Genomic DNA, 115,343 nt, shown 5'->3' on the forward strand with positions numbered 1-115,343 from the left:
AAAATTAATGATAATTTTTTGAACGAAAATTATGAGGTTTTAAATAATTTTAATATAGTATGTATTAGAATTAATAATGTTAAAAAATGTAATTTTAATAGTTGGAGTAAGTTTATAAAAAAGATAAAAAATGAATTTTCTGTATTGATAGATTTTTGTCCTCAAAATGGATATTTTGCTGCAACAGCAATAGCTATAGAAAGTTGTTTAGATGGGGCGGATTTTATCACAACTGCATTTTACGGAGAAAAATATGGATTTGCAGCCTTAGAAGAAGTTATGCTTGCACTTAAAGTAATAAGAAATGGAGAGGTCATTGGTAATTCAAAATTATTATGCGAAATTAAAATGGTATATGAAAAGCTTATAAATCAAGAGGTTTTTCCAATGAAACCTGTGCTTGGAGCTGATATCTTTAAATATGAATCTGGTATCCATGTTGATGGAATAGAGAAAAATGCAAAAACTTATGAGCCATATAATCCCTGTGAAATAGGTTCAAAAAGGCAAATGTTTATTGGAAAGCATTCTGGAAAGAAAGCAGTTATTACCAGGTTAAAGCAATTAAACGTTAAATTAATAGATATTGATGTTGATGACCTTTTAAAAAAAATACGAAGTAAAAGTATTAAATTAAGAAGAAATATTTTCGATGATGAGTTAATTAAATTGTATAAAAGCTCCACTGGTAACCATATAGAATGGAGGGAAAAAATATGAGCATTAAAGTTGTCGACACAACGCTAAGAGATGGTGAACAAAAGGCTGGCATAGCACTGGGGATAAATGAAAAGGTAGAGATTGCCAAAATTCTTGATGATATGGGTATATTTCAAATTGAAGCTGGTATAGCGGCTATGGGTGGAGATGAAAAAGAAAGCATAAAAAAAATAGTGAAATTGGGGCTTAAGAGTAAAATATCTTCCTGGAATAGAATGAACATTAAAGATATTAATGAATCTATGGATTGCGCTGTAGATATAATTCATATATCGGTTCCAGTATCTAACATTCAAATTGAGGAGAAGTTGAGAAAAGATAAAAATTGGGTGCTTGAAAATATTAAAGAATGTGTTCAATATGCAGTAGGCAAAGGTTATGAGGTGACAGTGGGATTGGAGGATGCCTCAAGAGCAGATATAAATTTCCTCATAGAAGTTTGCAAACTGCTTTACAATAGTAGTATTAAAAGGATTAGATATGCTGATACTGTTGGTATTTTGTATCCAAGAAGAGTATTCCATCAGATAAATAAGATAAGAGAAGCTGTACCAATAGAAATAGAAATTCATGCTCATAACGATTTTGGCATGGCAATAATAAATTCACTAGGAGCTTTAAAAGCTGGGGCTAAATATGTTGATTGTACTATTACTGGAATAGGGGAAAGGGCTGGTAATTGTGATTTTTTGGAGTTCGCAAAAACTGCTTATGAGCTGCTAGGTGAAAAAATATATTTAAATAAGTTTAGTGAGCTTAAGAAAAAAGAAAGTATCATAAAAGAAATAATTGGATAGATAAGTCTGCTTAAAACATGGCTATAATTTAAAGGTTACATTCTTTATTTACAAATTGTAAAATTAATGTTAACATATAGTTGATATTAATTTTATATTGTTTTTAGTGCTGGGGGTGTCCTTTGTGGCTGAGAGAAGTTTTTAAAGCTTTAACCCTTTGAACCTGATGCGGATAACACCGACGAAGGAAAGCTTGTTTCACATGTAGAATGCATGAGCGCTATTTTTAGGTAGCGCTCTTTATTTTTGTGAAAAATTAAAAGGAGTGAAATATGTTCGTTGATGCACATAATCATTTGAATTTTTTTAAGGATAAGGCAAAATTAAAAAAGGCTCTTGATATTATAACAGAAGATAACATAGTTACACTTGGCTGTTCTATGGATATTCAAAGCTATAAGTTTACTAAAAAGCTTAGTAAGGATAATAAAAATATAATACCTTGTTTTGGAATTCATCCTTGGGAAGCTCATAATAATTACAAAAATTTAGATTTGTTTGATGAATATATAAAAGAATGTAAAATTATTGGAGAAATAGGGCTGGACTATTTTTGGGTTAAGGAAAAAGAAAAGTATCCGCATATGAGAAATGTTTTTGAATACTTTTTAAAAAAGGCTAAAAGCTATAATAAAATTACAAATATACATACTAAAGGTGCAGAAGAGGAAATTCTTAATTACATAAAAAAGTATGAACTTAAAACGCCTATAATCCATTGGTATAGTGGAAATTTAGAAACTTTAAAAAAATTAATAGATTATGGCTGCTATTTTACTATAAGCGTTGATATAGGTTATTCAAAACTTACAGAGGAAATAGTTAAGCTTCTTCCAATGGATAGAATTTTAACAGAAACCGATGGACCAACTTCTTTAGAATGGGTAAATGGGGAGTACGGCTATCCAGATGAAGTGAAAAATATAGTAAACAAAATTTCAATACATAAAAAATCTAATTATGATGAAATTGAAAATAAAATTTTTAAAAATTTGAAAACCATATTGGAAAATCAGTTCAACTATTAATTTATATATGCACCAAAGCTCTTTGAATATTAGAATTTTGGAACATATATAAATTAAGTTTCACATTGATTCTCCTAGAAAGAGGGAATAATAATATGAAAACAGTTAATGTTAGTTTACAAGTACTTCCAACAGTACCAGAGGAGAGAATATATCCAGTAGTTGATAAGGTTATAGAATACATAAAATCAACTGGAGTTAAGCACATAGTTGGACCAATGGAAACTACTATGGAAGGCGACTTAGATACACTTATGGAAATTGTAAAGAAGGCACAAACAATATGTGTTGAAGAAGGAGCTCAAGAGTTGCATCTGTTGTTAAAATAGATTACAAACCTGAGGGGATAACAATGGAGGAAAAAAGTTGGCAAATATCAAAAATAAATTGTATCCTATAATTACTTTAGTAGCCGTTGTGCTGCTTTGGCAAGTTATTGTAGATGTTAAAAATGTTCCGGCATATATAGTTCCTTCACCTACAGGAATAGTTAAAACACTTATAAGTGATTTTAAAGTTATAATGGATAATACAAAGGTAACAATATATGAATCAATTGTAGGTTTTGTTATATCAATAGCTTTATCTTTTGTACTAGCAGTACTTATGGATAGTTTTAAAATTGTTAGAAAATCGCTGTATCCAATTTTAGTGATTTCTCAAACAATACCAACCATAGCAATTGCACCACTATTTATAATATGGTTCGGTTTTGGTCCAATGCCTAAAATTATAGTTGTAATAATAACTTGCTTTTTCCCAATAGTAATAAGTCTTATAGATGGATTTGAAAAAGTTGATAGAGATTACATTAACTTATTTAGAACAATGAAGGCATCAAGGCTTCAGACCTTTTATCATTTAAAGCTTCCATATGCCATGGTTAATTTATTTTCTGGACTTAAAATAGCTGCAACCTATATGGTAATGGCATCTGTTATAGGAGAGTGGCTTGGAGGAGACAGCGGTATAGGTGTGTACATGGTTAGAGCAAAAAGTGCCTATGCTCTAGATAAAGTTTTTGCAGCAATTATAGTTATAGTTTTAATAAGCATAATAATAATATACATTATAGATTTTATAAGCAAAAGATTAATACATTGGAAATAAAGATAAACCACCTTGAAACTTTAAAATTGCAATCTCCAAATTTATCCTGATAAACTGGAATTTGTCGAGCTGAGTGAAGGGTTTTTAATTCGCCCTGCTCATTAAAAAACTAACTTTTTTCACTTATGTGAAAAGTGAAGGGTTTGACATAGCTTTGCTTGTCAAAGGTGAAGGTTTTTTGCCACGGCAAAAGGTTAAGGAATATTTTTTAATCATCATTAACTTTTTTACTGAAGGTAAAAAAGTTCACCTTTTAGCGAGCAGAGCAAGTTAAAACCCTTCACCCTTAGCTTTTTTCGCCTTCTTTTTGGGCGAAAAAAATTAGTTATTACTTCGCAATATTTATAAATTGTGAAAGTTAATCAAATTAAGGAGGATTTAATTAAATGTTTAATATTAGAACCGATCTTGCTATTGAAGCTACAGAAATATATTCTAAAGAAGCCAAAAAAAATGCTATAGATGGAGTTATAGTGCAAAATAGTACAGAAGATGATGTGAAGGTTACAAGGGTTGAAATAAAAAATGATGAAGGTGAGAGAACTTTAAATAAACCTAAAGGTACATATATTACCTTGGATATACCTAAGCTCTCAAATTATGAACAGGAAGATATCGATAGGGTTGGAAAGATATTAGGAAAAGAAATATTAGAAATAATAAAAGATACAAATTTTCGTGATGATATGACAGCTTTAGTTGTAGGACTTGGAAATTGGAATATTACGCCTGATGCGCTTGGACCTAAGGTTATTTCTAAAATTATGATTACAAGACACCTAAAGGAGTATATACCTGACAGCATAGATGAAGGTATAAGACCAGTGTGTGGTATTGCACCAGGAGTTTTAGGTATAACTGGTATGGAAACGGGTGAGATAATAAGAGGTATAGTTGATAGGATAAAACCAAACCTCGTAATATGCATAGATTCTTTAGCATCAAGAAAGATGGAAAGAGTAAATTCAACAATTCAAATAGGAAATACTGGAATTTCACCTGGCTCTGGGATAGGAAACAAAAGAATGGAAATAAGTAAAAAAACTCTAGGAATACCAGTTTTGGCTATAGGAGTTCCTACGGTGGTAGATGCTGCTACTATGGCTAATGATACCATAGATCTTGTTATAGAAGAAATGACGGGTGCTGCTACAAAAGGCAGTGGATTTTATAATATGCTAAAGGAAATTGACAAGGCAGAAAAAGAAAAGATGATACATGAAATACTTGATCCATATATAGGTAATTTAATGGTTACTCCCAAAGAAGTGGATATGGTAGTGGATGTTTTGTCTAAAGTAATATCTACAGGAATAAATATTGCACTTCAGCCAGCACTAGAGCTTAAGGAGATAAATAGGTACATAAGCTGAAGATTTATATACAGTGAAATTTTTATTGTAATAAAATCACATTTCGAAAGTATATTTTATATAGGAGGGATGTGATCATGTATTATAATAAATTGATTAACGAAGATAAAGATAAGCTTATAATAAAAATAAGTATATTTACGCTGCTGATAAATTTGCTGATTTTTATGTGTATTTTCAACAAAGTTAAGGCGGGCTCCGATAAAAAATATTCTAGAAATAATTTGTCCTATGTTCAAATAATTAATTATACACTTCCATCGGTTAAGGTTTTAAATTTTGATGAAGAGGATATGGTTGAAAACAGTTATTCTATAAAAAATTTGGCACTATCAGTTATTGGAATAGATATATACAATCCAGAAAAAATATTAAGTAAGGAAATATCTTGTTTTGATAGTGACGATATGTCCGATAGTAAAATGGCATTTAACAATAATCAAAATAGTAGCAATGTGGGTGATTTTAATTTAAACAGCAGTGATATATCTAAAGTATCATCTGAAAATAACAACTCAAGTAACTCAAAAAATACAGTTTCTCCAGTGTATGATCCTAAATTAAAGAAACCATTAGATGAATCTAAGCCAGAGGTTTTAATATATCACAGTCACACTACAGAAAGCTATAAGCCATACAATCAAGATGATTTTGATGATGATCACAATGTATGTGCTGTTGGAGATGAACTTGTAAAGGAGCTTGAGCAAAATTATGGCATATCTGCAATAAATGATAAAACACTTCATAATGCAGTATATACTAAAAGCTATACTCGTTCAGGAGAAACTGTAGATAAGTATATGAAAAAATATGGTGATTTTAAGATGATAATTGATATGCATAGGGACTCAAGCCCAGATAAAACCTCTGTAACTACCAAAATAAATGGAGAAAATGTTGCAAAATTTATGTTTGTAATGGCTAGAAAAAATCCTCATTATGCTAAAAATATAGCTATGGTAAATAGTTTAGTTTCACTTACAAATAAATATTTTCCTCAGATGTTTAATGGAATTTATTATTATGATTACGGTACAAATTACTTTAATCAAGCAAAAAGCAATAATGCATTTTTAATAGAAATAGGTTCTCAGGTAAATACCTTGGATGAAGCAAAGGCTACACAAAAATATATTGCTAGAGTTATTGCAGAATATTTAAATGGTAAAAAATGAATAATAAATTAAAAAAAAGTGCATCCTTATAATTAGGAGGTGCTTTTTTTATTTATGGCAAAAAAGTTAAAAATAATTTTTATAAGTTTAATATTAATGATAACATTAATTTCTATTTGCATTAACAATATACAGCTAAACAGAAATATATATTGCAATGATTTACATATAAAAAAAGCAAGCAGGATATGATAAATAAAATTAATGACTACAATTTAGATGATATGGAAAAACATCTTGATAATTTGGAAAGTAAGGACCAAAATAGTAAAGAAAAAAACAGCATTTCTGATGTGATTGAAAAAGTATATGTTCCTAAATTCAGAATACTTTTTAGGACTAATCCTTTAGATATAAGATTAGAAACTGAAAATTATAAATTTTATATTAACAATGAAATTGTAGTTGCCTTTGGAAATAGGTTTGCAAATATAAACAATACATGCTCAAGATATATAGATGGTATTAACTCGAGATTTAATGAAATTGAAAAGGAAGTATATGCATTTGGAATAAATTTTAATGAAAATGTACAAAATGGCTTGGAAAATTTAAAAAGTGAGATGAACAAACTGTAAAAATTTCTTTGGTTGACAAAAAACCTTCTATGTATGCTATAATTTATTTTGATTTGTACACGATTAAAAATGATATTTATTAGATTACTTGAAATCTTTTTTAAGCTTTGTAGTAATTTCAATAATACATAATATTAAAGGGGGATTTGCAGCATGCCTAGTAATAGACAAAAACACATAAGGAATTTTTGTATAGTTGCACATATAGATCATGGGAAATCAACACTTGCAGACAGGCTTTTAGAGATAACAGGAACTCTTACTGAGAGAGAAATGGAACAGCAGGTTCTTGATAATATGGATATAGAAAGAGAAAGAGGTATTACTATAAAGTCACAGGCTGCAAGACTTATATATAAAAGACCTTCTGATGGTGAAGAATATGCTCTTAATTTAATAGATACTCCAGGTCATGTAGATTTTAACTATGAAGTATCTAGAAGTTTAGCTGCATGTGAAGGAGCAGTACTTGTTGTGGATGCTACTCAAGGAATACAAGCTCAAACTTTAGCAAACTGCTATATGGCCATAGATCATAATTTAGAGGTCGTGCCTGTTATAAATAAAATAGATCTACCAAGTGCAAGACCAGATGAAGTAAAAAATGAAATTGAAGATGTTATAGGAATAGAGGCTCAAGATGCCCCACTTATTTCAGCAAAAACAGGACTTAATATTGAAGATGTGCTTGAGGCTGTGGTAGAAAAAATACCTTGTCCTAGTGGTGACGAAAATAAACCTTTAAAAGCACTTATATTTGATTCGTATTATGACAGTTATAGGGGCGTAGTATGCCATATTAGAGTAATTGATGGTGCCATAAAAGCTGGAACTAGGGCTAAACTTATGGCAGCCAACAAGGAATATGAAATTACAGAAGTTGGTGTGTTTATTCCAGATTATCTTAAGGTTGATGAATTAAAAGCTGGAGATGTTGGATATGTTACAGCATCTATAAAGAATGTAAGAGACGCGAGAGTTGGAGATACAATGACAGATGCAGATAATCCAGCAAGCGAAAGGCTTGAGGGTTATAGACCAGCTATACCTATGGTGTACAGTGGAATATACCCTGTAGATGGCGCTAAGTATCCTGAATTGAAGGATGCACTTGAAAAGCTTCAGGTAAATGATGCAGCCTTAAATTTTGAACCTGAAACTTCTGTAGCACTTGGATTTGGATTTAGATGCGGTTTTCTTGGACTTTTGCATATGGAAATAATACAGGAGAGAATAGAAAGAGAATTTAATCTTGATATTATAATTACAGCACCATCAGTTGTTTATAAGATAAAGAAGACCGATGGAGAGGCTATAGATATTACTAACCCAGCTAATCTTCCAGAAACTACAGAAATAGATTACATGGAGGAACCAATTGTGAAGGCTCAAATAATTACTCCTGCGGACTATGTTGGAGCGGTTATGGAGCTTTGCCAAAACAAAAGAGGTATTTTCATTGATATGCAGTATATAGAAACTACAAGAGTTATGTTAAATTATGTAATTCCTCTAAATGAAATAATATATGATTTCTTTGATGCATTAAAGTCAAGAACAAAAGGATATGCTTCTTTTGATTATGAGCTTAATGGATATGAAAAAACAGAACTAGTTAAATTGGATATACTGCTTAACGGAGAAGTAGTAGATGCGCTTTCAATGATTGTTCCTAAAGAAAGAGCTTACGGAAAAGGAAGAGCTATAGCTGAGAAATTAAAAGAAATTATACCAAGACAGTTATTTGAAATACCTATTCAAGCAGCAGTTGGAGGAAAAATTATAGCAAGAGAAACTGTAAAGGCTATGAGAAAAGATGTTCTTGCAAAGTGCTATGGTGGAGATATTTCAAGAAAGAGAAAACTTCTTGAAAAACAAAAAGAAGGAAAAAAGAGAATGAGACAGGTTGGAAGTGTTCAAATTCCACAGGAAGCATTCATGTCTATATTGAAGGTGGATTGATTATGGGAAAATTGGGTTTGTATATACACATTCCTTTTTGTAAAAAGAAATGTCTGTATTGTGATTTCCCATCCTATAGCTGCATGGAAAAATATATGCTTGACTATGTAAAGGCATTGTGCCTTGAAATAGAAAATAAGTGTAAGGGTAAAAGATTTAATACTATATTTATTGGAGGAGGAACTCCAAGTTATTTATCTATGGAAGCATGGGAGATTTTAAAAGAAACTTTGCATAAAGTTAATAAACATGAAGATTGTGAATTTACGGTTGAGTGCAACCCAGGTTCTTTTTGATAAGGATAAGCTTGAAGTTATAAAGACAGCTGGTGCAAATAGGATAAGTATAGGACTTCAAGCATGTCAAAATGAACTTTTAGCGAGCCTTGGAAGAATTCACAATTTTAGCGAATTTTTAAAAGGCTTTGAAATGGCAAGAAATATCGGATTTAAAAATATAAATGTAGATTTGATGTTTGCCATTCCAGGACAAAGTTTTGAGCAGTGGAAAGAAACTTTAGAAAAGGTAAGTAACTTGAATCCAGAGCATATCTCATGCTACAGCCTTATTGTTGAAGAAGGAACACCATTTTATAAAATGAAAGAAGAAGGAAAGTTAGCACTTCCAGAAGAAGATGTTGAAGTTAAAATGTACAACTTTACTGTAGAGTTTTTAAGAGACAATGGATACAAGCAGTATGAAATATCAAATTTCTCTAAGGAACATAAAGAGTGCAAGCATAATTTAATATATTGGAGTATGGATGAGTATATAGGCTGTGGTGCCTCTGCTCATTCTTATTTTAATAATATAAGGAATAAAAATGAGAGCAATGTAAAAAGATATATTGAGAAAATTTTAAGTTATGAGGATACATCAGTTGAAAAACATGAAAATTCTACGAAAGATAATATGGAAGAATTTATGTTTTTAGGACTTAGAAAGACCAATGGAATAAGAATCAGTGATTTTAAAAGTAAATTTAATGTTAATATTTATGACATATATGGGGCCGTAGTTAATAAATATGAAAAGCTAGGACTTATTAAGATTGAGAGTGATAAAGTTTTTTTGACAGAAAAGGCAGTTCATATTTCTAATACTATAATGTCTGATTTTATATTGGAGTGATATTTTAAGCAAAGTAGAGAAAATTAGGCAAATAATAAAAATAATTTTATTATTTAACTTATAAGCTTAAAAATGAGATTTTCCATAAAGTAAAACATATTGACAAATACAAAACAAGGTGTTATTTTATAAACATAGTCATTAGCACTCAAACAAGGTGAGTGCTAATAAAGAGGTGAGAATATGGATATGGAGGAAAGAAAACTTAAAATCCTTCAAGCAATAATAAATGACTATATAAGCACTGGTGAGCCTGTAGGGTCAAGAACTATAGCCAAAAAATATGATTTAGGTATAAGTTCGGCCACTATAAGAAATGAAATGGCTGATCTTGAGGAAATGGGATATATAGAACAACTTCACACTTCTTCAGGAAGAAAACCTTCTGATAAGGGATATAGACTTTATGTAGATAAGCTTATGAAAGTGCCTAGAATATCACCTGAAGAAGAGATGATAATAAAAGCTAAGATAATTGATGAAGCTCTTTTTGAAGTCGATAAAATTATTAAGCAGGCTATGTCATTAATTTCTGATATGACTAAGCTTACATGTATAGTTAAAGCTTCATCAGCTGATAAAAGTTATATAAAATCCATACAGCTTATTAATGTTTCTTCAAGTAGTATACTTTGTGTAATAATAACTGATAATGGATTTATTAAAGATAGCATTATAAGAGTATCAAAAAGTGTTATTGATGAAAACTTAATGAAAATGACTGCTTTAATCAATGAAAGAATAAAAGGTCTTACTATAGAGCAGATAAACCTAGAAGTAATAAATAACCTTAAAAATGATTTGAGAGGATATGAAGATATATTCTCATCCATTATTACTAATATATACACTATATTAAAGCAGTCGGATTCATCTAAGGTTTATATGGAAGGAACAACAAACATATTTAATTATCCAGAGTTTAGAGATATTGAAAAGGTTAGGGATTTCCTTTCACTTGTAGGTAATAATGAAATTATGAAAAGTCTTATTAATGTTTCAGATGGATTTACTATAAGTATAGGAAATGAAAATAATATTTCTGAAGCTAAAGAATGTAGCATAATTTCATCAGTGTATGGCGTAAATGGGAGACCGTTTGGTACAATTGGAGTTATAGGGCCTACAAGAATACCTTATTCTAATGTTATAAGGGTCATAAAGGAAGTTGTTGATCAAATTAATGATAATCTAAAAAGGTTGTATGACAATGATGAATAAAGTAAGAGGTGAAGTTGATGAAAAAAAATAAAAAAGATGCTGAAAAAGCTATTGAAAATGAAAATAAAGATGAAGCAGTAGTAGAAGATAAAGTTCAAAATGAAGAAGAAGTTGAAGTTCAAGATAAAAAAATAGAAGGAGAAAAAGAAGAATCTCCAGAAAAGAAAGAGTTAGAAGATATGAAATTATTCAATTCCAAGTTGAAAGATGACAATGAAAAATTATCAAATGAACTTGAAACTATGAAGGATAGAATTTTAAGACTAACTGCAGAATATGACAACTATAGAAAGAGAACTGCTAAGGAAAAAGAAGGGCATATACACTGATGCATGCAGTGATGTTATAAATGAAATGCTTCCATCTTTAGACAACTTAGAAAGAGCAGCTACATCAAGTGGAAGTGCTGAAGATATAAAAAAGGGCATTGATATGACTATAAGACAATTTAAAGATGCTCTTGCAAAATTAGGTGTTGAGGAAATACCAGGTGAAGGTGCATTTGATCCTAATTTCCACAATGCTGTTATGCATATTGAAGATGAAAACTATGGAGAAAGCGAAATAGTTGAAGTTCTTCAAAAGGGATATAAAAGAGGAGATAAGGTATTAAGACATAGTATGGTAAAAGTAGCAAACTAAAATATATAGGAGGTTTTTATTATGTCAAAAGTTATAGGTATTGATTTAGGAACAACAAATTCATGTGTGGCTGTTATGGAAGGTGGAGAACCTGTTGTTATAGCTAATGCTGAGGGTGCAAGAACTACTCCTTCAGTAGTATCATTTCAGAAAAATGGAGAAAGACTTGTAGGTCAGGTTGCAAAAAGACAGGCAATAACAAACCCTGATAAGACAATTATATCTATAAAGAGAGAAATGGGAACATCACATAAAGTATCAATAGATGGTAAAGATTATACACCACAAGAAATTTCAGCAATGATACTTCAAAAATTAAAAGCTGATGCAGAAGCTTATTTAGGAGAAACAGTTACTCAAGCAGTTATAACTGTTCCAGCATATTTTAATGACAGCCAAAGACAAGCAACAAAGGATGCAGGAAAAATAGCTGGTCTTGAAGTTTTAAGAATAATAAATGAACCAACAGCAGCATCACTTGCATATGGTCTTGACAAAATGGATACAAATCAAAAGATATTTGTTTATGACCTTGGTGGTGGTACATTTGATGTATCCATACTTGAACTTGGAGATGGAGTATTTGAAGTTAAATCAACAAATGGTAACACTCGTTTAGGTGGAGATGACTTTGACAATAAAATAATGGATTACATTGCAGAAGAATTTAAGAAAGACAATGGAATAGATTTAAGAAATGATAAAATGGCACTTCAAAGATTAAAAGAAGCTGCTGAAAAAGCAAAAATAGAATTATCATCTTCAATGCAGACTAACATAAATCTTCCATTTATAACTGCAGATGCAACAGGTCCAAAGCATATAGATATGAATTTAACTAGAGCTAAATTTAATGAATTAACTCATGATTTAGTTCAAGCAACAATAGAGCCAATGAAGAAAGCACTTAATGATGCAGGACTTTCAATAAATGAAGTAGACAAAGTAGTACTTGTCGGTGGTTCAACAAGAATTCCAGCTGTTCAAGAGGCAGTTAAACAGTTTACAGGAAAAGAACCTTCAAAGGGAGTTAATCCTGATGAATGTGTTGCAGTTGGAGCTTCAATACAGGCAGGAGTTTTAACAGGGGATGTTAAAGATGTACTTCTTCTTGATGTTACACCTCTTACTCTTGGAATAGAAACTTTAGGAGGAGTTGCAACTCCATTAATAACAAGAAATACTACAATACCTACAAGAAAGAGCCAGGTATTCTCAACAGCAGCAGACAATCAGCCATCAGTTGAAATCAATATAGTACAGGGTGAAAGAAAAATGGCTGCTGACAATAAGAGCCTTGGAAGATTTACTCTTGATGGAATAGCACCAGCTCCAAGAGGAATACCTCAAATAGAAGTAACATTTGATATAGATGCAAATGGTATAGTAAATGTTTCTGCTAAAGATAAGGGAACAGGAAAAGAATCTCATATAACAATTACAGCTTCAACAAACTTAACAGATGAAGAAATAGATAAAGCTGTAAAGGATGCAGAAAAATTTGCAGAAGAAGATAAGAAAAAACAAGAAAAAATAGAAGTTAAAAATAATGCAGATCAAATGATCTTCCAGACTGAAAAGACATTAAAAGATCTTGGAGATAAAGTACCTGCTGAAGATAAAACTAACATTGATGCAAAATTAGAAGATCTTAAGAAAATTAAAGATAGCGATGATACAGAAGCTATAAAGAAAGCATCAGAAGATTTAACTCAAGCTTTATATGCAGTAACAACTAAAATCTATCAGCAAAACCCAGGAGCAGCACAGGGAGACCCTAATGCAGCAGGTGCTGGAAGCCAAGGCGCAAATTCTGGCAATGCTGGAGATGGAAAAGGCAATGGCGACGATAATGTAGTTGATGCAGATTTTAAAGTTGATAATGACAAATAAAAAATGTTTGAAAAAATTAATTTATAAGTATAATAAAAGGGAAACTGATATTAAAAATAATAGAAGTTGTTTCCTGAATATAAGGGAATGGGTTTTTACCCTTCCCTTAATTTTAAGTTAGTAGAAATTCAGCAATATAATTGTAGATTTTGGGTGGTGAAAGGGATGGCAAAAAAAGACTACTATGAGGTACTTGGACTTCAAAAAGAAGCCTCAGAAGATGAAATAAAAAAAGCATTTAGAAAACTTGCAATAAAGTATCATCCTGATAAAAATAGAGGTAATAAAGAGGCTGAGGAAAAATTCAAAGAGATAAATGAAGCCTATCAGGTTTTATCAGATCCTGAGAAGAAAGCTAATTATGATAGATTTGGAACAGCTGATTTTAATGGCGCAGGCGGAGGCTTTGGTGACTTTTCAGGCGGTGGTTTTGGCGATTTTTCAGACTTAGGAGATATATTTAGTTCATTCTTCGGTGGTGGTTTTGGAGGCGGAGGATCTAGAAGAAATCCAAATGCTCCAGAAAGAGGAAATGACCTTGAATATACCGTGACTTTAACTTTTGAAGAAGCAGTTTTTGGAGTTAAAAAAGAAATTAATTTAACTAGAAGTGAATCTTGTGAAACATGTCATGGAACAGGAGCAAAGCCTGGAACATCGGCTAAAAAATGTGATAAGTGCGGAGGTTCGGGTAGAATAAGAGTTCAGAGAAACACTGCACTTGGAAGTTTTGTAACTGAAACCTCCTGTGATAAATGTGGTGGTAAAGGAACAATAATTACTGAACCATGTCCGGATTGTCATGGCTCAGGTAATGTAAGAAAGAGAAGAAAAATATCTGTAAATATACCAGCTGGTGTTGATACTGGCAATGTAATACCTCTTAGAGGGCAAGGAGAGCATGGCAAAAATGGAGGACCAGCAGGAGATTTATATATAAATATAAAAGTTATTCCTAGTAAACAGTTTAAGAGACAAGGTTTTGATGTGTATATGGATACTCATATAAGTTTCCCTAAAGCATCATTAGGAACAGAAATAACAGTTCCTACTATTGATGGTGATGTGAAATATACAATTCCAGCAGGAACTCAATCAGCAACTGTATTTAGATTAAAGGGAAAAGGAATTTCTAGAGTCAATAGTTCAGGTAGAGGAGATCAGTACGTAAAAGTTATAGTTGATGTTCCTAAGACTTTAAATGAAAAACAAAAGGAAGCTTTAAAATTATTTATGGAAGCTAGCGGAGAGTCTTCTAATGAGAAAAAGGGGAAATTTAAGTTTTTCTAAACTGTTTTAAAGAAGGATTTTAGAGCATAATATAGAATAGTTAAGTATGATAGTAATCTGACTATAACTTGGAAGGAATGATGCTCTATGATGCTTGATCTTGATGCAAGTGAGGTAAAGAAAATAAAAAATTTAATAAACACTAGAATTCAAGAATTGCGTTACGATATGGATGAAGAATATGAAGATAGTGAAGAAGAACTTAGAAATGTCATAAGAGGTTATAAAAAACTCCTTGGTAAAATAGAAAGCCAAGTAAAAGAGTGATATAATGTTAAATACAAGTAAGAATTAAGACTTCTTACTTGTATTTTTAAGGTGATTTTGATAGAAATGCATCCAAGTTTAGGAGGGCTCTATGCCTCCTAAATCCTATCATAAATAATATATTTGGAGGAATAAAGTTGGATAAAGATTGGATAGAAGTTAGTATTGTAACAAGCAGTGAGGCTGTTGAGGCAGTTACAGGAATACTTTACAATACACCTGTTAAGGGAGTTTCAATTGAGGATTCAAATGATATCGAATTTAAGAAGAAGCATCATGGTGATTGGGATTATTTTGATGAAAAACTTCTCAATATAAAAGAAGGTGCGGTAATAAAGGGATATTACAAAGAAGACAAGGAATTTGAAAATAATTTTGAATACATAAAAAAAGTGTTGATAATTTAGGCGAATTTGGAATAGATAAAGGTAAAGGTCTTGTAGTTTCTAATAAAGTTAATGAACAAGATTGGGAAAATAACTGGAAAAAGTATTATAAGCCTACTAAAGTTGGTGCTAGAATTGTAGTAAAGCCTATATGGGAAAAGTATGAACCAAAAGATTACGAATTAGTTGTAGAACTTGATCCTGGTATGGCATTTGGAACGGGAACACATGAGACTACAAGGATGTGTATACAGGCACTTGAAAGATATGTGGATGATAATTCAACGGTTTTTGATATAGGAACAGGATCTGGTATACTTGCTATTTCAGCAGCTAAATTGAATGCAAGTAAAGTTTTAGGAGTTGATCTTGATCCTGTTGCGGTAGATTCTGCAAAACAAAACTTGAAGTATAATAATTTAGACAACATTGAAATCAAACACGGAGATTTAATGGAAGTTGTTGAAGGAAAAGCAGATGTAATTGTAGCAAATATTATTGCAGAAGTTATAAAGATTTTAATACCTGATGTAAATAAATTTATTACAAAGGGAGGATATTTTGTATCATCTGGTATAATAAAAGATAGAGCTAAGGATGTAATTGAAGAATTAAGAAAAAATAAATTTGAGATAGTAGAAGTTAATAACCAAGGAGAATGGGTCTGTATTGTTGCAAAAGCATAAAATATTTAAGGAGAGTGTTCTAAAATATGCACAAATTTTTTGTCGCCAAAGAAAATATAGTTAATAATATTGTAAGTATATACGGCGATGATGTGAAACATATATATAAGGTGTTAAGGCTTAAAGAAGGGGAAAAAATAAGCATAAACAACTGCAATGGAGAGGAATTTGTAGCAGAAATAACTCATATAGATAAAAGCATTGTAGAAGCTAAAATAATAGAAAAATTAGATGTGAACAATGAAAGTCCACTTGATGTATATTTATTTCAAGGAGTCCCTAAAGCAGCAAAAATGGATATTATAGTTCAAAAAGGTTGCGAACTTGGACTAAAGGAAATAAATCCTGTTATAATGAAAAGAGTAGTTGTAAAAAACGAAATGAAGGAATTCAAGAAACTGGATAGATGGAATAGGATTGCATTTGAAGCATGTAAGCAAAGTAAAAGAAGTTTAATAACTAAAGTAAATGATGTAATTGAGTTTAATGATATGCTTGAAAAGCTAGAAGACATTGATCTAGTGATAGTTCCTTATGAAAACGAAGAAGGTACTGGACTAAAAAAAGTAGTGAAAGAAATAGATGGTAAGAACATTAAAAATGTAGCAATTGTAATAGGACCTGAAGGTGGTTTTGATGAACAAGAAATAGAAGAACTAAAGCAAATTGGAGCACATATAATTACACTAGGACCTAGAATACTTAGAACTGAAACAGCAGGTTTTGTATGTACTTCACTTGTTATGTATGAACTATCCGATATTGGAGGAAATTTATAATGAAAGTTGCTTTTATCACACTTGGATGCAGAGTAAATTCATATGAAAGTGAAGCTATGGCCGAAAAGTTTATTAAAGAAGGATATGAACTTGTAGAGCCAGGAGACAAGGCTGATGTTTATGTTATAAATACATGTACGGTTACAAATATGGGTGACAGAAAATCAAGGCAGATGATAAGTAAGGCAAAAAAATTAAATAAGGATGCTCTTATAGCAGTTGTAGGATGTTACTCTCAGGTTGAGCCTGAGAAGGTATCTAAAATAGATGGTGTTGATATAATACTTGGAACTAAAAATAAGGGAGATATAATAAAATATTTAAATGAATTTATTGAAAAAAGAAAGCAAATAGTAAACGTCAAAGATGTTTTTAGAGATAAAAAATTTGAAGATCTTAAAATAGAAGAATATCATGATAAGACAAGGGCGTTTTTAAAAATACAGGATGGCTGTAATAGATTTTGTTCATACTGTCTTATACCTTATGCAAGGGGTGGAATATGCAGTAAAGATCCTGATGAGGTAATAAATGAAATCAAGGAACTTGCTAAGCACGGATTTAAGGAAATTATATTATCAGGAATACATATAGCATCTTATGGTCTTGATCTTAAAAATGGTTGGGATTTAATTAGGATTATTGAAGAAGCCGAAAAAATTGAAGGTATAGATAGAATAAGAATAGGATCAATTGAACCGACATTTTTTACAGATCAAGTAATTGAAAAGATAAGATCTATGAAAAAGATGTGTTCTCATTTTCACTTGTCACTTCAAAGTGGGTGTACAGATACACTAAAGAGAATGAATAGACATTATACAGCAGAGGAATACAAGAATATTGTAGAAAAGATTAGAAAGAATATAAAGGATGTGTCAATAACAACTGATGTTATTGTGGGTTTCCCAGGTGAAACTGAAAGTGAATTTAATGAAACTTATAATTTCCTTAAGGATATAAAGCTTACTAAAACTCATATATTTAAATATTCTAAGAGAGAAGGCACAAAGGCAGCTGATATGAGCAAGCAGGTTGATGGTAATGTAAAAGAAGCTAGAAGTGCTAAGCTTATTGAACTTAACAATAAAAATGAGAGTGAATTTATAAAGAAATTTATTGGAAGAAGTATGAAGGTGCTTTTTGAAAGTAATTTTGAAAATAATAGTAAATTGTACGAAGGATATACTACTAATTATATAAAAGTTGTAGTAGAAAGCCATAAGAATATATCTTCATCTATATTAGATGTAAATATTATTTCTGATAAGAATGAGTATTTAATTGGCGAAATTATACAGTGAATGCATTGCATAGAGGAAAAAATTTGATTTATATTGAATATATTATCAGAAGGGGGTGATTACATGGATGATTGTGTTTTTTGTAAAATAGTAAAGGGAGAAATACCAAGTAATAAAGTATATGAAGATGATAAAATAATAAGCTTTAAGGACCTAAATCCTGAAGCTCCAGTGCATGTGCTTATTATTCCTAAAAAACATATTTCAAGTCTTAATGATGTTAATGATGAAGACGCTGAAATAATAGCACATATATTTAAAACTGTTCCTAAGCTAGTAAAAGAGCTTGGAATTGATGAAGCTGGGTATAGAATAGTTTCAAATTGCGGAGAAAATGGTGGGCAGAGTGTTCCACACGTTCATTTCCACTTACTTGGAGGTAGAAGTCTTAACTGGCCTCCAGGCTAAAAACATGCATATAAATTGTTCTATGAACGCATGAAATTGTTGACATTAAAGCTTTATGTGTTGTATAATTGTTTTGTGTTATTTTGCCCAATAGCTGCATTTGAATTATAGTTAAGCTAGCGGAGGGAGGGATATAGATGTCAGAAATTAAAGTTGGCGAAAATGAATCTTTAGAGAATGCGTTAAGAAGATTTAAGAGAAAATGTGCTAGAGCGGGGGTTCTTTCAGAAGTAAGAAAGAGAGAACATTATGAAAAGCCTAGTGTAAAAAGAAAGAAAAAATCTGAAGCTGCTAGAAAAAGAAAGTTTAAATAGGTTTGAAAGAAGGTACGTGAATGTCCCTTAAGGAAAAACTACAGCAAGATTGGAAAGAAGCCTTGAAAAGTGGAGATAAATTTAAGGCTAACATAATCAGTATGGCTAGAGCTGCTGTTTTACAGGTTGAAAAAACCGATGGCGAAAAGTTAGATGACTCAAATGTCATTGAGGTTTTATCAAGAGAAGTTAAACAGAGGCGAGAGGCTTTAGTTGAGTTTGAAAAAGGTAATAGGCAAGATTTAGTTGATAAAGCTAATAATGAGATAAAAATCCTTATGAATTACCTTCCTCAGCAATTGACTGAAGATGAGATTAAAAGTATTATTAACGATGTAGCTAAAGAAGTTGGAGCAAATGGCATGAAAGACATGGGAAAAGTAATGAAATCTGTAACTCCTAAAACAAAGGGACGTGCAGATGGTTCATTAGTTAGTAAACTCGTGAAAGAGTTTTTAAATAGTAAATAAAATGGAATTGTATAAGATCCGGATTTGCCGGATCTTTTATTAATGTGATTTCGTAAGAAATGTATTCAAATTGGAGATGGCTTAATGACATCTCCAATTTTATTTATGTGAAATTGGTGCTAGTGGAAATAAGATGGAAGGAGTTTAATATTCCTTCCATTTTTATTTTGTAGTAATTTATTGTAGCTTAAAGTCATAAATTAATATGGAAGTGTTGTAACGTTTGAGGGTGGAAGGGTGAAGAAATTTAGATTAAGTAACATAAAAAGAAGTATAGCAAATAAACTTGATTTTCCAACAGATATAGTTTTAGACATACCAAAGATAGATATCTCAATATTAGGAAATGAAGAAATATCCATAGAAAATCATAAGGAAATTCTTACCTTTAATGAAAATCTAATTAAAGTAAGTACTACATCAGGAATTATAAGGATAAAAGGAAGCAATCTTGAAATTCTTTTTATAGGGAAAAGCACAATAATAATTGGCGGGAAATTCAAAGCTATTGCGTATGGAGATGATAGTGATGAAAGTTAAATTTGATAAAACAAAACATGCTTATATAACCATTGAAATTAGAACTAAAAAAATTGAGGAGTTTTTAAATTTACTTTGGAGAAATAAAATAAAATTAATTGAAATACATAGGATGGATATGAACTTAATTCGTATAGAAACAGAACTTAAAGATTACAAAAAAATAAAGGATTTAGCAGCTAAAACAAAATCAAGAGTAAAAATAATAAGAACAAGAGGGTTTGGGTTCGTTTTACTTAAGTTAAAAAATAGATTTTCTCTAGTGATAGGAGCTGTCATGTTTTTAGTTGTTATACATTATTTAGCTGGTTTTATATGGGGAATAGATATAAATACAGAAAAAAATATACCACCGTATAATATAAGGCTCCAGCTATATAATTTAGGTATAAGACCTGGAATAAATAAAAGAAACTTAAATGTTTATGATATTGAAAAAAAGCTTGCTCTTAGAAATAATGATATAATGTGGGCCAGAGTTAGGATATATGGCTCTCATCTCAAAGTTAATATTGCAGAAAGGCAAGAACCACCTCAAATAATAAATGACACTAATCTGTGTAATATTGCAGCGAATAAAGACGGGTATATACTTAGAATTTATACAAAGTCTGGTACTGCCGTTGTTAAGCCTGGAGATGTCGTTAAAAAAGGACAAGTACTTATAAAAGGAGAGCAAGGAAAGGAAGGAAGTACTTATAATGTTCACGCAGAAGGAAATGTTATTGCACAAGTTTCTTATGAAAAATCAGTGGACGTTAGCTTATCTAAGCATGTTAGAGTGAGAACGGGAAAAAATTTGGAAAATTATTATATAAAAATTGGAGATAAAAAATTTTTATTTGAAAAAAAATGCAAACAAGTTTAAGAAATATGATAAAATAATAGATAGCAATTTATTTTTTAATAAAGAAACATATTATGAAGTTGAAGATAAATTAGAAAAGCAAAATAAGGAAAAGCTTATTAAAAATGAAGCCGATGAAATGTATAAAAAAATTTCTTCTAAGTTTGATAAAAATATAAAAGTAATTAATAAAAGCGTTGATACAACAACAAGTGGAGATTTGTGTACAATTAGAATTTTAGTAATAACAGAAGAAGATATAGGAATGATACAGTAAATAGGGTTACTGATTCAACTATTAATTTATATATGTCTCATGTGCCTTGAACATGCATAGATTAAGTTTTGGTACGGTAACCCTTTATAAGCAGTGTTAAACAAAAGGGTGAATTAATATGAAAATATTTATGCTTATGAAAAAAATGAAGTTAAAAAGGTGTTAATTTTATTAGTTTCCTTTTTTATTATCTATGGAATAATTTTAACATCTTTGATTACTAAAAAATACAATTTAAAAGAAGGAGATATTGCTAAGATAGATATTAAAGCGCCTAGAGATGTAAAAGATAGAAATGCAACTAATGACAGAATAAACCAGGCGGTAAACTCTGTAGGGCTTCAATACAATAAAAATTCTCAAGTTTTAGACGAAAGTTTATCCGATCTAAACGAAAATTTTGCAACTATAAATTCTGTTAAAGATACAACTTTTGATAATTCTAAAAAATTGGATGAACTAAAAAGCTCTATTACAGCAAATATTAGCGATGCTGACTTAAGTGCAATATTATCTTTAAGTAAAGATGAAACAAAAAATTTGCAGCAGGTTGTAATTAAAGCAATCAAAGAAATATATAATGGTGAAATTCGTGAAGAAAATCCAGAAGATATTAAAAAAGCCAAAGAAACTGCTGATGCACAGTTTAAAAGTGCAAAACTAAATAAAAGTGAATATAATTTAGCAAAAGACATAGTATATTCTTATATAAAGCCTAATATGACCTATGATTCCGACAAAACTAAAGAAATCAAAGAGGAAATTGCCAAAAAGGTTTCCCCTGTAATAGTAAAAAAGGAGCAAGTAATTGTTAAAGAAGGCGAACCTGTAACTGCAAATGAAATTGCAATACTTGAGGATCTTGGGCTTTTAAATAGTAAAAACAATTATAATTGGTATATATACATCAGTTTAGCTATGCTTGTTTCTATAGTACTATTTCTTGAAGTATACTATATTTTTAAATATTATAAACAAGTTTACGATGACAGTGGAAAACTTATAATGGTGTTTATTTTAAATATAATATCTATTATATTAGCTAGAACTATAAGCATTATTTCACCATTTTTAATACCACTTGCATGTGTACCTATGCTTTTAACATTGCTTTTAGATTATAAGATAGCATTAATAGAGAGTATATTAAACAGTATTTTAATTTCTGCGGTTTGTGAATTTAATACGGAAATAATTTTACTTACAATATTAAGCTGTATTTTAGTATCAATAGTATTTAGAAAAATGCAGCAGAGAAGTGATACAATTTATGCTGCTATGTTTATAGCCTTTATAAGTGCAATTGTAGCATTTTCTGTTGGATTTTTACTCAGCAATAATGTTGTTGATAATGTTAAAAAAGCAGCATTTACTTTTATTGGAGGGATTTTATCAGCAGTTCTCACAATAGGTTTTTTGCCTATTTTCGAAAATGTTTTTGGAATAGTTACTTCGGTAAAGCTTCTTGAATTATCAGATCCAAATCATCCTCTTATGAAAAAGCTTTTAATGGAAGCACCAGGAACATATCATCATAGTATAATGGTAGCTAATCTTGCAGAGGTTGCTGTTGAAAAAGTTGGAGGAAATCCACTTTTAGCAAGAGTATCTGCGTATTACCATGATATAGGAAAAATAAAGAGGCCATACTTTTTTAAGGAAAATCAAATTGGAGTTGATAATCCACATTCAAAGATAAATCCTAATTTAAGTGCTCTTGTTATAATCTCTCATGTAAAAGATGGCATAGAGCTTGCAAAAGAGTACAATATACCAAAGATAATACAAAATGCCATTGAGCAGCATCATGGTAACACTTTGGTTAAATATTTTTATATAACGCTAAAAAATTCAAGTGAAAATCCAGATGAAGTAAAGGAAGAAAACTTTAGATATCCAGGTCCTGTTCCAGAAAGTAAGGAAATAGCTATTATAATGCTTGCAGACAGTATAGAGGCGGCTGTAAGATCAATACATGAACCCACTAAATGCAAAGTAGAAGAGATGATAAATAATATAATAAATGAAAGGTTAAGTGATGGACAACTAAGCAATTGTGATCTCACTCTAAAGGATATTGGAGAGATACGAAAAGCATTTTTAAAAGCACTGCTTGGAATATATCATCAAAGGATAGAGTATCCTGTTGATAAAAGTGAATTGAAAAAACAAAAGGAGTAAGAACTTTATGATATTTATAGATAATAGACAAGAAATTATTAATGTAGAAGATAAGCTTTTAGATAAGATAAAAGAAATAATTGATTACGGACTTAAAGAAGAAGGAGTTAAAGTAGATTATGAAGTTTCTGTAATACTAATCGATAATAAAGAAATAAGGAATATAAATAGAGAAAATAGAAATGTAGATAGTGTTACAGATGTGCTCTCATTTCCTATGCTTGAATATCCAGAGGGAAAGGTTTTTAAAGATGTATATTCTGATTATGAATTTGATGATACATATTTGGATGATGAAAAACTTGTCATAGGGGATATAGCAATTTCTCTTGAAAGAGCCAAGGAGCAGAGTATAGAATATGGTCATTCTTTTTTAAGAGAAGTTTTATATCTTACAGTGCATTCAGTACTTCATCTAATGGGGTATGATCATATGGAAGAAATAGATAAGGAAAAAATGAGGGCAAGAGAAGAAGAAATATTAAATAGGTTTGGTATTAGTAGATAATTATGGCATGCACAAAATTGTGTGCATGCATAGTTATCATTAAATAAAAGCATTTTTGTAACAATTATAAAATTAATTTGATATAATTTATTATATATATAATTTACTAAGTGAATTCTTAAGGTATGGGATGATATTTATGAAGATGAAAAAGCTTGTGGATAGTTTTAACTATGCAATTGAGGGTATAATATATGCTATAAGAACACAACTTAATATTAGAATAGATTTTATATTTACACTTTTGATACTTACTGTTTGTTTTTTTACAGATTTGTCTAAGGTTGAACTTCTTGTAATAACCATAACTATAACAATGGTAATAGCAGCAGAACTCATTAATACAGCTATAGAAAGTGTTGTTGATTTGTATGTCAATTACTATCATCCACTCGCTAAAATAGCAAAGAATGTAGCAGCTGGAGCAGTTCTTGTAACGGCCATAAATGCTGTCATAGTAGGATTTGTTATATTTTGGAATAAACTTAAACCGGCTACTAATCACCTCATAAATAGAGTTAAAAATTCTAATCCATATATGCTGTTTATGATATTGATTATTGTTTGTATTGTTACGCTTATAGTCAAGGCAAAATTTGGCGAAGGAACTCCTTTAAGAGGAGGAATGCCAAGTGGTCACAGTGTAATAGCATTTTCATTAGCAACAATGATAACACTTATATCACCAGAAATTGAGGTTATAGTTCTTAGCTATCTCTTAGCAGTAATAGTTGCTCAAAGTAGGGTCGATTCAGAAATTCATTCTGTGTTTGAAGTAGTAGTAGGAGCAATTTTTGGAATTTTAATTACTATAATTTTATTTAAGATATTTCGTTAAAAATTGTGTATTATGAATTATGTTTAAGTAAAGATAAACCACCCTGAAACTTCAAATTTATTTGTACCAAAATGCTGTCTTCTGGGGATTTTGGTACAAATGAATTTCAATAATTGAAACAGTTAGTTTATCTATAGATCTATAGAAGGAGAAACTATTATGGATTACAAGTTTTTAATAAAAAAAGCATTAGAGTATAAAGAAAAGGCATATGTTCCATATTCACATTTTAGAGTTGGAGCAGCAGTTTTTACTGAAAACAATAATATTTTTGGTGGATGCAATATAGAGAATGTGTCTTTTGGAGCTACCAATTGTGCTGAAAGAACAGCTATATTTAAGGCTGTAAGTGAAGAAGGAAAAACATCCATAAAGGCAATTGCGATAGTATCTGATGATGACGGATATACTTATCCTTGTGGTATTTGTAGACAGGTAATAAATGAATTTGCAGCTGAAGATATTAAAATAATATTAGCTAAAGATAAGGAAAATTATATAATAAAGGAAATGAAAGATATATTTCCTGAACCATTTGATAAATTTTAATTAAATAAGGAGGATTTATGTTTAAATCTGGATTTGTAACAATTATAGGAAGACCAAATGTAGGAAAATCTACATTGCTTAATTACATAATGGGTGAAAAATTATCTATTGTATCTAGTAAGCCTCAGACAACAAGGAATAACATTCAAACTATACTTACAGGAGAGGATTATCAGCTTATTTTTGTGGATACTCCTGGAATTCATAAGCCAAGGCATAAACTTGGAGAATATATGGTGAAGGTAGCCAATGATACCGTAAAAGACGTTGATTTGATTGTGTTCGTAACTACTCCTGATGTTGAAGTAGGAAAGGGAGATATTCATATATTGGAACAGCTTAAAGATGTCAATGTTCCAATATTCTTGGTAGTAAATAAAATGGATGAGACTACTGATGAAAGATTAGCTAAAACTCTTAAAAATTATTCTGATTTTTTTGAGTTTAAAGAAATAATACCTATAGCAGCTATCAAGGGAAAAAATGTAGATACTCTGATAGAGCTTATGGTAAAGTACATGAAAGAGGGACCTAAGTATTATCCAGATGAAATGATAATAGATAAACAGGAAAGGTTCATTGTTTCAGAGATTATAAGAGAAAAAGCCTTAAGACTTTTATCTGATGAAGTTCCACATGGAATTGCCATAGAAGTTATTAAAATGAAAGAAAATGAAAATGGTAAATATAATATTGAAGCTAATTTACTTTGTGAGAAAGAATCACATAAAGGGATAATAATAGGGAAGAATGGAAAAATGCTAAAAAAAATATCAACATATGCTAGAGAAAGCATTGAGGAGTTTCTTGGGAAAAAGGTAAATCTAAGGCTGTGGGTTAAGGTTAAAAAAGATTGGAGAGATAGTCCTTTTGTTCTTAAAGAGTTAGGATACAAATAATTTTTTAAAAAAAAGGTTAAAATATCAAGGGAGGAGATGAGAATCTGGCTGTATTTAAAAGCAGAGGTGTAGTAATAAAAAGTCAAAATCTAAATGAAAATGACAAATTGATTTGGATTTTTACTGAGAAGTTAGGCAAAATATCTGCAATTGCTAGAGGAGCTCAAAAAAATAGAAGTAAATATTTACCTATAACCATAAATTTTTGTTTTGGAAATTATGTTCTTTTTAAAGGGAAAAGCATGTTTATATTAAATGAGGGCGAAATAATTGACTCTTTTCAGGAATTTTTAAATGATCTAGATGTTCTTACTTATGCTTCATATCTTTGTGAATTAATAGATATTTCTATGGTTGAAGGTGAAAGCTCAAGAGATTTATTTAGAGAATTCGTAAGTACATTTTATTTAATAAAGAATAAGGTAGGCGATCTAGAAACTCTTGCCAGAGCGTTTGAACTAAAGCTTATGAAATATACTGGTTATAGCCTTAATTTTGGTCATTGTGCCAAATGCAAAAAAAAAATATCATCTTCCAATTATATAAGTTATAAATACTATGGTTTTTTATGTGATGATTGCACTAAGGAAGGAGGAAGAAGCATTACACCGGCCTCCTACAATGCTCTTAATTATTTAAATAGGACTCCCATAGGGAATATTTATAGAGTTAATTTAAATGAAAAAATAAAAAAAGAGGTATATGGAATATTAGGTGAATTTATATCTCAAGATTATGCTAAAAAACCTAAAAGCTTGGAAATATTAAGTTTAATGAATAAGGAGTGAATTATAAATGGAAGAAATAACTTTGGAGAAAATTGATATCATTAAAGAAAGAACCGGAGTTACATATACAGAGGCAAAAGAAGCACTTGAGGCTTCAAATGGAAATGTAATTGATGCTCTTGTATATGTAGAAAAAATTCTAAAAAAAATGGAGGAGCAAAAGAACAGTTTGATACCACTAAAGATGAATTTGTTGCATGGATTAAGGACATTATTAGCAAAGGTAATGTATCAAGGATAAGAGTTAAAAAAGACGATAAGATCATACTTGATATACCTGTTAGCGCTGGTATAGTAGGTGGTGTTGCAGCAGGAGTTGTATGGGCACCATCTATAGCACTTATGTTTTTGACTGCTGTAGTTACTAGAGTTACAGTGGAAATAACAAAGGAAGATGGCTCTGTTGAAGTTGTAAATAAAGTAGTTAAAGATACAGTTACAAATGTTAAGGAAAAAATGAACGACGCCGCATCAGAATTTAAAGAAAAATTTAAGGGCAGCAACAATAATAAAGATGATAGTGAAAATTCTTATCAATACACTGTAAGATTTGACGATATAGATGATGATAAAAAAAGTGACGATAATGAAACAAAATAGTTTATAAATAGAATACATTTAAAAATAAAAAGGGCTTGATGCCTTTTTTATTTATTTCGAGATTAAACTAAGAACTTATAAAAAATTAAGGAAATTAAAGAATTTTTCAAAATAATTAGCCATATTATGCTTAAATCAAACCAAAAACTGGAGAAATAGGTGTAATAATTATTTTTGGAAAATGCTATAATTAATATGTAATTTTGATAGGTTTATATTTTTATTAGAAACATATGCAATATTATTTTTAGGGTTTATGAGTTTCTATAATGCAATAATTTATATCATTAATAGGGTGATTTTTGTAGTTAACTTGTTGTTATGTCGAAAGTAAACGATTTAAGTTGAACTAATCGAGATAAAATTCTCGTTAGTAAGGGTTATTGTATCGAGACTCAATTTATATATGTTTTAAAATGCTATGTTCAAGGTATTATGAGGCATGTATAAATTAAAAGTTGAGTTAATAATCCTATATAAAGAAAAGGATATGCCATTTAAGTTGGTATAACTGTAACAACAAAACGATTAAAGGGGATGTTACTATGGAAAGAAAAAAGTATGTATACCTTTTTGATGAAGGAAACGCAGGTATGAGAAATTTATTGGGAGGTAAAGGAGCAAATTTAGCAGAAATGACCAACCTTGGTATACCTGTTCCACAAGGCTTTACGGTTACTACAGAAGCGTGCATAAAATACTATGAAGATGGCGAAAAAATATCTGATGATGTACATGAACAAATTGATGAACATATGAGAAAACTTGAGGAAATCACAGGAAAGAAATTTGGTAGCGATACAAACCCACTTCTTGTTTCTGTAAGGTCAGGAGCAAGAGTATCAATGCCTGGAATGATGGATACGATACTTAATCTTGGATTAAATGATAAAACTGTAGAAGCAGTTAAGAAACTTACGAATAATGAAAGATTTGCATATGATTCTTATAGAAGATTTGTTCAAATGTTTTCAAATGTTGCAATGGGAATAGATGGTAGAAAGTTTGAAGATATTATAGATAAAGTTAAAGAAGAAAAAGATGTTAAATACGACACTGAATTAGATGCAGATGACTTGAAAAATATACTTTCACAATTTAAAGAATTATATAAAAAGGAATTAGGAAAGGATTTTCCAAGTGATCCAAAAGAGCAACTTATAGAAGCAGTTACCGCTGTATTTAGATCTTGGAATAATCCTAGAGCAATAGTTTATAGAAGAATAAATGATATACCAGGTGATTGGGGAACAGCTGTAAATGTTCAATCAATGGTATTTGGAAATATGGGAAACACTTCAGGAACAGGAGTTGCATTTACAAGGGACCCTGCACTTGGAGATAAGAGAATATTTGGAGAATATCTCATAAATGCACAAGGTGAAGATGTAGTTGCAGGGATTAGAACACCTCAGCCAATAACAAAACTTCAGGATGATTTGCCAGAATGTTATAAACAATTTATGGAGATAGCTCAGAAACTTGAAAATCACTATAGAGATATGCAGGATATGGAATTTACTATAGAACAAGGTAAACTTTATTTCTTGCAGACTAGAAATGGAAAAAGAACTGCACAGGCAGCATTAAAAATTGCAGTTAATTTGGTTCATGAAGGATTATTGACTAAAGAAGAGGCACTTCTTAAAGTTGAACCAAAGCAGCTTGATTCACTTTTGCATCCAGCTTTTGATAAAAAGGAACTTGAAAAATCTGAACCAATAGCAAAAGGGCTTCCAGCATCACCTGGAGCGGCTTCAGGAAAAATTTATTTTACAGCAGAGGATGCTAAAGCACATCATGAAAATGGCGAAAAGGTTATACTTGTAAGACTTGAGACATCACCAGAAGACATAGAAGGAATGGTAGCCTCAGAAGGAATACTCACAGTAAGGGGAGGTATGACTTCACATGCAGCAGTTGTTGCTAGAGGAATGGGAACATGCTGTGTTGCAGGCTGCGGAGACATAGTTGTCAAAGAAGCAGATAAGAAATTTGAAGTAGGTGGAAAAGTATATAATGAAGGTGATTTCATTTCATTAGATGGAAGTACTGGAAGTGTTTATGGATCTTCTATAAAGACAACTGCACCTGAAATAAGTGGTTACTTTGGAACATTTATGGGATGGGCAGATGAAGTAAGAAACTTAAAGTTAAAACTAATGCTGATACACCAAGAGATGCAGCTCAGGCAGTAAAATTTGGAGCTGAAGGTGTAGGTCTTTGTAGAACTGAGCATATGTTCTTTAATGAAGATAGAATACCAGCAGTTAGAGAAATGATAGTTGCTAAAACTGTAGAACAAAGAAAAAAGGCACTTGCTAAACTTTTGCCAATGCAAAAAGAGGATTTTATAGGAATATATGAGGCAATGGAAGGAAGACCAGTTACAATAAGGTTCTTGGATCCACCTTTGCATGAATTCTTACCTACTAACGATGAAGATATAAAAGATTTAGCAAAAGAAATGGGAATTACCTTTGATGAACTTAAAAATACGGTTTTATCCTTACACGAATTTAATCCTATGATGGGTCATAGAGGCTGCAGACTGTGTGTATCATATCCTGAAATAGCTGAAATGCAAACCACAGCTGTAATAGAAGCAGCTATAGATGTAAATAAGAGAAAGAGCCTTAATATTGAGCCTCAAATTATGATACCTCTCGCAGGTGAAACAAAAGAATTAAAATATGTTAAGGACATAGTAGTTGAAACAGCAGATAGAATTATAAAAGAAAAAGGCGCTAACTTAAAATATAAAGTTGGAACTATGATAGAAATACCAAGGGCTGCACTTACAGCAGATGAAATAGCAAAAGAAGCTGACTTCTTCTCGTTTGGAACTAATGATTTAACTCAAATGACCTTTGGATTCTCTAGAGATGATGCGGGAAAATTCTTAAAGGATTATTATGAAAAGAAAATATATGAATTTGATCCTTTTGCAAAATTAGATCAGGTAGGTGTTGGAAAACTTATAAAAATGTCTGCTGAATTGGGAAGAAAAACAAATCCTAATTTAGAACTTGGAATTTGTGGTGAACATGGAGGAGACCCTTCTTCTGTAGAGTTTTGTCATGATGTTGGACTTGATTATGTTTCTTGCTCACCATTTAGAGTCCCTCTTGCAAGACTTGCAGCTGCACAGGCACAGGTTAAAAATCCAAGATAAATCTAAATGGTAAAATTAATAGCATAATTTTAGTTAAAAAGCTTGGTATAACAAACTTTTGAAAAAAATTATATTATAAAAGTATAGGGTATTGCAACTTAATTTCATTGTTGATTTTAAGTTATAATGCCCTATATTTTTTATTATAAGTTATTTTTACTTTTAAGATAATATAAATATTTAATTTATTTCTAAATAGGTAACATAATGTTATATAACTCATATTATATAACTGTAAAAATAAATCATATTGATTTAAAAAAGTACAGAAGAGGTGTTATGTATGGATTCTTTTATTAATGAATCATATAATGGCCATAGCTATTATAAACTCAGCAGTTCATCAAGAAGTAGATCAAGTTGCAGATCAAGAAGGAGATCAAGTTGCAGATCAAGAAGCAGGTCAAGAAGTTGGTCAAGTTGCAGATCAAGAAGTAGGTCTAGAAGTAGATCAAGAAGTAGGTCTAGAAGTAGATCAAGAAGTTGGTAGGTCATATAGTCGATAACGTTATTTGAAATAAAATAGTTATAGGATTATTGATATGGATAGATATTATAAAACTGGAGAAAAGATAAATGGATATTCAATTCTAAAAGTAATAGGTGAAGGTAGATATGGAATTGTATATTTGGCAGCTAATGACAAACGTGAAAAGCGTGTAATAAAACAATTAAAAAAAATATGCTTAAGGATACTAGAAAAAAATTATTTTATGAAGAGAAGATATTAAAAGCTTTAGATAATCCCAAATTTCCTAAATTTATATCAAAATTTAATGACCAAGATAGAGAAGGCTATATATTAGAATATATTGAGGGAAAAGTATTTGAAGATTTATTAGCCATAGATGAATATGAGTTTAATAAAGACGAGATTTACAAAATTGGGTGGCAGCTTTTAGAATTAGTTGAAATATTGCATAATAATGGTATAGTACACCGTGATATTAGACTTCCTAATGTAATATTGAAAAAAAACAAAGATATAGCTTTGATTGATTTTGGATTAGCAAGAATTATTGATAATAAAAGATATGTAAAAGATGTAGATTATTGGTTTATAGGTGATTTTTTAATTCATCTATATTATTCATCATATAAAGTAACCGATTCAGAAGATAAACCTTGGTATGAAGAACTTGATTTAAATCCAGAAGAAGAAATTTTTTTAAAAAAAGTTAATGAATATCCAAGGAAATTATAAAAATATTGAAGAAATAAAAAAACAACTTGAAAAAATCAAAAATATAAATTGATATTGAAGATGGGCCATATGATTAGGAATTTTAATTCTAATATCATATGGCTTTATTTCATAATAAGCATAGGATTAAATTGAGGAGGTATTTATTATGCCAAATTTAATAGAGATACTAAAAATGTACCCGGAAAGCTTCAGAGCTAATTTATACTCTGTAAAACATTTTAGAATGATTGGATTGATAGATGTAAATATTAAATATATTTATGGAATAGAAAGGGTGACTTTAGCATATTTTAGATCATCAGGAACTAATAGTGGTAAAATAAGAGGATTATGGTATCCTATTGTTGGAATAAAAACCTATACAGGAATATTTACGGAATTTACAGAGTATTTAAATTTTGTGCTGACAAGTACTACGAAAAAGGGAATTGCAGATGAGGGATGGTTGGCTAAATCCTTATTTTTTTCAAAGAAACCTGCTAATAGTTCCATGATTAGAGGATTTTCTAATGGAATGCATTATAAAAGTCTTTTGAGAATAGGTGAAACCTTAAGAAATTTGTATGAAAATAATCAATTTGAAGAAATGAAGTCATTAGATGGATATAAATTAAATAGTATATTGACTTCAAAAGAAATATATGTAGATAATAATCATACCCAAAGAGAAAACTTTGAGAAATTTGTAGAAGATATATTTAATGAAATGTAGTAATATATAAGAGGTTTATAATTAGCAGGTACAGGAATATATGTTAGAGGTAGTCAAGACTCAGATTAAATAAACAAGATAGCTAGGGGCTGTCGCACTAAAAAAATTGCGAAGCAATCATAATAATGAAGGGTTTTAACTGGCCCTGCGCGTTAAAAGACTAACTTTTTCACTTATGTGAAAAAAAGTGAAGGGTTTTACGATGCTTCGCACGTAAAAGGTGAACTTTTTTACGTACAGTAAAAAAGTTAAATGTTGATTTTTCTCCGTTTTACTACGGAAAATCTTTAATTTAAGTTAATAATTTTTCTGTAGCAAAGCGAAAGAAAAAATATCCTTAACCTTTTGCCGTGGCAAAAACCATTCACCTTTGACAAGCAAAGCTATGTCTAAACCCTTCACTTTTCATTTATATGAAAAAAGTTCATTTATATTTTTACCTTTGATTATGCATAATTGATAAATTTATTACTTTTTGCTTTTCTATTAATTGAATATTTATTCATTTAAGAAATATCCTTCATATTTCTTAATAGTTATTTTCTAATATTACCCCAATATTTTTTTACATTTTCATTTTATATCCTTCTAAAGATATTTTTTTATTATATCGTTAATAATATCAAATAACTTTTTCTATTTTATCATTCATAATATGTATATATTAATCAATGCATTATGAATAAAAATATTCATATTGTATCCTTATTTTACGACAAAATTCTCTCAATTATTTGCATTTAATAGCTTTACTTACCCATTGACACCTAATTTCCCATATGATATAAATAACCTTGTAGACAAATTTGATGACAGGAACAGTAAGGTATATCATCTAATCCAAAGAGAGTTGGTTCAAGCTGAAATCCAATGTTTAGACTATATCATAAAATCATCCTAGAGAAGTATGACTGAAAAAATATTGTTTAGAATTTTCAAAATTATACAATATTTGAGTAAGTTATATCGGTATTCTACCGTTAAAAAGAAATCGAATCAATTTACTGAAACGTATCTGAGGTGTTAAGAATAATTTAGTTCTAAAATAATTTATTCATAAAATTAGGGTGGTAACGCAATCAAAACTTGTCCCTTTTGGTGATAAGTTTTTTTATTTTTTGTTTTAATGCTTTGCTGTGTTTAAAAAATATTAATGCTTACATTAAGCTTTGTCCACATTCTTTTAAATCACAGCTTTTGAACTAATTTATAAAATAACTTTTAAGGAGTGAATTTTTATGAACTTTTCTTCTCCAGAATGCTTTTTAATAGTAATAGCATTCCTACTTATAGGTGAAATAATCTCTAACAAAACTAAGGCCTATATACCTTCTGTTTTTGTAACCGCCGCTTTATTTGTTGTCGGTTACTGGACATTCGTTCCAAAAGACGTTGTTACAAGAGCCTCCTTTGGCAAGGAATTTGTACCAATATGCATGGGTTTGCTCTTAGTGCACTTGGGTACACTTATGGATCTAAAAAAATTAATTGCTCAATGGAAAGCTGTAGTAATAGCCTTAGGCGGTGTATGTGGTACAATCCTTCTTACAATGACTATTGGGAGATTATTATTTGATTGGCATACAGTTGTTGCCGCAACTCCTCCATTAAGCGGTGGATTAGTAGCAGCCCTGCTTATGTCCGAAGGATTAAAAAGCCAAGGAATTACAAGTTTAGTCGCTTTACCTATAGCAATGTTTGTTATGCACAGCTTCTTTGGTTATCCTTTAACATCCTTTTGCTTAAAAAGAGAAGGAAGAAGATTAATCGAAGATTTTAGGAAAAACAAATCCGATTCTCAGAATAGTGATAAAGAAGTTTCTAAGCAAATTGCTGCAACCACAACAGTCGTAAGAAAAAAATTAATCCCACCTTTACCTGAGAAATATCAGACAGCACCAATGATACTTGTCAAATTGACAATAATATCACTTTTAGCTGGATGGCTTTCTAATTTAACTCATGGTACTGTAAATCAATATGTAATTTGTTTAATATTAGGTGTAATTTTCTGTGAAATAGGCTTCTTAGAAGAATCTGCCCTTGTTAAGGCTGGCGTTTTCAATTGGCTCATAGCTGGTTTACTTGTTTATGTTTTCTCTGGTTTATCAACCATAAGTCCATCACAGCTTATAAAAATTTTAATTCCAATAATAGTTTTAATAATACTAGGAATACTTGGCATGTTCCTCACATCTCTTATAACTGGAAAACTCGTTGGTTTTTCAAAAGAAATGAGCTTTGCTTGTGCACTTACAGCCTTATTTGGCTTTCCAGCAGACTACATAATAACTACTGAAGTCTGCAAATCAGTAAGCAAAACCGAAGAAGAAGAGGCTTATGTTACAGATATACTCCTTCCTAGAATGCTTGTTGGAGGCTTCGCAACTGTATCTGTTGCTTCTGTAATAATAGCAGGTGTATTTTTAAAAATATTATAATTTCAGTGAAATAGTGATATAATTAATAATGTGTTAAAAAATGTACTTAGGAGGAATCAAAATGGAAAATAGTACTTTGAATTTAGCTAAAAACATTCAAAATTGGCTTATTAAATATAGAAGGGAATTTCACAAACATCCAGAACCTTCCTTTGAAGAAGTTTGGACTTCAAAAACCATTAGCGATGAACTTGAAAGACTTGGATTAGAAGTACAACGCATTGGTAAAACTGGTGTTATTGGAATTTTAAGAGGCAAATTGGAAGGAAAAACCATAGGTCTACGTGCGGATATAGATGCATTATCAGTTACAGAGGATACTGGCTATTCATTTGCTTCTGAAAATAAAGGTTATATGCATGCATGCGGTCATGATAGCCACATTACAATGCTTCTTGGAGCAGCTAAACTTTTATCAGAAATGAAAGACAAGCTTAATGGAACCGTAAAATTCATATTCCAGCCAGCTGAAGAATTAGCTCTTGGAGCCAAATCAATGATTGATGGAGGTGCTTTAGAGAACCCTCATGTTGATTATATATTTGGAATGCATATTTGGTCTGACGTGCCCGTTGGACAAGCAGTTATTCAATCAGGTCCATTTATGGCAAGTGCAGACATATGGGATTTAACTATAAAAGGTAAATCTTGTCACGGTTCATCTCCTTGGCAGGGTGTGGATGCTATTACTTGCTCAGCTGCTGTAATTCAAGGCGTTCAAACTCTTGTAAGTAGAGTAAATGATGCAAGAAATCCTATCGTAATGAATATAGGAACTATAGAAGGTGGAGAAAGATTTAATGTAACTCCTGGAAGTGTAAAAATGTCTGGAATGAATAGATCTTTCAGCAAATATTCCCGTGAGCAAATGCCTAAATGGGTTGAAAACATGGTTGAGAATGTATGTAAGGGTTACAATTGCGACTATGATTTTAAATATGATTTCACCTGTGCAGCTACAATAAATGAAGAAAAAGCAACTGGAATGCTTAAATCTGCTGTTGCAAAGCTAATAGGTGAAGATAACATAAAGCAAGTTTCAATGATAATGGGATCAGAAGATTTTTCTGAATACCTTGAAAAAAGTCCCAGGTGCATTAATGCTTTTAGGCTGTAGAAATGAAGCTAAAGACTGCTGCTATTCACAGCACTCAAATCACTATAAACTTGATGAAGACGCTCTTCCAATCGGAGTGGCAAGTTATGTACAAGTTGCTTTAGATTACTTAAAATAATGCAAAGTAATAGTGCTTTTTAAATTATTCCTTCAGCATTCTTACTTCGCTCACACGGTAGTATAAGGAAAAAATTTGAGGTCACTGAAAAACTGGCTGTTTTTTAAGAAAAAATGTTTCAAAAAAATATTTAAAGTAAATTTAAGGTATAATCTTTAGTATTTTCCTTAAATTTACTTTTATATTTAAGTATTAATTGATCTATACCATCTTCAATAGATTTACTTTTCAAAACACCATTTTCTATTGCGATACTAACCGTTTTGCTTAATGGAATGTTAAAACAACTGCATATTACAAACAATGGCACATTTATTGACGGTGATAAAGTATCTGATATCACTTTAAAGGATATTGATATAAAAAGAAAGGAATTAACTTTTAGAATTGCAGTTTTAGAAGATGCCGCCCACGTTGGGGGACTAACTATATTCGGTAAAGGTTTCGGTAATTATAATCAAGATCTAGTATTTAAATTATACTATAGTTAATATTTCATTATTGCATAAAAATTTTAGGGAGAACACCGAAATTAAACTATTATAACAGCTAATGGAGGAAAATTAAATTTTGAATGGTTCAAGCAGCACAAAGCATTCGATATTCCTTGTACCACTGTTGGAGTGAAGTAATAATGCTGGAGTAACGATTTTTTGACCTTAGATTTATAGATTTTTTAATGTTACAAAGCACTATTACTTCGCAATTTATTTAAACAAATGCACTTACAATTAATACTCCAATTAATCCCATAACAGAAATTATAGTTTCTAAGGTTGACCAAGATGCCATTGTTTCTCCAATAGTAAGACCAAAATATTCTTTAAATAGCCAAAATCCTGGATCGTTTACATGTGAAAATATAACACTTCCTGCTCCTGTCGCCAAAACCATCAGTGCTGGATTTGCATTTGTTGAAGAAATGATAGGAAGCACTAGACCCGCAGTAGTCATAGCTGCAACTGTCGCTGAACCAAGGGATAACCTAAGTATCGCTGCAACTAACCATGCTAAAATTAGTGGAGAAATATTACTTCCAGCCATTACTGAAGCTATATATTTTCCAACGCCACTGTCTATTAACACCTGCTTGAACGCACCACCACCTGCTACTATTAAAAGTATCATTGCAATTTCACTAGCTGCCTCAGCTAAAACTTTCATTATTTCTTCCATTTTCCTGCCTCTAGCTATTCCGAGAGTATAAATTGAAATGATAAGTGATATGAACATTGCCATTAATGGGCTTCCCACAAATTCTGCAAATTGCCTTACACTTGATGTCTTTGGTAAAGCAATCTCGCATACAGCTGAAAACGCCATTAGTATTGGTGGTACAACCGCAGTTAACACACTTGCTGAAAAGCTAGGCATTTCTTCCTCTGTGAATATCTTAGCCTTAAATAAACTTTTAGAGGAATTACGGTCAATCTTCTTCAAAAATTTTGTTAAAACTGGTCCAGCTACTATAACTGTTGGTATTGCTATTATTATTCCATAAACTAAAGTCATACTAATATTTGCTTTATATATTGTAGCTATCGCTACAGGTCCTGGATGCGGTGGTAGAAAAGCATGAGTAACTGAAAGAGCCGCTGCCATAGGAACTCCAACATATAAAAGAGGAAGTTCAGCAAATTCAGCTATTGTAAAAACAAGTGGTATAAGCAGTACAAAACCAACCTCATAAAACATCGCTATGCCAACAAGAAATCCTGTTAATAGAACTGCCCATTGAATTCTTTTTACTCCGAACTTATTTATTAAGCTCCTAGAAATTCTCTGAGCTGCACCAGAATCTGCTATAAGTTTTCCAAACATAGCTCCACAGCCCAAAATCAGTGCGAGACTACCAAGTGTGCCTCCAACACCATTTTGTATTGATGTAACCGCTTTTGATGGATTCATACCTTCGGCTATACCTACCACTAAAGAAACAAGAATCAATGATATGAAACCATTTACTTTAAATTTAATCATAAGCAACAATAACAACATAACTCCAATAAAAACAATAAATAACGGCATAATTTTCCCCTCCTAATTTTTCCAAAATTCAGATAACTTTTATATGTACTTAGTTTAAATAAAGCTAAACAGCCTAGAACCCAAAATTGTAAATTTCAGGTTTATCCTCACAAATCAGAATTTGTAAAGTAACAATGCTTCGTCGCGTTAAAAAGATCCTATAAATCTAAGTGGTTATTTTAAAAAAATGGTTGCTTTGGGTTCTAGAAGGATAATGGGCAAAGCCTAAACCCCGCGTATGTTTATACTCGCTATCGCTCAGACAGATTGAAATATCTAAGCATTTTACAATTTTTCAACCAAGATTTATTATTACTTTTATTGTAAAATCTCGTTAACAGTGCATTTTTCGTAGAGAAACGGATTATAGAAAGTACATAACATTTTGTTCATGAATCACATGGCTTACGCCCAAACTCCAATATGTGTATCTTCCTTGCTTTCCGGGCATAGTGAAGTAATGTTGATTTGGGATGGTTTAAATAAAGCTTTATCATCTTAGATTTATTAGCTTTATTTAATATCCCAAATTAATATTACTTCACAAATTATGATTTTTAAGCTTCACACTATATACAAGAAAATTATTACTCCATATATCCACCTTTCATAGGTGATGTAGCACATCTAGTATAAAGCCCTAAAATTCCCTTAGTATATCTTGGCAAAGGCTTTACCCAATTTTTTTTTCTTTCATTAAATATATCTTCAATTTCTTTTTCAGTTTTTTCTACTCCAGCTGCCCCTATTACATCAATTCTTCTTGCTGGTATATCTATCTTAATCAGATCTCCTTCTTCAACAAATGCTATTGGACCACCTTCGCTTGCCTCTGGAGAAACATGTCCTATTGCTGGTCCTCTGGTCGCTCCTGAAAATCTTCCATCAGTAATTAGTGCTATAGATTCCACTAATTCTGGATCAGATGCAATTGCTTCTGTTGTATAAAACATCTCTGGCATTCCAGATCCCTTAGGTCCTTCGTATCTTACGAATACAGCATCTCCGGGTTTTATATTTTTAGTCAGAACAGCTTTAATTGCATCCTCTTCACAGTTAAACACTCTAGCCTTTAAAACTACCTGCATTAATTTTTTAGATACTGCTGAATGCTTTACTACTGCTCCTCCTGGTGCCAGATTTCCCTTTAAAATGGCTATAGCTCCCTGTTTTTGAATTGGAGTTTCTTTGGATTTTATTACATCTTCCTTTTTTACTCCAAGAGCAGCTATAAGCTTTTCATGTTCTTCATAATATCCACTTTTCCTTATATCTTCTAGATTTTCTCCCAAGGTCTTTCCTGTAACTGTCATCACATCTAGATGTAAAAATTCTTTAATTTCTTCCATTACTGCTGGAACTCCACCTGCATTCCAAAAATAAGAACCTGGATAAAATCCACTTGGCCTTATGTTAAGAATATACGGAACTTTTCTATGAATTTCATCAAACAATTCAGGCTCTATGTTTATGCCAAGCTCATGAGCTATAGCTGGAATATGCAATAAACAATTGCTTGAACCTGCAATAGCTGCATGTACCATTATTGCATTTTCAAAAGCTTCTTTAGTCATTATATCTGATGGTTTTATATTTAACTGTACAAGTTTAAGTGCTTGTTTAGCTGCCTTTTTAGCGGCTTCTTTTAATTCCTTTGAAGTTACTGGTATTAATGCTGTACCTGGAAGTGCTATACCAAGTGCTTCTGCCATAACCTGCATAGTAGAAGCTGTTCCCATAAAGGAACAAGCGCCACAGCTTGGACATGCATTATGTTTGTAATACTCATATTTCTCTTTAGTTATTTCTCCTCTTTCATACTGAGCACTATACGTACCAATTTGTTCAAGTGTAAGCATATTAGGTCCTGCATTCATAATTCCACCAGGAAGCATTATAGCTGGCATGTTTAATCTTGCTATTGCCATTAAATGAGCAGGCATTGCCTTATCACAACTTGCTATAAATACACCAGCATCAAAAGGAGTTGCTTGCACATGTATTTCCATAAGATTTGCCATAATATCTCTCGAAGCAAGTGAATAATTCATACCATCATGTCCTTGAGTCTCTCCATCGCATATATCTGTAACAAAATATTTAGCACCTCTACCGCCATTTTCATTTATTGAATTAAATACCTCATTTACCAAAGTATCAAGATGTGCACTACCAGGATGGCTATGTCCAAAACTACTTTCAATTATTATTTGTGGTTTTCCAAGTTCTTCAACTTTCCAACCTGATCCCAATCTAAGAGAATCAATCTCAGGAGCTTTTTGTCTTATTTCTTGACTTTTTAACAATTAAATCACCTCATAATCAAAATTTGTATTACAGCTTTCGCTTATTTTTATTGTAAAGTCACATTTATGTAAGTTTTATTGTATTATATTCTTAAAGTTGTATTACAACTTTAAGAATTATAATACTCTGAAAACGTTTTTTAGTCAATAGCTTTTTTGCAATATTTTAAAAAATATCCATACTTTAAATAAGTGTAAAAATCAACACTTATTTAAAAAAATAAAAAAAAACAGAAAGCATTTTTAACTTTCTGTTCTTTATTTCTTTAATTCCTTCAAATCATTTATAGTTCTAATAGCATGACGTCTTGCATAAATAAAAGCTAACTCTGAATCTCTATTTTTTATAGAATCTAAGATATATTTATGTTCATGAATTCCCCCTTCTGGTCCAAGGTTTTCATATAAGCCCCTCTGATGACTTTCAAGTATATTTGAAAGAAGTTCATTTACTTTTATTATTAATGAATTCTTAGTTCCTTCTGCAATTTTTGTATGAAAATTCAAATCCTCTTCAGTAAACCTTTTTATATCGTTCTTATAATTAACCATATTCTTATATGCCATATCAAGTTCCTTTATAAGCTCATCATTACATCTTTCAGTACATAGTTTAGCTGCTTCTGGTTCAATAATTAATCTAAACTCCAATATTTCCATATAACTATCTCTATCTAAAATTAGCATTGGGAGCAAGCTGTTTAAATATACGGAAGGTCCTAAATCATTGACAAATGTGCCTCCACCTTTTTTTTTGCTTACAATATTAAAAGCTGCCAATTTCTCAATAGCCTCTCTCACTGATACTCTACTCACATTTAACTCTTCAGCAAGTTTTGTTTCAGACATAATTTTTTGGCCAGATTTCCACTCTCCATTTAAAATCTTCTCCTGGATTTTATTTAAAACCTTGTCACTTGTTCTGCCGTCTTCCATAAATTGATCTCTCCTAAACTTGGTTTTGTAATTGCATTTTATTCTATTATATCAAATCTATTTTGTCTTTTAAAATTTCTTATAATCATTCCCTGCGATTTAAACATATCAAATTTTCTATAAAAGCCCACAAGCTTTTCATCACAAATCAAATCAACCATATAATAATCCTTAAGAGTTTCTTTCATACGTTTAAAAAGTTCCGTACCAATCCCTTCATTTTTATAATCAGGAAGCACCTCAAAAAGTGGAATATATGCACTTATTACTTTATCAGAAATAGCATTTATAAACCCTACTACTTTATCTGTTTTCTCATCTATTGCAAGCCAAAAATAAGTGCTTCCCCTTAAAATTTCAAGATGCCTTTTAGGTGATGGCGGATTTGACCAATCTACAAAAAAACCTTTAATATTGTCTTCGTTTATATTTTTAATTGAATTTACATACTTAATCATATATCCTTATTCCCTCCGCACTCATTTAAAATAATATACTTTAAATTTATTCAAGATCATTTATCTTGATGAATTAATGTATAAATATAATAAAAAGACGTCAAATTTAAATTTTGCCGTCTTTCTTACAAGCATATTTATTTTCAAGCCTTTGCAAGCTTATATAATACTGCTCCATGAGCTGGAATACTAGGCTTAAGACTATTTTCACTAGTTAACACCCTAGCCTGCTTCCATAAATCACGTACAGAAACTACATAATTAATTCCAAGCTTTTCAAAAGAAATATCGAAAGTTTGTGCTTCATCAGATAAATTAAAAATTGCTGCATAGCTACTGCCGTCATCATTATTGTCCCTACTAACCCATACCGCATGGTTATCATCTCGCTCTATTTGAGCTGCTCCATGTGAAGCAGTTACTAAATGAAGCACTTCATCATTAGTTAAAAGTGCCAGCGTCTTTTCATCCAGCTTTGTAAGTTCAGCCCCAATCATTAAAGGAGAACGGAATATGCACCAAAGTGTCAACATTGTAATTTGCTCATCACAAGTAAAATTTGTATAACGTTCTTTACCAAAACCCTTGCCAAGCCAGCCAACAGGGAGCATATCACAATCCGGATAACACCCTTCAGATACATGTTTTTGCCAAACCTCACAGCGTTCAAACATATTTTTTAGCAGCTTCCAATCATCCCAGAAATCATCTGTAATACGCCACATATTTGCATGCTTTTCCAAATGCCAAGCTTTTTCTATAACAGCAGGTCCAGGTGAAAGGCTCAGTACAATATTTCTATTAGAATTTTCAATAGCCTTATGAATCATTTCAATTTCTTTTTCTGCAGAATACGGATTATTTTTATAAAAATTAGTATTACATATATCGTCCACCTTTACAAAGTCAACACCCCACTCTGCATATAATTCGAAAATTGAATTATAATATTCCTGAGCTCCCGGCTTACTGTAGTCAACACCATACATATCTGGGTTCCATCTAGATATAGAATATGGGTTTGCAATCTTATCTGCCGTCACATTAGTGCCCTTAATCTTCATATGCGTATGTGCAGCGTATCTTGGAATTCCTCTCATAATATGTATACCAAACTTTAAACCTAAACTGTGGATATAATCTGCCAGAGGGCGGAACCCAGCACCATTTTTAGAAGAAGGAAAACGATTTTCAGCCGGAAGCTGCCTTGAATATTCATCCATATTGAAATGGCTAAAGTTAATATACTGATAATTTTCTCTATCAGTACCAGCATTAGGGTCCGACCATTGAATATCAACAACTACATATTCATATCCGTGTGGTTTTAAATATTTTGCCATATACTCTGCATTAGCTCGTACCTCAGCCTCATTTACAGTAGTATCATAATAATCAAAACTGTTCCATCCCATAGGCGGAGTTTTTACAAATGAATTCTTTGAAAACATAATTTTATTCCCCTTTTCAAATCATATGTTCTTATATTTATATCCATTTTATAGCGTTTACTAATTTAATGATATGGAATAATGTATACTATTTATATTATGATGTTTATTTATCACTGTCTTTAAACCATGAAAATCAGCTTTAAATACACTTAAAAATCACTTAATGGCAACTGGTATCCATATTTCAACCTTACAAATATCTGCTGCATCATCCCATAATACATATTTTTCAATAGTAGGTAAGCCTGATTTTCTATACTTACTTTGAGGAAGAAATTCCTGATTAATTCGCTGCCATACATGATTTAGCACTTGCTCAGATATTTTTCCACTTGCTTCAAAAGTTAGCCATGTAGCAGCCGGATAAATGTATTTATCGAATTCTGGTGCATCTTCTTTTTCCCACTTTATACCACACATATAGTCATTGCTGCCATCCTCCTCAAAACCAAAGCATAAACCCAAGTCACATATATGACCACTTAACTCCTTCATTGTTTCGGCACTTCCATCACTTTTAACTATTGCCCAAGTACCTCCTCCATATGGGGTCGTGCGCCTTATTCCAATTACTTTGAAAGGTGCTCTATTAACTATCTTATAATCCATTTTATCAACTCCTTTAATAGTAAGTGCGAAGTATAAACGGCAATAAAATGTGAGCTTTACGTTATTTTTTCTTATCACAGATGGCGCAGCACCATGCAAATGCTTAAAAGCTGCACTGAATGCATCCGATGATTTATAGCCATACTTTAAAGCAATATCAATTACTTTATCATCCGTATTTTGCAATTCATAGGCAGCGCAGGTAAGTTTTCTACGTCGAATGTATTCTGACAATGGTATGCCAGTAATTTGAATAAAAGACCTCTGAAATACAGTAAAAGGACATGCCATAATTCTACTTATCTCATTAGAATCTATTTCGTCATTCAAATTATTTTCCACATAATCTATTACTTTGTTCATTCTATTAACCCAGTCCATTACTTCACCCCCCTAAAACCTATTATAGAATACTACACTATCTTCTTCCCGTTATTTAATGAACGGATATTAACGGATTATAAATTTTATCACTTATCGCTATCTTTAAGTCCAGAAAACCCTGCATACATAAAAAATGATGTGCTCTTATTTTTAACATACTATTTATACCCAATTCATAGCATCAATTATATCTGCATTACTAATAAGGCATATTTTCTTTCCAGCCTTTTTTACATTTAAAAGCACATCAAAAATTACAGAATCCACATTCATTAATGAGTTTTTTAATCTTATATCTTCATTCCAAGTACATCGTTTTCATTTCTTGATTTGCTATATTTAGGTGTTATAAGTGTAAAAAACAAATCAAAAAATACAACTTCTATATGATTATTCATTATTTAATACCACCCCCGAAATTACGAGTATATATAAGCTGAAAAGATAAAATTACCAATACCAAATTCATCCTACTAAACTAGAAGTTGATTCAGAGCACAGAGTACAAAGTACAGAGTACAGTGAAGGTGGATTTACCTTTCGTTTCTCTCAGGTAAATCTTAGAACTTAATAGTGTCAGCTACGCTGAGCACTATATTTTAAGCGCTTTGCGTGCATTAAGTTTCTAGATTTTTCGAAGCATAGCTGAGAAAAATCATCCTTCACTGTACTCTGTCCTCTGTACTTTGTACTCTGAGTTAAATTCCAGTTTGCCTATCTATATTTTTTACTTCAAGTATTTATCAAACCATTCTGTTATTTCATTAAGTCTTCTTATTTTATGCTTTGGTTTTCCGCTTCTGCTAAGCTCGTGATTTTCTCCTCTAAACATTATAAGTCTTGAATCTACGCCATTATATTTGAGAGCTGTAAACATTTGAAAACCTTCAGCAATCCAACATCTATAATCCTCTTCTGAATGAAGAAAAAGAGTTGGAGTCTTTACTTTGTCAGCATATTTAAGTGGTGAATGCTCCCATAATTTTTCTTGATTGTCCCATGGGGTTGCAAGGTTTTGATCTTCTACAAAGAAATATCCTATATCAGTTGTGCCAAATTTAGATACCCAGTTAGCTATGCTTCTTTGGGATGCTGCTGCTTTAAATCTATCGGTATGTCCTATAATCCAATTTGTCATGAAGCCACCATAGGAACCGCCTGTAACTCCTACTTTATCTTTATCAATAAAAGTAAATTTCTCCAAAACAACATCCATAAACTTCATTATATCATCATAATCTATAGTGCCATATTTTCCTCTTATATCAGAAAATTCATTTCCTTTTCCATCGCTTCCTCTTGGATTGCAGAAGAATACAGCATATCCATGACTTGTCCAATACTGCATTTCATTAAAGAATACTGTTCCATAAACAGTCTTAGGTCCACCATGTATATCAAGAATTGCAGGATATTTTTTATTTTCATCAAAATCACAAGGCTTCATTACCCAGCCCTTTATTGTAACTCCAGATGCTGTTTCAACAGTTATTTCTATAGGTTCTGATATCTTTCTCTCAGTATAAACCCAATCATTAAATCCAGTTAATTTAGTTTCAACTCCATTTTGTAATTTAAATAACTCTTGGAGCTTATTTGGCTTCATACTTATGATTAATGTATTTTCTGCTGCTACGCTTATGCCATCTACAGAACCTTTGCCAAAAGTAACCTTAGATATTTCACCATTTTCATCAATTCTATTTAAGAAAGAACTGTCATCTTCTGTAGTAGTAAAATACAAGTAATTCCTATAAACCTGTACTGAGCTTGAACCACCGTACCTACAGTCTGAACCAACAGAGTTTCCAATTGAACGGTCAAAATCTGGTGTTATGCATTTTGCTTCCTTTGAATTTAAATCAATCAAATAAAATTTTGGATTTTCATTAAGTCCAAGCTTTTTCATATCAGTAGCTGCAAATATAATGCTCTTTTCTGATATAAACGCAGCATAATGATATTCTAGCTTGTTTTGCTCATTGATCTTAACTACTTTTTTGGTTTCAAGATCTAAAATGCTCATATCATCTATAAGCTCCATTTTGTCCTTAAAAGTATTACTTATGATTAAAACCTTTGTTTTTTCTGGGCTAATTTCAAAGTTTCCAACATTCTCATACTCCCCTGTAATTGGCTCAATTTTATTAGTATCTGCATGATATATGTACAGCCTAGTTCTCTTTTTACTTGTAAATGTTCCTCCATTTGTCCAAAATGGTATTTCCTCTAATACTTCATAGTCCTTTTCTTCTTTTCTTGCTTTAAGTTCTTGTGATTTTTCATCATCATTCAAAATATATAATTCTTTTTCATTGAAATTGTATTCAGAAGTAAAGATATATGTATTTTTATCTATTGCCTTTATTGAATTTACATTTTTGTTTATTCTTAAAAATTTTTCTGCTTCTCCTCCATTAATATTGATTTTATAATATTGAGTAAACTCTTCCCCAGCTTTCTTTTTAGCTTTATCTTTATCATCTCTTACATCTGGAAAAATTATATTATCATTGTCTAGCCATAAAAAACTTCTTTCAGTATTAAAACTAGTTAATTTGTAACTTTTTTCACTTTCAAGATTTATTACATATAAATTGGATAAATACTTATTTTCTTCTACATCACTTTCATGTACAACAAAGCATGCATTTTTTTCGTCTGGTGAATGTTTTATTCCTGATAAAAAACTTGTAACTTGCTAAATCTTCTACTTTAAAATTTCCCATAAAAAATCCCTCCGCGTTAAAATTTAATTGTATATACTAGATTATAATACAAATTTATTAAACTTTTGCATAATAACTAAAAAAATTCTAAATAAATTAATAATATTAATAAATCATATATAATTTATTAATTCACCTCAATATGTTAACATAAATATGTTGTAGAATAATAACTATAAAACAAATCCTAATGAAAAGGAGCTATATAAAACATTATGCAGAGTTCATTATTAAAAAAAAGAAAGTTCTTAATAATTTTTATACTAGCAGTATTTTTCACGTTTATAGGCTTTTATATAGTGACAAATAATGAAAGCTTTTACAAAAGAAATATTGCAAGAATAGTCTCAATATCTGAAAAAAGCATAAATGGAACAGATTCAAACGGAAATACAGAAAAGGTTATAAATCAAAATATTACCGCTGTAATAATGAATGGAAGTCATAAAGGAGAAAAAATAAACCTTCAAAACAGCATATCCTACTCAAAGGTTAATGATTTAAATTTAAAGTTAAAGGATGAAATATTCGTATCAATTAATGTAAATAAAAATAATAAAATAATTTCTTCAAAGATACTTGATTTTAAGCGAGATAAATATCTTTTTTACATTGTAGTAATATTTTTAGCTTTAATTATAATAGTAGGTGGACTAAAGGGATTCAGATCTTTGATAAGTTTAGCTGTAAATACAGCAATATTTTTTATTGTTATAGAACTTTTTCTTAACAACTTTAGCTTACCATTTATATTTATAATTTCAATTCTGATGTTTATTCCATTATCTATGTTTATAGTTTGTGGACTAAATAAAAAAACACTTTCTTCAACAATAGCGGCAATAATCTCAACCGTTATAACTATGCTTATTGCCATAATTATAATTAACATTAATGGTTCTAAAGGAGTGCACTTTGAAGAACTGGAATTTTTAACTCATCCACCTGAAAAAATATTTTATATTGAACTTCTTATAGGTACTTTAGGTGGAATAATGGATATTGCAATTTCAATTTCAGCACCAATAACCGAAATATACATAAAAAATCCTGATATCGAAAAAAAATCACTTATTAAAAGTGGAATGGAAATTGGAAAAGATATAATGGGAACAATGTCAAATACACTTATTTTTGCATATATGAGCGGAAGCATACCAACCATACTGCTGCTTCTTAGAAATAAATTGCCAATTTACAATATCTTTGGTGAATATCTTTCTTTAGAAATTATGAGGGCTCTTACTGGAAGCATTGGAATAGTATTAAGCATTCCAATATCCATTTTTATAACAGTTATTCTTCTAAAAAATGAAGAAATAAAATGATTGGAGATTTTATAAAATTATGAATGTACCATTTATATTATTAATCATTCTTTTAATTTTAATGACTTTAATAGGCGGACAAAGGGGGACAAAATCCTTTTTTACATTACTTTTTAACTTTATAATTATGTTTATATTTTTAATACTCATAGGTGCAAGACTAAATCCAATTACTGTGACTATAGTCGGGTGCATTATCATAAGTTTTACAACCCTTTTTTTCATTAATGGAGTTAATATAAAGACTGTGTCTTCTTTAATTTCAGTTGCTATAGTTGTAATATTGACAATGCTTATAACCTACAACATAGGCAGCAATTCTAACATACAGGGTTTTTCAAGTGAACAGGTTGAAACAACTGCATATTTGTCTGTTTATGTTAACTTGGACTTTACTAAAATAATTGTATGTGAAATTTTATTTGGCCTTTTAGGAGCTATAATAGACGTATCAATTTCAATTTCATCTTCAATGAACGAAATATATAAGTCAGATACTTCCATAACTCGTATAAATCTATTTAAATCAGGTATGTCCATAGGAAAAGATATACTTGGTACAATGACAAACACTCTACTTTTTGCATATATAGGCAGCTTTATGAGTCTTATAATATACTTTAATGAGCTTCATTATTCTTTATCTCAAATATTCAACGGGAAAGTATTCTGCTCTGAAATATTCCAAAGCTTATGCGGCGGAATAGGAATTATTCTTATAATACCTATTACAGCTTTTATATGCTCAAAACTTTTGTTTTTAAAATTACAGCCTAAAGCGAAGTAACAATGCTTCGTTGCGTTAAAAAAATCCAATAAATCTTAGAGAAAAAATCTTAAAATACTTAGATGTTTCAATCTGTCCAAATGACAGTGAGTTACTGAAACTTCTTAGGATTTTAAGATTTTTCCCCTTAGATTTATGGATTTTTTTTAATGTTCCAAGACGCTATCACTTTGCTGTTGTCCCATAATATTGTCCTTGAATGATTTTATCCGAAATACTAAATGCACTGGAAAGATGTTTTAAATCATCTTGGGTTGGATTACCTATAACCTTTCCGTTATCTAGAAGATCATAGTCTTTATTAGTATTTAAAAGATTTCTTCCCATAACATTGTCTTTATAATACTTTTTATCAGCACCCATTAAATATAAAACCGTAGGCATTAAATCAATTTGTCCTCCAGTTACAGTTTTTTCTTCTCCCTGCATTTTGCCACTTCCATCATATATAATTAGGGGGATCTTGAGTTCATCATCTACCATCCAATCTTGAACTCCTGGAGTTTTAGGTATTTCATCTTGAAAATACTTATGTACTCCAGTATGATCTCCGTAAATTGCAACTACAGAATTTTTAAGAATTCCATCCTTTTGAAGCTTATCAAAGAATTCACCAAGCTGCTTATCTGTGTAATGAACACACTGCATATATCCACCTATTTTACTGTCATTAAATGCTTTACTCATCTTAAGTTCTTTATACTTATCAGGAAGAACAAAAGGACTATGACTTGTAAGAGTAACAATAAAGTCGTAAAATGGCTGTTTCTCCTTAGATAACATAGGTTCTACTTGCTTAAAATAAGCACCATCTGATATACCAAGATTTATTTTTTCATATTCATTAAAATGTGAAGAGTCTATCCTGCTATCAAAGCCACCCATAGCGGTAAGCGCAGGCATCCAGTTCCAGTACATAGCCTTATCAGGATGTATTGCCATAGTACTATAATTATACTTTTTCATTATAATTGGCAATGAATTGTACTCATTATCTGGAAATCTAAAAAATGTACTTCCTTTTCTAACGGGATATACTGAAGCATTTGTCATAAGATCAGCATCAGAGCTTACTCCCAAATTTACATTTTCATGATAGTTGGAAAAGTATATACTATTTTTTAATAACTTATTTAGATTTGGTGTAATTTCTTGTCCATTAATCTTTTCGTTAATAACAAAGTTTTCAAGTGATTCAAGCTGTAATACAATAAGATTTTTGCCCTTGAACATTCCACTATACTTGTTATCTGGTAAATTTTCTTCATTGTCTTTATACCATTTCTTTATGTCATTTTTATCCTTAGCTTTAAGCTTCTCTGGTTGTAAGTCTTTAAAAAAATCAACAGCATCATATACATGATATCCTATTGGAGATATCCTTTGCATCGTATATATAGGATTCCATCTTTTATCTACCCAATAGCTGTAGGTATAATTATGAAAAACATTTATACAAGTTGGTATATATAATATTGCAACTACAGTTAAGCATACAAACGCTTTTACATTTCTTTTACAAGAACTGCATATTTGTTTGAAATAGATATACACAATTGTTACGATCAAAATATCAAATACAAATATTACATCTATACTTCTTCCCATAGCAAATATGCTCCCCTGAAGGTTGTCCAAATTTGCTGTTTCTTTTAAAAGATGTAATGATATAAATGAATTAAAACCCCTAAAGTACCAAAGATCCGCCAAAATTAATATAGATATAATAAAGTTCAAAATTATCAAGCAATATCCTCTGGCTCTGCTTGAAACAAAAACGAAATTGATAAGTATCCTAAAATAAATATCAAAAAGATGGCATATGAAGCTACTTTAAAAAAACCATCAAAGATTTCTACTAAACTAGAACCGCTTGCTGTAACAAATCCAACAAATATTGAAAATTTTAAAATTAGAACTAAGAATGTATATATGAAAAACAAGTCTGGTTTTACATTTTTAATTTTCCCAATAAATTTATTCATTTTTTCTCCTCTCATGGTAACTCCTACTCATTTGTAAAATGCAGCTTATTCTAAGCTGCATTTTATATATTTACAACATTAAATTATATCAAAGTCCCTGAGAACAATCTATAAATAAATAGTTTCATTTTGTTTACAAAAATTATAGGATTAATGACTCTATTTTTGCTCCTTAAATTCCGCATCTATAGCTTTTGCTGCTTTTCTTCCAGCCGCCATAGCTAAAATTACAGTTTGTGGTCCTGTAACATTATCTCCACCAGCATAAACATGCGGTTTTGATGTTTTTCCTGTTTCTTCATCTACAACAAAACAATTTTTTCTATTTACCTCTATATTATCTGTAGTTAATGGAATTAAATTGCTTGCTCTTGTACCAATTGCCATTATGACCATATCTGAATCTATTACAAACTCTGAGCCTTCTATTTCCACAGGTCTTCTTCTTCCAGATTCGTCTGGTTCACCAAGCTCCATCTTTATACATTTAACACCCTTTACAAATCCATTTTTGTCTCCGATGATTTCAATTGGATTTGTAAGCAAGTGGAATTGTATTCCTTCTGCTTTTGCGAATTTTATTTCCTCAACTCTTGCTGGCATTTCTTTTTCAGTTCTTCTGTAAACAATATGAGCTTCAGCTCCAACTCTAATTGCGGCACGTACAGCATCAATTGCAACATTTCCACCGCCTACTACTACAACCTTCTTACCAGCTATAAGAGGTGTATCATATTCAGCGTCATAATCCTTCATTAGATTATTTTTAGTTAAAAACTCATTTGCAGAGCATACTCCATTTAAGCTTTCTCCTGATATGCCCATAAAGTTTGGCACTGCTGCACCTGTTCCTAAAAATACAGCACTAAAGCCTTCTTCATTTAACAAGTCATCTACACTAAGAGTTCTTCCAACCAACACATTTTTTTCTATTTTAACTCCAAGTTCTTTTAAATTGTCAACTTCGTATCTAACTACCTCTTTAGGAAGTACAAATTCTGGTATACCCCAAGCAAGTACTCCACCAAGTTCATGCAAAGCTTCAAAAATTGTAACACCATATCCAAGCTTAGCTAAATCTCCTGCACAAGCAAGTCCTGCTGGTCCACTTCCGACAACAGCAACCTTTTTTCCTGCAGCCGGTGCTTTATCCATAAATTTAACATTATTATTTCTGCACCAATCTGCTACAAATCTTTCAAGCTTTCCTATTGATGTAGGTTCGCCTTTTATACCAAGAACACATCCCCCTTCACACTGCAATTCTTGTGGACAAACTCTTCCACAAACTGCTGGAAGTGTACTTGTTTTTGATATTATTTCGCCCGCCTTCGCATAATCACCCTCTTTTATGCACTTTATAAATGCGGGGATATTATTTGAAACTGGGCAATTTTTTACACACCTTGGATTTTTACATTGAAGACATCTTTCTGCCTCTATTTTAGCTTCGTTAGGACTATATCCAAGACAAACTTCATTGAAATTTTTTATTCTATCTTTAACTTCCTGTTCTTTCATAGGTGTTCTTTTCATTCTATCCAAGGTTAGCACCCCTCTTTCTCTACTGCAGCTTCATTACCTGCATGCTGCGCTCTGTATTTCTTTTTTGCCTCAAAACTTGAGTATATGTTTTGTCTTATCATAACTTCATCAAAGTCTACAAGATGACCATCAAATTCTGGTCCATCTGAACAAGCAAACTTTATCTCTTCTCCTACATTTACTCTACATGCCCCGCACATTCCTGTTCCATCAAGCATTAAAACATTAAGACTAACTATTGTTTTTATGTTTTTCTCCTTTGTTACCTCACAAACTTCCTTCATCATTTTAACAGAACCCATACAAACAACCAAAGTATAGTCTTCATTTTCTAGTATATGTTTTGCAACCTTATCTATGTTGCCATTGTATTCTCCATCCTCATCTTCGAAGGATATATATGTTTTATTTGCTATTTTACTTATTTCTTCTTTAAACATCAGCCTATCCTTATTTTTAAAGCTCAGCAAAGCATCGGCATGTACATTATTACCATGAAGACATTTTAATTCAGTATAAATTCTTAGAGATGCAGAATCTTCAGATATAAAAAGAACCTTCTCCTTTGATTCATTTTTTATCTTTAATAACTGAGATGGCTGCCCTAAAGGTCCAGTTGCATCTAAAATAAACTGACCACTTTCAAGTTTTGACATATATTCAGTAGTTTTTCCCACTTTTCTGAAAACTATAGTTACAGTCCCTTTTTCCTTATCTACATCACAAATCGAAAAAGGTACCTTTTCTCCTCTTTCATGTACTCTAAGTATAACAAACTGCCCTGGTTTAAAAGCTTTAGCTATTCTTGAGGCTTCAAATTCCATAATATATACATCATCAGCAGCTTTAAGCATTTTTATAATCTTATGCATATTCATCTCTCCTAATTTTTAAGAATAACACTATAATCATATATTTTATCATAAAAATAAATAATTATAAACAAAAAACCTACAGGATTAATATCCCATAGGTCTTATCATTTATGGTTTTGTTCTAAATAAGAGTTAATTTTTACACTTATTTAAAACATATCTTTATTTATTTACAACATAAGTTTTTGCTAATTTATCATGAAGTCCTTGCTTATACTCTGATGAAAGCATAAATATAAATATTACAATAGTGTATGCAAATCCTACGTACGATACTATTGATGCTGCGCTAACACCAGCATTTAATTTTGGTGGTCCTTGAATTATATACAAAATATCAGTAACTATTGAAAAAACATAAAATATTACAAATCTCTCCAAAGCAGTTACTATAGATATTCTCCTACCATCCTCATTGGTTATTTTCATTCCAAGCAGCATCTTTCCAAGGGAACCTTGTTTTGGTGAACTTTCTAAAAATATAAAATATGCAATTGTTATTATTAAAGTTATTATTGTATAAGTTCTAAATGCTTGAACATCAATAGCTTTACCAGATGCAATATTTAATGACGCTGTAAGAGAACTATATCCCACTAACTTTCCTATAATCATCTCAACTATAAATAAAATTATACTGTCAATAATATAGGCTAAAATTCTTTTAAAGACTCCAGTGTACTCAACTTCATATTCATCACTAATTTTACTGTTACCTACATTTTGAATGTCTTCTGTTAAACTTGCTCCACATTTTTCACAAATCTTTGCTTCATCAGGATTCTCTGATCCACATGTTGGACAATACATAAATAATATTCCTCCTTAATTTTTAATTAGTGTAACATTTTACCATATAATTTTATCACACAACACACAAATTTGCTATATACATATCTACAATAAACTTATATAATAATTGCCTAATTGCATATATCTGCAAACTCTATATTGACCTTTTCTTTCGTATTATCGATATTGCTATCAGATATAGATTTAACACTGTTATAGTCATCAATTACTTGATTATCATCTGATGGAAGTTTTATTATAAATTTCGTCCCTATATTTTCTTTACTTTCAAATCTTATTGTTCCAGAATTCATTTCAATTATGGACTTTACAAGAGATAATCCAATTCCACTTCCCTTAGATCTTCTTATTAAGGAATTATCTACCTGAGTAAATCTTTTAAAAATCAAATACTGCTTTTGTTCAGGAATACCTATACCATCATCTTTCACTTCTATTGTTATACTTCCGTCTCTGGTATCGTGTATATTAACCCACACATGTCCATCATTCTTTCTAAACTTTACAGCATTTGAAAATAAATTAAGCATAACTCTCTCTATCATATCTGAATCACAATCAACATATTTTTCTTCTACATCTGTATCAAATATAAGATCCATATTTTTCTCATGAAGATATGTAACTATAGACATTGATATATTCTCAACCAAACTTACAATTTCACGCCTAGCTACATTAGGTTTTAAAAATCCAGCTTCAATTTTTGTTATATCAATTAAATTACTTATAATTCTTAAAAGTCTATAGCAATTTTGTTTTATAACCTTCATATAACATTCAATTTTATCATCTTTTATATTATCCTTTTCCATATGCATTTGCATAACTTGGAGTGAACTATATATAACGTTTATTGGAGTCCTAAGTTCATGAGACACATTTGCAAAGAATTCCCCTCTTAATTTGTCTTTATTTTTTGCTTGTATAAGTTCCTTTTCATTTTTCTCTGCTTTCATCTGCTTCGAAAGGTTCTTCACAACACTCAGTATCATGTCTTTACCATCTATATTCACTTTTGTTGAGTTAACCTCTACCATAATTCTATTGCCGTCAAAGCAAACTATTTCTTCCTTAATACCACTTATTTCTTTACCTTGGCAAAGTAATTTGTTATATTGATTAAATTTTTTAATATATTCACTTCCTATAAGTTTTATGACGTTAAACCCTTTAAATTCTTCACATGAACAAGCTTTTGTCATTTCTATCATAGAATTATTTGCAAAAACAATATCATTATCACTTCTTATGATAACTCCATCTGACATAAACTCAAAAATATTTTTATATGCATTTTTTAAACTATTAATTTCATTACTTTTATCATTTATCTGTTTACGTAAATTACCCACTTGGTTTTGTAGTGTAGTTTTAATTATAACATCACATATAATAGCCGTTCCTATTAAAGAAAAAAACTCACTATACCCGTATAAATAATAAAAAATCGGTATGAATTTTAGAGATATTATATGTGAAACCATAAGTATAATATCAGCTGTTATAAGGCTTCTTAAAATTCCAACATTTCGAAACTTACTTGAATTCTTATATATTATAATCAAACATACAAAAAGTATTAATAAAAATAGAAGTTTACCAAAGCCTATTATATCTTGTAGTTTTAAAGTATTATAAGAATTAAAATATTTTTCTTTAGCCTCTACTATTGTTACAATCAACAAAGGTATTAGCCCATATATGATCTGGACTTTTTTTAATATTTTATCATTAACTGAAGTTTTTAATATTTTAGAAAATACAATTGCTGATGTATATACTATACTCTGCATTATAAACTTGAGTATATAAAAAGTGTTTGGAACATCATTTACAATATTTCTATCCTTAATAATTGCAATGAAAAAAACAATATTTATTATTGAAATAACTCCAAGAATTATTTCTAAATACATAAATACTGCTTTATGAGAAATTTTATAGGCAATTGTAACCGACATAAGCATACACAGTTTTAATAACAGATTAAACAGCTCTATAGTGCCCACATATATTTTGCTATTTGTAAAAATGGCTAGCAATGCCATATACAACAATGCCGCTGCCCCCAAAAATAAAAGTATTGTACTTATTTTACATAAACCTTTCAACTCACCTTCATTTCCTTTATGACTATTATTGCTATCCATTTTAATCCCCCGCAATCAAAAATATATAATAAAACTACCCTAGTCTCATAAAAGCACCTTGTTAAAACTTTAATTATCGGTACATCACATATAACTTTTTATAATAATACAATAAAAAGTGCACAAATTGAGCACCTTTTATTGCATTTACTGTTATATTTATCTCTTTTGTATCTAATTATATAATTATTATTTACATATTTATGTAATCCGGATTAAAATCTATACATAGTATATATTCACTGCTATCTAAATTTTTAAATGCGGCTGATATTGTTATACATAAATTACCTGTCGCAAGAGATATATACGGTTCAGTAACATATTTTTCAAGGCTCATACTCTTTAAGTAATAATAATATTTCTTCAAGGAATGATCAGTTCCGTTTTTTGCAGGCTGAAATATGAGTGCTCTTTGCTCACGCATATTAGTACATTTTGTAGATGTATCACCAATTTGGACTCCATTTTTATCTAATATATATGCACATTCTAATTCACTGTATTTTTCAATAACTTTATCAATGATTTCTTGGAATTTACCCTCTTTAGATTGCGAAAGTTTTTCCAGTACTTTGCTAATTATATCATCATAACTTTTGTGAATATCCTCTCTTGCATGTATTTCTTCTTGCATATAATCTTTATACTTTGCTGCTGTTTCGCTTATAAACTCTTTAAGTTCACCTATATTGCTGTCGGTAATATCATTATTATTTCTAAAATATTCTCCTTCAAGCATATCAGCGCCAAGCTCCATTATTATCATGGCTTCTTGTTCAGTCTCTATTTCTTCACATACTACAAGAGCCCCTATTTTCTTTGAAAGATTAACAAGAGATTTAAATATTTCTTGTTTGTAATAATCCAATTCTATTCCTTTTGTTATAGCTTTATTTATTTTTATTATGTCTGGTTCTACATATGATATTTTATCCATATTTACAAAACCAGCGCCAAGATTTTTAAGTGATATGAGAAACCCTTTGCTTCTATATAGATATATGAATTGCTTTAGAGATTCAACATTATCTATTTTCTCTTCTACAATTTCAAGGACAACATTTTTAGCTGATATATTGCTATCTGATATTTGATTCATTATTATTCCAGAACCAATATACTTATCAATTATAGCTATATTTATGTTTATAAACAAAAGCAGTTCTTTGTTATCTTTGCAAAGATTCTGAAATCTTTCGATAGCTTTTTCCCTATATAGCCTATCAAGTTCTATTGCAATTCCTTCCTTTTCAGCGAGTTTAAAAAGTTTTGATGGGGGTATATTTTTACCTTTTTTCATCGGAGACTCCTAAAAAAATCGCTTCAAGTCCTATTACTGACTTTTGTATTACAGATACTACTGGTTGAAATCCTATGTTTAGATTTTTATCAGCTACTATTTTTTTTATATCAACTGCACTTGCTTTCATCAATAGATCACCTTCCCTTAATCTTATATCTTATTATACAGTATATTTATAAATAAAACAATAAAAGTCGGGCTACACCTTACGATGTAATCCGACTTATTTGAAATTATTTTTATATTAAAGAAGTAGAATTTTTTTCATCTATTCTAGCAGAATCTATCTTAGAAAACTTACCATTAGATGTGTCAAATATACCTTTAGTAATTATAGTATTCATTGCATTTGAAACTTCATCCTTAGTAATATCGTCCTTTACATTCGAAACATTTAAAGATGCCTTTTTACCTGTATCAGTTAAAAATGTCATAACTAAATTTTTAGCCATTTAAATCCCTCCTATTATCCATTTATAATTTTACTATGATCTACCTTTTCTACTCCGGTTACTGAAACTGACATAAGTGACGCTAGAACATTTGCAACTGCATAAATATCATCATCTGTAGCTGTAATATCTACATTTGAAAATTTAACTGTCTTTTCTTTATCTTTTCCGTCTGCTCCTTTACCTAATGAATATACAAGTTGAATTGCTGTTTGAAATTTAGTAGCATTTGCTGCCATATTATCAACCCCTTTCACCTTGTATATATGAGTAAATTTTAAAAATGCTAAGAAAATTTGAAAAAATAAAAAAAAAAAGTACAGATTTGTTATATATCATTACCTCAAATACAATTAAGCACTTGCACTAACTATAGTAGTATATATTTTTTCAAGCAAAGTAAGTGCTCCCTTATATCCTATATAGGACTTTGATATAACAACTTCATAAGACGCTGGAAATCCTATTTCAACTATAGAACCCTTCAATTCTTTTGTCAAATCTCTTTCCCATGTAGTTCCAAATATAATTGGTGGTTTATGTCCAAAATCAGTTTCTCTTATTTTGTCATGAATTGTGTAACTATCTTCTTCAAATTCCACATCTAATGAAACATCCTCTGCTATATGTTTATATTCTTCTCTAATGATATCTCTATATTTTTGAGGCGGATTTTCAGTTATAATTTGTTTTGCAGGTATCAATCCAAGCTGATTCACTAAAAACTTTGTTATAGCTAAATTATATGCACTATCACCTACAATGGCAAATTTAGCCGGAAGCCCCCACCAGTACTCCGCATAAAAATCAGAAAAATCCTCTAAATACTGATAATATCTTTTCTCTTCAGCTTCAATAAATTTCTCAGCCTTGCTTTTATCAATTCCCGCAAAATCAACAACTTTTCTTAAAAATTCACTGGTTTCTTTAGCTCCTATTGGTATCACAGGAATATGCAAATATGGCTGATTGTATTTGCTTTTTAGATGCTCTGCAGTTTTAAGTCCAAGCCATGGGGATAAAACTAAATTGAATTGTGCTTTCTTAATATTTTTCCATTCAGAAATGCCTTTGCTTTCATGACCAAATAAAATATTTACCTCAAAGCCTACGCCTTCTAAAATCCTCTTGATTTCTGTAAGATCACCTCTCCAAAAAGTATTGTGATACGGAAGAAGTGACCACACATTTAAAAGACCCTTTTGCTTAGGGCCATCATAATCTCCTACATATTGATTAATAATGGCCTCTGTCACTAATTCATGTCCTATAAAATTATTTCCTTTAAACCCTCCTGTTTCCGCATATACTACTGGAAAAATTCTTGTCTTGAAATTCACCAACTACAGCGCCAACATCATCTCCTACAATATCCGGAATACAGCCCGTCATAACTACAAATAAATCTGCATCCAAAACCTTGAAGGAAGCTTCAATTAGTTCTCTAAGTCTATTAGCACCTCCAAATACAACTTCTTTTTCATGTATATTAGTGCTAGGTACAACAGAACCTCCTCCGTATCCTCCACCTTGAAATCCATTATAAAAACTTATATTTGCAGTTTGCTTATCAGCACAACCTGGTCCACAGTGGGTAATTGGAATTACTCTTGGAATTGCAAAGACACTATGCATTGCCCCAATAGCACAGCCATACCTAACCTGCTCAATTGAATTAGACACTATCCTCACTCCTTCCCCACAGCATAATTTTGCTTTTCAAGTATATATGGATCTGTTTGCTCAAGCCACCACTTTGTATATGGCAGTTTTACATGCTTAGATAAATCTTCATGAAAATTTTTTATGTGCAAGTATTTCAAGAATTGTTTCACCTAAATTTAGAATTCCCTGATAACCTACAGCATGATGTTCATCACCAAGTGGTGCAGCTGGAATTCCCATACGTGAAGCAAGTGGAGCAAGACCATTATGTCTTATAAGAATAAAATCTGGTTTTACTTTTTTAAGTAATCCATAAAACTGATATTGCTGTTTGTTGCTTACACTAAAGTTTGGAACATCATCGTAGTGCTTTACCAAAAAAGCTAAAGAATCCTTACTTTCATCATTATTGTCATACACAGGATCATGATGAAATACAAGCGAGCCATCAGCCTGAATTCCAAGCTCTTTAAGCACTGCAATAAGCCCATGTGCATATGCAGAACCTGTTGCAACATAGCCTTTTTTACCATTTAAAAGTCTTCTAAGTTCTCTCAATTTTGGAGCTATTCTTTCATGTTCTCTTTCTATATAAGCCTCTGCCTTTTCCTCCCTATGTGTCACCTTCGCAAGTTCTCGTATCCAGGCATCTGTACCGGCAATTCCATACGGCTGTGGCGCTTTAACCTCTGGTACTCCGAATTGTTCTTCTAAAACAGCCCCAATATAAGATGATAAAGTATGACAAAATGTAACAGTAGCTGCTGCTTCCGAAAGCTTTTCAAGGTCTTCAACCTTTGCTAGGTCTACAGCATAATTTACCCTAAGACCTAGTTCTTTAAGTATTGGTGTAAAAACATCACTTCCCCAGAGATTTATTACATTAACCAAATCTTCTTGTTTTTGGGGATGCTTATTAACTATCTGCCTTAAGATTCCATGCTGTGTTGCATCAAAACCTGTACTCCAATGTTTTGACATAAATCCTTCGCAGGGTATTGGAATGATTGGTATCTTAAGTTCTTCCTGCATTTTAGTTGTTATGCTATCTATATCCTCTCCAATTATTCCTGCAGCACAAGAGGTCCCAACAAAAATTGCTTTTGGATGATGTCTATCCCACGCATCTCTTATAGATTGTTCTAATTTATCAAGTGCTCCAAACACTGTATCTGTTTCCTTCATATTAGTATTTATTATCTTTATATTTTCAATTGGCAAATTTCTAATAGCTAAACCATTTCTATATATGGAATTGTATGATATTTGACCAGCTCCACAGCCTATTGGTGCATGCTGAATTAAAACTGCATCTCTTACATTTCCAGCCTGACACTCCACCATCTGCTCACTACACGTTGAACCTTGTGTAAATGGGCCTACAGCTTCACAAAGCCTCTTTCCTCCGTTGCCCTTACATCCAGCGCAGGTAAATGCAGAATCTTTAGATAACTCTGAAGCTTTTCCAGTTCTCCAACCAATTATAGTTCCAAGACGCTTTTCACGGGTTTTTACCACTGAAGTTTTAAGATCAAATTTCATTAACTTTACCTCCTCATCAATTTAAATAAAAATTTTATAGATAGACAACTTGAAACTTTAAAATTGCAATCTCCAAATTTATCCTGATAAACTGGAATTTAACTCAGAGTACAGAGTACAGAGGACAGAGTACAGTGAAGGATGATTTTTCTCCGCTGTCGCTACAAAAAATCTTAAACTTAATGCACGCAAAGCGCTTAAAATATAGTGCTCAGCGTAGCTGACACTATTAAGTTCTAAGATTTACCTGAGAGAAACGAAAGGTAAATCCACCTTCACTGTACTCTGCACTTTGTACTCTGTGCTCTGAATCAACTTCCAGTTTGTAGCTACAAAAAATCTTTAAACTTAATGCACGCAAAGCGCTTAAAATATAGTGCTCAGCGTAGCTGACACTATTAAGTTCTAAGATTTACCTGAGAGAAACAAAAGGTAAATCCACCTTCACTGTACTCTGTACTTTGTACTCTGTGCTCTGAATCAACTTCCAGGTTATCAGGATAAATTTGGACATTGCAATTTTAAAGTTTGAAGTTGTCTATCTATATAAGTAATTAATGTTGATAAAATTTATGATCATTGCTTTTTATAATATCTTTGGTCATATAAATTAAATGAAGTAATATTTAACTATAATATCAAATAATATAATAGAAAGCTGATTTTTTATTTTCGGTACAAAATTCTGCGAGCTGGGGGATGAAAAAATGATAAAAAAGATTGTACTTGTCTTAGCTTTTTGCTTAATATTCATTTTTACAGTATCTATACTTTTGGTTGGAGTAGGTAAGAATACTTTAAATATATTGCCTAAAATAAAATATGATTTTAATAAACAAAATGAAATTAAAGAAAATAAAAGCAATATAAATGTATATATTACTAACAGTAAAAAAATAATCAATATAAACTTAGAAGATTATATTGTTGGAGTAGTTTGCTCTGAAATGCCAGTTGAATTTGATAAAGAAGCCCTTAAGGCACAGGCTGTTGCAGCAAGAACTTTTGCGGCGGCACATATGGAGAATTATGGTGGAACAAAATATAAAGGGGCACATGGCGCTGATGTTACGGATTCAATTGATTGTCAAGTTTATATGAGCAAAGAAGAAAGGCTTAGTAAATGGCCTGAAAAGTTTAAAGAGGAGTACTGGAACAAAGTGAGTGAAGCAGTTAAAGAAACTAGTGGACAAGTACTTGTATACAATAATAAATTAGTAATGGAACCATATTATTTTGCTGTAAGCAGCGGTGAAACTGAAGATGCTAAAGAAGTACTTGGAGAAAATATTAAATATTTAAAAAGTGTGCCAAGTCCTGGTGAAGAAAGCGTAAGAAAATATAAGAGCAAGGTGGATATTAGCTATATAAATTTTATAAATAAAGTTAATGATGCATTTTCTAACAGTAAGATTAATTTATTTAATGTTAGAAATAGTGTAAGTGTTTTATCTAGAAATAAAACAGGCAGTGTGAAAACTATAAAAGTTGGAAATACAACTATGACAGGAACTAAATTTAGAAGTATCATAGGTCTGAATTCTACTAATTTTCAAATAAAATACAACATTAATGGATTTGAATTTGATTGTACCGGTTATGGGCATGGACTCGGAATGAGCCAATGGGGAGCTGAGCTATGGCCAAAAATGGAAGAAAGTATGACGAAATACTTAAGCATTATTATACAGGAGTTGAGATTAAAACACTTAAATAATGTATATATAGTAAAATTAAGAAATACAAATACCAAGGTTATACAAAAGCAGAACGGAGGAAAATCAACTATAACTGTGCATTGTAAAATGAGAACTATGCACTGATTTTAAATTTATGCTTTTCAAGTTTTAGCGAAGTAACAATATCTAGATTATTAATTTCATTTAATATACCTAAATATTGTTACTTGGCATTTTTTTTACATTAAATTCTAAAAAAAATAATATAAAATGTATTTTTTCTAGGTTATGGACACAATACTAAATGGAGGTGTTAGTAATGAACAACGATTGGAATAAAAACCAAAATAAAGGTCAAAGTAAATTTAGTGATTTATTCAAAAAGGATGGGTTTTATATAGCTTTATTTGTATGCTTATGCATTATTGCAGGGGCAGCAGCATACGTTAATTTAAAACCTAAAAGTAAAAATGTTTCATCTGTTAAACAAACGCAACAAAAATCAAATAAATCTGAGGAAGGTTCAAAAACTTCCATGAAATTATCAAAAGATAAAGAAAAAAATAATGCAGCAAGTAAAAATATAGAAAATGCAGAGCAGGTTAATAAAAATACTAACTTAACTAAAAAAACTGAACAGAATTCAGTGCCAGCATCTACTAGTAATGTTGTAAAGAAGTTTTTCGTAAAACCAGTTCAAAATGGAAATGTAGCTGTGAAATATGATACATGGTATTCAAAAAATGGTAAATATACTACTGTTCAGGGTGAATATATTAAACCTGATAAGGACATAAATGTATCTGCAGCTATGGACGGAATAGTTAAGTCTGTCGATGGAGGTAAGGTTACCGTCTTAAATGAGAATAATGGCTATATTACAATATATGACAATTTAGATGAAAAAAGCATAGGTGTAAAAACAAACGACAGTGTTAAACAAGGTCAAGTTTTAGGAAAAATAGGTGACAGTAATTATAGTAATAAATTACTTACAGATACAAGTTGTGTTTATTTTGAAATTGATCAAAAACAAAAGGATGGAACATATTTAGCTGTTGATCCGGAAAAAATGTTAAATACAAAATAGAAAATTGATTTTTAAAAGGTTATAAATGAATTTACAAAAGTAATTTATGATGTTGTAAGCGCATATTTATTAAATAGAAGGGTTAAGGAGGCAGCAACTTTGAAAGATTACATTGAGGAAAGAGTTATGGAAGTTGCAAAATATATTATCGAATCTAAAGCTACTATCAGGAAAACTGCTAAAGTATTTGGTGTAAGTAAGAGTACTATACACAAGGATATGACAGAGAGATTACCTCAAATAAATCCTCAAATAGCCGAAATGGCTAAAGGCGTACTTGAACTTAATAAAGCAGAAAGACATATAAGAGGTGGTAAAGCTACTAAAATGAAATACAAAGCTATTGAAGGTTAAAAACATTCCTACTATAATAATATAAAGAAGTACTTTTATGTATTTCTAAAAATAGTTTAAATTGTAAAAAATAAACGTAGGAGATGGAGTGAATAGAGGAATGTTTTTTAGTATAGGAAATGATATGGGTATAGATTTAGGTACAGCTACCGTTCTTGTATACTTAAAAGGAAAAGGAATAACTTTAAAGGAACCGTCTGTTGTTGCTATAAATCGTAATACAAATGAAGTTTTAGCTGTTGGAGAAGAAGCAAGGCAGATGATTGGAAGGACACCGGGAAACATAGTTGCAATACGTCCATTAAGAGATGGGGTTATTTCTGATTATGATATAACTGAGAAAATGCTTAAACATTTTATACAAAAAGCTTGCGGAAAAAGAAGAATGTCTGCACCTAAGATTGTAATATGTATTCCATGTGAAGCTACTGGTGTAGAAAAGAGAGCAGTAAAAGATGCTGCTGTCAATGCTGGAGCAAAGAAAGTTTGCTTGATAGAAGAACCATTAGCAGCAGCAATAGGTGCTGGACTTGATATTACTAAAGCAAGTGGTAATATGGTGATAGACATTGGTGGTGGTACAACAGATATAGCTGTAATTTCGCTCGGTGGTATGGTAGTTAGAAGTTCAATAAAGATAGCTGGAGATATGTTTGATGAGTCTATCATAAAATACATAAGAAAAAAACATAAATTAATGATTGGTGAAAGAACAGCGGAGGACTTAAAAATAAATATTGGATCGGCCTACAAAAAAGAAATGGAAGAAACTATGGAAATTAGAGGAAGAGACCTTATAACAGGTCTTCCTAAAAATGTTGAGGTTTCTTCAGAAGAGATGAGAGAAGCACTTAAGGATGCTGTAAATTCGATAGCTGATTGCGCCCATTCAGTACTTGAGAAAACGCCACCAGAACTTGCAGCAGATATATCAGATAAAGGAATAACTATGACTGGTGGTGGAGCATTACTAAATGGCTTAGATAAGCTTATTGAGGAAATTACAAGAGTACCTGTATATGTTGCAGAAGATCCTATATCATGTGTGGCTTTAGGAACTGGAAAAGTTCTTGACTATGTAGATAAATTAGATTTAACGGTAGATGATATAACTTTAATAGAATAATAGATGATTTGCAAAATTGGTTATATTTACAATTTTGTAAGCATAACCAAAATAGGGAGAATGTATCTCTCTATTTTGGTTTATAGAATTTTATATAAAAATACATACATATTAATAGGGGTTAATTTTGCTTTGGAATTGAGGCTATATTGTTAAAATTAATATAAAGATAATAGGAATGAAGTATTGCTTGGGTTATGGTTTTTGACATTTGAAATATTAAATTCAAGCGTATATTTCTGTTTGTAAATAGTTCATTACTCTCGCATGAATCTACTATTCCTATTATAGATACTTCACCTACATCTGGAAGTGATTTTCCAACGCCTTTTCCTGGATGTATTGCATAATCGCGTATTTGTATTTCACCTATATTTTCAGCATCTCCTAGGCAAGCATCTATGCCAATGATTGTTGATGAAATATGCTTGCTTTTAATTTCTGATAATCTCTTATCTAAATTTAGAGCATGTATTGGATCGGAAATTGTTCCATAGACATTTAAAGGAAAGAATTTTTCTTTTAGCATTGTGCCTACCATGGGACCAAGACAATCTCCAATACATCTATCTGTTCCAATACATACAATTATTGTGTTATCATTTATATATTTTTGTAGAAAATTGGAAATTTTATAATAGGACATTGGAGCATTGTATAAAGTTCTTATTTTATTCAATAAAATCACCTCCTAATAATCTATATGAGGCTTTTTTAATTAATATTTATTTTTTTATGAGTATAAATGAAAAAATATTGTTAAGTGAAATTAAATTGACTTATCTTTAAATAAGCTATTAGAGGCTTAAGAATTTATGTCATATAAGGAATTATAACTATATGTATAAAAGTGAGAAATAACGAGAAAAAGGTATTTATTTTAAGTTAATTATAAATTATGGTATATAATTAGCGTTGATTTTTTTATAGTATCAAGGTATACTACTATTTGTCGGTGCGAGAGAGAAGCCTTAAGCCGGATGATAAAACTTAATTTAAATGTGGAGGAATTCCCGAGTGGCCAAAGGGGGCAGACTGTAAATCTGTTAGCTCAGCTTTCGATGGTTCGAATCCATCTTCCTCCACCATTAATATGGGCGCTTAGCTCAGCTGGGAGAGCATCTGCCTTACAAGCAGAGGGTCACAGGTTCGAGCCCTGTAGTGCCCACCATATAAAACTTAATAAGCTGGCATAGCTCAATTGGTAGAGCAACTGACTTGTAATCAGTAGGTTGTGGGTTCAATTCCTACTGCCAGCACCAAATGTGGAGGAATTCCCGAGTGGCCAAAGGGGGCAGACTGTAAATCTGTTAGCTCAGCTTTCGATGGTTCGAATCCATCTTCCTCCACCACTAATTGACACAATAGTGTCTTTTGTTTTATACTGAAAAATGATATAATGTAAATAGTATTTATTTGACTCTTATCAAGAGAGGTGGAGGGAAATGGCCCAATGAAACCCGGCAACCGGTGCATGTGCATTAAGGTGCCAATTCCTGCAGTTTCCTGCAAGATAAGAGAGATTTGAATTTAAAAGTCTCTTCTTATTGAAGAGACTTTAATTTTTTATAGGGAGGAATATTAAATGAAGAGATTATTTACATCTGAGTCTGTAACTGAAGGTCATCCAGATAAAATATGTGATCAAGTTTCAGATGCTGTATTAGATGCATTACTTGAAAAAGATAAAAATGCTAGAGTTGCTTGTGAAACAACTGTTACAACTGGAATTGTTAATGTAATGGGTGAAATATCAACTAACTGTTATGTCGATATTCCAAGTGTTGTGAGAAAGACTATAAGGGAAATAGGATATACAAGAGCTAAATATGGATTCGATTGTGATACGTGTGCTGTTGTTACATCTATAGATGAACAATCAAGTGATATTGCAATGGGAGTTGATGAAGCATTAGAGGCTAAAAAAAGGTGAAATGGATAAAATAGACGCAATAGGTGCTGGTGACCAAGGTATGATGTTTGGTTTTGCAACAAATGAAACACCAGAATATATGCCAATGCCAATAGCTCTTGCTCATAAGCTTGCCAAGAGACTTTCTGATGTAAGAAAAGATAACACTATAGATTATCTAAGACCAGATGGTAAAACTCAGGTTACTGTTGAATATGATGATAATAAACCTGTAAGAATTGATGCTGTAGTTGTATCGACGCAGCATAGCCCAAAAGCAACTCATGAACAAATTGAAAAAGATGTTATTGAGAAAATTATAAAACCAGTGATACCTGCTGAGCTTCTAGATAAGGATACTAAATATTATATAAATCCTACGGGAAGATTTGTTATTGGAGGACCTCAAGGCGATTCAGGACTTACTGGAAGAAAGATAATCGTTGATACTTACGGTGGATATGGTAGACATGGTGGTGGAGCTTTTTCAGGAAAAGACCCTACAAAAGTTGATAGATCTGCTGCTTATGCTGCAAGATGGGTAGCTAAGAATCTTGTGGCAGCAGGTGTTGCAGATAAGCTAGAAATTGAACTTGCATATGCAATAGGTGTTGCAAAGCCTGTTTCTATAGAAATTGATACTTTTGGAACAGGAAAAATTTCAGATGATAAAATAGTTGAAATAGTTCAAAAGGTTTTTGATTTAAGACCTGGAGCAATAATAAGGGATTTAGATCTTAGAAGACCTATATATAAGCAAGTAGCAGCTTATGGACATTTTGGAAGAACTGATATTGATGTTCCTTGGGAAAAGTTAAATAAGGTTGAAGAAATAAAAAAATTATTTTAAATATGGTGTTATAGTGAAACTACTGTGAAATTTAAGCTATTTATGTACCAAAATACCAATCTTCAAGGGATTATGGTGCACATATAGTTTGTAATTGAGCTAGTTTCACTGTAAGCAAAACAATTTAAAAGTGTAAGAAAACTAATGTTATGATATGCCATCTTGCGGTAGACAGTTAAAATAATAAAACTGTTTATTTCAAGAAAGGCATATTTTTTATGAAATTATAAAAGTGATGGTAATTGAGAAAATTATGAAAAAACGTTATAATAGCTAAGTAGGGATATGATAGGAGTATCTCTTTTTTAACTAAAGTACTTTAATAGTAAGGAGATTTAATATGGAAGAACTTCAGTGTGTGGTTGAGTCAATCGTATTTAAAAATGAAGAAAATGGTTATGTGGTTGCAATAACCGAAGATGAAAATTCTAAGAAAATAACCATAACTGGATGTATACCATATATAATGGAAGGACAATCACTTAAAATTTCAGGAGAATGGACTGTTCATCCACAATTTGGTCAACAATTTAAGGTAGAAAAATGCGATGAAATTTTACCAAATTCACTAGTTGGAATTGAAAAATATTTAGCATCAGGAGTTATTTCAGGTATAGGGCCTGTAACAGCAAAAAAAATAGTTGATAAGTTTGGTGACAAAACACTTGAGGTACTTGACAATGACGTATATAGGTTAAGGGAGATTGATGGTATAGGAGACAAAAAAATAGAACTTATATATGAATCTTATTCTCAACAAAGAGAAATAAGAAATATAATGATATTTCTTCAAACCTATGGAGTTACTCCAAATCAGTGTGTAAAAATATACAAAAAATATAAATCAAAAGCTATAGAAGTGGTTAAAGAGAATCCATACATACTTACGGACACAATAGCAGGGATTGGATTTAAGACTGCGGATAAAATTGCTAGGAGTCTTGGAATAGAAGCAAACTCTCCTTTTAGAATTCAAAGCGGTATAACTTATGTAGTTAATGAATTTTGTGCAATGGGTAATACATATATGCCAATAGAAGATTTAATAAAAAAGTCTATAGAAATACTTCAAGTTCGTAAGGATGAAATTGAAAAAGGGATATATGAATGTACTCTTTCTCAAAAGTTAAAAGTGGAAATTATAAATAAAGAAAATTGTGTTTATACAATGCCATATTATTATAGTGAACTTGGAGTTACAAGAAAAATAATAACTCTTGCTTATGATAAATACAAAGAACTTGATGTAGATATAAATTCTGAAATAGAAAAGTTTCAAAAGGAAAATAACATAGAATTTGCAGCATCACAAAAAGAGGCAATAGAAGGAGCAATTAAAAATGGGTTTGAAATTATAACAGGAGGACCTGGAACGGGAAAAACAACTATAATAAGGTGCATAACATCAATATTTGAAGAATTATCGATGAAGGTATTTATGGCAGCACCAACTGGGAGAGCTGCAAAAAGAATGTCAGAGGCTACAGGCAGTGAAGCGAGGACTATTCATAGAATGCTAGAGCTTGGGTATGAAGATGAAGAATTATTTGAAAAACCAGATGAGTCTATATTACAATGTGATGTGATTATAATAGATGAGGCTTCAATGATAGATATAATGCTTATGCATAGTTTACTCAAAGCTATAGGACTTGGTACCAGGCTTATTATAGTAGGCGATGTTGATCAACTTCCATCAGTTGGTCCTGGTAATGTTTTGAGGGATTTAATAGAAAGCAATTGTGTTAAGGTATTTAAGCTTAAAGAAATATTTAGGCAGGCTAAAGAAAGTATGATTATAGTGAATGCTCATAAAATAAATAATGGAGAAATGCCAATACTAAATAAAAAAGATAATGATTTTTATTTTATAAGTGAAGAAAAGCATGACATAATATTAAATACTATATTAAGCTTAACCTGTCAGAGGCTTCCTAAGTATAATAGAAGTTGGGATAGCATAAAAGATATACAAATAATTACTCCTATGAAAAAAGGAACTTTGGGCGTCATTAATATGAATAATAATCTTCAAAATGTTTTAAATCCCAAAGATAAGTTAAAAAAAGAAATTAAATACAGAGATGTTATTTTTAGAGTAGGTGACAAGGTTATGCAAAATAAAAATAACTATATGCTTAAATGGAAAAGGATAAAAGGAGAAGGAGAAAAAGAAGGAGAGGGCGTATTTAATGGAGATATAGGCTTTGTCTATGATATAGATGAAGACAGCAATTTGATAGTATTGTTTGATGATGAGAGGGAAGTTGTATATGAAAAACTTAACCTTGATGAATTATCGCTTGCCTATGCTGTAACTATTCATAAAAGCCAAGGAAGTGAATTCCCAGTTGTGATTATGCCAGCATTTGTTGGACCACCACTTCTTATGAATAGAAATCTTTTGTACACAGCAATTACGAGGGCAAAACAGTTTGTTGTTATTGTTGGACAGAAGAAAGCTGTTCAGTTTATGATAAACAATAACAGGAGTTTTAAAAGGTATTCTGGGCTTGAATGGAGAATAAGTGAAGTGTTGAATGGAGAAGAGAAAAATTAAGACTATGATTTAAAATAAAACCTAAATTAATTATTATTTGGAAGGAAAGTTTTTATGAGTAAAGTTGAAAAATATGAAAATATAATAAATCATATACTTAACTGGAATTTCGGAAAAGAAAAATATCTTAACGTTGTTTCTCCGCCTTATAATACCTGTGAAATTTTTTAGAACTAATCATTGAAAATGTAAAAAACGGTAAAAAAGTATTGTATATTACTCAAGAAAATGATGGAAATATAGAAATTTTAAAATTAATAAAAGATAAAACCCTACTCAAAGGATACTCGTATTATAGGGGTAAAAAGATATATGAAGATTCTAAAATTATTGTGTGTAATTATCAGAATGCGTTTTACTTGGATTTAAAATTTGATATTATTATTTATGATGATATAGGAAGTTTGCCGCAATATGGTAAAATTGAAATTATAGAACTTTTAGATAGCTTAAAGGATGATAATTGTAAGGTTGTGGTATATTCAATCGAAAGTGTGTTTGATAATTGTAGAACAGTATATATATCAGCAAGAAGTGGTATGCTTCCTATGGTTGAGCCTAAAATTATAACTACAGGGGTAAATATAAATAAAGATATGCCATTTGTAGTGTTTGAATATCTTAAGTGGTTTATAAATATAAAAAACAATGTGATAATACCAGTTTTAGATGAAAATATGATGATAAATTTATTTGGATATTTGACATATTTAAAATTAGGAATTGGTAAAAGGATTTTATTGTATAGGAGAGGTAGTAGTCCTAAAAATGTATTAAATAAAGTTAATGGGGCTATAATTATAACTAATGATTTTGAAAAAGTTTGTGAATATATACAAAATATAAATATTGCAGTTTATTTTTATGAGCAAAATAAATTTGATTATAAATCACTTGTATATTTTTGTGGAAGGTTAAAGGGAGGATATAAAAAGAAAGGAGAAGTTATATTTATAACCAATAAGGAGAATAAGGAAATAGAAAAGGCTAAAAATATAACTAGGAATTTCAATAAATCAGCATGGGAAGAAGGATTATTTTTTATATAGAATATTTATTGGATTGTTTTTTTAGTGTGCTCTATAGCAGGGATTACAAATGTGTTTTATGTGGGGAGAAAATATTTGATGAAAAACTTTTATGTAATTCATGTTTTAAAAATATAAGTTTGTGTAAAAACGAATTTTATATAGAGAAAAAAAACTTGCGTATAAAGTTTTATAGTGTTGCATATTATTCAAAAAGTATAAAGGAAATGATTATAAAGCTAAAATATAGGAGAGATTTTCTGTGCGGCGAAGCACTAGGAAGCCTTATGTATGATTTCATTATGAAAAATAATATAAAATTCGATGAAATAACTTTCGTTCCTATGGAAAAGAATGATTTGAAAAGAAGAGGATATAATCAAAGTAAGCTGCTTGCAAAAGAAATTTCCAAAAGGACTAATTTGCCCGTAAAAGAATATCTAGCAAAGAACAAAAAAACAAGTGATCAAATTGGACTTAACGGAAAAATGAGATGGGAAAACTTATCTAAGGCCTTTACAACATGCAATACAAAAACTATAGCAAATAAGAACCTTATTCTGGTTGATGATGTTTTTACTACAGGTGCTACTGGATTTTTTTGTGCAAAAATTTGATTTTTAGTGGAGCAAAATGTGTTATTGTATTGACTGCGGCAAAAGTAGTATATAATATTAGTATATATTAAGTTAGGTTTGTGGTTGAAAGTCGATGCTAGTCGCAGGCAAAGCGATCCACGTAAATTAAACAAAGTTTTAATGAGCATGGTGCGGTTTAGAAGTAAGTCCTGCCGTTTAAGTACGAGAGAATTAGTAGTGAGAGGATAGTACCGGGTAGCGAAAGTTCCAGCAGGCGAGTGTGGGGTCAAAGACCAGGTCAACTAACTTAATGTATTTTTTTGCATTTCAAGCGGATGAACATATATAGTTTGGGGTAAATTCAATCTATATATGTTTTTTATACTCCATGAAGATAATATGAGGTACTTAAATAAATCTTAAATATGTAATAATATGTATTTATATAGTAAACGTTTAAAATCGCATGAAATATTAAGTAAGAATAATATAAATTTATATAATATTTAGTCAATTTATTATATTTTTCTTGTTTTAATTTATTAAAATAGTAAAATATAATTACATAAAGAAACCAAAGTAATTATTATATTGGTGTTAGAGAGGGGCTGGAATTATGAAAATAATAGTTAGTGGCAGAAATGTTGAAGTGACAAATGGTTTGAGACAATATGTGGAGAAGAAGCTATCTAAAATGGAGAAGTACTTTAAACCAGAAGTTGAAGCTCATGTAACTTTTAGTGTACAAAAGAACAGACAAATTGTTGAAGTTACAATTCCATTCAATGGAGTAATATTAAGAGGAGAAGAATCCAACGATGATATGTATGCTTCTATAGATATTGTTTCAGATAAACTTGAAAGACAAGTGAGAAAGCAAAAAACAAAATTAGAAAGAAGAAAATATGGAGACTCACTTAGATTTCAAGATATTCCAGATATAAGCTCTAAAGAAAAAGAAGAAGAACCTAAAATAGTAAAAACTAAAAGATTTGCAATAAAGCCAATGTCTGAGGAAGAAGCAGTATTAGAAATGGAGTTACTAGGACACAATTTCTTTGTATTTCAAAATGCAGATTCTAACGAAGTTAATGTAGTATATAAACGAAAAGATGGAAACTTTGGTCTTATTGAACCAGAATTTTAAATTGTAAAACATAAAGGGGCAAAATGATGATTTTGCTCCTTTTTCATGATAATATAATTAAATTTGCTTTTTATTTAGATTAAGTTAAAAATACTTTATTTTACATACTAAAAGTTGAATGATTATAGATTAAATGATATAATCTATAGGGTATAATATGAATAGTATAACTTTGGTGTATATTATATAATGCATTAAGAGCTTTAGGGTATTTAATCTATGCTTTATGTGTTATATTTTTATAAAATATATATTTGTAGTGAGGATGAATGCGATGGGATTGCTTAATAAAATATTTGGTACATATAGTGAGAGGGAAGTAAAGAGAATTATACCTATAGTTGATCAGATAGAAAAACTTGATAGTACCATGCAAGCTTTAAGTGAGGATGAACTTAAGGCTAAAACTGCTGAATTTAAGCAGAGACTTCAAAATGGAGAAACTCTTGATGATATATTAGTAGAGGCTTTTGCTGTAGTAAGAGAAGCGTCTTCAAGAGTTCTAGGACTTAAACACTTTAGAGAACAGCTTATAGGAGGAGTAGTTCTTCATCAGGGAAGAATTTCAGAAATGAAAACTGGTGAAGGAAAAACATTAGTTGCTACACTTCCTTCATATTTGAATGCTTTAACAGGAAAAGGTGTTCATGTAGTTACTGTAAATGACTACTTGGCAACGAGAGATATGGAGTGGATGGGAAGAGTATATAGATTTCTAGGTCTTACTACTGGTGTAATAGTTCATGATTTAAACCAGCAGCAAAGGCAGGATGCCTATAATGCGGATATAACATATGGTACAAATAATGAGTTTGGTTTTGATTATTTAAGAGATAACATGGTTATATATAAGGAAGAAAGAGTTCAAAGAAAGCTTAATTATTGTATAGTTGATGAAGTTGACTCAATACTTATAGATGAAGCTAGAACACCACTTATAATTTCAGGAGAGGGTGAAAAATCAACTGAATTTTATAGAGTTGCAGACAATTTTGCTAAAATGCTAAAAAAAGAAGACGACTTTACTATAGATGAAAAAACAAATTCAGCTATATTAACAGAAGTTGGAGTTGAAAAAGCTGAAAAATATTTTCACCTTGATAACTATGCAGACCCATCAAATATGGAAATACAACATCATGTTGCTCAAGCATTAAAAGCCAATGCACTTATGAAAAAAGATAAAGATTACATGGTTAAAGATGGAGAAGTTATTATAGTTGATGAATTTACTGGAAGACTTATGGAAGGAAGAAGATACAGTGACGGTCTTCACCAGGCTATTGAGGCTAAAGAAGCAGTAAAAGTTCAAAAAGAATCAAAAACGCTTGCAACAATAACTTTCCAAAATTACTTTAGAATATATGATAAGCTTTCAGGAATGACTGGTACAGCACTTACAGAAGAAAATGAATTTAGAGAAATATATGGTCTTGATGTTGTTGTAATTCCTACACACAGACCAGTTCAAAGAAAGGATTCGCCTGATCTTATCTATAAGACTGAAAAGGCAAAATTTGATGCTGTAGTTGAGGATATAGCCGAAACGCATACAAAAGGTCAACCAGTTCTTGTAGGAACTGTAAGTATTGAAAAATCAGAACTTCTTTCAGATTTGCTTAAGAAAAAGAGAATTCCACATCAAGTTTTAAATGCGAAATACCATGAACAAGAAGCTGAAATAATATCTCATGCTGGAGAAAAAGGCATGGTTACCATTGCTACAAATATGGCAGGACGTGGTACTGATATTAAACTTGGAGATGGAGTTGTAGAACTTGGCGGACTCAAAATAATAGGTACTGAAAGACATGAATCAAGACGTATAGATAACCAACTTAGAGGTCGTTCAGGTCGTCAGGGAGATCCAGGATTTTCAAGATTTTATGTATCCCTTGAAGACGATCTTATGAGAATTTTTGGATCAGATAAACTTAAGTCTATGGTTGATAAGTTAGGTCTTGGTGATGATGAAGCCATTGAAAGCAAGATGGTAAGTTCCGCTATAGAAAATGCTCAAAAGAAAGTTGAAGGAAATAACTTTGATATAAGAAAAACTCTTCTTCAGTATGATGACGTAATGAATCAGCAGAGAGAAATTATATACAAACAAAGATCTGAAGTCCTCGAGGGAGAGGACATGAAAGATCAGGTACAGAATATGATAAGAGATATAGTTTCTAATTCTGTTGATGCTCATATAACAGGACTAGAAGAAAATTTGGAAGAAGATATACAAAATCTCTTAAATTATCTTTACGATATATATCTCCCTAAGAATGCAGTTACAGTGGATGAACTTAAAGTTCTTTCAAATGACGAAATAAAAGAAAAACTTCTTGGTATAGCAAAGGATTTATATGTTAAGAAGGAAGAAGAATTCTCAAGTGAACAAATGAGAGAAATAGAAAGAGTAATACTTCTTAGAATTGTTGATACTAAGTGGATGGATCACATTGATAGTATGGAACATTTAAAACAAGGAATAGGACTTAGAGCATATAGACAGCAGGATCCTGTTCAGGCATATCAAATGGAAGGAAGCGATATGTTTGATGAGATGATAGCAAATATTCAGGTAGAAACTGTAAAATACTTATTCCATGTTGAAATAGAAAGAAGACCTGAAAGAGAAAGAGTAAATCAAGAAGTTACAACAAATTATGAGTCTGAAAATGTTGTTAAAAAGCCTGTTAGAAGAAAAGAGAAGAAAATAGGAAGAAATGATCTTTGTCCTTGCGGTTCTGGTAAAAAATATAAAGATTGCTGCGGTAGAAGAGCATAAAATTTGTATAAGAAAAGGTCTGTTTCAAAATGAGGCAGTCTTTTCTATTTTTAAAGATAAACCACCTTGAAACTTAAAATTTATTTGTACCAAAATGCCGTCTTCTGGGCATTTTGGTGCACATGAATTTTAATAGTTGAAACAGTTTATCTACAATAAAAAATATGTAGCGGAAGGGTGATTAAATTGATTATAAAGCTTGAAGAGGCAGCTGCATCTGTAAAAGAGCTTATAAACAGCGTCAACGAAATGAGGGCTTCTCTTTGACATAGAACAATCTGAAAAGAAAATAGATGAACTTGAGCACAACATGCAGGAAGACGGATTTTGGGATGATATGAAAAAATCCCAAGAGGTTAGCAAGGAACTTAAATTTTTAAAAGATAGAATAGAAAGATATAGATCAATAAAAACAAGAATTGATGATGTTAATGTCCTAATAGATATGTGCAGAGAAGAAGAAAATGAAGAAGAAGCAGAATATATTTTAAATGAAGTTAAAGATTTAAAAAATGAAATTGAAGATTTTAAAATAGAAATTTTACTTTCTGGTGAGTATGATAAAAATAACGCGATTTTAAATCTTCATACTGGAGTTGGAGGAAATGATGCTCAGGATTGGACACAAATTCTTTTGAGAATGTATACAAGATGGGCTGAAGCTAAAGGATTTAAAGTTGAAGTTATTGACATGCTTCCAGGTGATGAGGCAGGAATTAAAAGTGTTACATTAAAGGTAACAGGTGAATATGCTTATGGATATTTGAAAGCTGAAAAAGGTATACATAGGCTTGTTAGAATATCACCTTTTAATGCAAATGGAAAAAGACAAACATCTTTTGCTTCTGTTGAAGTTTTACCAGAACTTACAGAAAATCAGGATATTGTAATAAGACCTGAAGATTTAAGGATTGATACTTATAGGGCTAGTGGTGCAGGAGGTCAGCATATAAATAAGACTGATTCTGCTATTAGAATAACACATCTTCCGACAGGTGTAGTAGTGCAATGCCAAAATGAAAGAAGTCAGCATTCAAACAAAGAAACTGCAATGTCTATGCTTAAATCAAAGCTTGTTGAATTAAAAGAAAGAGCTCATAAGGAAAAAATAGAAGACCTAACCGGAGAGTTAAAGGATATGGGGTGGGGAAGTCAGATAAGATCATATGTTTTTCAACCATATACTATGGTTAAGGATCATAGAACAGGTGTTGAAACTGGCAATGTTAATGCGGTTATGGATGGAGAAATAGATGATTTTATTAAAGGATTTTTAAAGCAGGAAAGCAATTTATAATTGTATATAATAAGGGTGGGATATAGTTCTTGTGTAAAATTATATGCTCACCCTATTTTGTTAATATACTAATTTTTACTGTTCATATTTCTAACTGCATACTGAAGTGAGATTAAGGTTAATACAATTACAGAAAATAGAGATAGTATACAAACTTGTTTATTATATAAGATTAAAAAGCTAAAGTTAAAAGAATTATTTATTATGTCTTTAGAAACTATTTTAAAGCACCTATCTATAGAGCTAGAATTAATATAAGATGATTTATCGCTAGGTGTGTGAATTCTTGAAGTATCATCATCGCAAAATGTTATCGCATTTATATTTTTGTTTCTAAAAGAAGAGTGGTCGCTAGCATCGTCAAATATATAGTTGAAACTAACATGCTCTTTTGCACAAAGTGCGGAAATAGAGCTAATAGGTTTTGATTTTACAGTATCTTTTTTTCCACCCATAATTGATAATGGAACGGAGGAAGAACTTCCTATCATATCAAAATTGTAATCTTCCCCGCCTTTTATTTTGGAATAGTATTTATTTACGAAAGCTTCGGAGCCTTTAAGACCAAATTCTTCTCCGTTAAAAGCAATAAAAATTATATCCCTATTAGGTGTGCCTAGAGAACTTATAAATTTGCTCATCTCAAGTATAAAACTTGTTCCAGAGGCATTGTCAAGAGCACCATTATATACTTCGCCACTTAAGTCTGTGCCAACATGATCAAAATGTGCAGAAATAATAATTGGAGGTCTTGAAGAATCACTGCCTTTTATATACCCAATAACATTCTTAAGAGTTGTTGTATCATTAGAGTAAGGTATAAAACAATCTATTATGCAGCCCTTGTTTAAATAATTCCTAAGTTCTGAAAGACAATTTTTAGTTGCCATTATACATAAAGAATAGTCGCTATCTGCTATAAAAGAACTTCTAAAGTTTAAATTGTTATCTTTAGGAGAATAAATTAAAAAGTTCTCGCTTTTATCTTTTATTTGAATGTATGAAGAATTAGCTTTTATATTTGATCCGTTATAGAATACAATATGATCCTTTTTAAAATTTAACATATCTTCTTTAAAATCTTTTTTATAAACGTAAGTTTTTATAGTATTGCCATGACTATCTACAACTTTAAGATAGGGAGCTCCAGAAACTTTTTTTGGGTAATATGCGTTGAATGTTTGGTAATAATTTTGACTGTACGCGGCGAGGTTAGAGGCCTTAAATTGTTGTCTAATATAGTTAGCTGCAACCTCATTTTCAAAACTTCCACCTAGACGACCTTTAAAGCTGTTACTGGAAAGAAAAGTTATATTCTTTTTTACTGCATCTATATTAAATTTATGTATGGAGCAATATTTTTGAAAGCTGAAAGAAAATAGAATTATCGATATTACAAGAAGGACGCATAAAATTATTTTTTTCATAATAACTCCTTTAAATTGATTTTCCATATATTTCTATGAATTTGCAAAGCCTTATATTACAAGTAAGTTGAAATACAGAAGTTTTTTATTTATAATAATATCATGTCTACAATTTGAATTTTTTGGAGGTAAAGTAGTTAATGAAAAATATAAGCAGCAGATTGGCAGAGGAATTTAAAATAAGTTTGAAGCAAGTTAACAGTGTTATAGAAATGCTTGACGAAGGGGCAACTGTTCCTTTTATAGCAAGATATAGAAAAGAAAAAACAGGTGGACTTGATGATATAGTATTAAGAGGTTTATCTGAAAGACTTATATATTTAAGAAATCTTGATGAAAGAAAAGAAGCTGTTATAAAATCCATAGATGAGCAGGGCAAACTTACCAATGAATTGAAGGAAAGCGTAACTAGTGCCGAAACCATAACTGAAGTTGAAGATTTATATAGGCCATATAAACCTAAGAAAAGAACAAGGGCTACAATAGCAGCTGAAAAGGGCTTAAAGCCTCTTGCAGATGAAATACTAAGTGGAAAATTTAAAGAAGATATTGAAGAATTTGCGAAAGGTTTTATAAGTGAAGAGAAACAGGTTAAATCTGTGGAAGAAGCCTTAAAAGGAGCACAGGATATAATAAGTGAAAGTATATCTGATGAAGCTGAATACAGAAAGTGGATTAGAAAGTATGTTTTCAAAAATGGGATTGTTGAAACCAAGGGAAGCAGTGAGGAATCAACACCTTATGAAATGTACTATGATTTTAAAGAAGCAGTAAGTAAAATACCTCCTCACAGAATACTTGCTATAAATAGAGGAGAAAAGGATAAAATACTTTCAGTTAAAATAACTTGTGAGGATGAAAAGATAATTGAATATTTAAATTTAAACTGTCTAAAAGGAAATGAAATTACAGATAAATACATAGAAGAAAGCGTAGCAGATTCATTAAAGAGATTAATATATCCATCTATAGAAAGAGAAATAAGAGCTGATCTTACAGAAAAAGGAGAAAATTCAGCTATAGAAATATTTAAAGCTAATTTAAAAGCACTACTAATGCAAGCTCCTATTAAAGGAAAAGCAGTTTTAGGATATGACCCTGGATTTAGAACTGGATGTAAGATAGCAGTACTTGATGAAACAGGCAAGCTTTTGGATACTGCAACAGTTTATGCTACTGCACCTCAAAATGATGTAGAAGGTTCTATAAAGACATTAAAGGAATTAGTTTATAAGTATGACGTTGGAATGGTATCACTTGGAAATGGGACTGCTAGCAGAGAATCAGAAGAGATTATAGCAAGACTCATAAGAGAAGTAAAAGAGGAAAAGGGAATTGAACTTTATTATGTAATCGTATCTGAAGCAGGGGCATCAGTTTATTCAGCCTCTGAACTTGGAACAAAGGAATACCCGGATATAAATGTATCCTTAAGAGGGGCAATATCCATAGGAAGAAGACTTCAAGATCCACTTGCAGAGCTTGTTAAAATTGATCCAAAATCTATAGGAGTAGGTCAATACCAGCATGATGTTGCACCTAAAAAGTTGGAAGATTCATTAAAAGGTGTGGTTGAGGATTGTGTTAATAATGTTGGAGTTGACCTTAATATTGCAACTCCCTCTCTTTTATCTTATGTATCTGGAATAAATGCTAATATAGCAAAAAATATAGTTGAATATAGAGAAGAAAATGGTAAATTCAAAAATAGAAAAGAACTTTTAAAGGTAAAGCGACTTGGACCAAAGGCTTTTGAACAATGTGCAGGATTCTTAAGAGTACCAGAAAGTGAAGAGTTACTTGATAATACTTCAGTTCATCCGGAATCTTATGATGCAGCCAAGGGTCTTTTAAGTAAGCTTGGTTATGAAGAAAGTGATATAAAAAATGGTAATCTAGCTAATATGGATTCTATGATAAAGCTTGTTGGAATAGATAAATTGGCTGAAGAACTTAAAGTTGGAGTTCCAACCCTTTCGGATATTATTAAAGAAGTAAAAAAGCCAGGAAGAGACCCAAGAGAAGAAATGCCAAAACCAATACTTAAAACAGGAATTGTTGATATAAAGCAATTAAAACCTGGTATGGTATTAACAGGAACGGTAAGAAATGTTGCTGATTTTGGTGCATTTGTTGATATAGGTGTTCATCAAGATGGGCTTGTGCATATAAGTCAGCTTTCTGATAGATTTGTAAAACATCCACTTGATGTTGTTAAAGTTGGAGACATAGTTGAAGTTAGAATTCTTGAGGTAGATGAAAAGAGAAATAGGATATCCTTAAGCATGAAAAAATAGCTTGATTAAATTTTTAAAATGAACTATAATAAAGATAATATAATATTGATATTCTTCAGGGCAGGGTTAATTTCCCTACCGGCGGTATAGCCGCGAGCCTTTTATGGCATGATTCGGTGAAACTCCGAGGCCGACAGTAAAGTCTGGATAAAAGAAGAAATAATAGTGTTTTTAATGTGCCCTGACTTTTTAGTTGGGGCTTTTATTATGCCACTTCTGGAGATATCAAACAAATAATAGGAGGCATATAAAATGAAAAATTCAAAACTTAGTAAACTTATTAAAATATCACTTTTAGGTGTAATTGGCTTTATAATTATGCTTATTGAATTTCCTATACCAATTTTTCCGAGCTTTTTGAAGATAGACTTTAGTGATCTTACAGCAGTTGTAGGTGGATTTGCAATGGGGCCAGTTGCAGGAATTGCAATAGAACTTGTAAAAAACTTGCTTGCATTATCCAAAACAGGGACAGCAGGGGTAGGAGAAATTGCTAACTTCTTAATAGGATCTTCTATGGTTTTAACTTCAAGTTTAATTTATAAGCATAAGAAAACAAAAATAAATGCTGTTATCGGATTGGTTATTGGTGTAGTTGCAATGTCCATAGCAGGCTGCCTTTTGAACTATTTTGTACTTTTGCCAATGTATGAAACAGCACTTCATTTTCCTATAAAGGCAGTAGTAGCAGCAACGCATGTAGTTAATCCTTATGTAACTGATCTTAAAAGTTTTATAATATTTGCAATAGTTCCATTTAATGTGATAAAAGGTGCAGTTATTTCAGCTGTAACTATGGCTGTATATAAGAAGATTTCACCAGTAGTTCACAAAGAGATAGAAGAAAATGTTTCGGCTTATAATAGAGCGTCAAAGTAATAAAAAAGTTCCTTCATAGGGAACTTTTTTGTATATTATGCTTCCACATTATAATCGCATCTTCATTGTTGTCATTATAGTAATTTTTACGAATTCCTTCTTCTATAAATCCATACTTTCTATATAAGTTTTTAGCTACATAATTTGAAGCTCTAACTTCAAGGGTTAGTGAATTTATGCTTTTTTCTTTACATATGTTAATAAGACCCTCTATGATTTTTTTGCCAGCTCCTATTCCTCGGAATTCTGGGTGTACAGCTATATTAGTTATATGACCTTCATCAAGTATAAGCCACATACCTCCATAACCTATCACTAGGTTATCCAGTTTGACAACAACATATTGTGCAAATTTGTTTGTAAGTTCTTTTTCCATTGAATCTTTAGTCCATGGCACAGAAAAGCTTAAGTTTTCAATGGATAGAATTTCTCTTAAATATTTTTTCTCAAAATCACAAATAACTAAATTATTCATCTATACTCCTTCCAGTTCTACTCTCATATTCTCTTTCTGCCTGTGATTTTCTTAAGTAAATTGGGGCGGAGGAAAGAGGGTTATCAAATTTTCCTTCCCGCATTAAATTCATTCCTAGTTCACATAAGCCAGAGGCTTTTACGAGGTTTAAATGACCAGGGGCAAAGTTAACTTTATTAAGCTCAGCTTCAAAGGTTTCTTTGAATTTTGGTACAGCATCACCTATAAAGGTTACAGGTAAATTATAATCCTTTAGGACTTTAATTAGATCATCTACTGAAATAGCCATATAATCGGAAATTTTATTAAAATTAGTATTTTCAAATTTATATATTGCAGTGTATACATTATTTCTTAAAGCATCTATTATAGGACATATTATGCCGCTAGTGTAAGCAAGGCTATAGGCCATGGTATCAAGAGAAGATATGCTTACAAAAGGTTTTTTAGAACCTTCACTAAGTCCCTTTACTACAGCCATGCCTATTCTAAGTCCAGTAAAAGAGCCAGGACCTTTTGAAACAACAAAACCGTCTAAATCATCTATGGATATTTTTAAATTTTTCAGAAGATAATCTATAATGTTCATAATTATTACCGAATGTTGTTTTTTATAATTAAAAGTAATTTCACCTAAAAGCTTATTATCATCCATTACGGCGCATGAAGCTGCTTCGGTAGCTGAGTCAATTGCTAGTAGTTTCATAATTTAATCTCCTTTACATAATCATATCTATTTCCAATATAATTTATTACTATTTGTCTATAATTTTCACCTTTATTTGGCAATTTCGTTATTGTAATATTTATTCGTTCCTCTGGAATTAAATCTTCAATATAATTTGACCATTCAATTACACTTACAGCGTCACTAAATATGTATTCATCAAATCCTATAGCATAAATTTCATCTGGATCATTAACTCTATAAACATCAAAATGATATAATTTAAGTCTTCCTTGATACTCGTTTACAATGTTAAAGGTTGGGCTAGTTATGTAATCATCTATTTTGAGTCCTTTGGCAATTCCTTTTGTAAAATGAGTCTTACCGGCTCCAAGATCACCATCCAGGCATACTATGTCACCTTGATTTAAAAGCTCACCAAGCTTTTCACCCAAATGTAAAGTTTTATCAACACTATCAATAACAAAAGTCATGTTATCACCTCTTAAAAGTATTTTATATCAAATCTTAAAAAAAGAAAAGGTAATATAAACTACTACCTTAACTATCTAAAGCATTTTTTAATTGTTCTACAGCTATAGGACATATAAAACCATCATTTGCCATTTCATTAAGTATTTTAAAAGCTTGGGTTTCTGATAAGCCTTTTCTATAAGGTCTATTTTCGATAAGCGCTTGATATATATCACATACTCCTAAAATTCTACACTCTTCAGATATTTTTTTTGCAGTTAAGCCCATAGGATATCCTTTTCCATTAAGTTTTTCATGATGAGAAGATGCCCAGTAGATTATATCATCAATTCCATCTATTCTCTCAAGAATGATTTTTGTGTAATATACATGAGATTTTATGATAGAAAATTCATCATCTGTAAGTGAAGCATTTTTGTCTAGTATTGAGGTTGGGATTGCAAGCTTACCTATATCATGAAGAAGACCAGCTATTCTCATTTTTACACATTTTTCTTCAGGATATCCAACATATTTTGATACAGTATAAGATAACTTTGAAATCCCTCTAGAATGTTCTGCTGTAAATTTACTTTTATTATCTATTATATTTGAAAGAATGTAAGCAATCTTTTCAAATTGATCTAAATCTATATTAGTGTCAATCTGGGGAGAGATGTTATCAAGTATAAAGTCCATAAAACCTATATTTTCTAAATCAAACCAGAAAATATCATTTTGAGTTATTGATAAAAAAGCTTTTACAACATTACTGTCAAAGATTGTATTTGTATTTTCTGAAACCCAGGATATAATTTTAGAACGCTGCTTATATGCAGGAATATTATCTCTATAAAGCAGTTCTAATAAGTCAGCCATATGTATTATTCTACTTTCAATTGGAATGCTTTTGTCCTTTAGGTGTAAGGGCCCGCTGCCATTAAAATTTTCGTGATGGTATAGTATTATTTTGGATATATCGCTATAAATAGGAAGATTTTTTATGATGGATTCTCCAATTATACAATGTTCCTTAATAAAAGCAGATGAGGTATGACTTTTGTTTAAAGAGTTAGCTGCTCCTATATCATGCAGTAAAGAAGCTATGTATAAATTTTTAATGGACTCTTCAGGTAAACTAAGTCTTTTACCTACCTTTAATGCTATGTAGGTTGTACGTTTTGAATGATTCAAAAATTTATGGTTAGCTAAAGGTATGTTTGAAATCTCCTCAATTACCGTTGAATTCTCAATAGAGCTTATTTGAGAAAGATCTAAAGCTAAAGATATTGCTCTTATGATTTTTTCAAAACATATACTCATAATTTTCCTCCGTAAAGTAATTCTACTATAATATTCTATCATATTTAAAATAATTATAAAACGACAAAATATACTTAAAAAGAAAATAGTATTAAAATTTTGCTAAAATATCTTATATTAATATATTAAAATAGGATAACAGATAATGTTTTAATGTTGAGTTGGATATGTATATATAATATAATGTTATTGATATAATATTAAAGTATAATAGGATGTAAAGTCTTTTTACTTTTTTGTTGATTTTTATTTGAGGTGAATATTATGAAAAAATTTCTATATTATATTATGGTTTTTATAATTATAGTGTCATTTTCTGGTTGTAAAAATAATTCTAAAACCAATGTGAATGTACCAAAAGAAAAAAATAGTAAAAGTCAAGGTGTAAGTCTTGATATAATGGTTACAAACAAATATCTTTATAACATAGTTAAAAGTATAACTGGCGATAAGGATAATGTTCAGTTTATGTTTAAAGATGATAATACTATAAAACAATTTAAGTTTACAGAAGACAGTTTGAATAATGTAAGCAAATATGATTTATTTATGTATACATCAGCTGATTTTGAACCGTGGGTATCAAGTTTTCAAAATAAACTAGATAAAAATAAGGTTGGAGCAATAGATGTTTCAAGGGGAGCTAAAATAAACTCACTTGATAAAGATGAGAAAAAAAGCGGTGAAGACATAAATAAAAACCTTATTATTGGGGGAATTTTGATAATTATAATATAATTATTTTAAATGTAAAGAATGCACTTGAGGAGAAGGACCCAAAAAGTAGAGATTTTTATGAAAAAAATTTTAAAGAATGTGTAAAAGATGTAAAGGATATGAAGAAGGAATTTGAAACTTTACTCAAAAATCTTGATGATTATACTTTTGTTACTACACAATACAAATTTGATTATTTTTTCAGTTATAATAACTTGAAAAATGTTAAAGTTAAAACACAAGTTAAGGGAGCTCCGGTTCAGGATATAAAGGATAAAATAAGCGATGAAACTAAGATGTGTTTTATTTATGATGATGATAAAGATTTAAATGACAATAGTGAGCTTATAAAGAAGTATTCAATGAAAACTTTAAAGTTTAATATTTACTATGAAAATGGGAATTTGTTAGATATGATGAAAAATAATGAAGTTGCTATGAAGAAGATAATTGATAAATAAGGAATAACAGCTTACTATTTAACGCGATTTTATGAATAAATTATATAAATAGAGAGGAAAACACAACTGAATTTAAGGTGAATAATTATGATACAAGTTTTAGGGTTAAAAAAAGAATTGAAGATTGAAATAAGAGAAAAGTTTTCAATAATACCAAAGCATGTAGAAGAAAAAAGTATTATTTTAAATGAAGTTTGTGATGAGGTTGTTGTAATAAGTACATGCAACAGGACAGAAATATATTTTAACAGCCTTAAAAATGAAAACGAAATAATAGACAGAATCTTTGAAAAGCTTAATTGGAACAAAAATTTTATTGATAACTTTTTTTATTACAAAGATAATGATGCTATATGGCATTTGATGGATGTTATATGTGGGTTTGATTCCTTAATATTAGGAGAAGATCAAATATTAGGACAAGTTAAAGATGCTTATAAGATAGCAATTAAAAATAAGACAGTTAAAAGTAATTTAAAGAAGCTTTTTCAACTTGCAGTTACTTTAGGTAAAGAGTTTAGAGATAAAACTAAGCTAAACAGGATACCAGTTTCATCTGCATCAATAGCTGTAAGTGAAGCTAGAAAAAATGAATGCAAAAGGTTCATGGTAATGGGATTTGGAAATATAGGGCAATTAGTATGCAAATATATTTTGTCAGGAAAGTTTGATGTTTTATATGTAGTTGCAAGAAATACTTCAGCAATAAATATAAAAGACGATAGGATAAAGATAATACCATTTCATAATAGGAAGATATATTATAAAGATGTTGAATGTATGATTTCATGTACAGCGGCCCCTCATCCAGTTATATGGGAAAGAGAACTTCCTAACCAAAAATTTATAATTTTTGATTTAGCTGTTCCAAGGGATGCAGAAGATAAGCTTTATGATAATGTAAACATCAATATATTTGATATTGATAAAATAAGCTTAATGGATAGCTATAATAAAGAAAAAAGAAAAGAAGTTATGTTTGAAAATAGAGAATTAATAGGTAAGTATGTTAAAGAATTTTTAGAGTGGGAAAAAGTACAGAAGGTTCTCGAAGATATAATAAATATAAAGCAAAAAGGGGAAAATGTATATAAAAAAAGATATCAAACCTTTAAAAATAAAAGGCAAACTAAGGATAATGAAAAATTAGCATGTACTCTCCTTAAAAGTACCTCTGATGCGTATGTAAATAAAGCCATAGAAGTGCTTAAAGAAGAACAGCTAAATGGAAATGGAGCTGAGTGCTTAAGGATAATAAGAAAGATATTTTATAAGGTTCAATAGAAAATATTTAGGAGTGTTTGAAAGATGAAAAATAAAGAAATATTTGAGGAATCTAAAAAATATATGCCTGGTGGAGTGAATAGCCCAGTAAGAGCATATACAGCATTAAATATTGATCCTCCAATAATAAAAAAGGGATATGGCTCACACTTATTTGACGAAGAAGGAAAAGAGTATATTGATTTTATTGAAGCATGGGGTCCTATGATCTTAGGACATTCCAATGAAAAGATATTAAAAGAGATAGAAGAAACTCTTAAAAGTGGAGTTGGATTTGGTGCACCTACAGAACTTGAATTAAAGCTTGCAAAATATATATGCACTACAGTTGACAATGTTGATATGCTTAGAATGGTAAATTCAGGAACGGAAGCAACTATGAGTGCAGTTAAACTTGCAAGAGGATATACTCATAGAGACAAAATAATTAAATTTGCAGGCTGTTATCATGGTCATTTCGATGGTTTTTTAGTGGAAGCAGGCTCTGGAGTGTTAACAGAAGATATACCAGGCTCTCCTGGTGTTCCAAAAGGTAGTGTAGAAAATACTCTTATAGCTGAATATAACAATATAGAAAGTGTCAAAACTCTTTTTGAAAAGCATAAAGATGAAATAGCAGCAGTTATAATTGAGCCTGTTGCAGGAAATATGGGAGTTATACCAGGAAAAAAGGAATTCTTATTAGATATTAGAAAAATATGTACAGAAAATAGAACGATACTTATATTTGATGAGGTTATGTCTGGCTTTAGAGTTGCTTATAAAGGAGCACAAAGTTTATATAATATAAAACCTGATCTTGTTACCTTTGCCAAAATAATGGGAGGAGGACTTCCATGTGGAGCATATGGAGGCAAAAGGGAGATAATGGAACAGCTTTCTCCTATGGGACCGGTTTATCAGGCAGGAACTATGTCTGGGAATCCAATAGTAATGGCGGCTGGATATGCGTCTTTGAAGGAGCTTAATAATAATCCAGATTACTACAGCTATATGGATAAAATGGGAGAAAAACTTGAAACTGGAATATATGAAATTGCACGTCAAAAAGGTATTCCTCTAGTTGTAAACAGATGTGTTAATATGATGACTGTGTTTTTTACAGAATGCAGCGAAGTCACTAGCTATGAAGAAGCAAAAAAGTCTAATACAAAAATGTTCTCAAGGTTTGCAGAGCATATGATAAAGAACGGAGTATACGTGCCTCCATCACAGTTTGAGGCTATGTTTATTGGTGTGAAGCATACAGAAGAAGACATAGAGAAGTTTTTAGAAGTTATGAAAGAAATGTAATTAAACGCAATAAGAGGAGGAAAAAATGTTTAGAAGACATAGAAGACTTAGAAAAAATAGTTATATAAGAGATATAGTTAGGGAAACAACCTTAAGTCCAAATGATTTTATTTATCCAATTTTTTGTGGTAGAAGGACAAAATGTAAAAAAGGAGATATCATCTCTTCCTGGAAATTATCATTATTCTTTGGACAAACTAGGAGAGATAATAGGAGAAATAAAAGAAGCAGGCGTAAAGGGAGTAATTTTATTTGGAATACCTAATGAGAAGGATGAAATTGGATCTTCTGCTTTTGATGATAATGGAATAATTCAAAGAGCTATAAGAAAAATAAGAGAATTGGACAAAGATGTGTTTATAATTACTGATGTTTGCATGTGTGAATATACAAGCCATGGACATTGTGGAATAATTCACGATAAGTATGTTGATAATGATGAAACTATAAAATATATTGCTAAAATTGCACTTTCCCATGCAAAAGCTGGAGCAGATATGGTTGCACCTTCCGATATGATGGATGGTAGAATAAATGAAATAAGAAAAACACTTGATGAAAATGGATATGAGAATATTTCAATAATGGCATATAGTGCAAAATATTGTTCTGCCTTTTATGGGCCGTTTAGAGAAGCAGCAGATTCAGCACCTAAGTTTGGAGATAGAAAAAGTTATCAAATGGATCCAGCAAATTTTAGAGAGGCTATGCTTGAAATTGAGGATGACATAAATGAAGGTGCAGATATAATAATGGTTAAGCCTGCACTTTCTTATCTTGATGTTATAAAGATGGCAAGAGAAAAGAATGATGTTCCAATTGCTGCTTATAGTGTAAGCGGTGAGTATGCTATGATAAAAGCTGGAGCAAAGCTTGGATATATAAATGAAAGGGCAATAGCACTTGAGTCTCTTCTATCTATAAAAAGGGCAGGAGCAGATATTATAATAACTTATTATGCTCTTGAAGCAGCAAAATGGATTAAAGAATAATTTTATTTTGGAACTTTGTTTTAAATAATTGATCTTATTTGCACTTATTTAAAACAAGGTTATTTTTATTATTGACTTTTTTAAAATAAAGTGATAAATTATATATAAGCAAAACATAATATTCATATTGAGTTACTAGGAATTCGTTTTAAAACTTTTTACCATAATAGTTAAAAGTTTTTGCAAAGATTAAAAGGATGAGAGGGTTATACGTATGAAAAATAATAATGAACCCAATAAATCTCCGCATGACAAGAATGAAGATTATGTAGAAAAAATCCAAAAACTTTTAAAGCGAATAAAATACGGTTCTATAACTTTATTTGTTCAGGATGGAATTATTACTGAAATAGTGACAAGCGAAAAAATAAAAACTTAAGTAAAATATTGTAATATTGACTGACTAGAAAGACTAGAGGTCAAAACTTTATTATACTTGATTTATAAAATGAGCAATTTTTTAAGAGGAATTGTGTGTGTCAGCTACGCTGAGCACTATATTTTAAGCGCTTTGCGTGCATTAAGTTTAAGATTTTTTGTAGCGACAGCGGAGAAAAATCATCCTTCACTGTACTCTGTCCTCTGTACTTTGTACTCTGAGTTAAATTCCAGTTTGTAAGGATAAATTTGGTATTGGTAATTTAAATATTTCAGCTTGTTTATCTATAATAAATTGCAGCTAATATTGCTTGACGATACTTAATATCTAAGAGTATCATACTTATATAAGTTTATATGTAGGGATGGTGTATAAAAAATGGGGGATTTAAAGGAAATAATTCAGAACAGGCATTCGGCAAATAATTTTATTGAAGGAATAGAAATACCTAAGCAAGATTTTATTGAGATTTTTAATCTGGTTAAGTTAGCACCTTCTTGTTTCAATATTCAGCATGCTAACTATTTGGTAATTACAGATAAAGATAAAAAAGAAGAATTAAGAAAGGCAGCGTTTAATCAGTATAAGATTCATACTGCATCTGCAGCTATATTGGTACTTGGAGATAGAGAAGGCTATCAAAAGGCTGACAAGATTTATTCAGGAATGTTAGATTTGAAAATTATGTCTAAATTTGATTATGATAATATGATAGAAAGCATAAATAATTTATATGTTGGCAGAGGAAAAGAATTTCAAAGGGATGAAGCTATAAGAAACGCAGCTTTGTCAGCTATGATGTTTATGCTAATAGCAAAGAGTAAGGGATGGGATACTTGCCCAATGATTGGCTTTGACAGTGAAAAAGTATGTGATTTATTTAATATACCTAAAAATCTTGAACCTGTGCTTCTCATTGCAATGGGAAAAGAGGATACAAGTAAAAGGCGGATGAGAGGATATCGGAAACCTGTAGGTGAATTTGTAACCTTTGAAGGGTTTAAGGGAAAATAAATTTATATCTTTTTAGAAAAAACATGTTGAAATTACATCAGCATGTTTTTTTAATACATTATATTAATTTAGTTTGTGTTTTTGCTAAAGTAAGAACCTTTAAATTTAGGCTTCAGCTTATATGAATTTGCACCAATTCTGCCACAAATTTAGTGAGACTTAGCTTAATAAATTATGTTATATTGGTATTACATAAAAAGAAGAGTTTTACAAGCAAAAGAGGGAGTGGAGTGTATGAAATTTTTTAGAAATTTGAAACTTACAAAAAAAATCGGCTTATTATCAATTAGCTTTCTGGTGTTTCTGTTGATAATCGGTGTAACTTCAATAGTGCAAGTGTATAATGTTAATTCGGAAATTAAAGAATTAAATAATTCAAGAATGACACCAATTATAAGCTTGGAAAGTATGAAGTCAGATGTAGAGTACATTAGAACTCAAGCAAGTTCATTAATGGACACTGAGAGTGATAGTTCATCAATAACCACTATAAAAAGCAATATAACAGCGAGAGTAAAAGTTTTAAATAAAAAATTATCTCAATATAAAAATAATCCTGAATATAAAAACAGTACTAAGCTTAAGACCTTGTTAAAAGACTACAACAAGTTTTTAACAGCCAAGGATACATATATAAACGCAGTAGAGGAAATGAAAAGTACACAAAATCAAAGTAAACAAAGTAATGGTACACCTCCTAAGAACAACAAGAATGATAGAAATTCTGTACAAAACTTTGATAAAGTTAAAAATACTTTGATTTCAGATTTCGATAAAATTGTAGATGAGCATGTTAAAGCTGCAAATGTAACTTATAAACAAAGTCAAAATCTTTTTACGGGTACAGTTATAGAGATAATAGTAATACTTGTAATAAGTGTACTTATAAGTTTAGTTGTATCTGGCATTATAATAAGGGAAATTGTGGCACCAGTTAAAAAAGTTACTTCAAAATTAAAGGAAATATCAGAGAATGACGGTGATTTAACTCAAAGAATAGGTTACGATAGCAAAGATGAAATAGGTGAATTAAGTGGAAATTTTGATTTGTTTATGGATAAGCTTCACGCAATAATTAAAGAAGTATCCATGTCAGCTAAAACAATAACTAACTTAAGCGAAAATATGAGTAATGCAACTTCAACAACTGCTAAGTCGCTGGATGATGTTTCAATGACAATATCTCAAATTGTGTCTAGTACTTCAGATGCTGCAGCTGCAGCCGAAGAAACTACAGCGGCACTTACAGAAGCGGCAGAGTTTTCAGAGTCAACTTCTAATGCAACTCAAAATACTGCATTAAATAGTAAAATGGCAAAAGAATCAGCAGAAGAAGGAGCAGCTAAAATATCTCAAGTAGTATCATCTATAAATGATATAGCATCAGCTTCAAGAGAAGTATCAAATGTTATAGATGACCTTGATAAATCTTCTAATCAAATAGGGGATATTGTAAAAATGATAACTTCCATATCAGAACAAACGAATATGCTAGCTTTAAATGCAGCTATAGAAGCGGCGCGTGCAGGGGAAGCAGGCAGAGGATTTAGTGTAGTAGCAGATGAAATTAGAAAACTAGCAGATGAAAGCAATAATGCTGCATCGCAAATAGCGGATCTTATAAAAGAAAACCAGTTAAAATCATCTAATGCTGTTAATTTAGTAGAACAAGTTGACGAAAAGGTGTCAAATGGCGTATCTAGAGCATCTGAAGTAAAAGAAAGTATACAAGGTATAATATCAAATATACAAAGCATAGTAGATGAAATAGAGCAAATAAATCACGATAATGATAAGCAGGCAAAAAGCTCTAAGGAAATGGAGAAGGTTATTAGCGATATAGCTGATGGAGCAAGTGAAATAGCAAATGGTACTGAGAATATAAATTTAAGTATACAAAACCAACTTTCAACTATGAATGAAGTAGAAAAAGTTACGAATAAATTATCAGAGATGTCAAAGAAACTAAACGAGATGACAGAAGGATTTAAATTATAAAGTCATTTGTTCAAAAAAGTACTAATTATAAATTCAAGAAGGATAACGATCATCTATGGCGTTTTGGATGCAATCTAATTATCCTTCTAAAACTTTATATAAATACGTTTTAAAATTTGCCAAAACCTATTGTGTGATTGCCTTGACTTTTTGATAAAAGCTGATGTATCCTATATTCAATAGACATATGCAGATTTTAATTTATATTGAGGAGTAAATTAGTATGGGAAAAAAGATAATATTAACAGGTGATAGACCAACTGGAAAATTACATTTAGGGCATTATGTTGGTTCTTTAAAGAATAGAGTTAAACTTCAAGATTCTGGACTTTATGAAAGTTACATAATGATAGCAGATCAACAGGCACTTACAGACAATGCAAGAGACCCAGAAAAGATTAGAAATAGTCTTATTCAGGTTGCGCTTGACTATTTGGCAGTTGGAATAGATCCGGCAAAGTCAACAATACTTGTACAGTCACAAATACCGGAACTAGCTGAACTTACTGTACATTATTTAAATATAGTAACTGTAGCTAGAATTGGGCGTAATCCTACAGTTAAAGAAGAAATAAAACAGAAGGAATTTGGAGCAAGTATCCCAGCAGGATTCTTTATCTATCCAGTAAGTCAGGCAGCTGATATTACGGCATTTAAAGCATCACTTGTACCAGTTGGGGAAGATCAGCTTCCTATGATTGAACAAACAAGAGAAATAGTAAGAAGCTTCAATAATATTTATGGAAAAGAAGTATTGGTAGAGCCAGAGGTAATGGTTCCAGATTCAACTTGTGCGAGACTTCCAGGTACAGATGGAAAGGCTAAAATGAGCAAATCTATAGGAAATGCTATATACTTAAGTGATGAACCTGATGTAGTAAAGAAAAAGGTTATGAGTATGTTCACTGATCCTAATCATTTAAGAGTAGAGGATCCGGGTCAAGTTGAAAATAATCCTGTATTCACTTATTTAGATGCTTTTGGTGAGGATAAAGAAACTATAAATGAAATGAAAGAACATTACAAGAGAGGCGGACTTGGAGACGTTAAGGTTAAGAGATATTTAAATGAAGTCTTACAAGCGGAGTTAGAGCCTATAAGAAATAGAAGAAAAGAATTTGAAAAGGATATTCCAGCAGTATATGAAATGCTAAAGCAAGGAAGCCTTAAAGCTAAAGAAGTAGCCAGCAAAACATTAAAAGAAGTTCGTGAAGCTATAGGAATAGAGTACTTCAAGTAACAATGCTTCGTCGCATTAAAAAAATCCTATAAATCTAAGATGAAAAAATCATAAAATCCTAAGATATTTCAATAACTCGCTGAAAAAAATGCTTAGACAATTGAAATATCTAAGTATTTTATGATTTTTTTATCAAGATTTATTAGGAGTTTTTTAAACTGTTCCTTCAGCATTGTTACTTTGCGTTTACGGTGGTACAAGGAAAAAATTCCTCCGTTCCTACGGAATTTTGACGTGAATCTTTATAGTGCATTATTTTAAATAATTTATTATTATTTTTATTAAAAATTATGAATTCTAGAACTATCCTTATAAACTGGAAGTTGAAAGGCAAAGTACAAAGGACAGAGTACAGTGAAGGTTGATTTACCTTTCGTTTCCCTCAGGTAAATCTTAGAACTTAGTAGTTTCAGCTGCGCTGAACACCATATTTTAAGCGCTTTGCGCGTATTAAGTTTAAGATTTTTTAAAGCGTAGCTGAGAAAAATCATCCTTAACTGTACTCTGTCATCTGTCATCTGTGCTCTGCCAGAATTTCCGCAAGTTATGTCAAGTTTTCATTAGATTAAATTGATAGAATTATTTATGAAAGGAGCGAAGCGTATGAATGAATGGAAAGTATCAATTCAAAAATAATTGACTGGATTGAAATAAATATTGAGAATAAGCCGAGTTTATTGGAGATGTCACAGAAAATAGGGTATTCACCTTATTATTGTTCTTATTTATTTCACCAGATCACAGGGATAACATTAAAAAGCTATATAGCAGGCAGGCGTTTGTGTCATGCAACTCTGGAGCTCCGTGATACGAATGTTAGAATACTTGATATTGCTTTAAAGTATGGATATTCATCACAAGAGGCTCTGACGAGGGCCCTTGTAAATGCTTATGGCTTAACTCCATTAACATATCGCAAAAGTCCTAAACCAGTGCAGCTTTCTATCAAACAAGACGTGCTTTCTCCTGAAGATTATATACCTATAGGAGGTAATAGAATGAGTAATATAAAGGAACCAAGTATTAGGTTTGAGTATATTCCCGCTCATAAATATATTGGTATATGGGATATAAGAGTAAATAATTACTGTGATTTTTCGAAATATCATGATTGCGATGAGGTTTGCGTCATAATTGAAAGTATGAGGAATGTGGCAAGTGAAAGCGTAGGGCCTCATATGGCAGGTTGGTTTTATGAAGCTGGAAAAAGAGGTTATTTTTATGGATTTGGTGTCCCAATAGACTATAATGGAGAAATACCAGATGGTTTTGAGATTAAAGAATTTCCAGCATCTAATTATATGGTGTTTTTTCATCCACCTTTTCAGTATTTAGAAGACAATGGTGAGGTAATGACCAGCGTTGAAAAATTAGCATGGAATTATAATCCGCTGCAAAGCGATAGATGGTGGATTCCGGGTGGTTATGAGTAGAATGAATTGCAAAGTTATAGGCAAAGAAAGTTTTTTCAATATTTCATAAAACTTTCTCTGTCTTTTTGTAATGCCCAATAATATATAATATTTAACTTTGGAAACTAAGTGTTTTGTTAAAGTTTATAATGAATTATTTGGCAAAGGAGAATTTGAATAATGAAAAGCAATTACGATAATGCAAAAAACAGAGATATATTACTAAGGGATTTAAGGTGATGTATTCTTGTGCACCATTTTTAACGGTTGTAACATTTAGTTTGATTTTAGTACTTGGCTTAAATGAAATCGTTAATCTTTTACTTTTACGTAACGTACTTAATATAGTTATAAGCTCATTAAAAACATGGGGGAAATTCAATGAAATATTACCTTGGGTAACAGCTATGGTATTAGCCTTGATTTTGTTTCCTATTATAAATAAGCTTGTTGAATTACTAAAATTAAGATTAAACCAGAAAATTAATATTAAAGCCAAATTAATGATTTCAAATAAATTGAAGAAAATTGAATATATGAATTTTGAGAATACTAATGTGTATGATTTGTGTAAAAGGGTAGAAAAAAATTCGGAAAAAGATATGGCAAATACAGTGTTTAATGTAGCTGAATTTTGCAAAAATGTTATTTCAACAATTTTACTATCACTTATTATAATAAGAATTGCTTGGTGGGCACTTCCGATATCATTTGCAACTGTGCTGCCAATGATATTAGTTAAATTAAAAAGAGAAGATGAGCAGCACAAAGCTGAAGAAGAACGAGCCGTATATAATAGAATGGCAAAATATATATCAAGGATGTGATAAACCTGTATTAAAGGGGATTTCATTTTCTATAAGGCAGGGAGAAAAGTTAGTTGTCGTCGGTGAAAATGGAGCAGGGAAAAGCACAATAATTAAGCTTGCGCTTGGGTTATACAAGCCTGATTCTGGAAGTATATCAATAAACGGAAGAAGCGTATATGACATGAAAGTTGAGGAAAGACAAAAGTTACTTTCCTGTGTATTTCAAGATTATACAAAGTATCAAGTTACTGTTCGAGAAAATATTGGATTTGGAAATATAAAATATATAAATGATGATGAGAAGATTACAAAGGCAGCAAAAAAGGGTTGTCATATGACATTATTAATAGCATGCCACATGGTTATGACACTTTGCTAGGCAATGTTTATGGGGAAGGCTCAGACTTGTCAGAGGGACAGTGGCAAAAAATATGTATTTCAAGAGCCTTTTTATCAGATGCTAAAATTATGATTTTGGATGAGCCATCAGCAGCATTAGATCCCAAATCAGAAACGGAACTCTATCAGTCTTTTATACGCTTAGCGGGTAATAAGATGTGTATTTTAATTTCACATAGATTAGGAAGTGCAAAGATCGGGGATAGAATTCTTGTTGTAGAGGATGGAAAGATTATAGAAAATGGCACACATGCAGAGCTTATGAAACAAAAAAAGCAATATTATAAAATGTTTATGGTTCAGTCAGAATGGTATAGGGAGGAGAATATTTCATGAAAGCATATTTTAGAGCAGTTTACTTAATTGCCAAATCAGCTAAAAAGCAGTTTTATACAATTTTAATTTTGTCTATATTGGTCGGTATGTTAGAAGGTTTGCAAGTTAAATTTAATGTTCTTATTCTGACTGCCCTGCAAAATATTATAGGAGGAGGAAATAATTATACTGCACTTATAATACCCTTTATTGCATTTGTTGTAATTTGTCCAAGCTACTATTTGTATACTCCAGCCGATGCGTACTTAAGATCTTTACTTTTACAGAAATTTAGGATTCAATTATTAAAAAATGTATATAATAAAGTGCTAAATACAGAAATGAAATTATTTGAAGACAATGAACTTTATGATAATATATATAAAGCACAAGAGAATGCTTACAATGACAGTATTATGGATATTGTGAATTCCATTATTTATATCCCTTTGCTTGTTTCTGCAATTGGATCTATATTTTCGATTATTGGTTCTTACAATCCAATGCTTATGCTTCTAGCTGTTTTCACGATGATTCCTTATTTTATTTCACGCTATTTACGTGGAGAGGAATATTTTATTTTGCGTAATAATCAAACAGAAAAGTTAAGAGTTACGGATTATTTGTGGGGAATTTTATGCGGTAGAAATACGAATAGGGATATGCGTATATTTGGTACAAATGATTATATGCAAAAAAAATATTATGATAATTTGAAAGAAATAACAGATGATGTTTGGAAGTATGAAAAAAAGCAATTCATAAGAACTGCAATATTAGATTCCTGCCGTCCTATTGGATTAGGAATAGGCATAATATTGTCGTCTTATATGGCATTTCACGGTGATATTACTGTTTCTGTATTTGCAGCTATGCTGACAGCATTTTCTACAGTTCAAGAGCATGCAGAGGTTTAATAGATAAGGTAACGAAAACAATAAATAGCATTCCTTTTATATCAAATTATTTTAACTTAATTAATAATAAAGATGGGATAAAGCAAGGACATGAAGAGCTTACAGAGCCAATTCATACCATTCAATTTATTAATGTATGTTTTAGATATCCTCATAGTAAAGAGGGCACAATAAAGAATTTAAGCTTAACTATTAATAAAAATGAAAGTATTTCTATTTTAGGTGAAAATGGTGCGGGGAAAAGTACACTTTCTAAGTTGATTTTAGGATTATATACACCGACTTTAGGAGATATTTTATACAATGGCGTGAGTATTTTTAAATTAAATAGAAATAAGCTCTATGAAAGAGTTTCCGCTGTATTTCAAGATTTCACAAGGTACCAGATGACGGTTGGTGAAAATATAGGTTTTGGAAAATCAGATATGCTTTATGATAAGTCATATGTAGAGGAATACATTAAAAATCATAGCTATTTAGAGTTCATTCAAAATTATCAACACGGGGTTGATACTATACTGGGACGTGAATATGGAGGAATAGATATCTCTGGAGGACAATGGCAAAAAGTCGCAATTGCAAGAGGAGATATTAAAACTTCTGATTTGATAGTTTTAGATGAACCAACAGCTTCTTTAGACCCACTAGCTGAAGCAGGTATATTCAAGAAATTCTTAGAAATGTCATCAGGAAAGATTTCTCTTATTGTATCTCATAGAATTGGTGCTGCAAGATTATCAAATAGAATTCTTGTCATGAGTGATGGAGGTATTGTAGAGGATGGAACACCAGAGAAGTTACTTAACCAAAATGGTATATACACGCAATTGTATAAATCTCAATCTTATTGGTATCAGCAATAGTGGTTGTAATTTATGAATAAACACGCTATAATATTTATAAATATACATGTAGATATAGAGGCGATATAGGTAGGTCGTCCTATGATGGAAACATCATATATAAATCTTGTATTTAAATGCAAGCGTGTATATATTATGAGTTAGGGGAGCGGTTTTATGAAAAAGAAAATATCAATAATATTAGCCTTAATGCTCTGCATATCACTTCTTGCAGGCTGTTCTACTGGTAGTAAGGGCAAGGATGATTCATTGGATAGTGTTAAAAAGGCAGGAGTTATAAAGGTAGGACTTTCTGATGATTATCCTCCAATGGAATTTAGAGACAAAGATAATAAAATAGCTGGTTTTGATATTGATGTTGCAAATGCAGTGGCAAAAAAACTTGGAGTTAAGCTTCAAATAGTTACAAATGCCTATGATGGTATTTTTTTGCGCTTAATTCTAAAAAAATTTGATTTTGTACAGTCAACTGTTAGCATAACTGATGATAGAAAGAAAAAAATGCTTTTTTCTGATCCATATATAAATGGAGGCTGTGCTATATTCTTAAAAACTGGCGATAATTCAATAAAAAGTCCAGATGATCTTAAGGGGAAGGTTGTAGGATGTCAAGCAGGAACAACCTCACAGGATGCTTTAAGCAAGCTCTCAGGACTTAAAGATGTAAAAAAATATGAAGCTACAACGGATGCTTTTTTAGATCTTCAAAATGGAAGAATAGCAGCAGTAGTTGCTGACCCAATGGTAGGAGATTACTACATGGTTAAAAACCCTGGAAAGTTTAAAAAGGTAGAAAAATATTTAGGCAAAGAACCAATAGGAGCTGCTTTTAGAAAAAATGATAAAGCCTTAAAAGACGCTTATCAAAAAGCATACAATGAACTTAAAAAGGACGGAGCTATATCAAAGATATCAAATAAGTGGTTTGGATATGATGTAACAAAGAGTGATAATTAAATTTAACTACTTAAAGGTGCACAGAATGTAAGAATTCTGTGCACCTTTATAGTTGGCTTTGTTTTAAATTTAGACTTTGTATTCATAAAAGTAGAAAATAAGGCAAAAATAATTATAGGCTGTAACATAAATGGAATTGTGGTAGAATTGTATATAATGCGTTGGAAAATTAAATTAACAAGAATGATTTATCTATACATAAAAATATTGTAAGTGGGTGATCTTTATATGATAGAAGTGCCTGAGAAGCCTAGTTATGTCGTAAGTATACTTCAAAAAATAAATTCAAAGCCTATATTGTCGGTGGATGTGTAAGAGACAGCTTGCTTTTAAAAGAGCCAAATGACTGGGATATAGCAACGTCAGCAAAGCCAGAAGATATGATAAAAATATTTGAAAAGGCAGGACATAAAGTGATTCCTACAGGCTTAAAGCATGGAACTGTGACTGTAATGATTGATAAGAATGGGTATGAAATTACAACGTTTCGTATAGATGGAGAATATTCAGACGGAAGACATCCTGATAGTGTTGAATTTACAGATGATTTAAAAGAGGACTTATCCAGAAGGGACTTTACAATAAATTCTATGGCGTACAATGAAAAAGATGGTTTAGTGGATTATTTTAATGGATATGAGGATTTAAATAATAAAGTGGTAAGATGCGTTGGGAATCCTGATAAAAGATTTAATGAGGATGCACTTAGAATGCTTAGGGCAATAAGATTTTCAGCACAATTAAGCTTTAAAATTGAAGAAAAAACAGCAGAGGCCATAAAATCAAATCATAGTCTTATTAAAAAGGTATCTGTAGAGAGAATACAAAATGAAATAAATAAAATTTTAATGTCACATAACCCAAATTATTTAGCAAATCTTTATGACTATCAATTATTAGATTATATAATTCCGGAGTATTCAATTTTGCTTTAAGTGTGAGCAAAACAATCCAAATCATATTTATAACGTAGGCGTTCATATAGAAAAATCTTTAGGATATGTGGAAGGAAATTTACCACTTAGACTTACTATGCTTTTTCATGACATTGGAAAACCGCTTTGTAAAACTAGAGATGATAAGGGAATAGATCATTTTTATGGTCATCAGGAAAAATCCTTTCTTATGGCAGAAAATATACTAAAAAGATTAAAATATGATAATGCCACTATAGAGAAGGTGAAAATTCTTGTTAAGTTTCATGATGTTGAGTTGAACACTTTTAGACAGGTAAGAAAGGTTTTAAGTATTATAGGAGAAAGAAACTTTATTGATTTACTAAAAATAAAAGAAGCGGATATAAGGTCACAAAATCCAGAGTATTATGAAGAGCGTCATGAAAAAATTAACCTTGCTAAAGAAATGTTTAAAAAGGTTATTGCTGAAAACAATTGCTTTAAATTAAAAGATTTAGCTGTAAATGGCCGCGATTTGATAAATATTGGAATAAAAGATGGAAGACTTATAGGTAAAATACTTAATAAGTTGCTTGAAATTGTTATTGAAAAACCTGAAACTAATAATAAAAGTGAGTTGTTACGAGCCGCCAAAGACATGCTGGATATTTTTCAGAATTCCAATTAATATACGATAATTATAATAGATATAAGACTTATAATTTTTGTGATATTTAAGGAGGATATTTATGAGCGAGAAGCATGCAGAGATAATCATAGAAAATGATATATATTTTATGGAAACTGTATTAGATAAAATTATAATTAACGATGGATATGAAGGTATTGAAGTCTTGGATTGTAATCTTAAATTGGTAAGGAAAATAAATATTTTTAAAGATATTGTTATACATTATTCTTATGTAAATAGCAAATCTGATGAGATAATTTTATTTTGCCCAGAAAATGGATGCTTTGTACATATTAATCTTAATAATTATGATGTTAAAACTATTTTTATTAAAAATACCTTAAAGAATGTTATATTTTCCAAAGTCTATTTATGGTACGATAATGATATTATAATACTTGATTTATATAATATGACTTTTATAAGAATGGATTTGAATAAGGGCAATTTAGAAATACTTAAAGAGGAAGAAATTATGGGGCTATATCCTTCATTTTATAGATTTTGTAATTACATTAATATAAAAAGTGTAATCGATATCGCGTCCAAGAACTATAAGGCAATTGTACAGAATGGTAATAATGAATTTTTTGTATACAATTTAGATGGAAGCTTTAAAAAAATAAATATAGAAAATACCCTTGACATAATTGATTTTATATACAATGAAGGAAATATAGGGATTGTCTATGGGGATTATGTAAAGATAATTGGAAATAATAATAAAAAATTAATAAAATGTGAAGAAGGGGATGTGTTTTTAAAAGCGTCATACTTAGAAAATGGAAATTTAGTGGTATTAAGCTGTGATAAGTTAAAGCAGTTGCAGAGCAAAGTATTAATATTTGGTTAAAATTACAGTAATAACTTACGCTTAATGCTTATTTGACGTTTACTAATAAGACATATATAATTATAAGGAAAAGGTTGTACCTAGCACTATATAAATTAAGTTACTTATAATTTGAATATAATGGCGCTTAAAGATTTGAAATTTATTTAGGGAGGATAATAATGAAAGAAATCGGAAATATACTAATCTTTTTTTCAAATTCACTAACATATTTCGCCTTTGTTTTCTCCATATATTATTTAATAATAGCTTTGTTTGGAATTTATAAAAAAGGGAATTTAAAATTAATAAAGCCTGAAAAAAAGTTTGCACTAATAGTTGCTGCTCATAATGAAGAGGTTGTTATTAACGATATAATAGTTAGTTTGAATAATTTAGATTATCCTAAGGAATTGTATGATACATTTGTAATTGCTGATAACTGTACAGATAACACAGCTAAGAAAGCAAGAGAAGCTGGGGCTTTAGTTCACGAAAGATTTAATGACAAGAAAAAGGGAAAAGGTTATGCATTGGAGTGGATGTTTAACAAAATATTTAACATGGATAAAAAATATGATGCGGTATGTATTTTTGACGCTGATAATCTTGTATCCAGAAACTTTTTAAAGGAAATGAATAAAAAACTTTATTCAGGTTCTAGGGTAATTCAAGGCTATTTAGATAGCAAAAACCCTATGGATACTTGGATTACTGGAAGCTATTCAATAACATTTTGGGCAAATAATAGAATGGCTCAGCTTTCAAGAGTCAATCTTGGAATTTCAAGTCAACTTGGTGGTACTGGATGCTGCATGGACATAGAAATACTTAAAGAATTAGGCTGGGGAGCCACTTGTTTAACAGAGGATTTAGAGTTTACTTGCAAATTAGTATCCAATGGATATAAAGTTGATTTTGCTTATGATGCAGTTGTTTATGATGAGAAACCTCTTACATTAATTCAATCTTGGAGACAGAGAAAAAGGTGGATGCAGGGTTTTGTAGATGTAAGTAGCAGATACTTTTTTAAACTTATAAAAATGGGCATAAGAAAGGCAAGTTTTACGGCAATAGATTGCGCGATTTATACTATTCAACCTATACTATTTATTTTATTTGGTTTAACAACACTTATAAATATGGTGGGAGTAGTTATACAGCTTTTTAATTATTCGAATAACTATAATAGCATTGCAGTTTCACACCACAGTATTAGTGCGCTTGCTATATTTATGTCTATAGTTGGAGTAGTAATTTATTTATATACACCAATTTTGCTTATTGCAGAGAGAAAATTTAATTTTAAAGTACTAATATATTATATAATAATGCCAATTTATATAATAACATGGTTACCTATTTGCATACAGGCAATTTTAGATAAAGATAATAAGGAATGGGACCATACAATACATAGCAGAAGTGTTAATATTAGCGATTTAGAAAAAACGCATTAGAGTTTATTTAACTTAGGAATATAAGAAATGTGTGGGGATGTTTGGTTGAGTAAGATTTTTCGATTGATTAGTGTTGTGGTTATAATTATTTTTATGACTTCAGGTTGCATAGATCAAGGAAGTGTAACAGTTAAGGAATTTGATGAAAAAATTAAAAATATTGGAGATATATCTACATTAAAAAAAGAAGATGCTAAAGGACTTGAAGATTTATATAAGATAAATAAAGTTGAACTTACAGATTTTGCTTTATATACATCAAAATCCAAAGATAATCCTGAAGAAATTTTAGTTCTTAAAGTTAAGTATTTAAGTAGTATAAATGAACTTAGGTATAAGATACAAAAAAGGTTAAATGAACGAGCTAATGATTTTAAAGGAAGTTCACCTGAGAAATATAAGTTAATTAAAAATAGTTTATTGCAGGATAGACAAAATTTTATAATTTTTGTTATTTCTAAGGATAAGTCAAAAGTAGAAAAAGCATTTGATAAGATGGTTAAAAATTAATTTTATGAGAAATGATAGAGTTTTTATTAATCCTATCATTTTTTGCTTTATCCTTTACGAGAAGTAACAGTACTTTTTTAAATTATTTGTTAAAAAATTTTAAATTGTGTGATATAATAATCTTGAATTTCTTTGGAAACAGTATTCTTCTGAAACTGTAGCCTAAATAAAATTAATTTATATTATTCGACTTATATCCTTAAAGTGGAATAAGAACGGAGGGAAAAATTGAATAAAAATGTATTAGCTAAGAGTAAATTTGAGACAAGGCAACTAACTATTGTTGGGCTGTTATCTGCAATTTCTGTAACTTTGGGACTAACTGGTTATGGCTTCATACCATTTCCAATTGCTCATGCAACAATTATGCACATTCCAGTAATTATAGGTGCAATTATAGAAGGACCTGTTGTTGGAATTTTAGTAGGACTTATGTTTGGAGTATTTAGTATGATCCAAAATATGATGACTCCTAGTGTGCTTTCTTTTGCCTTTATGAATCCATTGGTTGCAATTTTACCAAGAGTGCTTATAGGGGTTACTGCTTATTATACTTATGCATTACTTAAAAAGTGCAATGAACCACTTAGAATTGGTATAACCGCTGTAGTTGGAACACTTACCAATACTGTTGGAGTACTTACAATGATTTATTTCTTGTATGCAGAAAGATATGCACAGGCTGCTAAAATAAGTGTAAGTGGTGCTGCAAAAGCTATATATGGGGTTGCTGGGCTTAATGGTTCTATAGAATCTGCTGTTGCAGTTGTTATAATAGTGCCAGTTGTATTAGCTATAAAGAAAATAAGAGGACGTAGTTAAGGAATATATATTGCACAAGCTATATGAGGCTTGTGCAATTTTTAAATGAAATTTAAGGGGGCTATAAAATTGATACGAGAAGCAAATGAAAATGATTTGATGGAAATTTTAGAAATCTATAATTATGCAATACTTAATACTACGGCGATATATGCATATGAACCTCATGATATTGAAGAAAGGAAACAGTGGTATTATGAAAGGAAACAAAACAATCATCCAGTAATAGTATTTGAAGAAGATGATAAGGTTGTTGGATTTGCAACCTTTGAGCAGTTTAGAGCTTATCCAGCGTATAAATATTCTTTAGAACATTCAGTGTATGTACATAAGGATTATAGAAAAAGGGGTATTGGAAAAAATTAATGAAAAAGTTAATTGAGGTTGCTAATGAGCAGGGGTATGCAATTATGGTAGCAGCCATTGATTCGGAAAATAGTGGCAGCATAGAATTGCATAAAAAACTTGGCTTTGAGTATGCTGGAACAATAGAAAAGTCAGGATTTAAATTTGGAAAGTGGCTTGATCTTGTTTTTTATGAATTGAAGTTAAGGGGACCAGAGAATCCTATTGAGAGTGATTAAAGAAAAGTAGGACTTAAATTATAAATTTAATACATAATTTAAGTCCTACTTTTCGTATTTAAGTTTTCTAAAATATCACCAACCACGGAATATTGAAGAAAGAGATATAAATACAATAGAAAATGTAAAGAATAATTTTGTCCCAGTTAATAGTATTTTTTTAAAATTCATTATAAAAACCTCTTTTCTAATTAAACTCTAGAGCTAATTTACATAGCCTACTTATTTTATTATTCATATTATGTATACTATAAAAGTTAATCAATTTATACATAATATCATTGTTTAATTTTGTCTCAATGTTTGAAAGAATAAAAGCTTCCATTTCTATTTCATCTATTTTTTCTGTGTAATCTAAAGAGGCATATATATCTATTAAATTACACAGCGTTCTTTTTGTTATAGTAAAAACTTTTTCATCCTTGCTAAATTTTAAAGCATTTAAGTAATGTTTTTCTGCTTCTTTTAATCTATTTAAGTTTTTGAATATATCCCCAAGTTCACAACATACTTCAGGAGCATATTCGCTATTAGCGCTAAGATAATCTGGCAAATTGTCGAGCGCAACTTTTAAATATTTGTTTGCATTTTCGATATCATTTAAACCTATATAGCATTGTATTAAATTTGTTATAACAATCATAAATTTATCCATGTTAGTTTTTTCTTGTACTAATTTGAAAATTTTAATAAATATCTCAAGAGCCTTTCCATATTCTTTTAAATCTAGAAAGCATGATCCCTTATTATTCCAAACTTCAATTAACTTATCTAAGTTATTCTTATCTATATAATTTTCTACAAGTTCTAAAGTCTTTATTGACTTGTTGAATTGTTTCAGATTTTTAAATGATATTGACCTATTAAATAAAAATATAGCAGTATAGTGGTTTGGCATATCTGGAAAATGATCGAGTGCAAATTGACAACATTCAATACTTTCAGGATGTCTATTTGTGTAAGTGTAAATTCTTGATAATTTTTTTAAAAGTCCTAATAATTCTGGAGTACAGGTAAGTTTATTCATCAAATTAAATGCTTTTTCATAATACAAAGCACCTTTGTAATAATTATTTACGCTGCTAAAATAATCTCCAGCAAGTTCATATATTTGTATTTTTTTCTCTTTTATGTCCCATTTGATTAAAAAAGATTCAACGGCCTTTAATTTTTCGAAAAAAGTTCTATCTTTATACGGAAAAAACACTTTTTAACTCATTAATATAGACATCTAAGATTTTATTTGCCTGAGAAAGCTCGTCTTCCATTAAATAATCAATAGTTTCAGTAAAATTAAAATTATGTTTTTTTGAAAGGTGGTTTAAGTTTTCCAATATTATTTCAGCAGTATTTCTAGTAAGAGTTGCCTTGTTTGTTTCAATTTCGCTTATTAGGTTTCTAGTTATTTTACTTCCGGAAAACTTCTTCTTGTCTTAGTTTGTATTTTTTTCTTAATAATTTTAATTTGTCACCTGGTGACAGTATTTCAACACATTCCATGTTAAAAACCCCTTTGTTATCTAAAACTATGTGTATATTAATATCATATCATTTATGTAATTTACTGTAAATGTTTTTATGTTTAAAAAAGTGTATTTTTATTACATTAATATAAAAATTGATTTTTTGATTACTCATAATGTATTATAAGCTTAAGGTGATGCAAATGTATAAAATAATGGATGTTATACTTCCGTACTTTGATGGATTTTACTGGTGTAATAAAATAAGAGAAATATCTAAGGCGCCAGTAATATTTGCATCTTCAAAGGATTCATTTGAATAGAGAAATTGCGATGTAAATAAATTTAGGTACATCGCAATTTTTGTTTTAAGGCATATTATATAATGTTAATCAATAATTCACTTAAAGTTTTTGTATAGTTATGTTAAAATTTGATATATGATTTTATTTATTAATATTAAATACAGTTTATACAAAAATTAAGAAGGGAGTGAGAGTATGGAGATTTCGCCTTTTGCAATAACTATAGTAATAATATATTTTATAAATTTTATATCAATTGTTATAACAATTTATGCAGAAAGAAAAAAGCCATTGACTGCTACAGTTTGGATATTAATACTCAGTTTAATTCCTGTATTAGGCTTTTTATTGTATTTCATTTTGGAAGAAATTTAAGACCTAATCAAAAAAGGATTTTTCGCTTAAAAAAGGAGTATGACATTGTATATAATGGTTGGTTACTTAAAGAGAAGTATTTGCTTAATAACGATGATAAATTATTTAATGATGAAAATATAGCAAAGTACAAAGATATTATAGAAATGAATATAAACTCAAGCAGAAGTATATATTCTCAGGATAATGAAGTCAGCATTTTTACAAATGGAAAGGATAAATATGAAGCTCTCTTAAAGGATATAAAAAATGCAAAGGAAACCATAAATATTTTATACTTTATTATTAAAAATGATACTATAGGTAAAAAAATTGTGGATTTGCTTACCAAAAAGGCAAAGCAAGGAGTAGAAGTGCGAGTTTTATATGATCATGTTGGAAGTTTTCATACCCCATCCAGGATGTTTAATAAATTGAAAAAATCAGGTGGAAAGGTAGCAAGGTTTTTTCCTCTTAGTTTTGGAACCTATTGCAGCATAAATTATAGAAATCATCGTAAAATAGTTGTGATAGATGGAAGCATTGGATATGTTGGCGGCATAAATATAGGCGATGAATATATGGGAAATGGAAAAGGAAGAAGCAAAAGATTAAGACCGTGGAGAGATACTCATCTTAGAATTGTTGGAACTTCCGTCATGTTTCTTCAAGAAAGATTTTTGATGGATTGGTATTATGCAACTAAGGATGAAGCTATAAATGAAAATAACAGACTAAAAAGGTTTTTTAATAATAATGGTGGCACTGGAAAGATAGGAGTTCAAATTGTTTCAAGTGGTCCGGATTTAAGTGGAGAACAAATAAAAATGGGATACATCAAGCTAATTAATTCTGCTAAAAGTAAAGTGTATCTCCAAACACCCTACTTTATACCAGATGATTCATTTTTAGAAGCACTTAAGATATCGGCTATGTCCGGAGTTGATGTAAGAATAATGCTGCCATTAACACCAGATAAAAAATTTGTATACCATGCTACTACATCTTATATTCAGGATTTACTTGATTATGGTATTAAGGTATACTTATATAAGGGTTTTTTGCATTCTAAAATGGTAGCAGTAGATGGCGAAGTGGTTTCTCTTGGTACTGCAAATCTCGACATAAGAAGTTTTTCACTTGATTTTGAAATAAATGCATTTATTTATGATACGGAATTTGCTCAAAAATGTATAGATATTTTTGATGATGATGCAAAAAATCGGAAATGATGACAATAGAAAAATATAAATCACGGGGGGTATGGAATAAGCTAAAAGAAGGATTAAGCAGGTTGTTTTCGCCATTATTATAGAAACTTTTAATTAAATAAGATAGGAAGTGGAGATATGAACTCAGTTGCATTTTCAATTTTGGGATTTGATATAAAATGGTATGGAATACTAATATCTTTAGGTGTTCTCTTAGGTTTTTTGGTAGCTAATTTTAATTGCAAATGGAGAGAAATTGATTACGATACAATAATAGATATAGCACTTGTTTCTCTTATCGTTGGTATAATTGGTGCTAGGCTGTACTTTGTTGTATTTCAGTTTAATACATATAATGGTAATATATTAGAAATGATAAATATAAGAAATGGTGGCCTTGCTATACATGGAGGACTTATATTTGGAATTGGAACTGCATTTATAATGTGCAGACATAAAAAAGTCAACTTCTTAAAACTTATGGACGTAATTGTACCATCCATAATAATTGCTCAGGCTATGGGAAGATGGGGAAATTTCTTTAATCAAGAAGCTCATGGTGGACCTGTGAGTGAAAAATTTATACAGCATTTTCCTAAATTTATTCAAAAGGGAATGTTTATTGATGGAACTTATTATCATCCTACATTTTTATATGAGTCCTTGTGGGATTTCCTTGTATTTATAATACTGCTTATAGTTATAAGGAAGGCAAAGAAGAAGGGATTAGTATTTTTCTTGTATATAGGTTTATATTCGCTGGGAAGATTTTTTATAGAATCTCTTAGAACAGATAGCTTAATGCTTGGACCTATTAGAGTTGCGATGCTTGTAAGTGGTCTGGGGGTAATAGCTTCTATAGTATTTATTATATATTCATATAGGGTGGTTAAAAAATAGTAGTTACACAGCCCTTTTAGTTGCTTCATAAACCTTACGATTCTCTTTAGCTGGAAGGCAAATGAATATAAATGCACTGCTTAAAGTAAATAAGCCTAAGCTTAAAGCGACAATTCTGTATGATAAAAATTGACCTAAAGAGCCTGCAGCAAGTTGAAAAACAATACCACCGGCAGCAAATATAACATTAAAAAATGCATTAATTCTTGTTCTAATTGATTGGGGTAAGTAGGATTGCACGGCAGCTTCTCTTAAAGTAGCACTAGTTGTTCCGAGTGCTCCACACAAAAATCTATTAATCAACATTAAAGGATAGGGCATAAAGAGCAGAACTGAATCCATTGAATCGTAAAATATATAAACGAACTTTGTTAAGGAATACCTTTTGCTTGAAGGTATTTCTTTCTTGTATTGAAAAAGCCCTCCAAATACTCTTCCTAAGGTTTCGGCACTTTTTAAGAAACCAAGCATTGTAACAGTAAGCCAGGGCTGTGTTTGATAAAAAGCCTGAGTTATAACAGAAATACCGTCGGAGGCTCCATTAGTGATACTCATATAAGTATATATATTTCTTATTCCTTTTTCCTTCTTTAAAAAAGCAAAGCCTTCTTTTATGTCATTTTTATATTGCCTAAAATCATATTTTTCAGCAGTTTTTGAAATTGTTTCTGTAATGTTTACTTCAGATATAACGGCAATTAAGGTTAAAATAGAAACTGCTATAAAGATATATCCTAGGGGAAGATTTTTGTATAGAAGGGCTGCAAATGGTGCCATGACAATTGAAACTGTTGGATAAATAGTACCGCTAACCGCATATCCTTTTTGTTCCATTCCAGCTGGAATAAGATCAGGATACCAGGAGGAATAACTCAAGTGGTAAAATACAGAAATTGTACCTACAACTAAAGTAAAAATAACATAGAGAGCGTAATTAAATGGATGATTTAAAACGTAAATTCCTGTTAAAAAATATATTGCAGTCATTAAAATATCTAGTCTTACAATCCACTTCTTTTTGCTTCTTTTATCAATAATTGGTGCAATGGCAATTGAAAATAGAATGTTTGGAAGCATGCCGCACACCATTATAATAGCTGACAAAAAAGTAGATTTTGTTTTATCAAAAACGAGTAAACTGATAGGTAAATCCATTGCTTGGCCACCTATTACTGATAATATAGTTGAAAATGTAATTAAACTGAAATCCTTAGTCCATAACTTACTTCTTTTCATAAAATATACCTCCTGTAATCATAGTATTATGATTCTTAACATGCTTCAAGAGATATATTTTGAGAATTTATTATGCTTATTTTATAACTTAAGAAAGCATTTTTGGATTTTTGAGGAAAGTTACTTTAGGCTCAGTGCTTTTTTATATTTCCTTTGTTTACAATAAGCTTCTTTTAAAAGATTGCGATAGAATAAGTAGTATCCTGGATGCCTTTCTTTTTTTAATACCAATGTAAGCTTTTCAAGCAAATTTACGAAATCAGGCTCTGATAAGAAATTTTTATTTATTTCCATAATTACTTCTTCATACATTAATTGCTCAACTTCAGCATTACTGTTATTAAGAAGCCATTTTTTCATTATTTCAAGAAATTCTTTTGCTTCGCCACTATGTCCACTTCTTATTTTAACAAGTGCTTTTTTATGATTTAAAAGAAAATCCCACTCTGCGCCTGTTACTTTATCAAGGTATTTCATAGCTAATTCATATTTACCATTTTGCAAATATGTAGCTCCAATATTATAATAAGTTCCACTTAACTTTTTTACACCATGGTGTGTTTTGAAGTAGATTAATATATCTTTTATAAAATTGCAGCATCAGGGGTTCAATATTTAAAGCTGCGTAAACATTTCCCTGCATATCAAAGCATTTAGCTAAAGACCAAGTATTACCTTCTTCTAAAGCTAGGGAAATACATTGGTTAGCACATTCATTGACTTTATCATATTGACCTAAAAGAAAATAAGCCCACATAACATATAACAGGCTGCAGCTGTTATTTAGAAATCCATGAGCTTTTTTATATAAACGCAGCCTTTTATTTGTACTGCGGTTATCTAAGGGTTGAACAATATAATATAAAGCAAGCTGACGTTCTGTCATTACATCCTCTAATTGAGAGAGCAGTGTAGGAACATTCTTATCATTTTCAAAGCCCTGAATAAGTAACCAATCAATTGCAAGAGAGCTGTAACTTAGGGAGATATTTAATTTTTTTAGTTCACCAAATATTTTTTCATTGTCTAGGCCATAAAGTCGATTTCTAAAGTATTCCTTAATTAAACTTTTTGCTGATTTTATAAATTCTTCTTCAAAGCAGTATTTTATGTTTAATCGTTTAAACAGATCCGCCAAAATACTTTTGTCGGCTTGAACTAAATTCCGTTCTATTTTACTTAAATAGCTTGGAACACAAATCCCAAAGCAAATTTCTTTTTGACCTTTATTTTGTTTTATTCTTTCTAATTTTAATAGGATTCCTGCATATGGATCTTTGAGTTTCATGGTATTTCCTTCCTTCTGAGAAATGAAATTGGTATATGAAAATTATAACATGAGATGATGATCTTATGGATAGATAACTTGAAATTTAACTCAATGCACCATCACCCTTTACAACATACAGCTTTTTCTTTAATGGTGAGTTTATAACACATGAAATTACTATCAGAAAGTAAGTTTATTAAGTTCATTGAAAGAAAGGAAAACATTTTATGAGATTGTTCCGAGGAATGTTGAGGAAATGTATAGAAAATTCATTTTACTTTTATTAATTGATGACATTATCTACAGAAAGTAAACTTATATTCAGCATTTTAAATTTAACAGGATATTTAATTTTATTAAAATATGCTTGAGGAAAACAAGAAAAAGTAATATTATAGCATTACAGTATATAAATGAAAGGATAAAAGTAATGAGCATAAAAATAAAAAGAAAAAAGATATCAGTTATTTTAATACTTGTTTTAATAGGAGGAATCATGGTGGGGTGCGGACAAAGTGATACAAAGAAAGAAGGATCAGTACAAATTAAGATGGAGAAGTATATAAAGGATGCATACAAAGAAGATTTTGTAGTAGAAGTGCCAATGAAGCATACAGATGAAGGTGGAATATCGAATTACGATCATGCAGTGGCATATCCAAAAAAAGATAAAAGCTTGAAATTTGAAATAGATTATAGGGGCGGTAAATTTAGCGATAATTATATGGATGTTAAGTGGTCAAAAGAAGGAAGCCCAATTGTTGGAAATAAGCTAAAAGAAATTTATGGAGAAGACATTAGTTATTACTTTGAAATAAAAGAAAACACAAATGTAAGTACAAGAAAAATGAACTATCAACAGGCTATAGCTAATAACCCTAATAGTGGATACATAAAATTTGTATATTATGTATTCTTAAATGGAAATTTTAATAAACAGAAAGAAGCTGACAAAGTATATCAGGTTTTTAAATCTATTATTTTAGATAATAAAATTAAAACTTATGAGTTTGCCGTATACTTCATAAATAGTAATTATAAGGACTATTATATTAAAAACAGAAGAAATAGTGGAGAATTGGATGATGAAAAATTATACAAAGAAGGCAAACTTTTAAATGTCATATATGATACCGAACTTGACAATATATCTGGCGTTAATGACATATTAAAGAACTTTAAATATTAGGGAGGATATTGAAGTGGAAAACTTATCTGAAGAAAGACGGTCGTATTTATTAAGTGAATTTGCTTATACTCAGATATTTAATACGCCAGATGACGCTAAATATTTGAAAGGAAAAAGGACATTAGGTGATATTATAAAACATTTTCAGAACAAAAATGGCAGCTATAATATTGAAAATCTCAAGTATGATGGTTCTTTAACTTCATCAGATGTAAAAGAAGTATTTAAAGAAATACAATCCGACCCTCAGTTAAGTAATTTAAGATTTACCGACTATGAAAACAACAATACCTCTGGAAACTTTGATGGATTTGTTGCGTATTCGTTTAAAGATCCCGAGGGGAATGCACATTTTGTATTTAGAGGCTCTGAAAGTGATACTCCAGAAGGGCAGCGTGACGGCTTTTTAGGAGTGGATTGGACAGATAACTATACGATGGGCGTGGAAGGAAAATCAAGGCAGTTTCAAGATGTAAAAAGCTTTGTAGAGGCTAATAGTATAGGAAGTGCAAAAATATATGTAACAGGGCATTCAAAAGGAGGAGCAAATGCATTATATGCGTGTTCACAATTTGATAATGCTACTGGTATAGCATTTGATGCACCGGGAATAGATGAGGCTATTTCAGAGGAAGCAAGGGAAAGATTAAAAGAATCGGGAATAACAAATTTTGTAGCTTCAGATGATAAAGTAGGAGCACTCTTGTTTCATTCAGAAAATAGAGTGTTTTGCAAAATGAACGAAGCATATTATCTAGAACTTGATGATAAGATTGTGAAGGTTAATGATTATAATCAAGGAGCAGGACAAAGTGAGGCAGTAGATACATTTATACCACATGCTTTGCAGGCATTTTATTGGGATGAGAATAATAATTTAGTAAAAGAGAATAGAAGCAGTGGCTCTATGTTAACAGAAGCATTAACACAAAG

General features: G+C 30.7%; 103 protein-coding genes, 4 tRNA genes, 13 pseudogenes and 3 riboswitches (2 of these 123 cut by a window edge). Of the genes and pseudogenes, 91 read left to right on the forward strand and 29 right to left on the reverse strand.

From position 1 onward, the window contains the following. The 42 genes and pseudogenes from AGR56_RS10685 to AGR56_RS10865 form a co-directional block, all read left to right on the forward strand. Nucleotides 1-720, forward strand: partial view of a hypothetical protein gene (locus tag AGR56_RS10685; protein ID WP_053242234.1) — the 3' portion only. Its footprint begins 351 nt before the window's first position; only the last 720 of its 1,071 coding nucleotides appear in the window; the start codon falls outside the window, past its left edge; the stop codon is at nt 718-720. Continuing rightward, a complete protein-coding gene (locus AGR56_RS10690) occupies nt 717-1,517 on the forward strand; it encodes a homocitrate synthase (RefSeq protein WP_053242235.1) in 801 nt (266 codons plus the stop codon). The genes AGR56_RS10685 and AGR56_RS10690 overlap by 4 nt, the downstream gene beginning before the upstream one ends. Before the next feature lie 101 nt (nt 1,518-1,618). Further along, nucleotides 1,619-1,724: riboswitch (TPP riboswitch) on the forward strand. A gap of 65 nt (nt 1,725-1,789) precedes the next feature. Next, complete coding sequence (locus AGR56_RS10695) at nt 1,790-2,545, forward strand: TatD family hydrolase (RefSeq protein WP_053242236.1); 756 nt, start codon at nt 1,790-1,792, stop codon at nt 2,543-2,545. A 95-nt stretch (nt 2,546-2,640) separates the two neighbouring features. Continuing rightward, a pseudogene (locus AGR56_RS10700) lies at nt 2,641-2,945 on the forward strand (thiamine-binding protein). Next, nucleotides 2,912-3,655 carry an ABC transporter permease gene (locus AGR56_RS10705; RefSeq protein ID WP_053242237.1) on the forward strand — a complete coding sequence of 248 codons (744 nt, stop codon included), beginning with the start codon at nt 2,912-2,914 and terminating at the stop codon, nt 3,653-3,655. Before AGR56_RS10700 ends, AGR56_RS10705 begins: the two are co-directional and overlap by 34 nt. A gap of 386 nt (nt 3,656-4,041) precedes the next feature. Next, the gene (gene gpr / locus AGR56_RS10710; RefSeq protein ID WP_053242238.1) at nt 4,042-5,028 is read left to right on the forward strand and encodes a GPR endopeptidase; all 987 of its coding nucleotides are present in this window, start codon (nt 4,042-4,044) and stop codon (nt 5,026-5,028) included. 77 nt (nt 5,029-5,105) lie between these two features. Continuing rightward, a complete protein-coding gene (locus AGR56_RS10715; RefSeq protein WP_053242239.1) occupies nt 5,106-6,206 on the forward strand; it encodes a stage II sporulation protein P in 1,101 nt (366 codons plus the stop codon). Between the two features lie 188 nt (nt 6,207-6,394). After that, nucleotides 6,395-6,784 carry a hypothetical protein gene (locus tag AGR56_RS10720; protein WP_053242240.1) on the forward strand — a complete coding sequence of 130 codons (390 nt, stop codon included), beginning with the start codon at nt 6,395-6,397 and terminating at the stop codon, nt 6,782-6,784. A 153-nt stretch (nt 6,785-6,937) separates the two neighbouring features. Then, on the forward strand, nt 6,938-8,746 hold the full coding sequence (lepA, locus tag AGR56_RS10725; protein ID WP_053242241.1) for a translation elongation factor 4: 1,809 nt from the start codon (nt 6,938-6,940) through the stop codon (nt 8,744-8,746). Between the two features lie 2 nt (nt 8,747-8,748). Beyond that, nucleotides 8,749-9,877: pseudogene (hemW, locus tag AGR56_RS10730) on the forward strand (radical SAM family heme chaperone HemW). Between the two features lie 183 nt (nt 9,878-10,060). Beyond that, on the forward strand, nt 10,061-11,098 hold the full coding sequence (hrcA, locus tag AGR56_RS10735) for a heat-inducible transcriptional repressor HrcA (RefSeq protein WP_053242242.1): 1,038 nt from the start codon (nt 10,061-10,063) through the stop codon (nt 11,096-11,098). Nucleotides 11,099-11,115: 17 nt separating this feature from the next. After that, nucleotides 11,116-11,740, forward strand: a pseudogene (gene grpE / locus AGR56_RS10740) (nucleotide exchange factor GrpE). Nucleotides 11,741-11,761: 21 nt separating this feature from the next. Then, entirely contained in the window at nt 11,762-13,633 is a 1,872-nt protein-coding gene (gene dnaK / locus AGR56_RS10745) for a molecular chaperone DnaK (protein WP_053242243.1), read from the forward strand. A 165-nt stretch (nt 13,634-13,798) separates the two neighbouring features. Then, entirely contained in the window at nt 13,799-14,923 is a 1,125-nt protein-coding gene (gene dnaJ / locus AGR56_RS10750) for a molecular chaperone DnaJ (RefSeq protein WP_053242244.1), read from the forward strand. A gap of 87 nt (nt 14,924-15,010) precedes the next feature. After that, nucleotides 15,011-15,190, forward strand: a complete 180-nt coding sequence (locus AGR56_RS10755; protein WP_053242245.1) for a hypothetical protein — start codon at nt 15,011-15,013, stop codon at nt 15,188-15,190. Nucleotides 15,191-15,327: 137 nt separating this feature from the next. Further along, nucleotides 15,328-16,262: pseudogene (prmA, locus tag AGR56_RS10760) on the forward strand (50S ribosomal protein L11 methyltransferase). 26 nt (nt 16,263-16,288) lie between these two features. Next, nucleotides 16,289-17,041, forward strand: coding sequence for a 16S rRNA (uracil(1498)-N(3))-methyltransferase (locus AGR56_RS10765; RefSeq protein ID WP_053242246.1), 753 nt, complete (start codon nt 16,289-16,291; stop codon nt 17,039-17,041). Then, nucleotides 17,041-18,345 carry a tRNA (N(6)-L-threonylcarbamoyladenosine(37)-C(2))-methylthiotransferase MtaB gene (gene mtaB / locus AGR56_RS10770; protein WP_053242247.1) on the forward strand — a complete coding sequence of 435 codons (1,305 nt, stop codon included), beginning with the start codon at nt 17,041-17,043 and terminating at the stop codon, nt 18,343-18,345. The genes AGR56_RS10765 and mtaB overlap by 1 nt, the downstream gene beginning before the upstream one ends. 63 nt (nt 18,346-18,408) lie before the next feature. Beyond that, the gene (locus AGR56_RS10775; protein WP_053242248.1) at nt 18,409-18,753 is read left to right on the forward strand and encodes a histidine triad nucleotide-binding protein; all 345 of its coding nucleotides are present in this window, start codon (nt 18,409-18,411) and stop codon (nt 18,751-18,753) included. Nucleotides 18,754-18,890: 137 nt separating this feature from the next. Beyond that, complete coding sequence (rpsU, locus tag AGR56_RS10780) at nt 18,891-19,067, forward strand: 30S ribosomal protein S21 (protein WP_053242249.1); 177 nt, start codon at nt 18,891-18,893, stop codon at nt 19,065-19,067. A gap of 20 nt (nt 19,068-19,087) precedes the next feature. Then, a complete protein-coding gene (locus AGR56_RS10785) occupies nt 19,088-19,537 on the forward strand; it encodes a GatB/YqeY domain-containing protein (RefSeq protein ID WP_053242250.1) in 450 nt (149 codons plus the stop codon). A gap of 237 nt (nt 19,538-19,774) precedes the next feature. Beyond that, a complete protein-coding gene (gene yqfC / locus AGR56_RS10790) occupies nt 19,775-20,077 on the forward strand; it encodes a sporulation protein YqfC (RefSeq protein WP_053242251.1) in 303 nt (100 codons plus the stop codon). Further along, a complete protein-coding gene (gene yqfD, locus AGR56_RS10795; protein ID WP_278279613.1) occupies nt 20,067-20,945 on the forward strand; it encodes a sporulation protein YqfD in 879 nt (292 codons plus the stop codon). Before yqfC ends, yqfD begins: the two co-directional genes overlap by 11 nt. Next, nucleotides 20,920-21,201 carry a sporulation protein YqfD gene (locus AGR56_RS22785; RefSeq protein ID WP_278279614.1) on the forward strand — a complete coding sequence of 94 codons (282 nt, stop codon included), beginning with the start codon at nt 20,920-20,922 and terminating at the stop codon, nt 21,199-21,201. Before yqfD ends, AGR56_RS22785 begins: the two co-directional genes overlap by 26 nt. A gap of 126 nt (nt 21,202-21,327) precedes the next feature. Then, nucleotides 21,328-23,382, forward strand: coding sequence for an HD family phosphohydrolase (locus AGR56_RS10800; RefSeq protein WP_053242252.1), 2,055 nt, complete (start codon nt 21,328-21,330; stop codon nt 23,380-23,382). Between the two features lie 7 nt (nt 23,383-23,389). Then, entirely contained in the window at nt 23,390-23,890 is a 501-nt protein-coding gene (ybeY, locus tag AGR56_RS10805; RefSeq protein WP_053242253.1) for an rRNA maturation RNase YbeY, read from the forward strand. A gap of 139 nt (nt 23,891-24,029) precedes the next feature. Next, nucleotides 24,030-24,728 carry a diacylglycerol kinase gene (locus AGR56_RS10810; RefSeq protein ID WP_053242254.1) on the forward strand — a complete coding sequence of 233 codons (699 nt, stop codon included), beginning with the start codon at nt 24,030-24,032 and terminating at the stop codon, nt 24,726-24,728. Between the two features lie 159 nt (nt 24,729-24,887). Further along, entirely contained in the window at nt 24,888-25,277 is a 390-nt protein-coding gene (locus AGR56_RS10815) for a cytidine deaminase (protein WP_053242255.1), read from the forward strand. Nucleotides 25,278-25,294: 17 nt separating this feature from the next. Beyond that, nucleotides 25,295-26,176 (forward strand): GTPase Era, encoded by an 882-nt coding sequence (gene era / locus AGR56_RS10820; protein WP_053242256.1) that lies wholly within the window; start codon nt 25,295-25,297, stop codon nt 26,174-26,176. A gap of 44 nt (nt 26,177-26,220) precedes the next feature. Further along, a complete protein-coding gene (gene recO / locus AGR56_RS10825; RefSeq protein ID WP_084756956.1) occupies nt 26,221-26,964 on the forward strand; it encodes a DNA repair protein RecO in 744 nt (247 codons plus the stop codon). Nucleotides 26,965-26,971: 7 nt separating this feature from the next. After that, nucleotides 26,972-27,205 (forward strand): hypothetical protein, encoded by a 234-nt coding sequence (locus AGR56_RS23400; RefSeq protein ID WP_347460460.1) that lies wholly within the window; start codon nt 26,972-26,974, stop codon nt 27,203-27,205. After that, nucleotides 27,178-27,294 (forward strand): annotated as a pseudogene (locus AGR56_RS23405) (DUF4342 domain-containing protein); the annotation flags it as partial. The gene AGR56_RS23400 and the pseudogene AGR56_RS23405, both read left to right, overlap by 28 nt. A 12-nt stretch (nt 27,295-27,306) precedes the next feature. Next, nucleotides 27,307-27,564, forward strand: a complete 258-nt coding sequence (locus AGR56_RS23410; RefSeq protein WP_347460461.1) for a hypothetical protein — start codon at nt 27,307-27,309, stop codon at nt 27,562-27,564. A gap of 545 nt (nt 27,565-28,109) precedes the next feature. Then, nucleotides 28,110-30,739 (forward strand): annotated as a pseudogene (gene ppdK / locus AGR56_RS10835) (pyruvate, phosphate dikinase). A gap of 299 nt (nt 30,740-31,038) precedes the next feature. Continuing rightward, nucleotides 31,039-31,245, forward strand: a complete 207-nt coding sequence (locus AGR56_RS10840; protein WP_053242258.1) for a hypothetical protein — start codon at nt 31,039-31,041, stop codon at nt 31,243-31,245. A 36-nt stretch (nt 31,246-31,281) separates the two neighbouring features. Then, nucleotides 31,282-31,470 (forward strand): hypothetical protein, encoded by a 189-nt coding sequence (locus AGR56_RS21815; RefSeq protein WP_242851407.1) that lies wholly within the window; start codon nt 31,282-31,284, stop codon nt 31,468-31,470. Then, nucleotides 31,422-31,943 carry a protein kinase gene (locus AGR56_RS10845; protein WP_242851408.1) on the forward strand — a complete coding sequence of 174 codons (522 nt, stop codon included), beginning with the start codon at nt 31,422-31,424 and terminating at the stop codon, nt 31,941-31,943. The genes AGR56_RS21815 and AGR56_RS10845 overlap by 49 nt, the downstream gene beginning before the upstream one ends. A 148-nt stretch (nt 31,944-32,091) precedes the next feature. Beyond that, nucleotides 32,092-32,658 carry a hypothetical protein gene (locus AGR56_RS10850; protein ID WP_053242259.1) on the forward strand — a complete coding sequence of 189 codons (567 nt, stop codon included), beginning with the start codon at nt 32,092-32,094 and terminating at the stop codon, nt 32,656-32,658. A gap of 1,238 nt (nt 32,659-33,896) precedes the next feature. Then, nucleotides 33,897-35,099, forward strand: coding sequence for a hypothetical protein (locus AGR56_RS10855; protein ID WP_053242260.1), 1,203 nt, complete (start codon nt 33,897-33,899; stop codon nt 35,097-35,099). 61 nt (nt 35,100-35,160) lie between these two features. Next, on the forward strand, nt 35,161-36,216 hold the full coding sequence (locus AGR56_RS10860) for a M20 family metallopeptidase (protein WP_242851409.1): 1,056 nt from the start codon (nt 35,161-35,163) through the stop codon (nt 36,214-36,216). Next, a complete protein-coding gene (locus AGR56_RS22790; RefSeq protein ID WP_278279615.1) occupies nt 36,200-36,334 on the forward strand; it encodes a hypothetical protein in 135 nt (44 codons plus the stop codon). Before AGR56_RS10860 ends, AGR56_RS22790 begins: the two co-directional genes overlap by 17 nt. 263 nt (nt 36,335-36,597) lie before the next feature. Then, nucleotides 36,598-36,825 carry a hypothetical protein gene (locus AGR56_RS10865; RefSeq protein WP_053242261.1) on the forward strand — a complete coding sequence of 76 codons (228 nt, stop codon included), beginning with the start codon at nt 36,598-36,600 and terminating at the stop codon, nt 36,823-36,825. A 220-nt stretch (nt 36,826-37,045) separates the two neighbouring features. Here the strand turns inward: AGR56_RS10865 and AGR56_RS10870 are convergent, their stop codons facing one another. From AGR56_RS10870 to AGR56_RS10900, 7 genes are all read right to left on the reverse strand, one after another. After that, nucleotides 37,046-38,362 carry a gluconate:H+ symporter gene (locus AGR56_RS10870; protein ID WP_053242262.1) on the reverse strand — a complete coding sequence of 439 codons (1,317 nt, stop codon included), beginning with the start codon at nt 38,360-38,362 and terminating at the stop codon, nt 37,046-37,048. Between the two features lie 587 nt (nt 38,363-38,949). Beyond that, nucleotides 38,950-40,668 carry a dihydroxy-acid dehydratase gene (ilvD, locus tag AGR56_RS10875; RefSeq protein WP_053242263.1) on the reverse strand — a complete coding sequence of 573 codons (1,719 nt, stop codon included), beginning with the start codon at nt 40,666-40,668 and terminating at the stop codon, nt 38,950-38,952. Nucleotides 40,669-40,926: 258 nt separating this feature from the next. Beyond that, entirely contained in the window at nt 40,927-41,604 is a 678-nt protein-coding gene (locus AGR56_RS10880; protein WP_053242264.1) for a FadR/GntR family transcriptional regulator, read from the reverse strand. Between the two features lie 38 nt (nt 41,605-41,642). Further along, nucleotides 41,643-42,062 (reverse strand): GNAT family N-acetyltransferase, encoded by a 420-nt coding sequence (locus AGR56_RS10885; protein WP_198150030.1) that lies wholly within the window; start codon nt 42,060-42,062, stop codon nt 41,643-41,645. Nucleotides 42,063-42,205: 143 nt separating this feature from the next. Further along, nucleotides 42,206-43,513, reverse strand: coding sequence for a glycoside hydrolase family 27 protein (locus tag AGR56_RS10890; protein WP_053242265.1), 1,308 nt, complete (start codon nt 43,511-43,513; stop codon nt 42,206-42,208). Nucleotides 43,514-43,672: 159 nt separating this feature from the next. After that, nucleotides 43,673-44,506, reverse strand: coding sequence for a GyrI-like domain-containing protein (locus AGR56_RS10895; protein ID WP_053242266.1), 834 nt, complete (start codon nt 44,504-44,506; stop codon nt 43,673-43,675). 730 nt (nt 44,507-45,236) lie between these two features. Then, the gene (locus tag AGR56_RS10900; RefSeq protein ID WP_198150031.1) at nt 45,237-46,805 is read right to left on the reverse strand and encodes a S9 family peptidase; all 1,569 of its coding nucleotides are present in this window, start codon (nt 46,803-46,805) and stop codon (nt 45,237-45,239) included. A 648-nt stretch (nt 46,806-47,453) separates the two neighbouring features. On the opposite strand from AGR56_RS10900, the gene AGR56_RS10905 reads away from it, so the two are divergent. Both AGR56_RS10905 and AGR56_RS10910 read left to right on the forward strand, forming a co-directional pair. After that, nucleotides 47,454-48,566 (forward strand): YibE/F family protein, encoded by a 1,113-nt coding sequence (locus AGR56_RS10905; RefSeq protein WP_053242267.1) that lies wholly within the window; start codon nt 47,454-47,456, stop codon nt 48,564-48,566. Nucleotides 48,567-48,585: 19 nt separating this feature from the next. Then, nucleotides 48,586-49,353, forward strand: a complete 768-nt coding sequence (locus tag AGR56_RS10910) for a YibE/F family protein (RefSeq protein ID WP_053242268.1) — start codon at nt 48,586-48,588, stop codon at nt 49,351-49,353. A gap of 165 nt (nt 49,354-49,518) precedes the next feature. Here the strand turns inward: AGR56_RS10910 and AGR56_RS10915 are convergent, their stop codons facing one another. The 12 genes and pseudogenes from AGR56_RS10915 to AGR56_RS10960 all read right to left on the reverse strand — a co-directional run bounded on the left by AGR56_RS10915 (nt 49,519) and on the right by AGR56_RS10960 (nt 61,689). Continuing rightward, nucleotides 49,519-50,961, reverse strand: coding sequence for an LTA synthase family protein (locus AGR56_RS10915; protein WP_242851410.1), 1,443 nt, complete (start codon nt 50,959-50,961; stop codon nt 49,519-49,521). A gap of 134 nt (nt 50,962-51,095) precedes the next feature. Beyond that, on the reverse strand, nt 51,096-51,338 hold the full coding sequence (locus AGR56_RS21820; protein WP_242851411.1) for a hypothetical protein: 243 nt from the start codon (nt 51,336-51,338) through the stop codon (nt 51,096-51,098). Nucleotides 51,339-51,497: 159 nt separating this feature from the next. Then, entirely contained in the window at nt 51,498-52,883 is a 1,386-nt protein-coding gene (gltA, locus tag AGR56_RS10920; protein WP_053242269.1) for an NADPH-dependent glutamate synthase, read from the reverse strand. 2 nt (nt 52,884-52,885) lie between these two features. After that, complete coding sequence (locus AGR56_RS10925) at nt 52,886-53,755, reverse strand: sulfide/dihydroorotate dehydrogenase-like FAD/NAD-binding protein (protein ID WP_053242270.1); 870 nt, start codon at nt 53,753-53,755, stop codon at nt 52,886-52,888. A gap of 165 nt (nt 53,756-53,920) precedes the next feature. Then, nucleotides 53,921-54,568 carry an RDD family protein gene (locus tag AGR56_RS10930; protein ID WP_053242271.1) on the reverse strand — a complete coding sequence of 216 codons (648 nt, stop codon included), beginning with the start codon at nt 54,566-54,568 and terminating at the stop codon, nt 53,921-53,923. 113 nt (nt 54,569-54,681) lie between these two features. Continuing rightward, entirely contained in the window at nt 54,682-56,724 is a 2,043-nt protein-coding gene (locus AGR56_RS10935) for a PAS domain-containing sensor histidine kinase (protein ID WP_053242272.1), read from the reverse strand. Nucleotides 56,725-56,917: 193 nt separating this feature from the next. Next, entirely contained in the window at nt 56,918-58,027 is a 1,110-nt protein-coding gene (locus AGR56_RS10940; protein ID WP_242851412.1) for an EAL domain-containing protein, read from the reverse strand. Beyond that, nucleotides 58,014-58,160 (reverse strand): hypothetical protein, encoded by a 147-nt coding sequence (locus tag AGR56_RS21825; RefSeq protein ID WP_242851413.1) that lies wholly within the window; start codon nt 58,158-58,160, stop codon nt 58,014-58,016. Before AGR56_RS21825 ends, AGR56_RS10940 begins: the two co-directional genes overlap by 14 nt. A gap of 109 nt (nt 58,161-58,269) precedes the next feature. Next, on the reverse strand, nt 58,270-58,482 hold the full coding sequence (locus AGR56_RS10945; RefSeq protein ID WP_053242273.1) for a DUF2922 domain-containing protein: 213 nt from the start codon (nt 58,480-58,482) through the stop codon (nt 58,270-58,272). A gap of 14 nt (nt 58,483-58,496) precedes the next feature. Beyond that, a complete protein-coding gene (locus AGR56_RS10950) occupies nt 58,497-58,721 on the reverse strand; it encodes a DUF1659 domain-containing protein (protein ID WP_053242274.1) in 225 nt (74 codons plus the stop codon). 114 nt (nt 58,722-58,835) lie between these two features. Then, a pseudogene (locus tag AGR56_RS10955) lies at nt 58,836-60,174 on the reverse strand (nitrogenase component 1). Further along, a pseudogene (locus AGR56_RS10960) lies at nt 60,171-61,689 on the reverse strand (nitrogenase component 1). Before AGR56_RS10960 ends, AGR56_RS10955 begins: the two co-directional pseudogenes overlap by 4 nt. Before the next feature lie 707 nt (nt 61,690-62,396). Between AGR56_RS10960 and spoIID the strand changes: the two are divergent. The 4 genes from spoIID to AGR56_RS10980 all read left to right on the forward strand — a co-directional run bounded on the left by spoIID (nt 62,397) and on the right by AGR56_RS10980 (nt 65,938). Beyond that, nucleotides 62,397-63,512, forward strand: coding sequence for a stage II sporulation protein D (spoIID, locus tag AGR56_RS10965; protein WP_347460462.1), 1,116 nt, complete (start codon nt 62,397-62,399; stop codon nt 63,510-63,512). 175 nt (nt 63,513-63,687) lie between these two features. Beyond that, nucleotides 63,688-64,458 (forward strand): M23 family metallopeptidase, encoded by a 771-nt coding sequence (locus AGR56_RS10970; protein ID WP_053242275.1) that lies wholly within the window; start codon nt 63,688-63,690, stop codon nt 64,456-64,458. A gap of 99 nt (nt 64,459-64,557) precedes the next feature. Continuing rightward, complete coding sequence (gene spoIIID / locus AGR56_RS10975) at nt 64,558-64,812, forward strand: sporulation transcriptional regulator SpoIIID (protein ID WP_053242276.1); 255 nt, start codon at nt 64,558-64,560, stop codon at nt 64,810-64,812. A 100-nt stretch (nt 64,813-64,912) separates the two neighbouring features. Continuing rightward, entirely contained in the window at nt 64,913-65,938 is a 1,026-nt protein-coding gene (locus tag AGR56_RS10980) for a rod shape-determining protein (protein ID WP_053243320.1), read from the forward strand. Between the two features lie 121 nt (nt 65,939-66,059). Here the strand turns inward: AGR56_RS10980 and yyaC are convergent, their stop codons facing one another. Next, the gene (gene yyaC, locus AGR56_RS10985; RefSeq protein WP_053242277.1) at nt 66,060-66,617 is read right to left on the reverse strand and encodes a spore protease YyaC; all 558 of its coding nucleotides are present in this window, start codon (nt 66,615-66,617) and stop codon (nt 66,060-66,062) included. A gap of 324 nt (nt 66,618-66,941) precedes the next feature. On the opposite strand from yyaC, the gene AGR56_RS10990 reads away from it, so the two are divergent. From AGR56_RS10990 to prfB, 11 genes and pseudogenes are all read left to right on the forward strand, one after another. Then, nucleotides 66,942-67,026: transfer RNA gene (locus AGR56_RS10990), tRNA-Tyr, on the forward strand. Nucleotides 67,027-67,033: 7 nt separating this feature from the next. Next, nucleotides 67,034-67,109 (forward strand) — tRNA-Val (locus AGR56_RS10995). Nucleotides 67,110-67,124: 15 nt separating this feature from the next. Next, a tRNA-Thr gene (locus tag AGR56_RS11000) sits at nt 67,125-67,200 on the forward strand. 5 nt (nt 67,201-67,205) lie between these two features. Beyond that, nucleotides 67,206-67,290 (forward strand) — tRNA-Tyr (locus AGR56_RS11005). 68 nt (nt 67,291-67,358) lie between these two features. Then, a riboswitch (SAM riboswitch) is annotated at nt 67,359-67,458 on the forward strand. A 65-nt stretch (nt 67,459-67,523) separates the two neighbouring features. Then, nucleotides 67,524-68,700: pseudogene (gene metK, locus AGR56_RS11010) on the forward strand (methionine adenosyltransferase). Nucleotides 68,701-69,040: 340 nt separating this feature from the next. After that, the gene (locus tag AGR56_RS11015) at nt 69,041-71,260 is read left to right on the forward strand and encodes an ATP-dependent RecD-like DNA helicase (protein WP_053242278.1); all 2,220 of its coding nucleotides are present in this window, start codon (nt 69,041-69,043) and stop codon (nt 71,258-71,260) included. 209 nt (nt 71,261-71,469) lie between these two features. After that, on the forward strand, nt 71,470-72,309 hold the full coding sequence (locus tag AGR56_RS11020; RefSeq protein WP_053242279.1) for a hypothetical protein: 840 nt from the start codon (nt 71,470-71,472) through the stop codon (nt 72,307-72,309). An 8-nt stretch (nt 72,310-72,317) separates the two neighbouring features. Beyond that, nucleotides 72,318-72,905, forward strand: a complete 588-nt coding sequence (locus AGR56_RS11025; RefSeq protein WP_242851414.1) for a ComF family protein — start codon at nt 72,318-72,320, stop codon at nt 72,903-72,905. 577 nt (nt 72,906-73,482) lie between these two features. Continuing rightward, complete coding sequence (gene raiA, locus AGR56_RS11030; RefSeq protein WP_053242280.1) at nt 73,483-74,013, forward strand: ribosome-associated translation inhibitor RaiA; 531 nt, start codon at nt 73,483-73,485, stop codon at nt 74,011-74,013. 274 nt (nt 74,014-74,287) lie between these two features. Continuing rightward, nucleotides 74,288-76,798, forward strand: coding sequence for a preprotein translocase subunit SecA (gene secA / locus AGR56_RS11035; protein ID WP_053242281.1), 2,511 nt, complete (start codon nt 74,288-74,290; stop codon nt 76,796-76,798). A gap of 186 nt (nt 76,799-76,984) precedes the next feature. Continuing rightward, a protein-coding gene (gene prfB, locus AGR56_RS11040) for a peptide chain release factor 2 (RefSeq protein ID WP_198150033.1) occupies nt 76,985-78,095 on the forward strand; the annotation gives its coding sequence in 2 pieces (ribosomal slippage) (nt 76,985-77,062 and nt 77,064-78,095; 1,110 coding nt in all). 68 nt (nt 78,096-78,163) lie between these two features. On the opposite strand, the gene AGR56_RS11045 is transcribed toward prfB, so the two are convergent. After that, the gene (locus AGR56_RS11045; RefSeq protein ID WP_053242283.1) at nt 78,164-79,522 is read right to left on the reverse strand and encodes a M28 family metallopeptidase; all 1,359 of its coding nucleotides are present in this window, start codon (nt 79,520-79,522) and stop codon (nt 78,164-78,166) included. Between the two features lie 140 nt (nt 79,523-79,662). Here AGR56_RS11045 and AGR56_RS11050 point away from each other — a divergent pair, with 140 nt between their 5' ends. Both AGR56_RS11050 and AGR56_RS11055 read left to right on the forward strand, forming a co-directional pair. After that, complete coding sequence (locus tag AGR56_RS11050; RefSeq protein ID WP_053242284.1) at nt 79,663-81,819, forward strand: Tex family protein; 2,157 nt, start codon at nt 79,663-79,665, stop codon at nt 81,817-81,819. A 47-nt stretch (nt 81,820-81,866) separates the two neighbouring features. Further along, nucleotides 81,867-81,982, forward strand: a riboswitch (FMN riboswitch). 89 nt (nt 81,983-82,071) lie between these two features. Continuing rightward, nucleotides 82,072-82,698, forward strand: a complete 627-nt coding sequence (locus AGR56_RS11055) for an ECF transporter S component (protein WP_053242285.1) — start codon at nt 82,072-82,074, stop codon at nt 82,696-82,698. Nucleotides 82,699-82,711: 13 nt separating this feature from the next. On the opposite strand, the gene rimI is transcribed toward AGR56_RS11055, so the two are convergent. The 4 genes from rimI to AGR56_RS11075 form a co-directional block, all read right to left on the reverse strand. Then, nucleotides 82,712-83,173 (reverse strand): ribosomal protein S18-alanine N-acetyltransferase, encoded by a 462-nt coding sequence (rimI, locus tag AGR56_RS11060; RefSeq protein ID WP_053242286.1) that lies wholly within the window; start codon nt 83,171-83,173, stop codon nt 82,712-82,714. Next, complete coding sequence (gene tsaB / locus AGR56_RS11065; protein ID WP_053242287.1) at nt 83,166-83,879, reverse strand: tRNA (adenosine(37)-N6)-threonylcarbamoyltransferase complex dimerization subunit type 1 TsaB; 714 nt, start codon at nt 83,877-83,879, stop codon at nt 83,166-83,168. Before tsaB ends, rimI begins: the two co-directional genes overlap by 8 nt. Next, nucleotides 83,876-84,334 carry a tRNA (adenosine(37)-N6)-threonylcarbamoyltransferase complex ATPase subunit type 1 TsaE gene (gene tsaE, locus AGR56_RS11070; RefSeq protein ID WP_053242288.1) on the reverse strand — a complete coding sequence of 153 codons (459 nt, stop codon included), beginning with the start codon at nt 84,332-84,334 and terminating at the stop codon, nt 83,876-83,878. Before tsaE ends, tsaB begins: the two co-directional genes overlap by 4 nt. A 67-nt stretch (nt 84,335-84,401) precedes the next feature. Continuing rightward, a complete protein-coding gene (locus tag AGR56_RS11075; protein ID WP_053242289.1) occupies nt 84,402-85,637 on the reverse strand; it encodes an HD domain-containing phosphohydrolase in 1,236 nt (411 codons plus the stop codon). 264 nt (nt 85,638-85,901) lie between these two features. Between AGR56_RS11075 and AGR56_RS22795 the strand changes: the two genes are divergently transcribed. From AGR56_RS22795 to AGR56_RS11180, 23 genes and pseudogenes are all read left to right on the forward strand, one after another. After that, nucleotides 85,902-86,375, forward strand: coding sequence for a zinc ABC transporter substrate-binding protein (locus AGR56_RS22795; RefSeq protein WP_053242290.1), 474 nt, complete (start codon nt 85,902-85,904; stop codon nt 86,373-86,375). A gap of 2 nt (nt 86,376-86,377) precedes the next feature. Further along, complete coding sequence (locus tag AGR56_RS22800; protein WP_278279694.1) at nt 86,378-86,815, forward strand: zinc ABC transporter substrate-binding protein; 438 nt, start codon at nt 86,378-86,380, stop codon at nt 86,813-86,815. An 87-nt stretch (nt 86,816-86,902) separates the two neighbouring features. Further along, a complete protein-coding gene (hemA, locus tag AGR56_RS11090) occupies nt 86,903-88,099 on the forward strand; it encodes a glutamyl-tRNA reductase (RefSeq protein WP_053242292.1) in 1,197 nt (398 codons plus the stop codon). A 24-nt stretch (nt 88,100-88,123) separates the two neighbouring features. Next, nucleotides 88,124-89,392: a glutamate-1-semialdehyde 2,1-aminomutase gene (gene hemL / locus AGR56_RS11095; protein ID WP_053242293.1), complete on the forward strand. Its 1,269-nt coding sequence runs from the start codon at nt 88,124-88,126 to the stop codon at nt 89,390-89,392. Between the two features lie 25 nt (nt 89,393-89,417). Next, nucleotides 89,418-90,384 (forward strand): annotated as a pseudogene (gene hemB, locus AGR56_RS11100) (porphobilinogen synthase). A gap of 214 nt (nt 90,385-90,598) precedes the next feature. Then, nucleotides 90,599-90,763: a YezD family protein gene (locus AGR56_RS19530; protein ID WP_084756962.1), complete on the forward strand. Its 165-nt coding sequence runs from the start codon at nt 90,599-90,601 to the stop codon at nt 90,761-90,763. A 378-nt stretch (nt 90,764-91,141) separates the two neighbouring features. Continuing rightward, nucleotides 91,142-91,777, forward strand: coding sequence for a nitroreductase family protein (locus AGR56_RS11105; RefSeq protein WP_053242294.1), 636 nt, complete (start codon nt 91,142-91,144; stop codon nt 91,775-91,777). A gap of 234 nt (nt 91,778-92,011) precedes the next feature. Continuing rightward, nucleotides 92,012-93,775: a HAMP domain-containing methyl-accepting chemotaxis protein gene (locus AGR56_RS11110; RefSeq protein WP_053242295.1), complete on the forward strand. Its 1,764-nt coding sequence runs from the start codon at nt 92,012-92,014 to the stop codon at nt 93,773-93,775. A gap of 223 nt (nt 93,776-93,998) precedes the next feature. Further along, nucleotides 93,999-95,015 carry a tryptophan--tRNA ligase gene (gene trpS, locus AGR56_RS11115; protein WP_053242296.1) on the forward strand — a complete coding sequence of 339 codons (1,017 nt, stop codon included), beginning with the start codon at nt 93,999-94,001 and terminating at the stop codon, nt 95,013-95,015. Between the two features lie 611 nt (nt 95,016-95,626). Beyond that, entirely contained in the window at nt 95,627-96,448 is an 822-nt protein-coding gene (locus AGR56_RS11120; RefSeq protein ID WP_053242297.1) for a helix-turn-helix domain-containing protein, read from the forward strand. A gap of 218 nt (nt 96,449-96,666) precedes the next feature. Then, a complete protein-coding gene (locus tag AGR56_RS11125) occupies nt 96,667-97,254 on the forward strand; it encodes a hypothetical protein (RefSeq protein ID WP_053242298.1) in 588 nt (195 codons plus the stop codon). Beyond that, nucleotides 97,184-97,615 (forward strand): ATP-binding cassette domain-containing protein, encoded by a 432-nt coding sequence (locus AGR56_RS22805; RefSeq protein WP_053242299.1) that lies wholly within the window; start codon nt 97,184-97,186, stop codon nt 97,613-97,615. The genes AGR56_RS11125 and AGR56_RS22805 overlap by 71 nt, the downstream gene beginning before the upstream one ends. A 26-nt stretch (nt 97,616-97,641) precedes the next feature. Beyond that, nucleotides 97,642-97,971: an ATP-binding cassette domain-containing protein gene (locus AGR56_RS22810; RefSeq protein WP_053242300.1), complete on the forward strand. Its 330-nt coding sequence runs from the start codon at nt 97,642-97,644 to the stop codon at nt 97,969-97,971. Beyond that, nucleotides 97,968-98,867 carry an ABC transporter transmembrane domain-containing protein gene (locus AGR56_RS11140; RefSeq protein ID WP_053242301.1) on the forward strand — a complete coding sequence of 300 codons (900 nt, stop codon included), beginning with the start codon at nt 97,968-97,970 and terminating at the stop codon, nt 98,865-98,867. Before AGR56_RS22810 ends, AGR56_RS11140 begins: the two co-directional genes overlap by 4 nt. 170 nt (nt 98,868-99,037) lie before the next feature. Further along, nucleotides 99,038-99,730, forward strand: coding sequence for an ABC transporter ATP-binding protein (locus tag AGR56_RS11145; RefSeq protein ID WP_278279695.1), 693 nt, complete (start codon nt 99,038-99,040; stop codon nt 99,728-99,730). Between the two features lie 156 nt (nt 99,731-99,886). Next, entirely contained in the window at nt 99,887-100,687 is an 801-nt protein-coding gene (locus tag AGR56_RS11150) for an ABC transporter substrate-binding protein (protein WP_053242303.1), read from the forward strand. A 323-nt stretch (nt 100,688-101,010) separates the two neighbouring features. Continuing rightward, a complete protein-coding gene (locus AGR56_RS23415) occupies nt 101,011-101,622 on the forward strand; it encodes a hypothetical protein (RefSeq protein ID WP_347460463.1) in 612 nt (203 codons plus the stop codon). 67 nt (nt 101,623-101,689) lie between these two features. Beyond that, nucleotides 101,690-102,271 carry a hypothetical protein gene (locus AGR56_RS23420; RefSeq protein ID WP_347460464.1) on the forward strand — a complete coding sequence of 194 codons (582 nt, stop codon included), beginning with the start codon at nt 101,690-101,692 and terminating at the stop codon, nt 102,269-102,271. A 61-nt stretch (nt 102,272-102,332) separates the two neighbouring features. Beyond that, the gene (locus tag AGR56_RS11160) at nt 102,333-103,127 is read left to right on the forward strand and encodes a hypothetical protein (RefSeq protein ID WP_053242304.1); all 795 of its coding nucleotides are present in this window, start codon (nt 102,333-102,335) and stop codon (nt 103,125-103,127) included. Nucleotides 103,128-103,288: 161 nt separating this feature from the next. Continuing rightward, nucleotides 103,289-104,566, forward strand: a complete 1,278-nt coding sequence (locus AGR56_RS11165; RefSeq protein WP_053242305.1) for a glycosyltransferase family 2 protein — start codon at nt 103,289-103,291, stop codon at nt 104,564-104,566. A 45-nt stretch (nt 104,567-104,611) separates the two neighbouring features. Then, the gene (locus tag AGR56_RS11170) at nt 104,612-105,076 is read left to right on the forward strand and encodes a DUF4358 domain-containing protein (RefSeq protein ID WP_053242306.1); all 465 of its coding nucleotides are present in this window, start codon (nt 104,612-104,614) and stop codon (nt 105,074-105,076) included. Nucleotides 105,077-105,304: 228 nt separating this feature from the next. Beyond that, entirely contained in the window at nt 105,305-105,898 is a 594-nt protein-coding gene (locus AGR56_RS11175; RefSeq protein WP_053242307.1) for an ECF transporter S component, read from the forward strand. A gap of 99 nt (nt 105,899-105,997) precedes the next feature. Then, nucleotides 105,998-106,482 (forward strand): annotated as a pseudogene (locus AGR56_RS11180) (N-acetyltransferase family protein). 187 nt (nt 106,483-106,669) lie between these two features. Here the strand turns inward: AGR56_RS11180 and AGR56_RS11185 are convergent. Continuing rightward, nucleotides 106,670-107,689: a tetratricopeptide repeat protein gene (locus AGR56_RS11185; protein ID WP_053242308.1), complete on the reverse strand. Its 1,020-nt coding sequence runs from the start codon at nt 107,687-107,689 to the stop codon at nt 106,670-106,672. A 468-nt stretch (nt 107,690-108,157) separates the two neighbouring features. Here AGR56_RS11185 and AGR56_RS19535 point away from each other — a divergent pair. From AGR56_RS19535 to lgt, 4 genes and pseudogenes are all read left to right on the forward strand, one after another. Beyond that, nucleotides 108,158-108,281: pseudogene (locus tag AGR56_RS19535) on the forward strand (DNA-binding response regulator); the annotation flags it as partial. 164 nt (nt 108,282-108,445) lie between these two features. Then, nucleotides 108,446-108,625, forward strand: coding sequence for a PLDc N-terminal domain-containing protein (locus AGR56_RS23425; protein ID WP_347460465.1), 180 nt, complete (start codon nt 108,446-108,448; stop codon nt 108,623-108,625). Next, nucleotides 108,556-109,836 carry a cardiolipin synthase gene (gene cls / locus AGR56_RS11190; protein ID WP_347460466.1) on the forward strand — a complete coding sequence of 427 codons (1,281 nt, stop codon included), beginning with the start codon at nt 108,556-108,558 and terminating at the stop codon, nt 109,834-109,836. Before AGR56_RS23425 ends, cls begins: the two co-directional genes overlap by 70 nt. A gap of 117 nt (nt 109,837-109,953) precedes the next feature. Beyond that, entirely contained in the window at nt 109,954-110,715 is a 762-nt protein-coding gene (gene lgt / locus AGR56_RS11195; RefSeq protein ID WP_053242309.1) for a prolipoprotein diacylglyceryl transferase, read from the forward strand. 3 nt (nt 110,716-110,718) lie between these two features. Here lgt and AGR56_RS11200 read toward each other — a convergent pair whose 3' ends face one another. The 3 genes from AGR56_RS11200 to AGR56_RS11210 form a co-directional block, all read right to left on the reverse strand. Beyond that, nucleotides 110,719-111,951, reverse strand: coding sequence for an MFS transporter (locus tag AGR56_RS11200; RefSeq protein ID WP_053242310.1), 1,233 nt, complete (start codon nt 111,949-111,951; stop codon nt 110,719-110,721). A gap of 120 nt (nt 111,952-112,071) precedes the next feature. Next, complete coding sequence (locus tag AGR56_RS11205) at nt 112,072-112,455, reverse strand: hypothetical protein (RefSeq protein ID WP_053242311.1); 384 nt, start codon at nt 112,453-112,455, stop codon at nt 112,072-112,074. 16 nt (nt 112,456-112,471) lie between these two features. Continuing rightward, nucleotides 112,472-113,239 (reverse strand): hypothetical protein, encoded by a 768-nt coding sequence (locus AGR56_RS11210; RefSeq protein WP_053242312.1) that lies wholly within the window; start codon nt 113,237-113,239, stop codon nt 112,472-112,474. Nucleotides 113,240-113,331: 92 nt separating this feature from the next. On the opposite strand from AGR56_RS11210, the pseudogene AGR56_RS19540 reads away from it, so the two are divergent. From AGR56_RS19540 to AGR56_RS11220, 3 genes and pseudogenes are all read left to right on the forward strand, one after another. Beyond that, nucleotides 113,332-113,452: pseudogene (locus tag AGR56_RS19540) on the forward strand (YoaP domain-containing protein); the annotation flags it as partial. A gap of 199 nt (nt 113,453-113,651) precedes the next feature. Further along, entirely contained in the window at nt 113,652-114,410 is a 759-nt protein-coding gene (locus AGR56_RS11215; protein ID WP_157055743.1) for a hypothetical protein, read from the forward strand. Nucleotides 114,411-114,423: 13 nt separating this feature from the next. Then, nucleotides 114,424-115,343 carry the 5' portion of an Mbeg1-like protein gene (locus AGR56_RS11220; RefSeq protein WP_053242314.1) on the forward strand. It continues 781 nt past the right edge of the window, so the window shows 920 of its 1,701 coding nt (coding positions 1-920); the start codon lies at nt 114,424-114,426; its stop codon lies beyond the right edge, outside the window.

It is taken from the genome of Clostridium sp. DMHC 10, assembly GCF_001270375.1.
Classification (GTDB): Bacteria; Bacillota; Clostridia; order Clostridiales; family Clostridiaceae; genus Clostridium_S; species Clostridium_S guangxiense.

Excerpts from the sequence above, each read along its gene's own strand:
- AGR56_RS10690 (WP_053242235.1), top strand. The coding sequence starts at position 717 with ATGAGCATTAAAGTTGTCGACACAACGCTAAGAGATGGTGAACAAAAG.
- AGR56_RS10695 (WP_053242236.1), top strand. The coding sequence starts at position 1,790 with ATGTTCGTTGATGCACATAATCATTTGAATTTTTTTAAGGATAAGGCA.
- gpr (WP_053242238.1), top strand. The coding sequence starts at position 4,042 with ATGTTTAATATTAGAACCGATCTTGCTATTGAAGCTACAGAAATATAT.
- AGR56_RS10715 (WP_053242239.1), top strand. The coding sequence starts at position 5,106 with ATGTATTATAATAAATTGATTAACGAAGATAAAGATAAGCTTATAATA.
- AGR56_RS10720 (WP_053242240.1), top strand. The coding sequence starts at position 6,395 with ATGATAAATAAAATTAATGACTACAATTTAGATGATATGGAAAAACAT.
- lepA (WP_053242241.1), top strand. The coding sequence starts at position 6,938 with ATGCCTAGTAATAGACAAAAACACATAAGGAATTTTTGTATAGTTGCA.
- hrcA (WP_053242242.1), top strand. The coding sequence starts at position 10,061 with ATGGATATGGAGGAAAGAAAACTTAAAATCCTTCAAGCAATAATAAAT.
- dnaK (WP_053242243.1), top strand. The coding sequence starts at position 11,762 with ATGTCAAAAGTTATAGGTATTGATTTAGGAACAACAAATTCATGTGTG.
- dnaJ (WP_053242244.1), top strand. The coding sequence starts at position 13,799 with ATGGCAAAAAAAGACTACTATGAGGTACTTGGACTTCAAAAAGAAGCC.
- AGR56_RS10755 (WP_053242245.1), top strand. The coding sequence starts at position 15,011 with ATGATGCTTGATCTTGATGCAAGTGAGGTAAAGAAAATAAAAAATTTA.
- AGR56_RS10765 (WP_053242246.1), top strand. The coding sequence starts at position 16,289 with ATGCACAAATTTTTTGTCGCCAAAGAAAATATAGTTAATAATATTGTA.
- mtaB (WP_053242247.1), top strand. The coding sequence starts at position 17,041 with ATGAAAGTTGCTTTTATCACACTTGGATGCAGAGTAAATTCATATGAA.
- AGR56_RS10775 (WP_053242248.1), top strand. The coding sequence starts at position 18,409 with ATGGATGATTGTGTTTTTTGTAAAATAGTAAAGGGAGAAATACCAAGT.
- rpsU (WP_053242249.1), top strand. The coding sequence starts at position 18,891 with ATGTCAGAAATTAAAGTTGGCGAAAATGAATCTTTAGAGAATGCGTTA.
- AGR56_RS10785 (WP_053242250.1), top strand. The coding sequence starts at position 19,088 with ATGTCCCTTAAGGAAAAACTACAGCAAGATTGGAAAGAAGCCTTGAAA.
- yqfD (WP_278279613.1), top strand. The coding sequence starts at position 20,067 with ATGAAAGTTAAATTTGATAAAACAAAACATGCTTATATAACCATTGAA.
- ybeY (WP_053242253.1), top strand. The coding sequence starts at position 23,390 with ATGATATTTATAGATAATAGACAAGAAATTATTAATGTAGAAGATAAG.
- AGR56_RS10810 (WP_053242254.1), top strand. The coding sequence starts at position 24,030 with ATGAAGATGAAAAAGCTTGTGGATAGTTTTAACTATGCAATTGAGGGT.
- AGR56_RS10815 (WP_053242255.1), top strand. The coding sequence starts at position 24,888 with ATGGATTACAAGTTTTTAATAAAAAAAGCATTAGAGTATAAAGAAAAG.
- era (WP_053242256.1), top strand. The coding sequence starts at position 25,295 with ATGTTTAAATCTGGATTTGTAACAATTATAGGAAGACCAAATGTAGGA.
- AGR56_RS23400 (WP_347460460.1), top strand. The coding sequence starts at position 26,972 with ATGGAAGAAATAACTTTGGAGAAAATTGATATCATTAAAGAAAGAACC.
- AGR56_RS23410 (WP_347460461.1), top strand. The coding sequence starts at position 27,307 with ATGTTTTTGACTGCTGTAGTTACTAGAGTTACAGTGGAAATAACAAAG.
- AGR56_RS10840 (WP_053242258.1), top strand. The coding sequence starts at position 31,039 with ATGAATCATATAATGGCCATAGCTATTATAAACTCAGCAGTTCATCAA.
- AGR56_RS21815 (WP_242851407.1), top strand. The coding sequence starts at position 31,282 with ATGGATAGATATTATAAAACTGGAGAAAAGATAAATGGATATTCAATT.
- AGR56_RS10845 (WP_242851408.1), top strand. The coding sequence starts at position 31,422 with ATGCTTAAGGATACTAGAAAAAAATTATTTTATGAAGAGAAGATATTA.
- AGR56_RS10850 (WP_053242259.1), top strand. The coding sequence starts at position 32,092 with ATGCCAAATTTAATAGAGATACTAAAAATGTACCCGGAAAGCTTCAGA.
- AGR56_RS10855 (WP_053242260.1), top strand. The coding sequence starts at position 33,897 with ATGAACTTTTCTTCTCCAGAATGCTTTTTAATAGTAATAGCATTCCTA.
- AGR56_RS10860 (WP_242851409.1), top strand. The coding sequence starts at position 35,161 with ATGGAAAATAGTACTTTGAATTTAGCTAAAAACATTCAAAATTGGCTT.
- AGR56_RS22790 (WP_278279615.1), top strand. The coding sequence starts at position 36,200 with ATGCTTTTAGGCTGTAGAAATGAAGCTAAAGACTGCTGCTATTCACAG.
- AGR56_RS10870 (WP_053242262.1), bottom strand. The coding sequence starts at position 38,362 with ATGCCGTTATTTATTGTTTTTATTGGAGTTATGTTGTTATTGTTGCTT.
- AGR56_RS10880 (WP_053242264.1), bottom strand. The coding sequence starts at position 41,604 with ATGGAAGACGGCAGAACAAGTGACAAGGTTTTAAATAAAATCCAGGAG.
- AGR56_RS10885 (WP_198150030.1), bottom strand. The coding sequence starts at position 42,062 with ATGATTAAGTATGTAAATTCAATTAAAAATATAAACGAAGACAATATT.
- AGR56_RS10890 (WP_053242265.1), bottom strand. The coding sequence starts at position 43,513 with ATGTTTTCAAAGAATTCATTTGTAAAAACTCCGCCTATGGGATGGAAC.
- AGR56_RS10895 (WP_053242266.1), bottom strand. The coding sequence starts at position 44,506 with ATGGACTGGGTTAATAGAATGAACAAAGTAATAGATTATGTGGAAAAT.
- AGR56_RS10905 (WP_053242267.1), top strand. The coding sequence starts at position 47,454 with ATGCAGAGTTCATTATTAAAAAAAAGAAAGTTCTTAATAATTTTTATA.
- AGR56_RS10910 (WP_053242268.1), top strand. The coding sequence starts at position 48,586 with ATGAATGTACCATTTATATTATTAATCATTCTTTTAATTTTAATGACT.
- AGR56_RS10915 (WP_242851410.1), bottom strand. The coding sequence starts at position 50,961 with ATGGGAAGAAGTATAGATGTAATATTTGTATTTGATATTTTGATCGTA.
- AGR56_RS21820 (WP_242851411.1), bottom strand. The coding sequence starts at position 51,338 with ATGAATAAATTTATTGGGAAAATTAAAAATGTAAAACCAGACTTGTTT.
- AGR56_RS10925 (WP_053242270.1), bottom strand. The coding sequence starts at position 53,755 with ATGCATAAGATTATAAAAATGCTTAAAGCTGCTGATGATGTATATATT.
- AGR56_RS10930 (WP_053242271.1), bottom strand. The coding sequence starts at position 54,568 with ATGTATTGTCCAACATGTGGATCAGAGAATCCTGATGAAGCAAAGATT.
- AGR56_RS10935 (WP_053242272.1), bottom strand. The coding sequence starts at position 56,724 with ATGGATAGCAATAATAGTCATAAAGGAAATGAAGGTGAGTTGAAAGGT.
- AGR56_RS10940 (WP_242851412.1), bottom strand. The coding sequence starts at position 58,027 with ATGAAAAAAGGTAAAAATATACCCCCATCAAAACTTTTTAAACTCGCT.
- AGR56_RS10945 (WP_053242273.1), bottom strand. The coding sequence starts at position 58,482 with ATGGCTAAAAATTTAGTTATGACATTTTTAACTGATACAGGTAAAAAG.
- AGR56_RS10950 (WP_053242274.1), bottom strand. The coding sequence starts at position 58,721 with ATGGCAGCAAATGCTACTAAATTTCAAACAGCAATTCAACTTGTATAT.
- spoIID (WP_347460462.1), top strand. The coding sequence starts at position 62,397 with ATGATAAAAAAGATTGTACTTGTCTTAGCTTTTTGCTTAATATTCATT.
- AGR56_RS10970 (WP_053242275.1), top strand. The coding sequence starts at position 63,688 with ATGAACAACGATTGGAATAAAAACCAAAATAAAGGTCAAAGTAAATTT.
- AGR56_RS10980 (WP_053243320.1), top strand. The coding sequence starts at position 64,913 with ATGTTTTTTAGTATAGGAAATGATATGGGTATAGATTTAGGTACAGCT.
- AGR56_RS11015 (WP_053242278.1), top strand. The coding sequence starts at position 69,041 with ATGGAAGAACTTCAGTGTGTGGTTGAGTCAATCGTATTTAAAAATGAA.
- raiA (WP_053242280.1), top strand. The coding sequence starts at position 73,483 with ATGAAAATAATAGTTAGTGGCAGAAATGTTGAAGTGACAAATGGTTTG.
- secA (WP_053242281.1), top strand. The coding sequence starts at position 74,288 with ATGGGATTGCTTAATAAAATATTTGGTACATATAGTGAGAGGGAAGTA.
- AGR56_RS11045 (WP_053242283.1), bottom strand. The coding sequence starts at position 79,522 with ATGAAAAAAATAATTTTATGCGTCCTTCTTGTAATATCGATAATTCTA.
- AGR56_RS11050 (WP_053242284.1), top strand. The coding sequence starts at position 79,663 with ATGAAAAATATAAGCAGCAGATTGGCAGAGGAATTTAAAATAAGTTTG.
- AGR56_RS11055 (WP_053242285.1), top strand. The coding sequence starts at position 82,072 with ATGAAAAATTCAAAACTTAGTAAACTTATTAAAATATCACTTTTAGGT.
- rimI (WP_053242286.1), bottom strand. The coding sequence starts at position 83,173 with ATGAATAATTTAGTTATTTGTGATTTTGAGAAAAAATATTTAAGAGAA.
- tsaB (WP_053242287.1), bottom strand. The coding sequence starts at position 83,879 with ATGAAACTACTAGCAATTGACTCAGCTACCGAAGCAGCTTCATGCGCC.
- tsaE (WP_053242288.1), bottom strand. The coding sequence starts at position 84,334 with ATGACTTTTGTTATTGATAGTGTTGATAAAACTTTACATTTGGGTGAA.
- AGR56_RS11075 (WP_053242289.1), bottom strand. The coding sequence starts at position 85,637 with ATGAGTATATGTTTTGAAAAAATCATAAGAGCAATATCTTTAGCTTTA.
- AGR56_RS22795 (WP_053242290.1), top strand. The coding sequence starts at position 85,902 with ATGAAAAAATTTCTATATTATATTATGGTTTTTATAATTATAGTGTCA.
- hemA (WP_053242292.1), top strand. The coding sequence starts at position 86,903 with ATGATACAAGTTTTAGGGTTAAAAAAAGAATTGAAGATTGAAATAAGA.
- hemL (WP_053242293.1), top strand. The coding sequence starts at position 88,124 with ATGAAAAATAAAGAAATATTTGAGGAATCTAAAAAATATATGCCTGGT.
- AGR56_RS19530 (WP_084756962.1), top strand. The coding sequence starts at position 90,599 with ATGAAAAATAATAATGAACCCAATAAATCTCCGCATGACAAGAATGAA.
- AGR56_RS11105 (WP_053242294.1), top strand. The coding sequence starts at position 91,142 with ATGGGGGATTTAAAGGAAATAATTCAGAACAGGCATTCGGCAAATAAT.
- AGR56_RS11110 (WP_053242295.1), top strand. The coding sequence starts at position 92,012 with ATGAAATTTTTTAGAAATTTGAAACTTACAAAAAAAATCGGCTTATTA.
- trpS (WP_053242296.1), top strand. The coding sequence starts at position 93,999 with ATGGGAAAAAAGATAATATTAACAGGTGATAGACCAACTGGAAAATTA.
- AGR56_RS11120 (WP_053242297.1), top strand. The coding sequence starts at position 95,627 with ATGGAAAGTATCAATTCAAAAATAATTGACTGGATTGAAATAAATATT.
- AGR56_RS11125 (WP_053242298.1), top strand. The coding sequence starts at position 96,667 with ATGTATTCTTGTGCACCATTTTTAACGGTTGTAACATTTAGTTTGATT.
- AGR56_RS22805 (WP_053242299.1), top strand. The coding sequence starts at position 97,184 with ATGAGCAGCACAAAGCTGAAGAAGAACGAGCCGTATATAATAGAATGG.
- AGR56_RS11140 (WP_053242301.1), top strand. The coding sequence starts at position 97,968 with ATGAAAGCATATTTTAGAGCAGTTTACTTAATTGCCAAATCAGCTAAA.
- AGR56_RS11150 (WP_053242303.1), top strand. The coding sequence starts at position 99,887 with ATGAAAAAGAAAATATCAATAATATTAGCCTTAATGCTCTGCATATCA.
- AGR56_RS11160 (WP_053242304.1), top strand. The coding sequence starts at position 102,333 with ATGAGCGAGAAGCATGCAGAGATAATCATAGAAAATGATATATATTTT.
- AGR56_RS11165 (WP_053242305.1), top strand. The coding sequence starts at position 103,289 with ATGAAAGAAATCGGAAATATACTAATCTTTTTTTCAAATTCACTAACA.
- AGR56_RS23425 (WP_347460465.1), top strand. The coding sequence starts at position 108,446 with ATGGAGATTTCGCCTTTTGCAATAACTATAGTAATAATATATTTTATA.
- lgt (WP_053242309.1), top strand. The coding sequence starts at position 109,954 with ATGAACTCAGTTGCATTTTCAATTTTGGGATTTGATATAAAATGGTAT.
- AGR56_RS11200 (WP_053242310.1), bottom strand. The coding sequence starts at position 111,951 with ATGAAAAGAAGTAAGTTATGGACTAAGGATTTCAGTTTAATTACATTT.
- AGR56_RS11210 (WP_053242312.1), bottom strand. The coding sequence starts at position 113,239 with ATGAAACTCAAAGATCCATATGCAGGAATCCTATTAAAATTAGAAAGA.
- AGR56_RS11215 (WP_157055743.1), top strand. The coding sequence starts at position 113,652 with ATGAGCATAAAAATAAAAAGAAAAAAGATATCAGTTATTTTAATACTT.